Source organism: Kitasatospora sp. NBC_01300 (genome assembly GCF_041435235.1).
Taxonomy (GTDB): domain Bacteria; phylum Actinomycetota; class Actinomycetes; order Streptomycetales; family Streptomycetaceae; genus Kitasatospora.
This window is the reverse complement of sequence record NZ_CP108408.1, coordinates 1,926,943-2,040,133: the sequence shown is the minus strand read 5'-3', so window position 1 is coordinate 2,040,133 and position 113,191 is coordinate 1,926,943. Positions and strand designations below refer to the sequence as shown.

The 113,191-nt window shown below is 72.3% G+C and carries 107 protein-coding genes, 4 pseudogenes and 1 riboswitch (2 of these 112 running past the window's edge); of the genes and pseudogenes, 78 read left to right on the top strand and 33 right to left on the bottom strand.

The window, feature by feature from the left end:
• Positions 1–391: the 5' end (the start) of an anthranilate synthase family protein gene (locus OG556_RS09110; protein ID WP_371516683.1), read on the bottom strand. Its footprint begins 1,544 nt before the window's first position; the window shows 391 of its 1,935 coding nt (coding positions 1–391); the start codon lies at positions 389–391; its stop codon lies off the left edge, out of view.
• A 241-nt stretch (positions 392–632) separates the two neighbouring features.
• Between OG556_RS09110 and OG556_RS09105 the strand changes: the two genes are divergently transcribed.
• Together OG556_RS09105 and OG556_RS09100 are read left to right on the top strand one after the other, a co-directional pair.
• Positions 633–2,042, top strand: a complete 1,410-nt coding sequence (locus OG556_RS09105; RefSeq protein ID WP_371516682.1) for a class II 3-deoxy-7-phosphoheptulonate synthase — start codon at positions 633–635, stop codon at positions 2,040–2,042.
• 197 nt (positions 2,043–2,239) lie between these two features.
• Complete coding sequence (locus OG556_RS09100; protein ID WP_371516681.1) at positions 2,240–2,533, top strand: bacterioferritin-associated ferredoxin; 294 nt, start codon at positions 2,240–2,242, stop codon at positions 2,531–2,533.
• Between the two features lie 4 nt (positions 2,534–2,537).
• Here the strand turns inward: OG556_RS09100 and bfr are convergent, their stop codons facing one another.
• Positions 2,538–3,017, bottom strand: a complete 480-nt coding sequence (gene bfr, locus OG556_RS09095; protein WP_363582962.1) for a bacterioferritin — start codon at positions 3,015–3,017, stop codon at positions 2,538–2,540.
• A gap of 221 nt (positions 3,018–3,238) precedes the next feature.
• Here bfr and OG556_RS09090 point away from each other — a divergent pair, with 221 nt between their 5' ends.
• Complete coding sequence (locus OG556_RS09090) at positions 3,239–3,868, top strand: molybdopterin-dependent oxidoreductase (protein ID WP_371516680.1); 630 nt, start codon at positions 3,239–3,241, stop codon at positions 3,866–3,868.
• Positions 3,869–3,933: 65 nt separating this feature from the next.
• Here the strand turns inward: OG556_RS09090 and pknB are convergent, their stop codons facing one another.
• The 4 genes from pknB to thiO all read right to left on the bottom strand — a co-directional run bounded on the left by pknB (position 3,934) and on the right by thiO (position 8,069).
• On the bottom strand, positions 3,934–5,709 hold the full coding sequence (gene pknB / locus OG556_RS09085) for a Stk1 family PASTA domain-containing Ser/Thr kinase (RefSeq protein WP_371522635.1): 1,776 nt from the start codon (positions 5,707–5,709) through the stop codon (positions 3,934–3,936).
• A gap of 119 nt (positions 5,710–5,828) precedes the next feature.
• On the bottom strand, positions 5,829–6,626 hold the full coding sequence (locus tag OG556_RS09080; protein WP_350884406.1) for a thiazole synthase: 798 nt from the start codon (positions 6,624–6,626) through the stop codon (positions 5,829–5,831).
• A 1-nt stretch (position 6,627) separates the two neighbouring features.
• Positions 6,628–6,897 (bottom strand): sulfur carrier protein ThiS, encoded by a 270-nt coding sequence (thiS, locus tag OG556_RS09075; RefSeq protein ID WP_371516679.1) that lies wholly within the window; start codon positions 6,895–6,897, stop codon positions 6,628–6,630.
• Positions 6,894–8,069: a glycine oxidase ThiO gene (gene thiO / locus OG556_RS09070; RefSeq protein WP_371516678.1), complete on the bottom strand. Its 1,176-nt coding sequence runs from the start codon at positions 8,067–8,069 to the stop codon at positions 6,894–6,896. Before thiO ends, thiS begins: the two co-directional genes overlap by 4 nt.
• A gap of 3 nt (positions 8,070–8,072) precedes the next feature.
• Positions 8,073–8,185, bottom strand: a riboswitch (TPP riboswitch).
• 84 nt (positions 8,186–8,269) lie between these two features.
• Here thiO and OG556_RS09065 point away from each other — a divergent pair.
• From OG556_RS09065 to thiE, 3 genes are read left to right on the top strand one after another with little or no spacing between them, the layout of a single operon-like run.
• A complete protein-coding gene (locus OG556_RS09065; RefSeq protein ID WP_371516677.1) occupies positions 8,270–9,478 on the top strand; it encodes an NAD(P)/FAD-dependent oxidoreductase in 1,209 nt (402 codons plus the stop codon).
• Between the two features lie 42 nt (positions 9,479–9,520).
• Entirely contained in the window at positions 9,521–9,886 is a 366-nt protein-coding gene (locus OG556_RS09060; RefSeq protein WP_371516676.1) for an Rv2175c family DNA-binding protein, read from the top strand.
• Positions 9,886–10,536: a thiamine phosphate synthase gene (gene thiE, locus OG556_RS09055; protein ID WP_371516675.1), complete on the top strand. Its 651-nt coding sequence runs from the start codon at positions 9,886–9,888 to the stop codon at positions 10,534–10,536. The genes OG556_RS09060 and thiE overlap by 1 nt, the downstream gene beginning before the upstream one ends.
• Before the next feature lie 56 nt (positions 10,537–10,592).
• Here the strand turns inward: thiE and OG556_RS09050 are convergent, their stop codons facing one another.
• Positions 10,593–11,699, bottom strand: a complete 1,107-nt coding sequence (locus tag OG556_RS09050; RefSeq protein WP_371516674.1) for a polyprenyl synthetase family protein — start codon at positions 11,697–11,699, stop codon at positions 10,593–10,595.
• Positions 11,700–11,952: 253 nt separating this feature from the next.
• On the opposite strand from OG556_RS09050, the gene metF reads away from it, so the two are divergent.
• Positions 11,953–12,873, top strand: a complete 921-nt coding sequence (gene metF, locus OG556_RS09045) for a methylenetetrahydrofolate reductase [NAD(P)H] (RefSeq protein ID WP_363618869.1) — start codon at positions 11,953–11,955, stop codon at positions 12,871–12,873.
• Between the two features lie 207 nt (positions 12,874–13,080).
• On the top strand, positions 13,081–13,983 hold the full coding sequence (locus tag OG556_RS09040) for a hypothetical protein (RefSeq protein ID WP_371516673.1): 903 nt from the start codon (positions 13,081–13,083) through the stop codon (positions 13,981–13,983).
• 18 nt (positions 13,984–14,001) lie between these two features.
• On the opposite strand, the gene OG556_RS09035 is transcribed toward OG556_RS09040, so the two are convergent.
• Both OG556_RS09035 and OG556_RS09030 read right to left on the bottom strand, forming a co-directional pair.
• Entirely contained in the window at positions 14,002–15,498 is a 1,497-nt protein-coding gene (locus tag OG556_RS09035; protein WP_371516672.1) for a phytoene desaturase family protein, read from the bottom strand.
• Between the two features lie 50 nt (positions 15,499–15,548).
• Positions 15,549–16,190 carry a DUF4126 domain-containing protein gene (locus OG556_RS09030; protein ID WP_371516671.1) on the bottom strand — a complete coding sequence of 214 codons (642 nt, stop codon included), beginning with the start codon at positions 16,188–16,190 and terminating at the stop codon, positions 15,549–15,551.
• Positions 16,191–16,773: 583 nt separating this feature from the next.
• Between OG556_RS09030 and OG556_RS09025 the strand changes: the two genes are divergently transcribed.
• From OG556_RS09025 to OG556_RS09015, 3 genes are all read left to right on the top strand, one after another.
• Positions 16,774–17,340 (top strand): SAV_6107 family HEPN domain-containing protein, encoded by a 567-nt coding sequence (locus OG556_RS09025; RefSeq protein ID WP_371522633.1) that lies wholly within the window; start codon positions 16,774–16,776, stop codon positions 17,338–17,340.
• 45 nt (positions 17,341–17,385) lie between these two features.
• Positions 17,386–18,138, top strand: a complete 753-nt coding sequence (locus OG556_RS09020) for a methyltransferase domain-containing protein (protein WP_371516670.1) — start codon at positions 17,386–17,388, stop codon at positions 18,136–18,138.
• 410 nt (positions 18,139–18,548) lie between these two features.
• Positions 18,549–18,938 carry a DUF3040 domain-containing protein gene (locus OG556_RS09015; protein ID WP_350884379.1) on the top strand — a complete coding sequence of 130 codons (390 nt, stop codon included), beginning with the start codon at positions 18,549–18,551 and terminating at the stop codon, positions 18,936–18,938.
• A 99-nt stretch (positions 18,939–19,037) separates the two neighbouring features.
• On the opposite strand, the gene OG556_RS09010 is transcribed toward OG556_RS09015, so the two are convergent.
• The 4 genes from OG556_RS09010 to OG556_RS08995 all read right to left on the bottom strand — a co-directional run bounded on the left by OG556_RS09010 (position 19,038) and on the right by OG556_RS08995 (position 24,671).
• Entirely contained in the window at positions 19,038–21,491 is a 2,454-nt protein-coding gene (locus tag OG556_RS09010) for a transglutaminaseTgpA domain-containing protein (protein WP_371516669.1), read from the bottom strand.
• Positions 21,488–22,810 carry a DUF58 domain-containing protein gene (locus tag OG556_RS09005; RefSeq protein ID WP_371516668.1) on the bottom strand — a complete coding sequence of 441 codons (1,323 nt, stop codon included), beginning with the start codon at positions 22,808–22,810 and terminating at the stop codon, positions 21,488–21,490. The genes OG556_RS09010 and OG556_RS09005 overlap by 4 nt, the downstream gene beginning before the upstream one ends.
• A 1-nt stretch (position 22,811) precedes the next feature.
• A complete protein-coding gene (locus OG556_RS09000) occupies positions 22,812–23,858 on the bottom strand; it encodes an AAA family ATPase (RefSeq protein ID WP_371516667.1) in 1,047 nt (348 codons plus the stop codon).
• 270 nt (positions 23,859–24,128) lie between these two features.
• Entirely contained in the window at positions 24,129–24,671 is a 543-nt protein-coding gene (locus tag OG556_RS08995; RefSeq protein WP_063347243.1) for a carbonic anhydrase, read from the bottom strand.
• A gap of 574 nt (positions 24,672–25,245) precedes the next feature.
• Between OG556_RS08995 and rsmH the strand changes: the two genes are divergently transcribed.
• The 16 genes from rsmH (at position 25,246) to OG556_RS08915 (ending at position 43,743) form a co-directional block, all read left to right on the top strand.
• Entirely contained in the window at positions 25,246–26,220 is a 975-nt protein-coding gene (gene rsmH / locus OG556_RS08990; protein WP_371516666.1) for a 16S rRNA (cytosine(1402)-N(4))-methyltransferase RsmH, read from the top strand.
• Between the two features lie 133 nt (positions 26,221–26,353).
• The gene (locus OG556_RS08985; RefSeq protein WP_371516665.1) at positions 26,354–26,854 is read left to right on the top strand and encodes a hypothetical protein; all 501 of its coding nucleotides are present in this window, start codon (positions 26,354–26,356) and stop codon (positions 26,852–26,854) included.
• Positions 26,851–29,058, top strand: coding sequence for a peptidoglycan D,D-transpeptidase FtsI family protein (locus OG556_RS08980; protein WP_371516664.1), 2,208 nt, complete (start codon positions 26,851–26,853; stop codon positions 29,056–29,058). The genes OG556_RS08985 and OG556_RS08980 overlap by 4 nt, the downstream gene beginning before the upstream one ends.
• A 93-nt stretch (positions 29,059–29,151) precedes the next feature.
• The gene (locus tag OG556_RS08975) at positions 29,152–30,717 is read left to right on the top strand and encodes a UDP-N-acetylmuramoyl-L-alanyl-D-glutamate--2,6-diaminopimelate ligase (protein WP_371516663.1); all 1,566 of its coding nucleotides are present in this window, start codon (positions 29,152–29,154) and stop codon (positions 30,715–30,717) included.
• Entirely contained in the window at positions 30,714–32,117 is a 1,404-nt protein-coding gene (gene murF / locus OG556_RS08970) for a UDP-N-acetylmuramoyl-tripeptide--D-alanyl-D-alanine ligase (RefSeq protein ID WP_371516662.1), read from the top strand. The genes OG556_RS08975 and murF overlap by 4 nt, the downstream gene beginning before the upstream one ends.
• Positions 32,117–33,178 carry a phospho-N-acetylmuramoyl-pentapeptide-transferase gene (gene mraY / locus OG556_RS08965; RefSeq protein ID WP_371516661.1) on the top strand — a complete coding sequence of 354 codons (1,062 nt, stop codon included), beginning with the start codon at positions 32,117–32,119 and terminating at the stop codon, positions 33,176–33,178. Before murF ends, mraY begins: the two co-directional genes overlap by 1 nt.
• Positions 33,175–34,629 carry a UDP-N-acetylmuramoyl-L-alanine--D-glutamate ligase gene (murD, locus tag OG556_RS08960; protein ID WP_371516660.1) on the top strand — a complete coding sequence of 485 codons (1,455 nt, stop codon included), beginning with the start codon at positions 33,175–33,177 and terminating at the stop codon, positions 34,627–34,629. The genes mraY and murD overlap by 4 nt, the downstream gene beginning before the upstream one ends.
• Before the next feature lie 131 nt (positions 34,630–34,760).
• The gene (ftsW, locus tag OG556_RS08955) at positions 34,761–36,068 is read left to right on the top strand and encodes a putative lipid II flippase FtsW (protein ID WP_371516659.1); all 1,308 of its coding nucleotides are present in this window, start codon (positions 34,761–34,763) and stop codon (positions 36,066–36,068) included.
• 6 nt (positions 36,069–36,074) lie between these two features.
• The gene (gene murG, locus OG556_RS08950; protein WP_063347235.1) at positions 36,075–37,181 is read left to right on the top strand and encodes an undecaprenyldiphospho-muramoylpentapeptide beta-N-acetylglucosaminyltransferase; all 1,107 of its coding nucleotides are present in this window, start codon (positions 36,075–36,077) and stop codon (positions 37,179–37,181) included.
• Positions 37,174–37,950: a cell division protein FtsQ/DivIB gene (locus OG556_RS08945; protein ID WP_371516658.1), complete on the top strand. Its 777-nt coding sequence runs from the start codon at positions 37,174–37,176 to the stop codon at positions 37,948–37,950. The genes murG and OG556_RS08945 overlap by 8 nt, the downstream gene beginning before the upstream one ends.
• A gap of 363 nt (positions 37,951–38,313) precedes the next feature.
• Positions 38,314–39,528: a cell division protein FtsZ gene (gene ftsZ, locus OG556_RS08940; RefSeq protein WP_371516657.1), complete on the top strand. Its 1,215-nt coding sequence runs from the start codon at positions 38,314–38,316 to the stop codon at positions 39,526–39,528.
• Complete coding sequence (gene pgeF, locus OG556_RS08935; protein ID WP_371516656.1) at positions 39,525–40,256, top strand: peptidoglycan editing factor PgeF; 732 nt, start codon at positions 39,525–39,527, stop codon at positions 40,254–40,256. The genes ftsZ and pgeF overlap by 4 nt, the downstream gene beginning before the upstream one ends.
• On the top strand, positions 40,256–41,062 hold the full coding sequence (locus OG556_RS08930; protein WP_371516655.1) for a YggS family pyridoxal phosphate-dependent enzyme: 807 nt from the start codon (positions 40,256–40,258) through the stop codon (positions 41,060–41,062). Before pgeF ends, OG556_RS08930 begins: the two co-directional genes overlap by 1 nt.
• Positions 41,063–41,365: 303 nt before the next feature.
• Complete coding sequence (locus OG556_RS08925) at positions 41,366–41,968, top strand: cell division protein SepF (RefSeq protein ID WP_031071810.1); 603 nt, start codon at positions 41,366–41,368, stop codon at positions 41,966–41,968.
• A 99-nt stretch (positions 41,969–42,067) separates the two neighbouring features.
• Complete coding sequence (locus OG556_RS08920; protein WP_063347232.1) at positions 42,068–42,349, top strand: YggT family protein; 282 nt, start codon at positions 42,068–42,070, stop codon at positions 42,347–42,349.
• 59 nt (positions 42,350–42,408) lie between these two features.
• Positions 42,409–43,743, top strand: a complete 1,335-nt coding sequence (locus OG556_RS08915) for a DivIVA domain-containing protein (protein WP_371516654.1) — start codon at positions 42,409–42,411, stop codon at positions 43,741–43,743.
• A 182-nt stretch (positions 43,744–43,925) separates the two neighbouring features.
• On the opposite strand, the gene ileS is transcribed toward OG556_RS08915, so the two are convergent.
• Complete coding sequence (gene ileS, locus OG556_RS08910; RefSeq protein ID WP_371516653.1) at positions 43,926–47,054, bottom strand: isoleucine--tRNA ligase; 3,129 nt, start codon at positions 47,052–47,054, stop codon at positions 43,926–43,928.
• A 641-nt stretch (positions 47,055–47,695) separates the two neighbouring features.
• Here ileS and OG556_RS08905 point away from each other — a divergent pair.
• The 6 genes from OG556_RS08905 to OG556_RS08880 all read left to right on the top strand — a co-directional run bounded on the left by OG556_RS08905 (position 47,696) and on the right by OG556_RS08880 (position 54,327).
• Complete coding sequence (locus OG556_RS08905; RefSeq protein ID WP_244293330.1) at positions 47,696–48,163, top strand: TraR/DksA family transcriptional regulator; 468 nt, start codon at positions 47,696–47,698, stop codon at positions 48,161–48,163.
• Between the two features lie 170 nt (positions 48,164–48,333).
• Positions 48,334–48,975, top strand: coding sequence for a signal peptidase II (gene lspA, locus OG556_RS08900; protein ID WP_371522631.1), 642 nt, complete (start codon positions 48,334–48,336; stop codon positions 48,973–48,975).
• Positions 48,976–49,035: 60 nt separating this feature from the next.
• Positions 49,036–49,974, top strand: coding sequence for an RluA family pseudouridine synthase (locus OG556_RS08895; protein WP_371516652.1), 939 nt, complete (start codon positions 49,036–49,038; stop codon positions 49,972–49,974).
• A gap of 1 nt (position 49,975) precedes the next feature.
• On the top strand, positions 49,976–50,437 hold the full coding sequence (locus OG556_RS08890) for a GNAT family N-acetyltransferase (RefSeq protein WP_363618884.1): 462 nt from the start codon (positions 49,976–49,978) through the stop codon (positions 50,435–50,437).
• A gap of 156 nt (positions 50,438–50,593) precedes the next feature.
• Entirely contained in the window at positions 50,594–53,413 is a 2,820-nt protein-coding gene (locus OG556_RS08885; protein WP_371516651.1) for an alpha/beta fold hydrolase, read from the top strand.
• 32 nt (positions 53,414–53,445) lie between these two features.
• On the top strand, positions 53,446–54,327 hold the full coding sequence (locus OG556_RS08880) for an ABC transporter permease (RefSeq protein WP_371516649.1): 882 nt from the start codon (positions 53,446–53,448) through the stop codon (positions 54,325–54,327).
• Positions 54,328–54,400: 73 nt separating this feature from the next.
• On the opposite strand, the gene OG556_RS08875 is transcribed toward OG556_RS08880, so the two are convergent.
• Positions 54,401–56,092 carry an alkaline phosphatase gene (locus OG556_RS08875; RefSeq protein ID WP_371522629.1) on the bottom strand — a complete coding sequence of 564 codons (1,692 nt, stop codon included), beginning with the start codon at positions 56,090–56,092 and terminating at the stop codon, positions 54,401–54,403.
• A gap of 140 nt (positions 56,093–56,232) precedes the next feature.
• Between OG556_RS08875 and OG556_RS08870 the strand changes: the two genes are divergently transcribed.
• Entirely contained in the window at positions 56,233–56,862 is a 630-nt protein-coding gene (locus tag OG556_RS08870) for a dienelactone hydrolase family protein (protein ID WP_371516648.1), read from the top strand.
• 31 nt (positions 56,863–56,893) lie between these two features.
• On the opposite strand, the gene OG556_RS08865 is transcribed toward OG556_RS08870, so the two are convergent.
• The 3 genes from OG556_RS08865 to OG556_RS08855 form a co-directional block, all read right to left on the bottom strand.
• Positions 56,894–57,610, bottom strand: coding sequence for a response regulator (locus OG556_RS08865; RefSeq protein ID WP_371516647.1), 717 nt, complete (start codon positions 57,608–57,610; stop codon positions 56,894–56,896).
• Complete coding sequence (locus OG556_RS08860; protein ID WP_371516646.1) at positions 57,607–58,842, bottom strand: sensor histidine kinase; 1,236 nt, start codon at positions 58,840–58,842, stop codon at positions 57,607–57,609. Before OG556_RS08860 ends, OG556_RS08865 begins: the two co-directional genes overlap by 4 nt.
• Before the next feature lie 86 nt (positions 58,843–58,928).
• Positions 58,929–59,456, bottom strand: coding sequence for a GNAT family N-acetyltransferase (locus tag OG556_RS08855; RefSeq protein WP_371516645.1), 528 nt, complete (start codon positions 59,454–59,456; stop codon positions 58,929–58,931).
• Between the two features lie 147 nt (positions 59,457–59,603).
• Between OG556_RS08855 and OG556_RS08850 the strand changes: the two genes are divergently transcribed.
• The 6 genes from OG556_RS08850 to OG556_RS08825 all read left to right on the top strand — a co-directional run bounded on the left by OG556_RS08850 (position 59,604) and on the right by OG556_RS08825 (position 64,744).
• Entirely contained in the window at positions 59,604–60,374 is a 771-nt protein-coding gene (locus tag OG556_RS08850; protein WP_371516644.1) for an HAD hydrolase family protein, read from the top strand.
• A 153-nt stretch (positions 60,375–60,527) separates the two neighbouring features.
• On the top strand, positions 60,528–61,088 hold the full coding sequence (locus OG556_RS08845) for an RNA polymerase sigma factor (RefSeq protein ID WP_350884320.1): 561 nt from the start codon (positions 60,528–60,530) through the stop codon (positions 61,086–61,088).
• Positions 61,085–61,912, top strand: a complete 828-nt coding sequence (locus tag OG556_RS08840; protein ID WP_371516643.1) for a zf-HC2 domain-containing protein — start codon at positions 61,085–61,087, stop codon at positions 61,910–61,912. The genes OG556_RS08845 and OG556_RS08840 overlap by 4 nt, the downstream gene beginning before the upstream one ends.
• Before the next feature lie 32 nt (positions 61,913–61,944).
• Positions 61,945–62,757, top strand: coding sequence for an ABC transporter ATP-binding protein (locus tag OG556_RS08835; protein ID WP_371516642.1), 813 nt, complete (start codon positions 61,945–61,947; stop codon positions 62,755–62,757).
• Positions 62,754–64,154: a hypothetical protein gene (locus OG556_RS08830; protein WP_371516641.1), complete on the top strand. Its 1,401-nt coding sequence runs from the start codon at positions 62,754–62,756 to the stop codon at positions 64,152–64,154. Before OG556_RS08835 ends, OG556_RS08830 begins: the two co-directional genes overlap by 4 nt.
• The gene (locus OG556_RS08825) at positions 64,151–64,744 is read left to right on the top strand and encodes a hypothetical protein (RefSeq protein WP_371516640.1); all 594 of its coding nucleotides are present in this window, start codon (positions 64,151–64,153) and stop codon (positions 64,742–64,744) included. Before OG556_RS08830 ends, OG556_RS08825 begins: the two co-directional genes overlap by 4 nt.
• Positions 64,745–64,810: 66 nt before the next feature.
• Here the strand turns inward: OG556_RS08825 and OG556_RS08820 are convergent, their stop codons facing one another.
• Positions 64,811–65,767 carry an SDR family NAD(P)-dependent oxidoreductase gene (locus tag OG556_RS08820; protein ID WP_371516639.1) on the bottom strand — a complete coding sequence of 319 codons (957 nt, stop codon included), beginning with the start codon at positions 65,765–65,767 and terminating at the stop codon, positions 64,811–64,813.
• A 138-nt stretch (positions 65,768–65,905) separates the two neighbouring features.
• Between OG556_RS08820 and OG556_RS08815 the strand changes: the two genes are divergently transcribed.
• Entirely contained in the window at positions 65,906–66,499 is a 594-nt protein-coding gene (locus tag OG556_RS08815) for a TetR/AcrR family transcriptional regulator (RefSeq protein WP_371516638.1), read from the top strand.
• A gap of 81 nt (positions 66,500–66,580) precedes the next feature.
• On the opposite strand, the gene OG556_RS08810 is transcribed toward OG556_RS08815, so the two are convergent.
• Positions 66,581–68,587: a ricin-type beta-trefoil lectin domain protein gene (locus OG556_RS08810; RefSeq protein ID WP_371516637.1), complete on the bottom strand. Its 2,007-nt coding sequence runs from the start codon at positions 68,585–68,587 to the stop codon at positions 66,581–66,583.
• A 345-nt stretch (positions 68,588–68,932) separates the two neighbouring features.
• Between OG556_RS08810 and OG556_RS08805 the strand changes: the two genes are divergently transcribed.
• The gene (locus OG556_RS08805; RefSeq protein WP_371516636.1) at positions 68,933–70,114 is read left to right on the top strand and encodes a sensor histidine kinase; all 1,182 of its coding nucleotides are present in this window, start codon (positions 68,933–68,935) and stop codon (positions 70,112–70,114) included.
• Positions 70,115–70,287: 173 nt separating this feature from the next.
• Positions 70,288–70,494, top strand: a complete 207-nt coding sequence (locus OG556_RS08800; RefSeq protein WP_371516635.1) for a hypothetical protein — start codon at positions 70,288–70,290, stop codon at positions 70,492–70,494.
• 8 nt (positions 70,495–70,502) lie between these two features.
• Here OG556_RS08800 and OG556_RS08795 read toward each other — a convergent pair whose 3' ends face one another.
• Positions 70,503–71,555 (bottom strand): HEAT repeat domain-containing protein, encoded by a 1,053-nt coding sequence (locus tag OG556_RS08795; RefSeq protein WP_371516634.1) that lies wholly within the window; start codon positions 71,553–71,555, stop codon positions 70,503–70,505.
• A 439-nt stretch (positions 71,556–71,994) separates the two neighbouring features.
• On the opposite strand from OG556_RS08795, the gene OG556_RS08790 reads away from it, so the two are divergent.
• The 5 genes and pseudogenes from OG556_RS08790 to OG556_RS08770 all read left to right on the top strand — a co-directional run.
• Entirely contained in the window at positions 71,995–72,720 is a 726-nt protein-coding gene (locus OG556_RS08790; protein ID WP_371516633.1) for a hypothetical protein, read from the top strand.
• A 65-nt stretch (positions 72,721–72,785) separates the two neighbouring features.
• On the top strand, positions 72,786–73,775 hold the full coding sequence (locus OG556_RS08785; protein WP_371516632.1) for a sterol desaturase family protein: 990 nt from the start codon (positions 72,786–72,788) through the stop codon (positions 73,773–73,775).
• Positions 73,776–73,958: 183 nt separating this feature from the next.
• Entirely contained in the window at positions 73,959–74,447 is a 489-nt protein-coding gene (locus tag OG556_RS08780; protein WP_371516631.1) for a hypothetical protein, read from the top strand.
• A gap of 241 nt (positions 74,448–74,688) precedes the next feature.
• On the top strand, positions 74,689–75,258 hold the full coding sequence (locus OG556_RS08775; RefSeq protein ID WP_371516630.1) for a dienelactone hydrolase family protein: 570 nt from the start codon (positions 74,689–74,691) through the stop codon (positions 75,256–75,258).
• Between the two features lie 214 nt (positions 75,259–75,472).
• Positions 75,473–75,997: pseudogene (locus tag OG556_RS08770) on the top strand (DUF3291 domain-containing protein); the annotation flags it as partial.
• 48 nt (positions 75,998–76,045) lie between these two features.
• Here OG556_RS08770 and OG556_RS08765 read toward each other — a convergent pair.
• Positions 76,046–76,897 carry a LysR family transcriptional regulator gene (locus OG556_RS08765; protein ID WP_371516629.1) on the bottom strand — a complete coding sequence of 284 codons (852 nt, stop codon included), beginning with the start codon at positions 76,895–76,897 and terminating at the stop codon, positions 76,046–76,048.
• A gap of 94 nt (positions 76,898–76,991) precedes the next feature.
• Between OG556_RS08765 and OG556_RS08760 the strand changes: the two genes are divergently transcribed.
• The 4 genes from OG556_RS08760 to OG556_RS08745 all read left to right on the top strand — a co-directional run bounded on the left by OG556_RS08760 (position 76,992) and on the right by OG556_RS08745 (position 80,847).
• Positions 76,992–77,723, top strand: coding sequence for an SDR family NAD(P)-dependent oxidoreductase (locus tag OG556_RS08760; RefSeq protein WP_371516628.1), 732 nt, complete (start codon positions 76,992–76,994; stop codon positions 77,721–77,723).
• A 201-nt stretch (positions 77,724–77,924) separates the two neighbouring features.
• Positions 77,925–78,302, top strand: coding sequence for a nuclear transport factor 2 family protein (locus OG556_RS08755; protein ID WP_371516627.1), 378 nt, complete (start codon positions 77,925–77,927; stop codon positions 78,300–78,302).
• Positions 78,303–78,701: 399 nt separating this feature from the next.
• Complete coding sequence (locus tag OG556_RS08750) at positions 78,702–79,793, top strand: hypothetical protein (protein ID WP_371516626.1); 1,092 nt, start codon at positions 78,702–78,704, stop codon at positions 79,791–79,793.
• A 58-nt stretch (positions 79,794–79,851) separates the two neighbouring features.
• Positions 79,852–80,847, top strand: a complete 996-nt coding sequence (locus tag OG556_RS08745) for an IS481 family transposase (RefSeq protein ID WP_371516625.1) — start codon at positions 79,852–79,854, stop codon at positions 80,845–80,847.
• Positions 80,848–80,869: 22 nt separating this feature from the next.
• Here OG556_RS08745 and OG556_RS08740 read toward each other — a convergent pair whose 3' ends face one another.
• The 3 genes from OG556_RS08740 to OG556_RS08730 all read right to left on the bottom strand — a co-directional run bounded on the left by OG556_RS08740 (position 80,870) and on the right by OG556_RS08730 (position 82,168).
• The gene (locus OG556_RS08740; RefSeq protein ID WP_371516624.1) at positions 80,870–81,061 is read right to left on the bottom strand and encodes a DUF397 domain-containing protein; all 192 of its coding nucleotides are present in this window, start codon (positions 81,059–81,061) and stop codon (positions 80,870–80,872) included.
• Positions 81,062–81,126: 65 nt separating this feature from the next.
• Positions 81,127–81,318 carry a DUF397 domain-containing protein gene (locus tag OG556_RS08735; RefSeq protein WP_371516623.1) on the bottom strand — a complete coding sequence of 64 codons (192 nt, stop codon included), beginning with the start codon at positions 81,316–81,318 and terminating at the stop codon, positions 81,127–81,129.
• A complete protein-coding gene (locus OG556_RS08730; protein ID WP_371516622.1) occupies positions 81,311–82,168 on the bottom strand; it encodes a helix-turn-helix domain-containing protein in 858 nt (285 codons plus the stop codon). Before OG556_RS08730 ends, OG556_RS08735 begins: the two co-directional genes overlap by 8 nt.
• A gap of 234 nt (positions 82,169–82,402) precedes the next feature.
• Between OG556_RS08730 and OG556_RS08725 the strand changes: the two genes are divergently transcribed.
• The 4 genes from OG556_RS08725 to dnaE all read left to right on the top strand — a co-directional run bounded on the left by OG556_RS08725 (position 82,403) and on the right by dnaE (position 87,784).
• Positions 82,403–82,762 carry an ATP-binding protein gene (locus OG556_RS08725; protein WP_371516621.1) on the top strand — a complete coding sequence of 120 codons (360 nt, stop codon included), beginning with the start codon at positions 82,403–82,405 and terminating at the stop codon, positions 82,760–82,762.
• Positions 82,762–83,028, top strand: a complete 267-nt coding sequence (locus tag OG556_RS08720; RefSeq protein ID WP_371516620.1) for a hypothetical protein — start codon at positions 82,762–82,764, stop codon at positions 83,026–83,028. Before OG556_RS08725 ends, OG556_RS08720 begins: the two co-directional genes overlap by 1 nt.
• Before the next feature lie 171 nt (positions 83,029–83,199).
• Positions 83,200–84,111, top strand: coding sequence for a hypothetical protein (locus OG556_RS08715; RefSeq protein WP_371516619.1), 912 nt, complete (start codon positions 83,200–83,202; stop codon positions 84,109–84,111).
• Between the two features lie 139 nt (positions 84,112–84,250).
• Positions 84,251–87,784 (top strand): DNA polymerase III subunit alpha, encoded by a 3,534-nt coding sequence (gene dnaE, locus OG556_RS08710; RefSeq protein WP_371516618.1) that lies wholly within the window; start codon positions 84,251–84,253, stop codon positions 87,782–87,784.
• Between the two features lie 40 nt (positions 87,785–87,824).
• Here dnaE and OG556_RS08705 read toward each other — a convergent pair whose 3' ends face one another.
• Positions 87,825–88,712 (bottom strand): LysR substrate-binding domain-containing protein, encoded by an 888-nt coding sequence (locus tag OG556_RS08705; RefSeq protein WP_371516617.1) that lies wholly within the window; start codon positions 88,710–88,712, stop codon positions 87,825–87,827.
• 72 nt (positions 88,713–88,784) lie between these two features.
• On the opposite strand from OG556_RS08705, the gene OG556_RS08700 reads away from it, so the two are divergent.
• From OG556_RS08700 to OG556_RS08675, 6 genes are all read left to right on the top strand, one after another.
• Entirely contained in the window at positions 88,785–89,675 is an 891-nt protein-coding gene (locus OG556_RS08700) for a dihydrodipicolinate synthase family protein (protein WP_371516616.1), read from the top strand.
• 100 nt (positions 89,676–89,775) lie between these two features.
• Positions 89,776–90,822 carry an aspartate-semialdehyde dehydrogenase gene (locus tag OG556_RS08695; protein WP_371516615.1) on the top strand — a complete coding sequence of 349 codons (1,047 nt, stop codon included), beginning with the start codon at positions 89,776–89,778 and terminating at the stop codon, positions 90,820–90,822.
• A 298-nt stretch (positions 90,823–91,120) separates the two neighbouring features.
• Positions 91,121–92,596, top strand: coding sequence for an NYN domain-containing protein (locus OG556_RS08690; RefSeq protein ID WP_371516614.1), 1,476 nt, complete (start codon positions 91,121–91,123; stop codon positions 92,594–92,596).
• 102 nt (positions 92,597–92,698) lie between these two features.
• Positions 92,699–93,697, top strand: coding sequence for an ABC transporter ATP-binding protein (locus OG556_RS08685; protein WP_371516613.1), 999 nt, complete (start codon positions 92,699–92,701; stop codon positions 93,695–93,697).
• Positions 93,694–94,509 carry an ABC transporter permease gene (locus OG556_RS08680; protein WP_063347189.1) on the top strand — a complete coding sequence of 272 codons (816 nt, stop codon included), beginning with the start codon at positions 93,694–93,696 and terminating at the stop codon, positions 94,507–94,509. Before OG556_RS08685 ends, OG556_RS08680 begins: the two co-directional genes overlap by 4 nt.
• Before the next feature lie 120 nt (positions 94,510–94,629).
• Complete coding sequence (locus OG556_RS08675; RefSeq protein WP_371516612.1) at positions 94,630–95,487, top strand: hypothetical protein; 858 nt, start codon at positions 94,630–94,632, stop codon at positions 95,485–95,487.
• Positions 95,488–95,532: 45 nt separating this feature from the next.
• Here the strand turns inward: OG556_RS08675 and ybaK are convergent, their stop codons facing one another.
• The 3 genes from ybaK to OG556_RS08660 all read right to left on the bottom strand — a co-directional run bounded on the left by ybaK (position 95,533) and on the right by OG556_RS08660 (position 98,535).
• Entirely contained in the window at positions 95,533–96,027 is a 495-nt protein-coding gene (gene ybaK / locus OG556_RS08670; RefSeq protein ID WP_371516611.1) for a Cys-tRNA(Pro) deacylase, read from the bottom strand.
• A 118-nt stretch (positions 96,028–96,145) separates the two neighbouring features.
• Positions 96,146–96,874: an LON peptidase substrate-binding domain-containing protein gene (locus OG556_RS08665; RefSeq protein WP_363582835.1), complete on the bottom strand. Its 729-nt coding sequence runs from the start codon at positions 96,872–96,874 to the stop codon at positions 96,146–96,148.
• A gap of 83 nt (positions 96,875–96,957) precedes the next feature.
• Positions 96,958–98,535 (bottom strand): oxidoreductase, encoded by a 1,578-nt coding sequence (locus OG556_RS08660; RefSeq protein ID WP_371516610.1) that lies wholly within the window; start codon positions 98,533–98,535, stop codon positions 96,958–96,960.
• A 91-nt stretch (positions 98,536–98,626) separates the two neighbouring features.
• Here OG556_RS08660 and hisD point away from each other — a divergent pair, with 91 nt between their 5' ends.
• From hisD to hisF, 8 genes are read left to right on the top strand one after another with little or no spacing between them, the layout of a single operon-like run.
• A complete protein-coding gene (hisD, locus tag OG556_RS08655; RefSeq protein ID WP_371516609.1) occupies positions 98,627–99,934 on the top strand; it encodes a histidinol dehydrogenase in 1,308 nt (435 codons plus the stop codon).
• Positions 99,935–99,987: 53 nt separating this feature from the next.
• Complete coding sequence (locus tag OG556_RS08650) at positions 99,988–101,088, top strand: histidinol-phosphate transaminase (RefSeq protein WP_363582829.1); 1,101 nt, start codon at positions 99,988–99,990, stop codon at positions 101,086–101,088.
• A gap of 5 nt (positions 101,089–101,093) precedes the next feature.
• Entirely contained in the window at positions 101,094–101,687 is a 594-nt protein-coding gene (hisB, locus tag OG556_RS08645) for an imidazoleglycerol-phosphate dehydratase HisB (RefSeq protein ID WP_350885742.1), read from the top strand.
• Positions 101,684–101,836 carry a hypothetical protein gene (locus OG556_RS08640; protein WP_350885740.1) on the top strand — a complete coding sequence of 51 codons (153 nt, stop codon included), beginning with the start codon at positions 101,684–101,686 and terminating at the stop codon, positions 101,834–101,836. Before hisB ends, OG556_RS08640 begins: the two co-directional genes overlap by 4 nt.
• Before the next feature lie 29 nt (positions 101,837–101,865).
• Positions 101,866–102,501: an imidazole glycerol phosphate synthase subunit HisH gene (gene hisH / locus OG556_RS08635; RefSeq protein WP_350885738.1), complete on the top strand. Its 636-nt coding sequence runs from the start codon at positions 101,866–101,868 to the stop codon at positions 102,499–102,501.
• A 19-nt stretch (positions 102,502–102,520) separates the two neighbouring features.
• A complete protein-coding gene (priA, locus tag OG556_RS08630; protein WP_371516608.1) occupies positions 102,521–103,246 on the top strand; it encodes a bifunctional 1-(5-phosphoribosyl)-5-((5-phosphoribosylamino)methylideneamino)imidazole-4-carboxamide isomerase/phosphoribosylanthranilate isomerase PriA in 726 nt (241 codons plus the stop codon).
• Positions 103,243–103,674 carry a RidA family protein gene (locus OG556_RS08625; protein WP_371516607.1) on the top strand — a complete coding sequence of 144 codons (432 nt, stop codon included), beginning with the start codon at positions 103,243–103,245 and terminating at the stop codon, positions 103,672–103,674. The genes priA and OG556_RS08625 overlap by 4 nt, the downstream gene beginning before the upstream one ends.
• Positions 103,671–104,441 (top strand): imidazole glycerol phosphate synthase subunit HisF, encoded by a 771-nt coding sequence (hisF, locus tag OG556_RS08620; RefSeq protein ID WP_063347178.1) that lies wholly within the window; start codon positions 103,671–103,673, stop codon positions 104,439–104,441. Before OG556_RS08625 ends, hisF begins: the two co-directional genes overlap by 4 nt.
• Positions 104,442–104,516: 75 nt before the next feature.
• On the opposite strand, the gene OG556_RS08615 is transcribed toward hisF, so the two are convergent.
• Positions 104,517–105,299 (bottom strand): VOC family protein, encoded by a 783-nt coding sequence (locus tag OG556_RS08615; protein ID WP_371516606.1) that lies wholly within the window; start codon positions 105,297–105,299, stop codon positions 104,517–104,519.
• Between the two features lie 170 nt (positions 105,300–105,469).
• Entirely contained in the window at positions 105,470–106,498 is a 1,029-nt protein-coding gene (locus OG556_RS08610) for an IS110 family transposase (protein WP_371516605.1), read from the bottom strand.
• Positions 106,499–106,574: 76 nt separating this feature from the next.
• On the opposite strand from OG556_RS08610, the pseudogene OG556_RS08605 reads away from it, so the two are divergent.
• The 3 genes and pseudogenes from OG556_RS08605 to OG556_RS08595 form a co-directional block, all read left to right on the top strand.
• Positions 106,575–107,099 (top strand): annotated as a pseudogene (locus OG556_RS08605) (transposase); the annotation flags it as partial.
• 379 nt (positions 107,100–107,478) lie between these two features.
• Positions 107,479–107,565 (top strand): annotated as a pseudogene (locus OG556_RS08600) (transposase); the annotation flags it as partial.
• Positions 107,566–107,592: 27 nt separating this feature from the next.
• A complete protein-coding gene (locus OG556_RS08595; protein WP_371523014.1) occupies positions 107,593–107,898 on the top strand; it encodes a hypothetical protein in 306 nt (101 codons plus the stop codon).
• A 489-nt stretch (positions 107,899–108,387) separates the two neighbouring features.
• Here OG556_RS08595 and OG556_RS08590 read toward each other — a convergent pair whose 3' ends face one another.
• Positions 108,388–108,555, bottom strand: coding sequence for an NUDIX domain-containing protein (locus OG556_RS08590; RefSeq protein WP_371522627.1), 168 nt, complete (start codon positions 108,553–108,555; stop codon positions 108,388–108,390).
• Between OG556_RS08590 and OG556_RS08585 the strand changes: the two genes are divergently transcribed.
• Positions 108,513–108,818 (top strand): NUDIX domain-containing protein, encoded by a 306-nt coding sequence (locus OG556_RS08585; RefSeq protein WP_371516604.1) that lies wholly within the window; start codon positions 108,513–108,515, stop codon positions 108,816–108,818. The genes OG556_RS08590 and OG556_RS08585 overlap by 43 nt on opposite strands.
• 380 nt (positions 108,819–109,198) lie before the next feature.
• Here OG556_RS08585 and OG556_RS08580 read toward each other — a convergent pair.
• Positions 109,199–109,610, bottom strand: a pseudogene (locus tag OG556_RS08580) (transposase); the annotation flags it as partial.
• A gap of 647 nt (positions 109,611–110,257) precedes the next feature.
• Here OG556_RS08580 and OG556_RS08575 point away from each other — a divergent pair.
• From OG556_RS08575 to OG556_RS08560, 4 genes are all read left to right on the top strand, one after another.
• Positions 110,258–110,416: a hypothetical protein gene (locus OG556_RS08575; protein ID WP_371516603.1), complete on the top strand. Its 159-nt coding sequence runs from the start codon at positions 110,258–110,260 to the stop codon at positions 110,414–110,416.
• A gap of 99 nt (positions 110,417–110,515) precedes the next feature.
• A complete protein-coding gene (locus OG556_RS08570; protein ID WP_371516602.1) occupies positions 110,516–111,244 on the top strand; it encodes an ATP-binding cassette domain-containing protein in 729 nt (242 codons plus the stop codon).
• Positions 111,244–112,521, top strand: a complete 1,278-nt coding sequence (locus OG556_RS08565; protein ID WP_371516601.1) for a hypothetical protein — start codon at positions 111,244–111,246, stop codon at positions 112,519–112,521. Before OG556_RS08570 ends, OG556_RS08565 begins: the two co-directional genes overlap by 1 nt.
• 151 nt (positions 112,522–112,672) lie before the next feature.
• Positions 112,673–113,191: the 5' portion of a hypothetical protein gene (locus OG556_RS08560; protein ID WP_371516600.1), read on the top strand. It continues 57 nt past the right edge of the window; 519 of the gene's 576 nt are visible here — the first part of the coding sequence; its start codon is at positions 112,673–112,675; its stop codon lies beyond the right edge, outside the window.

Below are 113,191 nucleotides of genomic sequence, written 5' to 3'. Positions count from 1 at the left end.
CGATCGCGGCGTACGCCTCGTCGTCGATGTCGAACGAGCCGTCGGTGAGCGAGACCGGCGACTGCGGCAGGGCGGCGGTGAGTTCGGCCAGCGGCAGGGTGTGCTGTTCGGCCACCGAGAGGGCCTGCAGCGGGGTCCCGTCGTCGTGCGCCTCGAAGCCGCGCTCGCGGATCTGCCGGTACGGGACGAGCGCGAGCAGGTCGTGCACGGGGCCGTCGGCCGGGACGCCGGTGCGGACCGGCAGGTCGGCGAGGTTCCGGTAGCTGTCGACGGTGCCGACCAGCACCTCGACGGTGTCCGGGGCGAGCCGGGGGGTGCGGCGGTGCAGCAGGGCGAACGCGGGCGCGTCGGGAGCGGTGAGGCGGGCGAGCAGGTCGGCGGTGGCGGTCACGGAGCGGCTTCCTTCCGGGGGACTGGTGAGGTGCGGTGCTGGGATCCGCTCCCGGAGGGCCGTCTGCGCATACGCCGACGGCCGCCCCGAGGGGCGGCCGTCGTGTTCGTCTAGGAACGCGCGATCGGTGGGCCACCCTTGGGGGAGGCCCACCACCAGGAGTGGGTGTGGGGCGCGTGCATGGTTCGAGCGTAGCGGATCGTGCGGGGAGGGTGAGCCCGGTCACTTGTTTGTCCGAGTTATGTCTCACCCCTCGGGCAATGGTCACGAATCGCTCGCGTCACCCCGTAGCCTTGGTGGTGTGACCGTGACGACTGAGACATCGAGGACTGGCCACTCCTGGCAGTCCCTGCCCGCGGCGCAGCAGCCTGAATGGCCGGACCAAGAGGCTCTGCGCAAGACCCTTGCCGAGCTCGCCTCGTATCCGCCGCTCGTGTTCGCCGGCGAGTGCGACCAGCTGCGCGCCCGGCTCGGCGCCGTGGCGCGCGGGGAGGCCTTCCTGCTGCAGGGCGGCGACTGTGCCGAGGCCTTCGACGGCGTCTCGGCGGAGCACATCCGCAACAAGCTGAAGACCCTGCTGCAGATGGCCGCCGTGCTGACGTACGCGGCCTCGGTGCCGGTCGTGAAGGTGGGCCGGATCGCCGGCCAGTACTCCAAGCCGCGCTCCAAGTCGACCGAGACCCGCGACGGCGTGACGCTGCCGGTCTACCGCGGCGACTCGGTGAACGGCTTCGAGTTCACCCCCGAGTCCCGCATCCCGGACCCGGAGCGCCTCAAGCGGATGTACAACGCGTCCGCCGCGACGCTGAACCTGGTGCGCGCGTTCACCACCGGTGGTTACGCGGACCTGCGCCAGGTGCACGCCTGGAACCAGGACTTCGTGCGCAACTCGCCGGCCGGCCAGCGCTACGAGCAGCTCGCCCGGGAGATCGACAACGCCCTGGCGTTCATGAACGCCTGCGGTGTGGCGCCGGAGGAGTTCAAGACCGTCGAGTTCTTCTCCTCGCACGAGGCGCTGATCCTCGACTACGAGACCGCGCTGACCCGCGTGGACTCGCGCACCGGCGAGCTGTACGACGTCTCCGGCCACATGGTGTGGATCGGCGAGCGCACCCGCCAGCTGGACCACGCGCACATCGAGTTCGCCTCGAAGGTCCGCAACCCGATCGGCGTCAAGCTCGGCCCGACCACCTCGGTCGACGAGGCACTGACCCTGATCGAGAAGCTGGACCCGGAGCGCGAGCCCGGCCGCCTCACCTTCATCACCCGGATGGGTGCGGGCAAGGTCCGCGACCACCTGCCCACCCTGGTGGAGAAGGTCACCGCGTCCGGCGCCCAGCCGGTGTGGATCTGCGACCCGATGCACGGCAACACCTTCGAGGCCTCCAGCGGCCACAAGACCCGCAGCTTCGACGACGTGCTCGACGAGGTCAAGGGCTTCTTCGAGGTGCACCGCGCGCTGGGCACCCACCCGGGCGGCATCCACGTGGAGCTGACCGGCGACGACGTGACCGAGTGCGTCGGCGGTGGCGACGAGGTGCTGGTCGACGACCTGCACACGCGCTACGAGACGGCCTGCGACCCGCGGCTCAACCGCAGCCAGTCGTTGGACCTGGCGTTCCTGGTGGCGGAGATGTACCGCGGCCAGTGAGCTGCCACGGGTGAGCCGCCGTCGGCGGGTCACCGCTGAGCGAATGTGACGAAAGCCCCTCCGGATTCGGGGTCCCCGAGCCCGGAGGGGCTTTTTCGTACCCGGAACGCCGGGTAAGGTGAGGCTTAGTGAAGTAAGGCAAGCCTTAGTCAAGATCGTTCCGCCGGTCGGCGCCGCACCACCCTGGAGAGTCCGCGATGTACGTGTGCATGTGCCATGCGGTCACCGAGGACCAGGTGAAGAAGGCGATCGACGCCGGGGCCGGCACCCCGCGCCAGATCGCCCGGGGCTGCAAGGCCGGCACCGACTGCGGATCCTGCGTCCGCCGGATCCAGGCCCTGCTCGGCGAGCACGGCGCCCGGCCCTGCCCGACCGCCCGCCTCGCCGCGAAGCTCGGTCTGGCCGACCCGCAGGACCAGGCCGCGCCCGCGCCGGTGGCCACCGCGACCCGGTCCGCCCCGACCCCGGTCGCCCCGCTGCGCGCGGCCTGAGGGCTCAGGAGTCCGGCTGCTCGATCACCTGGGCGAGGTAGAGCGCCTCGCCGAGCTTCTCCAGGAGCTCCAGCTGGGTGTCGAGGTAGTCGATGTGGTGTTCCTCGTCGGCCAGGATGTCCTCGAAGATGTTCGCCGAGGTGACGTCGTTCTTGGCGCGCATCACCACGATCCCGCGCTTCAGGCGGTCGATCGCCTCGACCTCGATCTGGCGGTCCGCCTCGAACATCTCCTTGACCGTCTGGCCGATCCGGACGTGGAACAGCCGCTGGTAGTTCGGCAGCCCGTCCAGGAAGAGGATCCGGTCGGTGAGGGTCTCGGCGTGCTTCATCTCGTCGAAGGACTCGTGCCGGGTGTACTTGGCGAGCTTCGTCCAGCCGAAGTTCTCCTGCATCTTGGCGTGCAGGAAGTACTGGTTGATCGCGGTGAGCTCCGCGGTGAGCTGCTCGTTGAGGAACTCGATGACCTCTGGGTCGCCCTGCATGGCTGGTGCCTCCCTGCGCTACGGCCTGTTGTGACTCCTGCGCTGCGCATCCTGGCATCGAAATGGGAGGAAGTTCCAGTAAGTTCACACTCACTAGGACATGTTTTGGAATATCCGATTTGGGCCGATACGGGCTCGGCCACCGGCTCTTGAGGGCGGGGCGCGTGGTCGCGCCAAGGGGCGCGCACGGCGCGTCGGCCGCCGTCTGTCACCATGGAGTCATGGGTCAGTCCGAACAAGAACCACTTCCGCCGTCTGACCCGAGGCTCCCCCCGGGGCAGCGCGTGCAGCGCGGCTGGCCCGCCCTGCACTACGGGCCCGTACCCCGCTTCAAGCCGCTGACCTGGGACCTCCAGGTGTTCGGCGCCACCGCCTCGGCGGAGAAGCACAGCTGGGACTTCGAGGCCTTCCACGCCCTGCCGCGCACCACCGTCGTCGCCGACCTGCACTGCGTCACCAAGTTCACGCTGCTCGGCAACGAGTGGTCGGGCGTGCCGGCCGCCGCCCTCCTCGACCTGGAGCCCCCCGCGCCCGGCGTCACCCACGTGATGGTCTGGGCCGAGTACGGCTACAGCGCCAACCTGCGGCTGGCCGACTTCGCCGACCTGCGGACGATCTTCGCCACCCACCGCAACGGCGAGCCGCTGACCGCCGAGCACGGCTTCCCCGTCCGGCTGATCGTCCCCGGGCTGTACGCCTGGAAGGGCCCCAAGTGGGTCCGCGCGGTGGAGTACATGCGGGCCGACCGCCGGGGCTTCTGGGAGGAGCGCGGCTACCACAACCTCGCCGACCCGTGGCGCGAGCAGCGCTACTCCCACCAGGAGGAGCCGGGCGACGGCCCGCTGCGCTGAGGGCGGGCCGACGTCCGGAGGAATCCCCTCAGGAGCGAGGAATCTCCTTGGAGCGAGGAATCCCCTTAGAAGAAGGGGAAGTTGACCGTCACCGCGGTGTGCTGAGGGCGCCGCTCGCCGGCCGCCGGGGACTGGCTGGACACCTTGCCGGTGCCGAACAGGTTGACCCCGCTGGTCTGCATCGTGAAGCCGGCCGCCTGGAGCGCCTTCGCCGCGTCGTCCTTGCTCATTCCGGTGACGTCCGGGACGGGCACCATGCCCTTGCTGACCACCAGCGAGACCGCGGTGTTCTCCTGGAGCAGCTGCCCGGCCGCCGGCGAACTGCTGATCACCACGCCCTCCGGCACGGTGTCGTCGTACGTCCCGGTCACGCCGCCCCTGGTCAGCTGGGCCGCGGTCAGCGCGTCGGCGGCCTGGTCGGCGGTCTTCCCGGCCAGGTCCGGCACCGCGATCCGCTTGGGGCCCCGGGAGACGGTCACCGTCACGGTGTCGCTCTTGCGGGTCCGCGCGCCCACCCCGGGGTCGGTGGCGATCACCTGCCCGGCCGGGACGCTCTCGCTGAACACCTCGACGAAGCGGCCGTGCATGCCGTCCTTGTCCAGGATCCGCTGCGCCTCGGCCCGGTCCTTGCCGAGCACGCCGGGCACCGGCCCGTACAGCCCCTCGGACAGCCCGTACGTCGCGCCGCCGACCGCCAGCACCAGGGCGGTCAGCGCGGCGACCCAGATCAGCGGCTTGCGGGGGAGGCGGCGCAGCAGGCCGGGCCGGCGCCCGCGCACCGGGGTCGGCTCGTCGTACGGGCGCGGCTCGACCAACAGCTGGTCCAGCAGCTCCGCCGGCACGTCCAGCACGCTGGTGGGCTCCGGCGCCGCGTCGACGGGCCCTGCCGGCTGCTGGATCACCGAGGTCGGCTCGCTGGTCGGGTAGCGCGGGCTGGGCCGGGTGGAGGCAGGCGGTTCGGCGTCCAGCTCGGCCGGGGTGAGCGTGCGGCGGATCCGCTGGAGGGCGGCGAGCAGCTCGACGGCGTCGTACGGGCGGGCGTCGGCCGTCCGGGCGCAGGCGCCGGCCACTATGGCGTCCAGCCCGGGGCCGACGGCCGGGGCGATCAGCGAGGGGGCGGGGACGTCCTCGTGCAGGTGCTTGTACATCACCTGGACGGGGTTGTCGCCGGTGTGCGGGCGGCGGCCGGTGAGCATCTCGTAGAGCAGGATGCCGGCCGCGTAGACGTCGACCCGCTGGTCGGTGGGGGCGTCCGGGAGGATCTGCTCGGGGGCCAGGTAGGAGACGGTGCCGAGGACCGTGCCGCCGGTCGCGGTGCTGGTCGAGGTGGGTGCGCCGTCGGCGGTGCCGAGGACCCGGACCAGGCCGAAGTCGGCGACCTTGACCAGCCCGTCCTCGGTGATCAGCACGTTCTCCGGCTTGACGTCCCGGTGCACCAGCCCGGCCCGGTGGGCGGCGCCGAGGGCGGCCAGCACCGGCTCCAGCACGTCCAGCGCGGCCCGCACGGACAGCGCGCCGCGGTCGCGCAGCAGGTCCCGCAGGGTGCGGCCGGGCACGTACTCCATGGCGAGGAAGACGTTCGCGCCGTCCGCGCCCTGGTCGAAGACGTTCACCACGTTCGGGTGGGAGAGCCGGGCGACGGCCTTGGCCTCGCGGATGAACCGGGTGGTGAAGCCGTCGTCCCCGGCCAGCGCGGGGTGCATCACCTTGAGGGCGACGACCCGGTCCAGCCGGGTGTCGGTGCCTCTGTAGACGGTGGACATCCCGCCGGTCGCGATGCGCTGCTCGACCCGGTACCGGCCGTCGAGCAGGGTACCGATCAAGGGGTCGTGCAGTGCCATGTCCACCCGAAGAGTCTAGGCCTCCGGCTGTCGGCCGGACCCGGAGGACATCGCCTCCGGGCCCGGCTGTGCCCGGTTTGTGACACGGCACACGCGGGCGGGTGCCGGGCGCCGGAGCGTCAGAACGCCGGGTGCTCGCGGGTGTCCAGCTCCGCCCGGCCGGCCATCGCCGAGGAGGCCTCGGCGTGGAACCGGCGCGGGATGCGGCCGGCCCGGTGGGCGAACCGGCCCGCCTCGGCGGCGTGCCGCATCGCCTCGGCCATCAGCACCGGGTCCTGCGCCCTGGTCACCGCGGAGGCGAGCATCACCGCCGCGCAGCCCAGCTCCATCGCCAGCGCGACGTCCGAGGCGGTGCCGGCGCCCGCGTCCAGGATCACCGGGACGCCCGCGCCCTCCACGATCAGCTGGAAGTTGTGCGGGTTGCGGATGCCCAGGCCGGAGCCGATCGGCGAGCCCAGCGGCATGATCGCCGCGCAGCCGACGTCCTCCAGCTTGCGGGCCAGCACCGGGTCGTCGTTGGTGTACGGCAGCACCGTGAAGCCGTCGTCGACCAGGGTCTCGGCGGCGTCCAGCAGCTCGATCGGGTCCGGCAGGAGGGTCCGCTCGTCGGCGATCACCTCCAGCTTCACCCAGTCGGTGCCGAGCGCCTCGCGGGCCAGCCGGGCGGTCAGCACGGCCTCCCCGGCGGTGAAGCAGCCCGCCGTGTTGGGCAGCACCCGGATGCCGTTGCGGGTCAGCACGTCCAGGACGGAGCCCTGGGTGCCGGCGTCGACCCGGCGCATCGCCACGGTGGTCAGCTCGGTGCCGGAGGCCAGCAGCGCCCGTTCCAGGATCTCCAGGCTGGGCGCGCCGCCGGTGCCCATGATCAGCCGGGAGCCGAAGGACTCCCCGGCGATGGTCAGCAGGTCGTCAGCCATGTCAGCCTCCCTGGACGGCGGTGAGGATCTCGATCCGGTCGCCCGCCGACAGTTCCGTGGCCGGCCACGAACTGCGGGGCACCACGGCCTCGTTGAGGGCGGCGGCGACGCCGCTGTGGGCGGCGCTGAGGGTGGCCACCACCTCCGCGAGGGTGGTCGTGGCGGACACCCGGCGGGGCTCGCCGTTGACGGTCAGCCCGATCTCGGTCGGCGCGGTCCGGGTCGGCGCGGTCTGGGCCGGTGTGGTCTGGGGTGGTGCGATCTCGGTCATGCGGAGGCCTTCGCGGTGGAGCGGTCGGGGGAGAACCGGGTGGGTGTGAACGGCTGTGCAAGCTCAGGGAGTTCGCCGGTCGCCAGGTACTCGGCGAGCAGGTCGGCGGTCACCGGGGTGAGCAGCACGCCGTTGCGGTAGTGGCCGGTGGCGGCGACCAGCCCGGGCAGCGCGGTCGGGCCCAGCAGCGGGGCGTTGTCCGGCGAGCCGGGCCGCAGCCCGGCGGAGGTCTCCAGCAGCGGGAGTTCGGTGATGCCCGGCACCAACTCGTGGGCGTCGCGCAGCAGTTCGTACACCCCGCCGGCGGTGACGGTGGTGTCGTAGCCCTGTTCCTCGGTGGTCGCGCCGATCACCAGCTCGCCGTTCTCCCGGGGCACCAGGTACAGGTGCTGTCCGCGCACCACCGCGCGGACGTTGCGGGACAGGAACGGCCGGTACGCCTCGGGGATCCGCAGCCGCAGGATCTGCCCCTTCACCGGGCGGACGGCCGGCAGCACGCCCTCCGGCAGCCCGGGCAGCCGGTGGCTGTGCGGGCCGGCCGCGAGCACCACCTGGTCGGCCCTCCGGGTCTCGCCGGTGCCGAGCCGGGCGCCGGCCGCGCGGCCGCCCTCGACCAGCAGCCCGACGGCCTCGGCCCGGTGGACCACGACCCCGGCGAGCCCGCAGGCGGCCACCAGGGCGGTCAGCAGCCGGCGGGGGTCCACCTGGTGGTCGTCCGCGACGTGCAGGCCGCCGCGCACGCCGGGGGCGAGCATCGGCTCCAGCCTGCGGGCCTCCCGGCCGGTCAGCCAGGCCGAGTCCAGGCCGAGCCGCTGGTGGAAGGCGTGCAGCTCGCGCAGTTCCTCGCGGTCGTCGGAGTCCAGCGCGACGGCGATCGTGCCGCACCGGCGGTACCCGGTGTCCAGGCCGCCGCTCGCCTCGGTGAGCGCGGCGGCGAAGTCCCCGTACCGCTGGTTGGAGGCCATGCCGAGGCGCAGCAGCGGCTCCTCGCCGTACTGCAGCTCGGTGACCGGGGCGAGCATCCCGGCCGCGACCCCGGCCGCCCCGCCGCCGGGGGAGGGGTCGACCACGACGATGTTCCTCAGCCCGCGCTGGGCGGCGCGCCAGGCGACGGCGAGGCCGATGATGCCCCCGCCGATCACCAGCACGTCGGCGTGGGTTTCCTCGGGCAAGCGTGACAAGGCTGCTCTTCTCCCTTCGCCGGAATGACCCGGATCAGGTTCGGACGGTCGCGGGCCGTGCCAGCCCGCCTCTCAGCCCGGTACGCCGGGCTCCCGTGATGGTGCCCCCACCATAACGCCGGGGGCGGGCCCGGCCGAAGGCCCGTACGCGGGGTGGACGGGCCGATGGCCCCGGCAGGGCGCTGAGTACAGTGACGGGCGTGGCAGAGCTGAACGCAACGGATCAGGTGGTCGTCGTCGGGGCCGGGCTGGCCGGGGCGCAGTGCGCCCTGAAGCTGCGGCAGGGCGGCTGGCGGGGGCGGATCACGCTGGTCGGGGAGGAGCCGCACGCGCCGTACGACCGGCCGCCGCTCTCCAAGGACGTGCTGCTCGGCGAGGCCGACGCCACCACCCTGGACATCGACTACCCGCAGCTGGGCATCGAACTGTTCACCGGCCGCCGCGCCACCGGCCTCGCCCCCGGCGTGCTGCACACCGACGCCGGTGACCTCCCGTACGACGCCCTGGTGATCGCCACCGGCGCCACCCCGCGCGCCCTGCCCGGCGCCGAGCGCGCGCACCTGCTGCACACCCTGGACGACGCGCTGGCGCTGCGCGCCCTGCTGCGGCCCGGCCTGCGGCTGGTGCTGGTCGGCGCGGGCTGGATCGGCGCCGAGGTGTCCACCGCCGCCCGCGCGGCCGGCTGCGAGGTGACGGTCGTCGAGGCGGGCCCGGCGCCCGTCCCCGGCGCGCTGCCGGCCGAGGTCGGTTCGGCGATGGCCGCCTGGTACGCCGAGGCCGGCGTCGACCTGCGCTGCGGGGTCGGCGTGGCCGCCGTCGAGGAGGGCGCGGTGCTGCTCGCGGACGGCTCGCACCTGCCCGCCGACGAGGTCGTGGTCGGCGTCGGCGCCCGGCCCGCGACGGGCTGGCTGGCCGGCTCCGGCGTCGAGCTGGACGGCACCGGCGCCGTCCTGGTGGACGGGCGGCTGCGCACCGGCCTGCCCGGCGTCTTCGCGGCCGGGGACTGCGTCAGCTACCCGTCCGCCCGCTCCGGTGCCCGGCTGGCCGTCCAGCACTGGGACCACGCGTTGCAGTCCGGCGAGGCCGTGGCGGCCGCCGTCCTCGGCGCGGACGCGCCGCCGTACGACCCGGTGCCGTACTTCTGGTCGGAGCAGTTCGGGCGGATGGTCCAGTACGCCGGGCGGCACGCCGAGGGCGACGAACTGCTGTGGCGCGGCGGTCCTCAGGACGCCTCCTGGACGGCGCTCTGGCTGCGCGACGGGGTGCCGAGCGCGCTGCTGGCCGTCGACCGGCCGCGCGACCTGACCCAGGGCCGCCGGCTGATCGAGCGCGGCACCGCGCTGGACCGGGCCCGCGCGGCGGACCCCTCGGTGCCGCTGAAGTCGGCGGTCGCGGGGTAGCGGCTGGTGCGCGGGGGGCTGTGGAGGTGGCAGTCTGGTGGCGTGAGTGAGATTGAAAGCAAGATTGAATCCCTGGTTTCCGAGTGGATGTACCTGCCCGACATCTCGGAGCAGTGGGGGGTGCGCGTCACCGAGGTGCGCGACCTGGTCCGCAGCGGCGGGCTGATCGCCGTCCGTCGGGGCCCCAACAAGTCGCTGCAGGTCCCTGCGGCGTTCATCGACGGCCAGGGGCTGGTCAAGCACCTGTCCGGCACCCTGACCGTGCTGCGCGACTGCGGGTACAACGACGTGGAGATCCTGGAGTGGCTCTTCACCGAGGACCCGTCGCTGCCCGGCAGCCCGATCCAGGCGCTGCAGGAGAACCGCGGCACCGAGGTCAAGCGGCGCGCCCAGGCGATGCTGATCTGATGGCGGCGGACACACCGCGCCGGCGGCTGGCCGACGCCCGGCTGTACCTGTGCACCGACGCCCGCCGGGAGCAGGGCGACCTCGCCCAGTTCCTGGACGCGGCGCTGGCGGGCGGGGTGGACATCGTCCAGCTCCGCGACAAGGGCCTGGAGGCCAAGCAGGAACTGGAGGCCCTGGAGGTCTTCGCGGACGCCTGCCGCCGTCACGGCAAGCTGCTGGCCGTCAACGACCGCGCCGACGTCGCGCACGCGGCCCGGCCGGACGTGCTGCACCTCGGGCAGGACGACCTGCCGGTGCCGGCCGCCCGGGCGATCCTCGGCGACGAGGTGCTGATCGGCCGGTCCTGCCACGCCGAGTCCGAGGTGGACGCGGCGGTCGCCGAGCCCGGTGTGGACTACTTCTGCACCGGCCCGGTCTGGCCGACCCCGACCAAGCCGGGCCGCCCGGCGCCGGGCCTCGGCCTGGTCTCGTACGCGGCCGAGCAGAGCACCGACCGGCCGTGGTTCGCCATCGGCGGCATCGACCTCGGCAACCTCGACGAGGTGCTGGCCGCCGGCGCCCGCCGGATCGTCGTGGTCCGGGCGATCACGGCCGCCGACGACCCGCGGGCCGCCGCCGCCGAGCTCGCCCGGCGGGTGCGCTCGGCCTGACGGCCCCGGGGGCCGTCACCGTTCTCCGTACCTGCGGATCCCCCTGCGTGCGGATCTCAGTACTTGCGGACGGTGGCGGCCTCGGCCAGGGCCAGCAGCACCGTGCGGGCCTGCTCGTCGGCCAGCGGCGCCGCCGCCAGCGCGGCCAGGGACTGCTCCATCAGCTCGTCGATCCGGCGCTCCACCCGCTCGGGCGCGCCGCTGCGGGCCACCAGGTCGCGCAGCCCGGTGACCTCCTCGGGCGCCAGGTCCGGCGCGCCGAGCCGCTCGTCCAGGTGCCGGGCGTCGGCGGCCGGCAGGCCCCGCATCGCGTGCGCCACCAGCAGGGTGCGCTTGCCCTCGCGCAGGTCGTCCCCGGCCGGCTTGCCGGTGACCGCCGGATCGCCGAAGACGCCGAGCAGGTCGTCCCGCAGCTGGAAGGCCTCGCCCAGCGGCAGCCCGAACGCCCCCAGCGCCGCCACCAGCTCCGGGCCGGCGCCGGCCAGCAGCGCGCCGACCTGGAGGGGCCGCTCGATCGTGTACTTCGCCGACTTGTAGTGCAGCACCGTCTGCGCCCGGTCGAGCGCGCCCTCGTCGGCGGAGTCGCCGGCCACCGGCTCCAGGACGTCCAGGTACTGGCCGACCATGACCTCGGTGCGCATCAGGTCGAACACCGGCTTGGCGGCCAGCACGGCGGCCGGTTCCAGGCCCGAGCGCAGGAACAGCTCGTCGCACCAGATCAGCAGCAGGTCGCCGAGCAGCACCGCCGCCGAGGCGCCGTACTGCTCGCGGTCGCCGCGCCAGCCGTTCGCCCGGTGCAGCGCCTCGAAGCGGCGGTGGATCGAGGGCAGGCCGCGGCGGGTGTCGCTGCGGTCCATCAGGTCGTCGTGCACCAGGGCGCTCGCCTGGAGCAGTTCCAGCGCGGCGGCCGCGTTCGCGATGCCCTCGCCGCCGGCCGGGCCGCCGGCGCCGCGCCAGCCCCAGTAGCAGAAGGCCGGGCGCAGCCGCTTGCCGCCGTCCAGCAGGAAGTCGCGCAGGGCGTCGGCGGCGGGCACGAGCTGCGGGGAGATCTTGTCCAACAGGGCGGACTGGCCGTCCATGAACGCGGCGAGGGCGGCGTTGACGCGCGCGCGGACGTCCTCCACGTCTATGGGGTTGGCCGGCCGGTTGCTGGACGAGGTCACGATGAGGCTCCGCTGGTTCGCTGGGGTTCAGCAAGCGTAGCGGGGTGGCCGGGAACGGATGTGCGAGCGGGCGTGTGCGCGGGCGTGCGGGCGCACCGGGCGCGGGACCCGAACGCCGGTCGGAATTCGTCGGCCCACGGATGGAATCACGGATGGAATACGGACGGAACGCGGATGGAATGTCGTCCACCACTTGTCTCAATCCGTGGTACCGAGTTGTCCGGCCCCTTCGAACGCCCGATAACCTGCCAGCATGGCACTCGGCATCGCTTCCACCAGACCGGACCGCGCACTGACGGTCCGCGAACTCCTGGCAGCAGGAAAGCGGTCCTTCTCCTTCGAGTTCATGCCCCCGCGCACCGAGGTCGGCGAGCAGCGACTCTGGGACGCCATCCGTCGGCTCGAACCGCTGGACCCCAACTTCGTCTGCATGACGTACGGCGCCGGCGGCTCCTCGCGCGAGCGCACCGTCAACATGGTCGGCCGGATCGCCACCGAGACCACGCTGACCCCGGTCGCCCACCTGACCGCCGTCGACCACTCGATCGCCGAACTGCGCAACATCATCGGCCAGTACGCCGACCAGGGCGTGCGCAACGTCCTCGCGGTCCGGGGGGACCCGCCCGGCGACCCGATGGGCGAGTGGGTCAAGCACCCCGACGGCGTCACGTACGCGTACGAGCTGGTCGAGCTGATCAAGGGCATCGGCGACTTCTGCGTCGGCGTCGCCGCCTCGCCGAACATGCACCCGCGCTCCACCGACTGGGACGAGGACATCCGGCACTTCGTCGGCAAGGTCCGGGCGGGCGCCGACTACGCGATCACCCAGATGTTCTTCGAGGTCGACGACTACCTGCGGCTGCGCGACCGGGTCACCGCCGCCGGCTGCGAGACGCCGATCATCCCGGAGATCATGCCGGTCACCAACGCCAAGCAGCTGGAACGCTTCCCCCAGCTGAGCGGCTCCGCCTTCCCCGCCGACCTGGAGGCCCGGCTGCGGGCCGCCGTCGACGACCCGGCGGCGCTGCGCGCGATCGGCATGGAACACGCCACCGCGATGGCCGAACGCCTGCTCGCCGAGGGTGCGCCCGGCCTGCACTTCATCACGCTCAACCACTCCACGGCGACGCTGGAGATCTACCAGAACCTCGGCCTGCACCAGCGCCACGCGTAGGCCCCGTCCGGGGCCTCGCCCGCCCCCGCCCGGGGCCCGCGGACCCGGACGTCCACCGGCCCGTCACCGCCCCGACGGTGACGGGCTCGGTCGTGTGCGCCCCGGCCGCGACCGGCGGGAACGCGATGCGGTACCCCGGCCGTTGAACCGGTACAGTCGCCGCACACGCGCGGCGAGCGCGGGCACGCGACTGGAGGTAGCGGGCGGATGGGCATCGGATACCTGCTGCTGTACGTCGCGTTGGCGGTGGTGGCGCTCTGGCTGGTCGCCGAGGTCCTGCTGCAGAACCGGGCCCCGCTGCACTGGCGGGCCCTCGCCCTGGTCGGCTTCCTCGGAGTGGCCGCCGGCATGGTGCTCGGCTCCGTCCCGGTGATCGGCGCCGGCGCCGCCCTCTTCGCGGCCGGCCAGACCTTCGTCACCCTCTCCGTCAAGCGCGGCTACCGGGCCGGCTGGTCGCTGCGCAAGGCCGACGGCTCGCTGCCCGGCCCGCTCGCCAAGGTGCCCCTGCTCGGCGCCCTCACCGGCGGCGCGGCCGCCGTGGCCGCGGTCGAGGCCACCGAGAAGCGGATCGGCGAGGTCAGCGCCGTCGAGGAGGCCCCGGTCGCCGCCCCCGACCCGGTCGCCGAGGACGTCCCCGAGGTCGAGCAGACCGCCTCCTTCGAGATGCAGGAACTCGCCCAGGACGGCGTCTACGCGCCCGCCTACTACGAGCAGCAGCAGGCGCAGGCGCCGCACGACCCCTACGCCGAGGCCTACCAGTCCGGCTACGACAACGCCGCCCAGCCGCAGCCGGCCTACGAGCAGCAGCAGTGGCAGAGCCAGCAGCAGCCCGCCTTCGCCTACGACCAGGGCTACGGGGCCTACCCCCAGCAGTCCGACCCGTACAACGGCTACCCGCAGCAGGACCAGTACCAGTCCTACCCGCAGCAGCAGCCCGGCTGGGAGCAGCACCCCCAGCAGCAGTGGCAGACCCCGCAGCAGCACCCCGAGCAGCACCTGGAGCAGCACCCCGGCCAGCAGCCGGGCCAGCACCCCCAGGGCATCCCGCAGCAGCAGTCCTACGACCACACCTACGGCTACCAGCAGCAGAACACCTGGCCCCAGGGCTGAGCTCCGGCGCCGGGGCCGCTACGCGGGGCCGATCAGGTTGGCGGCGATGCAGGCGGACATGCCGGCCCGGGCCAGTCCGCCGCCGGGGTGGGCCGCCCCGCCGATCAGGTAGAGGCCGGGGACGGGCGACTCGTTGGCGGGCTGGAGCCATCCGCCGCCGTCTCCGGCGAGCGCGGGGCGGGGGACCGACCCGCCGAGGGCGCCGGTCTCCCGGCGGGTGTCGTCCGGGGTCCGCGCGACCCGCCACAGCACCCGTTCGCGCAGGCCCAGGCCGGCGGCGTCGGCGTGCGCCAGCAGCTGGTCCGCGTAGCGCTCGGCGATCCCGGGCGCCGTCCAGTCGACGTCGCCCTGGGCGGGGACGGTCGCGGTCAGCACCACGCTCTCGTGCGCGTCGTCGGGGCGCAGCGAGGGATCGTCCGGGCGCAGCACCTGGAGGGTCGGGCGCTCGCAGGGCGGGCCGGGGACGGTCAGGGTGTTCTGTTCGGCCGCCGGGTCGGCGGCGTGCACCACCGTCCGGTGCGGGGTGCCGGCCGGCCGGGCGCCGCGCAGTGCGAGCAGCACGCTGAACCGGCCGGGGACCCCGGACGGCTCCCGGTGGTCGGGTCCGGGCTCCGGCCCACGGGCGGGGCCGTCACGGAACAGCGTCCTGGCGTCCATCGAGGAGACCACCAGGTCCGCGTCGATCCGGCCGCCCGGGGTGTCGACGCCACGGGCCCGGCCGTCCTCGACCAGCACCTCGGTGACCGGGGTGTCGAAGCGGAACTCCACCTTGCGCAGCTCGCAGCGCCGGTGCACCGCGTCCGCCAGGGCCCGCAGGCCGCCCCGGACGTACCAGACGCCGAAGGACTGCTCCATGTACGGCAGCACGGTGGCCCCGGCGGGGGCGGACCCGGGGGGCAGGCCGAAGCGCAGGGCGTGCTCCGCCAGCAGGGCGGTCAGGCCGGGGTGGCCGCCGAGTTCGCGGGCGGCGACGTCGGCGAGGGTCCACGGGCGGGGCCGGCCGAGCCGGGCGAGCAGGCCGCGCCGGGGCGGGACGGGGTAGGGGTCGGTGTGCAGCGGCGACCGGTCGGCCGGGAGCGGTTCCTCCAGGAGCGGGCGGCGGGTGGCCTCCCAGACCGTCCGGCCGTGGTTCATGACCGCGCTCCAGCGGGCGCCCGAGCCGGCGCCGAAGGCGGCGTCCAGGGCCTGGCTGACGCCGCCGCGGGAGGCGTTGGGCAGGCTGACGGCGGTGCCGTCCGGGAACAGGTGCCGGCTCTCCGGGTCCACCGGGGCGAGGTCGACGAGCTGCTCCAGCGGCTCCTTGCCGGTCTTCAGCGCGAGGTCGCGGTAGACGGCCGGGAGGGTCAGCAGGCCGGGGCCGGTGTCGAACGCGAAGCCGTCGCGCTCGTACCGGCCGACCATGCCCCCGTACGTGCCGCCGGCCTCGCAGACCGTCACCCGGTGTCCGAGGCTGGCCAGCCTGGAGGCCGCGGCGAGCCCGCTCATTCCTGCGCCGATGATGACGATCCGTGCCATGGCACCTGATCCTAGGCCGTGACCTGGGCCGGGCCCGGCGGGCGCCGTCCTCAGGGCCTCGGGACGTACGGCCGGTCCGCCTCCTGCTCGCGGGCGGCGGACCGGGCCTCGCGGGCGGCGCGGCGTTCGCGGCGGCGGGCCCGGAAGGCGCGGATCCGGTTGACCGCGAACCCGACCAGCAGCAGGCCGACGGCGAGCAGGACGGCGGCGATCGAGGCGGCCAGCCAGGGGTGGAAGATCGCCAGGGAGACCAGCCCGGCCACCGACAGGTCCTCCGCCATGCTGACCGCGATGTTGCTGGCCGGTTCGGGCGAGGTGTTGACCGCCATCCGCAGCGAGGCCTTGACCAGGTGGCTGACCAGCGCCGTGGTGCCGCCCATCGCGCCCGCCGCGACCTCGCCGAGCGAGCCCGGGTCGGTGCTCGCGATCAGCGCGCCGACGGTGGCGCCCGCGATCGGCCGGATCACGGTGTGCACGGAGTCCCAGAGGCTGTCGACGAACGGGATCTTGTCGGCCACCGCCTCCAGCAGGAACAGCACGGCGGCCGCGACCAGCACGTCGGTGCGCTCCAGTGCGGGCGGCACCGAGTCCGCGCCGCCGAAGCGGCCCAGCAGTCCGAGCAGCAGCACCACCGCGTAGGCGTTGATGCCGCTGGCGAGTCCGCTGGTGAAGATCAGCGGCACGATCGTCATGGCTTCCCCCTCCTCATCGCTTTCCCCCTCCTTCTCGTGGCCGTGGCCGGTCCGCTCCGGCCACGCCGTACCGTACCCGGACGTGCCGGGTCGGCCCGCCGGTTCCGGCCACGGCCGGGTCCGGGGCCGACGGATCTGAGTACGCGTACTCAGATCCGGGGTTGAGTACGTCAGCGGATGGCCCGCCGACCTGCCGGGACGGGAGAGTGGTGGCACCGGGACGGCGGCGCGTCGGGCGCCCCGCCCCGGGTGGCGGATCCGTCCGCCCAGCCGGCAGATGAGGGGTCGGCGGGGCGGCGGCGGAGGTCCGCCGCGGGAGCCGGTCACGGGCCTCGCACCGCCGACACGGGGCGGCGGAGCGGGCCGGGGGGAGACCGGCCACCAGAGGGGGAGAGCTGGCCACCGCCGCCTGTGGGGAACGGCGGAGCGGCGGCGTACGGCGGCGGCACAGGACCTGGGGGGACAGGCCGGTGCCCGCCGCCGCTCACCCGTTCCGGGCCGCGTTGTCAGTGGTCCCGTTCACGATGGAGGGGCACGGACCGCCCGGTCCGCGCGCTGCCTCGGAACGGGGGAGACCATGACCATCAGCCGTCCTGAGCCCGTCACCGCCCGCCTCCACTCCGCCGCCCTGCCGTCCTCCCCGGGCGGGCGCCCGGGTGGCGGGGACGTCCACCCCGTGCTGCGCCGGACCGCCGCGCCGCCGGCCGCCCTCGACCTGCTCGCCGACGCCCACCGCACGCTCGACCGGGCCCGCGTCCTGGAGGACCCGCTGGAGCGGTACGCCACCGCCCACCTGGCCGCGCTGCGCACGGTGGCGGCCGTGCTCGCGGTCCGTGGGCGGCCGGAGAAGAGCGCGCGCCGCCGCAAGGCCATCCGCAGCGCCTGGGAGGTGCTGCCCGAGATGGCCCCCGAGCTGGCCGAGTGGGCGCTCTACTACGCCGCCGGCGCCCGCCGCCGGGCCGCCGCCGAGGCCGGGATCAGGGGTGCCGCCTCGGCCCGTGACGCCGACGACCTGGTCCGCAACTCCGCCCTGTTCCTGCGCCTGGTCGAGCGCCTGCTCGGCCTGCGCCCGACCCCGCCGGCCCCGCGGCTGCCGCTGGACGGCGACGACCCGCCGGGGGTGACGGGCCCCGCCACCCGCCCGGTCTAAGGTGGAGGCATCCTGATCGATCTGCATGTGCCGAGGAGCCCCGCCTTGTACCCGACGCGTCCCCGCAGTGCCCTGCGTACCGCCGTGGTGTGGGAGGTGGTGCGGGCCGCCCTGGAGAAGCGGGCGGCCGAGCTGGACCAGCCGGTCCTCGACGTGGTCGACACCGGTGGCGGCACCGGCAACTTCGCCGTGCCGGTGGCCAAGCTCGGCCACCGGGTCACCGTGGTCGACCCCAGCCCGGACGCGCTGTTCGCGCTGGAGCGCCGGGCCGCCGAGGCCGGGGTGACGGCGCTGGTCCGGGCCGTCCAGGGCGACACCCAGACGCTGCCCGAGCTGGTCGCCCCCGGCACCGTGGACGCGGTGCTCTGCCACGGCGTGCTGGAGGTCGTGGACGACCCGGCGGAGGCGCTCGGCAGCCTGGCCGGCACCCTGCGCCGGGGCGGCCTGGTCAGCCTGCTGGCCGCCAACCGCAACGGCGCCGTGCTGGCCCGCGCACTGGCCGGCCACTTCACCGAGGCCCGTACGGTGCTGTCCGCGACCGACGGCCGCTGGGGCGAGCAGGACCCGATGCCGCGCCGCTTCACCGGCGAGGAGCTCAGCCGGCTGGCCGAGGGCGCGGGCCTGCGGGTGGAGTCGGTGCACGGCGTCCGGGTCTTCGCCGACCTCGTCCCCGGGGTGCTGGTGGACGCCGAGCCGGGCGCGATGGAGGCGCTGCTGAAGCTGGAGGAGGCCGCCGCCGAGCAGCCCGCGTTCCACGCCGTGGCGACCCAGCTGCACCTGCTGGCCACCCTGGCCTGAGCGAGCGAGGGACCGTCCGCCGCCGTACGGTTCGCGCACCGTGCGGCGGCGGTTCGCCTTCCGGACGCCCCCCGGCCTCGTCCGGGTGGTCCCGAACCTGCCCAGCTCCGGACCGATTCCACCCGTTCGGGCACTTGTCCGCGTCTCGTGGCGTTGAGCCGGGTGCGGCCGTGCCCGGTCGAAGTGGCCCGTCCCACGCGGCGCAGACCACTCCGTAACGGGCCCACGGACCGTATGATCTGGGTAAAGCCGGAAAGCATGACAGCCGGATGCGTGGGGCATATGGACGACACGGGCCGGGTCCCCCCGCACAGGCGTCCGACCGTGTGCCCCGAAGGCTGATTGGACTTTGCCTCCCCGACCGGGGTGGCGGACCGGTCGCACCCGCGACCGACGAGTAGGAGGACTCCGTGCCGCTCTCGGAGCACGAGCAGCGACTGCTCGACCAGATGGAGCGAGCGCTGTATGCCGAAGATCCCAAATTCGCGACGGCGCTTGAGGGAACCGGGCTGCGCACCTACACCCGCCGGCGGGTGTACCTGGCCGTTGCCGGCTTCGTGGTGGGCATCGGCCTGCTGATGGGCGGCATGGTCGTCCCCGACCAGATCTGGGTCAGCGTCGTGGGCTTCCTGGTGATGCTCGGGTGCGCGGTGTTCGCCGTGACCGGCTGGCGCCGCGGCCCCGCCGGCCAGGGCTCCGGCCCCCGGCCGGCCGCCGCGCCCCGCCGCAAGGCCGGGATGATGGACCGGGTGGAACAGCGCTGGCAGCGTCGTCGGGACGAGCAGGCCGGCGGTTTCTGAGCCGCGTACACGCTGGACGAACGCCGGGGCGGGCAGTCGATCGACTGCCCGCCCCGGCGTTCTCGTGTCCGTGCGACGGCCCGTTCGCCCGGGCCCCGCTCAGGACTCCCTGGAGGCCTGCTCGGACTCCGGTTCGCGCTTGCGCCGGGAAACCACCCGCCGCACCGGGCCGCTGACCGCGGCGGACACCCGGCCGACCCTGGTGCCGACCGCCTCCCGGGCCGCCCGCAGGGCGTCGGAGATCCGCCACCACAGCTGGGCCGAGGACGGCGGCAGCAGTACCGCCCTGGTCCGCCCGGTCCGGCTGGCGGTGGCCCGCAGGCCCTGCCGGGCGGTCCGGACGTCGGCCGACAGCGGGGCGGTGGTGACCTGGCCGGCCGGGGCGTAGAGCACCCGTTCGGTGGCCAGCGCCAGCCGCCCGGCGGCCGCCGCCGAGTCCGCGTCCAGCGCGGCCTTCTCGGTGATCCGCCGGGCGGCCGAGCGCGGGGTGCGTGACTCGTCCGGGGGAATTCCGAGGTCCCAGGCGGAGTCGATCAGCTCGTCCCAGGCGGCCAGCACCTGGGCGTCGGTGAGCTCGGCCGGGCCGCCGCCGGGCCCGCGCCGGCCGCCGGAGCCGAGCCGACGCCGGCGCAGCGCCGACCGCCAGAGCATCGGCACCAGCAGCAGCGCGATCACCAGCACCACCACGGCGGCGCTGCCCAGGACCTGCCCGGACAGCAGCCAGGAGTCCTCGGCGGCACTGCTGACGGCCTTGCTCTTCCCGCCGCACTCACCCAGCTGGCGCTGCTTCGCGTCGCAGTCCTTGCTGTCGGTCGGCGTCGCGACCGGCGCCGAGCTCTGCGCGGAGGCGGTCGGCTGCTGGGTCGGCGCGCTGGTCGGGGTGGTGGACTGCTCGGTGTAGCGGGGCTGGACGCCGCGGCTCGGGGTGGGCTCGAAGCGCAGCCAGCCGTAGCCCGTGAAGTACAGCTCGGGCCAGGCGTGGTACATCCGGCCGGTCACCGAGTAGACGTTGCCGCCCTTGGCGTCGCCGGGGGTGAAGCCGACGGCCACCCGGGACGGGATCTTCAGGGTGCGGGCCATCGCCGCCATGGTGGAGGCGAAGTGGACGCAGAAGCCCTTGCGGTCGCGCAGGAAGACCGCGATCGCGTTGCTGCCGGTGCCGCCGTTGACCGCGGTGTCGTACTGGAACTGCGGGCCGGTGAACCAGCTCACCAGCGCCATCGCCCGGTCGTAGTCGTTCGTCGCCTTGGCGGTGACCTCGTGGGCCTGCTGCGCGACGACCGGCGGGAGGTCCTGGGGGAGGGCGGTGTAGTGGTCCCGGATGTCCTGCGGCGCGGTCGACGCGGTGCGCAGCTCGTTCGCGGTGGGCCGCACGTCCAGCGCGCTGACGTGGTAGCGCAGGCTGCGGATCGCCCGGTCGTTGGTCGGCAGGACGGTGCGGGTGAACGGGTCGAGCTTCCAGTCGGACCGGTTGGGGACCTGGACGGAGGCGGCCGGGTAGGGCATCGGCAGCCAGCTCTTCTCCAGCCGGTCGCTGATCTGGAACTCGCCCTCGATCCGGGGGAGGTTGGCGTCCCGCAGGCCCTCGGGGGCGGGGAACGAGGACGGGAGGTCGTTGACCGTGGTGCTGCCGAGCCGCCAGTTGGTGCCGTCGAACTGGTCCAGCGCCCCGGTGCGCAGGTAGATCTGGTCGGCGAGTTCGCTGTCCAGGGTGTAGCTGAGCAGTTCGTTGTTGGTGGGCTTGGTGACCGCCGACTCCAGGCTGACCAGCGGGTCGAGGCTGGTGGCCGACCCGATGGAGCCCTTGCCCGAGGACCCGCCGGAGTCGGGGCTCAGCAGGCCGGAGTCCCAGTGCGGCAGGACGACCGGCAGCAGCAGCGCCGCGACCAGCGCGAGGACGCCGACCTGCTGGCCGCCCGGGCTGACCCGGCCGGAGCTCGTCGATTCGCGCGAGCCGCCGTGGAAGACCCGGCCCCAGCGGGAGACCCGGTCCTGCCCCTCGGCGAACAGCAGCACCAGGTAGCCGGCCGACGCCAGGGCGAACCAGAGCCAGCTGCCGTGGTCCCCGGAGAGCCCGTTGCCGACCGAGTACAGCGCCAGCAGCGGCAGCCCGGCCAGCGCCGAGCGCCGGTACGTCACGGCGACGGTGTCCACCACGACGGCGACCAGGCCGACCGAGGCGACCAGGATCAGCCGCAGGCCGGGGTTGGGCGGCGCCGGGATGGCGTACACCTGGATGTCGTCCAGGCCGGAGCTGACGACGTGGTCGAGGGCGCGCAGCGAGGACGGCCCGGGCACCACGCCGCCCAGCAGCGAGGCGGAGCCGGCGAAGCCGATCAGGATCAGCAGGAACAGCACCAGCAGCTGGCCGACCGGCACCGTCCAGCGGTACAGCGGGGCCCGCCGCAGGCCCGCGCCGACCGCCGCGATCACCGCGATCACCAGGAAGGCGTGGGTGACCCAGCTCCTGGTGGTGAGCAGCGGGGTCAGGCAGAGCGACGCGAGGGCGGTGGCCAGCGCCGAGTAGACGGTCAGTTTGGCCCGGGTGGTCACGCGCCGGTCTCTTCTCGGTAGGGGGAGGTCGTCTTGGCGCCGTCGGCGGCCTGCCAGAGGTCCGGGACGGAGTCCCCGGAGCTGACCGGCAGGACGGTCCAGCCGGCCTCGCGCAGCTGCCGGACCCGGTTGCGGAACTCGTCGCCGCCGGTGTTGGGGGCGAGCATCCGCAGGCCCGCCCAGGTGCCGGTGTCGAGGAGGAACGCGACGGCCCCGCCGGTGCGGTTGCGCAGCCGGGCCAGCCGGGCGGTCTGCGCCTCGTCGAGTTCGCCGAGCACGGCGACCAGCAGTCCCTCGCCGCCGGCGCGCAGCGGCTCCTCGGCGCGGGAGAGGCCGGCGCCGTCGGACAGGTCGGCCACCGCGAGCGCGTCCAGGATCAGCCCGGAGGCGTCGGCCGCGGTGTTGCCGCCGCCGGCGCCGGGGCCGGGCACCCACTGGCCGGTGTCGGTGAGCAGCTGGGTCTGGTAGCCGCGCTCCAGCAGGTGCACGGCGACCGAGGCGGCGCAGCTCACGGCCCACTCGAAGGAGGAGGCGGGGCCGCTGCCCCGGTGGCCGATCTCCCGGGTGTCCAGCAGGACGGTCGCCCGGGCCCGCTGCGGCTGCTCCTCGCGGCGCACCATCAGTTCGCCGTACCGGGCGGTGGACTTCCAGTGCACCCGGCGCAGGTCGTCGCCGGGCCGGTACTCGCGCAGGATCACGTCGTCGTCGCCGGCCAGCGCCAGGGTGCGGGCACGGCTCTCGCCCTGGCCGCCCCACTCGCCGCTCAGCCGCACGTGCGGCAGGGCCTGGACCTGGGGGACGACGGTGAGGACGTCGGAGGCGGAGAAGGAACGGTTCACCTCGCACATCCCGAACGGGTCGGACAGCCGCAGCTGGAGCGGCCCGAGCGGGTAGCGGCCGCGCAGGTCGGAGCGGACCCGGTAGGAGACCTCGCGGTGGCCGCGCGGCTCGACCCGGTCCAGCACGAAGCGCGGGCGCGGCCCGAGCACGTACGGGACCTTGTCCTCCAGGAGCAGCAGCCCGGTGGGCACCCGGGAGACGTTGTCGACCCGCAGGTGGACCCGGGCCTCCTGGCCGGCCACCGCGCGACGCGGGCTCAGCCGGCGGCCGCTGGCCACCCGGTAGCGGGTGTTGGCGACCACCAGCGCGGCGGCCAGCGGCAGCGCGGCGAGCAGCACGCCGACGCGCAGCAGCGCGTCCTGGTCGAGCAGGTAGGCGCAGCCGACCGCGGTGACGCCGGCGGCGAGGAAGGAGCGCCCCCGGGTGGTGAGGCCGCGCAGCCCGGCCCGCAGTCCTGACGTCGGGTCGGACGGGGCCACCTCAGCCCCTCCGGCCGGCCGGGCCGCCCTGCGGGCGCGGCAGCGGCAGCCGGGCGACCAGGTCGGTCACGATCTGCTCGGCGGTGCGGCGGCTGAGCTGGGTCTCGGCGGTCGGCATCAGACGGTGCGCGAGGACGGGCACGGCCAGGCGCTGGATGTCGTCCGGGGTGACGTAGTCGCGCCCGTCGAGCGCGGCGGCGGCGCGGGCGGCCCGGACCAGGTGCAGGGTGGCGCGCGGCGAGGCGCCCAGCCGCAGCTCGTGGCTGGTGCGGGTGGCGCCGACCAGGTCGACGGCGTAGCGGCGGACCGGGTCGGCGATGTGCACGCTGCGCACCAGGTCGACCAGCTTGAGGATGTCGGCGGCGTGCGCCACCGGCTGGAGGTCCTCCAGCGGGCTGGCGCCGGAGTGCACGTCGAGCATCGCGAACTCGGCCTCGGGGCTGGGGTAGCCGATCGAGATCCGGGCCATGAAGCGGTCCCGCTGGGCCTCCGGCAGGGGGTAGGTGCCCTCCATCTCGACCGGGTTCTGGGTGGCCACGACCATGAACGGCGAGGGCAGCTCGTAGCTGGTGCCGTCGATGGTGACCTGGCGCTCCTCCATCGACTCCAGCAGCGCGGACTGGGTCTTGGGCGAGGCGCGGTTGATCTCGTCGCCGACCACGATCTGCGCGAAGATCGCGCCCGGGCGGAACTCGAAGTCGCGCTGGTGCTGGTCGTAGATGTTGGTGCCGGTGACGTCCGAGGGCAGCAGGTCGGGCGTGAACTGGATGCGGCGGACGGTGCAGTCGACCGAGCGGGCGAGCGCCTTGGCCAGCATGGTCTTGCCGACGCCGGGCACGTCCTCCAGCAGCAGGTGGCCCTCGGCGAGCAGGACGGTCAGGGCGATCCGGACGGCCTCCGGCTTGCCCTCGATCACGCTCTCGATGTTGGCGCGGATCCGGTCCACGACCGCGGCGAGCTCCGGAAGTCCGGCCCGGTGGTACCCGTCCGTCCCCTGGCCGCCCCCCGCAGGACTGCCGAGACCGGCCTGATCGCTGTAGCTCGTCACCCGTATACGCTCCCTGGCACCCTGTGCCCGCCTCACCCCGAGGCCGGACCCCACCCCATGCTTGACGCGGCCTTCCCGGGGGCGGTTCCGTCGGGGATCCGGCGCCGGGACAGCGGCCTGCGGCCTGGCCGCCCCAGGTGGTTCGGGGTCTGACCGGCAGGCGCATTCTCCCCTGACCGGTGACCAGAAGTCACCCTCGGGACGGCCCGGATGCCCGGACGCCGTTGGCCGGGCGGTGCGCGGTGCGGGGCGGTGGTGCGGGTACGGGGTTCAGTGGATTTCGCGCAGGAGCCCGGTGTGGACGTCGAAGACGAAGCCGCGGACGTCGTCGGTGTGCAGCAGGAAGGGCGAGGTGCGGACCCGCTGCATGGACTGGCGGACGTCGCCGTCGAGGTCGACGAAGGCCTCCACCGCCCACTGCGGGCGCTGGCCGACCTCCAGCTCCAGCTCGCGGCGGAAGTCCTCGGTCAGCCCGAGCAGGCCGCAGCCGGTGTGGTGGATCAGTGCGACCGAGCGGGTGCCGAGGGCGCGCTGACTGATGGTGAGGGAGCGGATGGTGTCGTCGGTGACGACGCCGCCCGCGTTGCGGATGACGTGGGCGTCGCCCAGTTCGAGGCCGAGCGCCGCGAACAGGTCGAGGCGGGCGTCCATGCACGCGACCACGGCGATCTTCTGGACCGGGCGGGCGTCCATGCCGCCGTCCCGGAAGGTCACGGCGTACTCGCGGTTGTCCGTGACGAAGCGGTCGATGATGGCGGGTCGCGGGGAGTCGGCAGCGTCGGTCGGCGTCGGCCGGTCGGGGGTCACTGTCATGGTGGCGACGTTAGTGCGATTCGGGCGTCCGCGGTGGGGAGGAGAGCTACAGATCGGGCCGCTGTGATCGAGCGCATCACCACAACAGGAGGACCGTGGGAGGACCGTTCCACGCGTTCGGGAGGGTTTGTCCGGGCTGGTCCCGGAGCGCCCGCGGGACGGGTGTGCGGGTGGGGCGCGCGGCCGCTCCCGCGGGCCCCCGGCCGGCACCTCCGTGGGGCCGCTCCCACGGCTGCGACCTGCGGTGATCCGTACCGCCGCCCGGGTGGTGCGCCGGAGCGGACCATTGACTGGCGGGGCCCGCGCGATAGAGTTTGCGGCGCAGTGGAGCACACCCGCCGGATCCCGTCAACCGGGCTTTTCCGGCCCGGGTGGCCCGGTCGATGCGGCCCGTGGCCTCCACCCGCTCCGTGCCCACCTGGCGCACCTTCCCCGGCGCCGGGCGGTCACGATCTTCCCCCTGGAGCGGGCGGGGACCACGGGCCGCGTCGTCGCGTCGAGCAGTGGTGGGCGAGAATGGTCGGAGCTCCCGGTCGTCGGGCTGCTCCGCACCTGAGGAAGGGCGCCACCGCGCATGACCACCAACGATCCGGGCCCCAAGCACGTTCCGGTCATGCTGCAGCGGTGCATGGACGCCCTGGCTCCGGCGATCTCGCGCCCCGGGGCGGTGGTGGTGGACGCCACCCTCGGCCTCGGCGGGCACAGCGAGGCGCTGCTCACCCAGTTCCCCGAGGTGCGGCTGGTCGCGGTGGACCGCGACCCGCAGGCGCTGAAGCTCTCCGGCGAGCGGCTGGCGCCCTTCGGCGACCGGGCCACCCTGGTGCACGCCGTCTACGACGAGATCCCCGAGGTGCTGGAGCGCCTGGACATCGACCGGGTGGACGGCGTCCTGTTCGACCTCGGCGTCTCCTCGATGCAGCTGGACGAGGCCGATCGCGGTTTCGCGTACGCGCAGGACGCGCCGCTGGACATGCGGATGGACCAGACCCGGGGGATCAGCGCGGCGGAGGTGCTGAACACCTACAGCCACGGCGCGCTGGCCCGGATCCTCAAGGTCTACGGCGAGGAGCGGTTCGCCGGGAAGATCGCCTCGGTGATCCTCCGGGAGCGGGAGAAGGAACCGTTCACCAACAGCGCGCGTCTGGTGGAGTTGGTGCGGAACGCCATTCCGGCGGCGACCCGCCGGACCGGCGGGAACCCGGCCAAGCGGACGTTCCAGGCGCTGCGGATCGAGGTCAACGGCGAGCTGGAGGTCCTGGACCGGGCGATCCCCGGTGCGCTGGAGGCCCTGACGATCGGCGGTCGGATGGTCGTGATGTCCTACCAGTCGCTCGAAGACCGGCTGGTGAAGCAGTACTTCGCCGCCGGATCGACCAACACCGCGCCGCCGGGGCTGCCGTTCATCCCGGAGGAGCACCAGCCCTGGCTCAAGCTGATCACCCGTGGTGCCGAGCTGGCCACGGAGGAGGAGATCGAGGAGAACCGGCGCGCCGCGCCCGTACGGCTGCGGGTGGCGGAGAGGATCAGGGACCGTAGCAAGCGGGGCTGAAACGTTGGCCCCGGCGGGGTCCGAAGGGCGGAGGAGAGCAGTGGGGCCGGTGGCCGGTGGGGTCCGGGCGGGGCGGGGATCGTTCCCCGGACAGGGCAGGGCGCGGATCACGGTCCGGCCGGGGCGGCGTCCGGTGCGGGGGCGCACGCCGTTCGCGGTGCTCGTGGTGGTGCTGCTCGCGGCGGGGCTGCTCGGGCTGCTGGCGCTGAACACGGCGCTCAACGAGGGCTCCTTCGAACTGTCCCGACTGCAGAAGCAGACCACCGTGGCGACCGACGAGAAGCAGGGCCTCCAGCACCAGATCGACCAGTCCTCGGCGCCGGACGCGCTGGCCCGGCGGGCCGCCGAGCTGGGCATGGTCCCGGCCGGCGGGATGGCCTTCCTGGACGTCCCGAACGGCGGCAAGGTGATCGGCACGCCCGGACCGGCGCAGGACAGCCCGCCGGTCAAGCGCTCGACGGTCGACCCGTGGCCGATGAGGCAGCCGGCGCCGAGCGCCCCGACGGGTGCGCCCCCGGCGAGCGCGCCCCCGGGCGCACCGAGCCCGGCGGCCACGGCCGGTGACTCCGTGGTCCAGATCAATCCGGCCTCCCCGGCCGCGCCCGCGCCGTCGACCGGAGGTGCGGGCCGATGAGCACGCCACGTCAGCCGTCAGGAGGCTCCGGCAACGGCCGCCGCCAGCCGCCCAAGGGCGCCGCGCCCCGCGCGGCCGCGCCGCGCGGCCAGTCCGCCGGCAAGGCCCAGCCTGCGAAGGGGCAGCCGGTCAAGGGACAAGCCGCGAAGGGACAGCCCGTCAAGGGCCAGCCCGCGAAGGGGCAGTCGGCCAAGGGCCAGCCCGCCAAGGCCGCCGCCGCCCGTACGCCCCGGGCACCGCAGCAGCGCCGCCCCGAGGGCCGCCCGCCGGCCCGGAGCCAGGCCGCCGTCCGGCCGCGCCGCCCGCTGCGCCCCAAGGCGCTCCGGCTGGCCGAGCCCAAGCGCCGCCTGCGGGTGATCACCGTGGTGATGTCGCTGGTGTTCTCGGTGTTCGCCGGCCGCCTGGTGCAGCTCCAGCTGCTGGACTCCGACGCGCTGGCCGCCGACGCCAACACCAACCGCTACCTGAACATCCCGATCACCGCCGAGCGCGGCTCGATAACGTCCTCCGACGGGGTGGCGCTGGCCGCCACCGTCGACGCGTACGACATCACCGCCGACCCGGCGATGTTCACCCCGGCGGCGACCGGCATCCCGGACGCCCCGGAGCAGGCGGCCGCCCTGCTGGCGCCGATCCTCGGCGTGCCCAAGGACAAGATCGCCGCCGACCTGCACACCCCCAAGACCCGCTACAAGCGGCTCGCCGCCCAGCAGACCCCGGCCACCAAGAGCCAGATCAGCGACCTCAAGGCGGGCCTGGAGAAGCAGGCCGGCTCGCGGACCTGCCAGGCCCAGAAGCGGCTGCTGACCAAGGCCGCCGACCAGGGCGGACGCACCCGGGTCGACAACGAGTGCGCCAACCCGCTGGCCGGGGTGTTCAACCGGGAGACCCAGAAGCGGATCTACCCCGCCGACGGGCTGGCCGCCAACCTCGTCGGCTTCGTCAACGGCGAGGGCGAGGGCGCCGGCGGCCTGGAGCTCCAGTACCAGAAGCAGCTGGCCGGCAAGGACGGGCACAGCAGCTACGCCCAGGCGGGCGGCCGGCTGGTGCCCACCGCCGGGGGCTCGATGGACCCGGCCGTGCCCGGCACCGACGTGAAGCTGACCATCAACCGGGACATCCAGTGGGCCGCCCAGCGGGCGCTCACCGACCAGGTCGCCAACTCCGGGGCGGAGAAGGGCTACGTCGTCGTCCAGGACGTGAAGACCGGTCAGGTCCTCGCGATGGCCACCGCGCCCGGCTTCAACCCGAACGACCTGAGCACCGCCAAGCAGTCCCAGATGGGCAACGCCGCGCTGGTCGACGCGTACGAGCCGGGCAGCACCGCCAAGCTGATGACCCTGGGCGCCGTCCTGGACACCGGCAAGGCCACCTGGGACACCAAGGTCACGGTGCCCTACCCGCTGGTCCGGGCCGGCCAGCAGTTCAAGGACGACGTCAAGCACGACACCTGGTACCTGACCCTGGCCGGGGTGCTGGCCAAGTCCTCCAACATCGGCACCATCGAGGCCATGGAGACGCTCGGCGACGGCGACCAGCTGAAGGCCAACCAGGTCCTGGACAGCTACATGCGCAAGTTCGGCGTCGCCCAGCCGACCGGCCTGAACTTCCCCGGCGAGACGGCCGGGAAGCTCAAGAAGCCGGAGGACCTGGTCGCCTCGGAGAAGTACAACACCTCCTTCGGCCAGGGCCCGATGCAGATGAACGCGCTGCAGGCCACCTCGGTCTACTCGACCATCGCCAACGGCGGCGTCCGGGTCGCGCCCAGCATCGTCCAGGGCACCACCAGCCCGGACGGCAAGTACACCGCGACCCCGCCGGGCGAGCAGACCAGGGTGGTCAGCGAAGAGACCGCCAAGACCCTCACCTCGATGCTGGAGTCGGTCGTCGACGACGAGCAGGGCACCGGCGGCAAGGCCGCCATCCCCGGCTACCGGGTCGCCGGCAAGACCGGCACCGCCAACCGGGGGGCCGCCAACGGCGTCGGCTACGACGGCTACACCGCCTCCTTCATCGGCTTCGCCCCCGCCGACGCCCCCCGGTACACCGTCTCCTGCACCCTCCAGGGGCCGGTCAACGGCCACTTCGGCGGCCAGCTGTGCGGACCGGTGTTCAAGCAGGTGATGGAGTTCACCCTGAAGACCATGCAGGTCCCGCCCAGCGGCAGCGAGGCGCCCAACCTGCCCGTCGAGTGGAAGCCGTGAGCGAGCATGAGCAACGAGCGGGTCGGGTCGGACGGCGGCGCGGCGAAGGGCCGGTTTGGCCCTGGACACCCTTCGGCGGATAGCCTTCCCGCCGTGCCGAAACCCGATCAAATCACCGTGAGTCCGCCCCGCCCGGCCGGGACCGCCGCCCTGCCGCTCGCCGAACTGGCCCGCCAGCTGGGCCTCGACCCCGTCGAGGGGGGCCTCGTCAGCGGCGTCACCCACGACTCCCGGGCGGTGCGCCCCGGCGACGTGTACGTGGCCTTCCCCGGCGCCAACCACCACGGCGCGGCCTTCGCGGCCCAGGCCGCGGCGGCGGGCGCGGCGGCGCTGCTCACCGACCCGGCCGGCGCCGAGCTGGCGGCCGGCACCGGCCTGCCGCTGCTGGTCGTCGACCGGCCGCGGGCCCGGATGGGCGAGCTCGCGGCAGCCGTCTACGGCCGCCCCTCCGAGCGGCTGCTGATGATCGGGCTGACCGGCACCAACGGCAAGACCACCACCTCCTACCTGGTCGAGGGCGGCCTGCTCGGCGCCGGGCGCGCCCCCGGGGTGATCGGCACCGTCGAGATGCGGGTCGGCGAGGAGCGGATCAAGAGCGAGCGCACCACCCCCGAGGCCACCGACCTGCACGCGATCCTCGGCGTGATGGCCGAGCGCGGCGCGGACGCGGTGACCATGGAGGTCTCCAGCCACGCGCTGGTCTACGGCCGTACCGACGGGGTGACGTACGACGTCTCGCTGTTCAACAACCTCACCCCCGAGCACCTCGACTTCCACCCGGACATGGAGGACTACTTCCAGGCGAAGGCCCGGCTCTTCCAGCCCGGCAAGTCCCGCCACGGCGTGGTCAACGTGGACGACGAGTACGGCCGCCGGCTGGCCGCCGAGGCCAAGATCCCGGTGACCACCTTCTCCGCCACCGGCGCCGTCGAGGCCGACTGGCGGGCCGTGGACGTCCAGCTCGGCCCGGTCGGCTCCACCTTCCGGGTGCTCGGCCCGGACGGCGCCGAGGCCGACGCGGCCGTGCCGCTGCCCGGCCCGTTCAACGTGGCCAACGCGCTCGCCGCGATCACCCTGCTGGTCGCCGCCGGCCTGCCGCTGGAGCGGGCCGTGGCCGGCGTCGCCGCGGTGCCCGGCGTGCCGGGCCGGCTGGAGCGGGTGGACGCCGGACAGGCGTTCGTCGCCGTGGTCGACTACGCGCACAAGCCGGACGCCCTCCAGGCCGTCCTCGGCTCGCTGCGCGAGGTCACCAAGGGCCGGCTGCACGTCGTCGTCGGCTGCGGCGGGGACCGCGACCCGCACAAGCGCGGCCCGATGGGCGCCATCGCCGCCCGGCTCGCCGACACCGCCCTGCTGACCAGCGACAACCCGCGCAGCGAAGACCCGCTGGCGATCCTCGCCAGCATGCTGACCGGCGCCGCCGCGGTGCCCGAGGCCGAGCGCGGGACCGTCCTGGTCGTCCCCGACCGGGCCGAGGCGATCCGCATCGCCGTCGCCCGCGCCCACGCCGGGGACACCGTGCTGGTGGCCGGCAAGGGCCACGAACTTGGCCAGTACGTACGAGACGAGATCCGCCCCTTCGACGACCGGGAGGTGCTGCGCGAATCCATCACGCAGACCACGGCCGCCCGGGGCGACCGAGGAGTAGAGCAGCAGTGATCGCACTGACCCTCGCCGAGGTGGCCGCCGCAGTCGGGGGCACCCTGGACGGCGCCGACCCCGGCGCCCTGGTGACCGGCCCGGTCGAGGTCGACTCGCGGAAGGTACGCCCCGGCGGCCTGTTCGCGGCCTTCGTCGGCGAGCGCGTGGACGGCCACGACTACGCGGCCGTCGCGGTCGGGGCCGGCGCCGTCGCGGTGCTGGCCGACCGCCCGGTCGGCGTGCCCGCCATCCTGGTCGACAGTGTGGTGGACGCGCTCGGCAAGCTGGCCCGGGCCGTGGTCGCCCGCGCCGAGGGCACCGCCGTCGTCGCGCTGACCGGCTCGGCCGGCAAGACCAGCACCAAGGACCTGATCGCCCAGCTGCTGCAGCGCCTCGGCGACACGGTCTACCCGCCCGGCTCGCTCAACAACGAGATCGGCCACCCGATGACCGCGCTGCGGGTCGAGCCCAGTACCCGGCACCTGGTCATGGAGATGGGCGCCCGGCACAAGGGCGACATCGAGTACCTCACCTCGATCACGCCGCCCCGGATCGGAGTGGTGCTGAACGTCGGCACCGCGCACGTCGGCGAGTTCGGCTCGCAGGAGGCGATCGCCGAGGCCAAGGGCGAGCTCGTCGAGGCGCTGCCCGCCGACGGCGCCGCGATCCTCAACGCGGACGACCGGCTGGTGCGCGCGATGGTCAGCCGTACCAGAGCGAAGGTGGTCCTGTTCGGGGAATCCCCGGACGCCCACGTCCGGGCGACGGACGTTCGGCTGGACGCCGCCGGACGGCCGTCCTTCACGCTCACCACCCCGGCCGGTTCCGCGCCCGTGCAGCTGCGCCTGTACGGTGAGCACCACGTCTCGAACGCCCTCGCCGCCGCTGCGGTGGCGGTGGAGCTCGGGATGTCCGTCGACGACACCGCGACCGCCCTGGGCGAAGCGGGTGCGCTGTCCCGCTGGCGCATGGAGGTCGTCGACCGGGCCGATGGTGTCACCGTCGTCAACGACGCCTACAACGCGAACCCCGACTCGATGCGGGCCGCGCTGCGGGCGCTGGTCTCGATGGGGGGACGCGGCCCGGAGCGCCGCCGCACCTGGGCGGTGCTCGGCGAGATGCGGGAGCTCGGCGAGGAGAGCCTGGCCGAGCACGACGCCATCGGGCGGCTCGCCGTCCGACTGGACGTCACCAAGCTGGTGGCGGTCGGTGGACGCGAGGCGGCCTGCATGGAACTCGGCGCGAGGAACGAAGGTTCGTGGGGTGAGGAGTCGGTGCTGGTGTCCGACGCGGACGCGGCGGTCGAGCTGCTGCGCAGTCAACTTCGGCCAGGGGATGTGGTCCTGGTGAAGGCGTCCCGTTCGGTGGGGCTGGAGAAGGTGGCCGAGGCCCTCCTCTCGGACGGTGTGGCCGCGTAATGAAGCAGATCCTCTTCTCCGGCATGATCGGCCTGATCCTGTCGCTGGTCGGTACCCCCGCCCTGATCAAGCTGCTCGCCCGGCAGGGCTACGGCCAGTACATCCGTGACGACGGGCCGAAGGCGCACCACAGCAAGAAGGGCACGCCCACCATGGGCGGCATCGCCTTCATCCTGGCGACCCTGATCGCCTACTTCGGGACCAAGGCGATAACGGGCGAGAGCCCGACGGCCTCCGGCCTGCTGGTGCTCTTCCTGACGACCGGTCTGGGCCTGGTCGGCTTCCTGGACGACTACATCAAGGTGGTCAAGCGCCGCTCGCTCGGTCTGCGGGCCAAGGCGAAGCTGGCCGGCCAGTCCATCGTCGGCCTGGCCTTCGCCGTGCTGGCGCTGCAGTTCCACGACGACCGCGGGCTCACCCCGGCGTCCCAGCACCTGTCCTTCGTGCGGGACTACGGCTGGTCGATCGGCCCCGTGCTGTTCGTCATCTTCGCCTACTTCATGATCGCCGCGACCTCCAACGGCGTGAACCTGACGGACGGTCTGGACGGCCTCGCCACCGGTGCCTCGGTGATGGCCTTCGGCGCCTACACCTTCATCGGCGTCTGGGAGTACGGGCAGAGCTGCGCCTACTCCGTCACCGCGACCGTCAGCTGCTACGACGTCCGCGACCCGCTGGACCTCGCGGTGGTCGCCGCCGCCCTGATGGGCTCCTGCTTCGGCTTCCTCTGGTGGAACACCTCGCCCGCCAAGATCTTCATGGGCGACACCGGCTCGCTCGCCCTCGGCGGCGCCCTGGCCGGTCTGGCGATCTGCTCGCGCACCGAACTGCTGCTGATCCTGCTCGGTGGCCTCTTCATGATCATCACCCTGTCGGTGATCATCCAGGTCGGCTCGTTCCGGATGACCGGCAAGCGCGTCTTCAAGATGGCACCACTGCAGCACCACTTCGAACTCAAGGGCTGGAGCGAAGTCCTGGTCGTGGTCCGGTTCTGGATCATCCAGGGGCTCTGCGTGGCCGTCGGCCTCGGCCTCTTCTACGCGGGATACCGGACCGGATGACGAACCCCCAGTTGATCGATTCGCAGTTCGCGGACCTGCCCGTCGTCGTCGCCGGGCTCGGCGTCTCCGGCATCAGTGCCGCGCGCGTCCTGCACGACCTCGGTGCCCACGTCACCGTGGTGGACGGCGGCAGCGGCGCGGGCCTGACCGCCCGGGCCGCCGAGCTGGAGGCGCTCGGCGTCACCGTCCGCCTCGGCGACGGCGACAGCCTGCCCGAGGGCACCCGGCTGGTCGTCACCTCGCCCGGCTGGGCGCCCGACCGCCCGCTGTTCGCCGCCGCCGCGGCGGCCGGCATCGAGGTCTGGGGCGACGTCGAACTCGCCTGGCGCCTGCGCCGGCCGCTGCCCGCCACCGGCGAGCCCGCCCCCTGGCTGGCCGTCACCGGCACCAACGGCAAGACCACCACCGTCCAGATGCTGGCCTCGATCCTCACCGCCGCCGGCAGGCGCACCGCCGCCGTCGGCAACGTCGGGGTGTCCGTCCTGGACGCGGTCCTCGCCGAGGAGCCGTACGACGTGCTCGCCGTCGAGCTCTCCAGCTACCAGCTGCACTGGGCGCCCTCGCTGCGCCCGCACTCGGCGGTCGTGCTCAACCTGGCCCCCGACCACCTCGACTGGCACGGCTCGATGGAGGCGTACGCCGCCGACAAGGGCCGGATCTACCAGGGCAACACCGTCGCCTGCGTGTACAACCTGGCCGACCCGGCCACCGAGGCGCTGGTCCGCGAGGCCGACGTCGAGGAGGGCTGCCGGGCGATCGGCTTCGGCCTCGGCGCGCCCGCCCTGTCGAACCTCGGCGTGGTGGACGGGCTGCTGGTGGACCGCGCGTTCGTGGCCGACCGGGCCAAGAACGCGGCCGAGCTGGGCGCCGTCGAGGACGTGCACCCGCCGGCCCCGCACAACATCGCCAACGCGCTCGCCGCGGCGGCGCTGGCCCGGGCGTACGGCGTCGAGCCGAAGGCCGTCCGGGAGGGCCTGCGGGCCTTCCGCCCGGACGCCCACCGGATCGCCGAGGTCGGCGTGGTCGGCGAGGTCACCTACATCGACGACTCCAAGGCCACCAACACCCACGCCGCCGCGGCCTCGCTGGCCGCCTACCGGCCGGTCGTCTGGATCGCCGGCGGCCTGGCCAAGGGCGCGACCTTCGACGACCTGGTCCAGGGCGCGGCCGGGCGGCTGCGCGCCGCAGTGCTGATCGGCGAGGACCGCGCGCTGATCCGGGAGGCACTGGAGCGACACGCTCCGGATGTCCCGGTGATCGAGGCGGCCGAGGGCCAGACTGGCGCGGTGGCGATGGCGGAGGTCGTCCGGACGGCCGCCTCGCTCGCCCGGCCGGGTGACACGGTGCTGCTGGCACCGGCCTGCGCCTCGATGGACATGTTCACCAACTACGGCGAGCGCGGCGACCTCTTCGCCGCCGCGGTCCGGCAGCTGGCGGACCGCGGGGAGTGAGCCGAAGGGCCGTACCGGGCCGGAGCGGCCCGGCGGCGGGTGAGCCGTGAAGAGAGAGTGAGCGGGGAGTGGCTGGGCAGGGCAGGGCGGGTTCCGGAGCACCGGAGCGGGATGCCGCCGAGCCGTGGCGCGTGATCTCGGCCACCACGACCAAGTACAAGTCGGCCGGACCGCTGGCCCGGGTACGGGCCTTCCGGTACCGGGTGCGGTACTGGCTGGACCGGCCGCTCACGCCCTACCTGCTGGTCATCGGCACGACGCTGCTGCTGGTGGTGCTCGGCCTGATGATGGTCTTCTCGGCCTCGCAGATCCTCGCCCTGGGCCAGCACCACTCGGCGCAGTACTACTTCCTCAAACAGCTGATCGCGGCCATCCTCGGCCTGGTCCTGCTGATCGGCTTCGCCTCCGTGCCGCTGGCGGTGCTGAGGGTGATCGTCTACCCGGTGATGTTCGGGGTGATCGGCGCGCTCGCGCTGGTCGCCGTGCCCGGCATCGGGGTGCGGATCAACGGCAACCAGAACTGGCTGGACTTCGGCTTCTTCCAGTTCCAGCCCTCGGAGTTCGCCAAGCTCGCGCTGGTGCTCTGGGGCGCCGACCTGCTCGCCCGCAAGCAGAAGGCCGGCACCCTCACCACCTGGAAGCACCTGCTCGTCCCGCTGGTGCCGGGCGCCCTGCTGCTGCTCGCGCTGATCATGCTCGGCGGCGACATGGGTACCTCGATGATCCTGGTGGCGATGCTGTTCGCGCTGCTCTGGATGGTCGGCGCGCCGCTGCGGCTGTTCGTGGCCACCGTCGGGGTGGCCGTGGTGGTCTGCACCGCGCTGGTGATCACCGTCCCGCACCGGGCGGAGCGCCTGGGCTGCATCGGCGTCACCAAGCCCGACCCGGACGGGGCCTGCTTCCAGGCGCTGCACGGCGTGTACTCGTTCGCGCTCGGCGGAGGCTTCGGCACCGGTCTCGGTGCCGGCGTGGAGAAATGGGGCCAGCTGCCCGAGGCGCACACCGACTTCATCTTCGCCGCGACCGGCGAGGAACTGGGCCTGGTGGGGACGCTGTCGGTGATCGGTCTCTTCGCGGCACTAGGCTACGCGGGTATCCGTGTGGCCATCGGTACGAAGGACCCCTTCGTCAGGTACGCCGCGGGAGCCGCCACCACCTGGATCATGGCGCAGGCCATGATCAACCTGGGGTCGGCGCTGGGACTGCTGCCCATCGCGGGCGTCCCGCTCCCGCTGTTCTCCTACGGCGGTTCCGCCATGCTGTCGGCCATGTCCGCGATCGGTGTGCTGCTGTGCCTGGCGCGCAGCACCTCGGGCGCGAAGGCGGCGCTGGCCGCCCGGAGCAAGAACTCCCGGATCAGGAGACGACTGGCCCGGGTGCTGCCACGACGACGAACCACAGCGCGCCCGGCCCCGGGGCCGGCACGCAGGGAGCGGTGAATTTCGGTGCATGTCGTACTCGCCGGCGGGGGGACCGCCGGTCACATCGAGCCGGCGCTGGCCCTCGCGGACGCCCTCCGCAGGCACGACCCGTCCATCGGGATCACCGCCCTGGGAACCGAGCGCGGACTGGAGACCCGGCTGGTGCCGGAACGCGGCTACCAGCTGGAGCTGATTCCGGCCGTCCCGCTGCCCCGCAAGCCCACCCCCGAGCTGATCACCGTCCCCGGCCGGCTGCGCGGCACCGTCCGGGCCGCCCAGGAGATCATCGAGCGGGTCAACGCGGACGCCGTGGTCGGCTTCGGCGGCTACGTCGCGATGCCCGCGTACCTGGCCGCCAAGCGGGCCGGGGTGCCGATCGTGGTGCACGAGGCGAACGCCCGTCCGGGCCTGGCCAACAAGATCGGCGCCCGCTACACGGACTTCGTCGCGGTCTCCACGCCGGACAGCAAGCTGCGCGACTCCCGGTACATCGGCATCCCGCTGCGCCGGACCATCGCCACCCTGGACCGGGGCGCCGCCAGGCCGGAGGCCCGGCACTACTTCGGCCTCGACCAGCGGCTGCCCACCCTGCTGGTCTCCGGCGGCTCCCAGGGCGCGCGCCGGCTCAACGAGGTGGTCACCGCGATCGCCCCGCGGCTCCAGCAGTACGGCGTGCAGATCCTGCACGCCGTCGGCCCGAAGAACGAGCTGCCGCAGGTCGAGGACATCCCCGGGATGCCGCCGTACCGCGCGGTGCCGTACGTCGACCGGATGGACCTCGCCTACGCGGCGGCGGACCTGATGCTCTGCCGGGCCGGCGCCATGACCGTCGCCGAGCTGGCCGCCGTCGGGCTGCCCGCCGCGTTCGTCCCGCTGCCGATCGGCAACGGCGAGCAGCGGCTGAACGCCCAGCCGATGGTCAAGGCCGGCGGCGGCCTGCTGGTGGACGACGCCGAGCTGACCCCGGAGTGGGTGCTGCAGAACGTGCTGCCGGTGCTCACCGACCCGCAGCGGCTGTGGGACATGAGCCGGGCCGCCGCGGAGTTCGGCCGCCGGGACGCCGACGACCTGCTGGTCGGCATGGTCTACGAGGCGATCCAGGCCTCCCGCGGCGGTCGCCGCCGTGGCTGACGGCCGGCTCGCCGACCCGCTGGAGGAAGAGCTGGAGGCCGAGGAGTCCGCTCCTCGGCTCCGGCTCTCCCGGCGGGGCATCGTGGTGCTGAGCGTGCTCGGCGCCGCGGTGCTGGGCGTGCTGGCCTGGGTGGTGTTCTTCTCCTCGGTGCTGGACGTGCGCGAGGTCGCGGTCCAGGGACCGAAGGACGAGAAGCTGACGGCGGACCAGGTCCGCGAGGCGATCGGCGGGATCGGTGACGGCCCGCTGGCCAGAGTGGACCTGGACGCCGTCCAGCGCCGGGTGGAGGCGATCCCCCGGGTGGCGAAGGCCGAGGTGTGGCGTGGCTGGCCGCACACCCTGCGGGTGAAGGTCGTCCAGCGCACGGCGGTGGCCGCCGTCAAGGGGGAGGACGGTCAGTTCACCCAGGTGGACGCCACCGGCGTGAGCTTCGCCACCGAGGCGGCCCCACCGGAGGGGGTGCCGGTGGTGGAACTGCGGCTCAGTCAGCAGGCGAAGGACGCGGACGGGGTGATCTCCCGTTCGCAACTGGTTCAGGGCGCGGTGTCGGTGGCCGCCGGACTGCCGCCGGAGGTGGCGAAGCGGGCCGGAGCGGTGCTGGTGCACTCGTACGACGATATTCAGCTGCAGCTCAGCGGGGGTGCGACGGTGCGCTGGGGGAGCCCGGAGCAGACCGATCGCAAGGCCCGGGCACTGGTCGCGTTGATGGCTCAGAAGGGCTCGAACTTCGACGTGAGTGCGCCGGAGGCGCCGGCGGTGTCGGGATGATCCGGTAGGTTCTGTGCCTGAGGGAGGGGTTGACGCTGTGAAGTGTCGGCCCGACCCTTGGTGGTCACCCCGGTTTCATGTGCCGGCCGATGATCACATAGGCTCAAAAGAAAAGGGGAAGCTCGGCGTGTTCGTTGAAACACGTGCCTGGAGCCACCTAGTGTCCTGTGTCACCAGACTGTGCCCCCTGGTGATGTGACGGAGGCACAGGACTAACCCTAAAGGTCAAGTTTAGGGTTGGGGTCGGCGGTCGGCATTTCGGACATTCAGTCAGAAACCAGGCTCCCTACCCATCGACATCCGTCGGTACGATCCCCCGTCGGGTCGGGCCGACCCGGAAATTCGAGGCGAGAGGCCTTCGACGTGGCAGCACCGCAGAACTACCTCGCAGTCATCAAGGTCGTCGGAATCGGCGGCGGTGGTGTCAACGCCATCAACCGGATGATCGAGGTCGGTCTCAAGGGCGTCGAGTTCATCGCGATCAACACCGATGCGCAGGCCCTCCTGATGAGCGACGCCGACGTCAAGCTCGATGTGGGCCGTGAACTCACCCGGGGCCTCGGCGCCGGCGCCAACCCCGAGGTCGGCCGCAAGGCCGCCGAGGACCACCGCGAGGAGATCGAGGAGGTCCTCAAGGGGGCCGACATGGTCTTCGTCACCGCGGGTGAGGGCGGCGGCACGGGCACGGGCGGCGCGCCCGTGGTCGCCAACATCGCCCGTTCGCTCGGCGCCCTGACCATCGGCGTGGTCACCCGCCCCTTCACCTTCGAGGGCCGCCGCCGCGCCAACCAGGCCGAGGACGGCATCGCGAGCCTGCGCGAAGAGGTCGACACCCTCATCGTGATCCCGAACGACCGGCTGCTGTCCATTTCGGACCGCCAGGTCAGCGTGCTCGACGCGTTCCGCTCGGCCGACCAGGTCCTGCTCTCCGGTGTCCAGGGCATCACCGACCTGATCACCACCCCCGGCCTGATCAACCTCGACTTCGCCGACGTCAAGTCCGTCATGTCGGAGGCCGGTTCGGCGCTCATGGGCATCGGCTCGGCCCGCGGCGAGGACCGCGCCAAGGCGGCCGCCGTGATGGCGATCTCCTCGCCGCTGCTGGAGGCCTCGATCGACGGCGCCCGCGGCGTGCTGCTCTCCATCTCGGGCGGTTCCGACCTCGGTCTGTTCGAGATCAACGAGTCGGCCCAGCTGGTCAGCGAGGCCGCGCACCCCGAGGCCAACATCATCTTCGGTGCGGTCATCGACGACGCGCTCGGCGACGAGGTCCGGGTCACCGTCATCGCGGCCGGCTTCGACGGCGGGCAGCCGCCGGCGATCGTCCGCGACCCGGTGGTCAAGGCCACCCCCGCCGCCGCGGCCACGCCGCCGGCCGCCCCGGAGCGCCCGGCCACCCGGCCGTCCTACGGGAGCATCGGCTCGGTGACGTCGCGTTCGGAGGGGGAGACCCACGCCGCGCCGCGCGCCACCGAGACCGTGACCACCGCCCCGGTGCCGCCGCAGGTGCAGCCGGTCCGGCAGCCGTTCGTCGAGAGCCCGGCGGAGGAGCTCGACGTCCCGGATTTCCTTAAGTGATCGATCACGCCGTACGCGCGGGTGCTCACTTCGCCTTCACCGACAGGTGGGGCGGGGTGAGCACTTCGCCGTACGGGGAGCTCAACCTCGGCGGGGCGGTGGGGGACGACCCCGGGACCGTCCGGGAGAACCGGGCGATCGCCGCCGGGGAGCTCGGGCTCGACCCGGCCGACGTGGTCTGGATGAACCAGGTGCACGGCGCGCAGGTCGCCGTGGTGACGCAGCGCCAGTCGCCGGGGGAGGCCCCCACGGTGGACGCGGTGGTCACCGACCGGCCGCTCGCGCTCGCCGTCCTGACCGCGGACTGCACTCCGGTGCTGCTGGCCGACCCGGTGGCGGGCGTGGTGGGCGCGGCCCACGCGGGCCGGCCCGGGCTGGCCGCCGGGGTGGTGCCCGCGGTCGTGCGGGCGATGGTCGAACTGGGGGCCGAGCCCGGCCGGATCGCCGCGGCCACCGGCCCGTCGGTCTGCGGCCGGTGCTACGAGGTGCCGGCCGGCCTGCGGGCGGAGGTCGCCGCGGTGGTGCCCGCCGCGTTCGCCGAGACCTCCTGGGGAACGCCGGCGCTGGACGTGTCCGAGGGGGTCGCGGCCCAGCTGGCCGCCGCCGGGGTCACCGAGGTGGTGCGGTCACCGGTCTGCACCCTCGAATCCGCGGATCACTACTCCTATCGCCGCGAGCAGCGCACCGGCCGGCTCGCGAGCTACGTCTGGTTGGGCTCTGATCATTGATGACGAACGACATCTACGGACCGTTCCCGGGTGGTCGCGGTGGCCTTCCCGACCAGGGCTGGCTGGAGACCCTGACGGAGGGGCAGCGGGCCCGGTACGACGAGCTGGGGACCAACCTCGACGTGGTCGAGCGGCGGATCGCCGACGCCTGTGCGGCTGCCGGACGGCCGCGTGACGAGGTCACCCTGGTCGTCGTCACCAAGACCTACCCCGCCGAGGACACCGCGCTGCTGGCCGGACTGGGTGTGACGGATGTCGCGGAGAACCGCGACCAGGACGCCGCACCCAAGGCAGAGCAGTGCAGAAACCTTCCTCTTGACTGGCACTTCGTCGGACAGCTGCAGACCAACAAGGTCCGCTCGGTCGTCCGGTACGCGAACCACGTGCACTCGGTGGACCGGCTGCGGCTGGTCGGGTCGCTCTCCGCGGCGGTGCTCAAGTCCGAGCGCCCGGAGCTGGGTTGCCTGGTGCAGGTGGCCCTGGACAAGGAGCACGGCGAGGGGGCCCACCGGGCCGGAGTCGCCCCGGAGGATGTCGCGGAACTCACGGACGCGATCGCCGACACGCCCGGCCTGCGGCTGGACGGTGTGATGACCGTCGCTCCGCTGGCCGGTCCGCTCGCCGGGGACCCGCTCCGTGCCTTCGAGCGGCTGACGGAAATCGCAACCGCAGTACGCACGACCCATCCTGCTGCCACCATGGTCTCCGCAGGGATGAGCGGTGACCTTGAGCAGGCGATTGCCGCCGGGGCGACACATGTGCGCGTCGGAACGGCGGTACTCGGAGTGAGGTCACCCCTCAGGTAACGTCACCGGGTAGTAGATCAGACTGCAGGACAAAATAGGACAGAATCTAGCAGCTCCTCGGAGCGCTAGCGAACCGTGGATCGCAGCTCCGCGGCCCCCACCCCAAGAACTCTGACCGGCCGTCGGCCTGACGGGCCGTCGTGGGTGGACCGCGGAATCCGCAGGCAGGGCCGCACGGCCTGGCCGCCGGGACGGAGCCGGTCCGCACGGAGCGAGCAGAGCGAGCGACCATCGGAAGGTGCGCGTCTCGCGAAGCCGCCACCGAGCGCCAGCGAGGTGGCTATGAGCGGAGGAGACAGGAGCATGGCCGGCGCAATGCGCAAGATGGCGGTCTACCTCGGCCTCGTGGAGGACGAGACGTACGACGGTCAGGGGTACGACCCTGACGACGACTACGACGCGGACCCCGAGCCGATTCGAACGGGACAGCGGACCGAGGACATCCCCCGGCCGGCCGCCGCGCCCGCCCCGGTCTCCTCGATCACTCCGCAGCCGGTCCCGGCCGCGGTGCCGATCCGGCAGGAGACCCCGAGGATGGCCCCAGTGTCGTCCATCACACCCGAACGCCGCCACAACCTGGAGAAGAGCGCCCCGGTGATCATGCCCAAGGTAGTGAACGAACGAGAGCCCTACCGCATCACCACGCTGCACCCGCGGACCTACAACGAGGCCCGTACCATCGGGGAACAGTTCCGTGGCGGGACCCCCGTGATCATGAATCTGACCGAGATGGACGACACCGACGCGAAGCGACTCGTAGACTTCGCCGCTGGACTCGTCTTCGGTCTGCACGGCAGTATCGAGCGCGTGACACAGAAGGTGTTCCTGCTGTCGCCTGCTAACGTCGATGTCACGGCGGAGGACAAGGCTCGGATCGCCGAGGGTGGGTTCTTCAACCAGAGCTGACCCGGCCACGACTTTACGTGTGGATCTGATCAACAGTGGATTAGCGACAGGTGACGAGCGGCGGGCCCAAGGGCCCGGAACCGGGGAGAGGGAAACGCGATGGACATCGTGTGGGCGGTGCTCTACTACGCCCTGACCGTCTTCCTGGTGTTCCTGCTCGTGCGACTGGTCATGGACTGGGTCTTCCAGTTCGCGCGTTCGTGGCGGCCCGGCAAGGCCATGGTCCTGGTCCTGGAGGCCACGTACACTGTCACGGATCCGCCGCTCAAGCTTCTTCGGCGGTTCATTCCGCCGTTGCGTTTCGGGGGCGTGGCGCTCGACCTGTCCTTCTTCGTACTGATGATCATTGTGTATGTCCTGATCTCGCTTGTGCGGCCCTAGTCGTAGGTGAGCGATGCGACAGGATGCCGGTGTGCCGACGATCACGTTGAGGTGAAGAGATGCCATTGACCCCCGAGGACGTTCGGAACAAGCAGTTCACGACCGTCCGCCTGCGCGAAGGCTATGACGAGGACGAGGTCGATGCCTTCCTCGACGAGGTCGAAGGAGAGCTGACCCGCCTGCTTCGCGAGAACGAGGACCTGCGCGCCAAGCTGGCCGCCGCGACTCGCGCCGCCGCGCAGAACCAGGCGAACATGCGGAAGGAGCCGCCGCAGGACGCCCGTTCCGGCGCTCCCGTCCCGGCCGCCATATCCGGCCCGCCGGTTCCCGGCCAGCAGGGCCCCGGCCCGCAGCAGCAGATGGGCCCCGGCGGTCCGCAGCAGCAGCAGATGGGCGGCCCGCAGCAGCAGCAGATGGGCAACCAGCCGCTCGGCCTGCCCTCCGGCGCCCCGCAGCTCCCCGCCGGCCCCCAGCAGATGGGCGGCCCGCAGCAGCAGATGAACCAGACCATGGGCGGCCAGCAGCAGCTGGTGCAGCCGATGGGCGGTCAGATGCTCCAGCCCATGGGCGGCCCCGGTGGTCCGCAGCAGATGGGCAACCCGATGGGCCAGGGCATGGGCCAGCAGCAGCAGATGCAGCCGATGGGCGGCCCCATGGGCGGCCCGCAGCAGCAGCAGATGGGCGGCCCGCTCGGCGCCCCCATGCAGCAGCAGGGCCCCGGTGGCGACAGTGCCGCCCGCGTCCTGGCGCTCGCTCAGCAGACCGCCGACCAGGCGATCTCGGAGGCCCGTTCCGAGGCCAACAAGATCGTCGGCGAGGCCCGCAGCCGCGCCGAGGGTCTGGAGCGCGACGCCCGTGCCAAGGCCGACGCCCTGGAGCGGGACGCGCAGGAGAAGCACCGCGTCGCGATGGGCTCGCTGGAGTCCGCGCGCGCCACGCTGGAGCGCAAGGTCGAGGACCTGCGGGCGTTCGAGCGCGAGTACCGGACGCGCCTGAAGTCGTACCTGGAGACCCAGCTGCGCCAGCTGGAGTCGCAGGCCGACGACTCGCTCGCCCCGCCGCGGATCCCCGCCACCGCGTCGCTGCCGCCGGCGGCCTCGTCGATGGCTCCGGCCGGTGCCGGTGCGATGAGCGGTGCCCCGGCCTTCGGTGGCAACCAGCCGGCCTTCGGCGGCAACGCGCCGTCGTTCGGCGGTCAGAGCTCCTTCGGCGGCAACCCGCCGGCGCCGAGCTTCGGCGGCCAGGCGTCCGGTGGCAACACCGGCGCGCCGCAGATGCAGCCGGCCGGGATGACGCAGCCGATGGCGGCCGTCCGCCCGCAGCCTCCGCAGCCGATGCAGCAGGCTCCGGCGCCGATGCGGGGCTTCCTGATCGACGAGGACGGCGACAACTGAGGTTGTAGCGCGACCTTTTGAGAGCGCCCCCTGTTCAACCCACGGGTCGGACAGGGGGCGCTCTGCTGTGTACGGATGGGGACGGGGGACGGGCGCGCGGGGTGGTGACGTCGCTCCGGGGGCGCGCGGGTACGGCGAAGCCGCCGTCGCCCCGGGCGGGGTGACGGCGGCTTCGGAGCGGGTCAGGCCTTGCGGAGCTGGAAGGCGAGGCCGAGGGCTTCGTCGGCGAAGGTCTCGGAGTCCCAGTCGGCCGTGCCGGCGGCGAAGTCGGTGGCCAGGACCTCCTCGGCGACGAGGGGGCCGTGCTCGGCGATGGCCTCGGCGGTCTCCTCGGTGGTGGCCCGCCAGCGCAGGACGATCCGGTCGGCGACGTCGAGGCCGGAGTTCTTGCGGGCCTCCTGGATCTGGCGGATGGCGTCGCGGGCGACGCCGAGCCGCCTGAGCTCCGGGGTGATGGCCAGGTCGAGGGCGACGGTGGCACCGGACTCGTTGGCGACGGCCCAGCCCTCGCGCGGGGTCTCGGTGATGATCACCTCGTCCGGGGAGAGGGTGACCGGCTCGCCGTTCAGCTCGACCGAGGTCTCGCCGTCGGCGCGCAGTTCGGCGGCCAGGCGGGCGGCGTCGGTGGCGGCGACCGCCTTGGCGACGTCCTGCACGCCCTTGCCGAACCGCTTGCCCAGGGCGCGGAAGTTGGCCTTGGCGCTGGTGTCGACGAGCGAGCCGCCGACCTCGGCGAGCGACTCCAGGGTGGAGACGTTGAGCTCCTCGGCGATCTGCGCGCGCAGGTCGGCGGGCAGCTCGTCCCAGCCCTGGGCGGCGATCAGCGCGCGGGACAGCGGCTGACGGGTCTTCACGCCGGACTCGGCGCGGGTGGCCCGGCCGAGCTCCACCAGGCGGCGGACCAGCGCCATGTGCCGGGAGAGGTCGGTGTCGATCAGCGACTCGTCCGCCTGCGGCCAGGTGGCCAGGTGGACCGAGGCCGGGGCGTCCGCGGCGACCGGGACGACCAGGTCCTGCCAGACCTGCTCGGTGATGAACGGGGTCATCGGGGCCATCAGGCGGGTGACCGTCTCCAGCGCCTCGTGCAGGGTGGCGAGCGCGGCCGCGTCGCCCTGCCAGAAGCGGCGGCGGCCGCGGCGGACGTACCAGTTGGACAGGTCGTCGACGAAGCCGGACAGCAGCTTGCCGGCGCGCTGGGTGTCGTACGCCTCGAAGGCGGCGTCGACCTCGCGGACCAGGGTGTTCAGCTCGGAGAGCACCCAGCGGTCCAGCTGCGGGCGGTCGGCCGGGGCCGGATCGGCCGCCGAGGGGGACCAGCCGGCGGTGCGGGCGTACAGGGCCTGGAAGGCGACGGTGTTCCAGTAGGTGAGGAGGGTCTTGCGGACCACCTCCTGGATGGTGCCGTGGCCGACCCGGCGGGCCGACCAGGGCGAGCCGCCGGCGGCCATGAACCAGCGGACGGCGTCGGCGCCGTGCTGGTCCATCAGCGGGATCGGCTGCAGGATGTTGCCCAGGTGCTTGGACATCTTGCGGCCGTCCTCGGCCAGGATGTGGCCCAGGCAGACGACGTTCTCGTAGCTGTTCTTGTCGAACACCAGGGTGCCGACCGCCATCAGCGTGTAGAACCAGCCACGGGTCTGGTCGATCGCCTCGGAGATGAACTGCGCCGGGTAGCGCTTCTCGAACAGCTCCTTGTTCTGGTATGGGTAGCCGTACTGGGCGAAGGGCATCGAGCCCGAGTCGTACCAGGCGTCGATGACCTCGGGGACCCGGGTCGAGGCGCCGCCGCACTCGCGGCAGGCGAAGGTCACGTCGTCGATGTACGGGCGGTGCGGGTCGAGCTCGCTCTGGTCGGTGCCGGTGAGCTCGGAGAGCTCGGCCAGCGAGCCGACGCAGGTGAGGTGGCCCTCCTCGCAGCGCCAGATCGGCAGCGGGGTGCCCCAGTAGCGGTTACGGCTGAGCGCCCAGTCGATGTTGTTGTTCAGCCAGTCGCCGAAGCGGCCGTGCTTGACGTTCTCCGGGTACCAGTTGGTGGCCTCGTTCTCCCGGATCAGGGCGTCCTTGACCGCGGTGGTGCGGATGTACCAGGACGGCTGCGCGTAGTAGAGCAGCGCGGTGTGGCAGCGCCAGCAGTGCGGGTAGCTGTGCTCGTACGGGAGGTGGCGGAAGAGCAGGCCGCGCTCCTTGAGGTCCGCGACCAGGGCCTCGTCGGCCTTCTTGAAGAACTGGCCGCCGACCAGCGGGACCTCGGGGGCGAAGGTGCCGTCGGCGAGCACCGGGTTGACCACCGGCAGGCCGTACCTGCGGCAGGTCGCGAGGTCGTCCGCGCCGAAGGCGGGCGACTGGTGGACGATGCCGGTGCCGTCCTCGGTGGTGACGTAGTCGGCGTTGAGGACGTAGTGCGCGTTCTCGATCTCGACCAGGTCGAACGGGCGGCGGTAGGCCCAGCGCTCCATCTCGGCGCCGGTGAAGGACTCGCCGGTGGCCTCCCAGCCCTCGCCGAGGGCCTTGGCGAGCAGCGGCTCGGCGACGACCAGCTTCTCCTCGCCGTCGGTGGCCACCACGTAGGTGACCTCCGGGTGGACGGCGGCGGCGGTGTTGGAGACCAGGGTCCACGGGGTGGTGGTCCAGACCAGCAGCGCGGCCTGGCCGGCCAGCGGGCCGCTGGTCAGCGGGAAGCGGACGAAGACCGAGGGGTCGACGACGGTCTCGTAGCCCTGGGCCAGCTCGTGGTCGGACAGGCCGGTGCCGCAGCGCGGGCACCAGGGGGCGACCCGGTGGTCCTGGACCAGCAGGCCCTTGTCGAAGATCTGCTTGAGCGACCACCAGACGGACTGGACGTACGACGGGTCCATCGTCCGGTAGGCCTCGTCGAGGTCGACCCAGTACCCCATGCGGGTGGTCAGCTCGGTGAAGGCGTCGGTGTGGCGGGTCACCGACTCGCGGCACTTGGCGTTGAACTCGGCGATGCCGTACGCCTCGATGTCCTGCTTGCCGGAGAAGCCCAGCTCCTTCTCGACGGCGAGCTCGACCGGGAGGCCGTGGCAGTCCCAGCCGGCCTTGCGGGCGACGTGGTAGCCCTTCATCGTCCGGAAGCGGGGGAAGACGTCCTTGAAGACGCGGGCCTCGATGTGGTGCGCGCCGGGCATGCCGTTGGCGGTCGGCGGGCCCTCGTAGAAGACCCACTCGGGGCGGCCCTCGGACTGCTCCAGGCTGCGCTGGAAGATCTTGTTGTCCTGCCAGAACGACAGGATCCGGTGTTCGAGGGCGGGCAGGTCCACCTGTGCGGGGACGGAGTTGTAGGTGCTCATCGCGGGCGTCATACCTCCGGCGGATGTGAACGGGATCCGACGGAGGGACGAGACGGCGAGCCGCCCCGCGGTACCACCCTCCTTGGCCGCGGTGCTGCTGCGGCCCTCTTGTTTGGGCTTGCTGCCGGGTCTAGTGGGCCGGCCCGCGCGGTGGCGGGCGGCCGTTCTTCCGGCGGCTCCGGGGTGATCTTCCCGTCGTGCACACCCCCGGGCTCGCACCATCCCCGGGTCGCTGGTGGCTGCGTACGTCGGTACTCGTCCCATCTGCGCCTTGCAGGGCCAGTGTATCGGCCGGGCGAGTCGGTTTGTCCAAATCGTTTTTCCCCGGGGTGGACGGCCGGGGCGCTCCGGGGCCGGCGGCGGTGGTGGTTAGGCGGGGGTGATCTGGGCACAAGTCTGGTCAGCGCGCGGGGCGTGGCGGCTGGGGCGGCTGCCTGGGTGGGATCATCATGGGGCGTCGGAATGTCATGTTGTGACCGGTTTTGATCGGGATTATCGTTCCGGCACTGGAGGCCGCCGGGAACCGGCGGCTCGATTCGTTCGTAGATGGGGTCGAAGCCATGGCTGAGAAGGCAACCGGCGCGGGTACCGCCACCAAGCGGGCACGCAAGGCCGTGGCGGCCGATCCAGGGGAGGGGACCGTGACCACTACCGCACGGCAGAAGAGCAGCACCGACACCGTCACCGTGCCGCGCGGCGCCGAGTCGGTGGACCCGGCCACGTTGCCGGTCCGGCCCGGCGAGGACCCGTGGACCACCGACGAGGTCCACGAGCTGCACACCGAGCTCATCAGCGAGCTGGAGCGGCTGCAGAACGAGATCGACGCCGCCGAGGCGGCCATCTCCGGCCTGATGCGTGACTCCAACGACGGAGCCGGTGACGACCAGGTGGACGCCGGTACGAAGAACATCTCGCGGGAGAGCGAGCTCGCGCTCGCCAACAACGCCCGGGACAGCCTCGCCCAGACCGAGCGGGCCCTGACCAGGCTGGAGGGCGTCGGTTTCGGCACCTGCGAGTCCTGCGGGCAGGCCATCGGGAAGGCCCGGATGCAGGCCTTCCCCCGGGCCACGCTCTGCGTGCAGTGCAAGGCCAAGCAGGAACGCCGCTGACGCGGCCGACCGGGGCGGCGCAGGGGGTCGGGCTTGCCGTACGCTCGACCCCGTAACGTCGCCTGATTCCTCGGGACACCTCCGGTTCGGAGGTGTCCGGTACGGCGACCACGGGCCCACCCTCTCCCCCACCTCCAACCGGGGGAGCTCCACCGGCAGCGGAGCGGATCATCAGTACGCAAGGTTCCCCCCAGACGCGGGACGACGCCGTCCCGACCCCCGCCGAAGCCGTGGAGGTGGCCGTGGCCGAGCCCGCGGAGCCTGCTGAGCCCGCCGAGGCGACCGCCCCGGCCGCGGCGGAGGCGCCGAAGGGCCGTCGGCGGGTCGGCGTGCTGATGGTCATCGCGCTGCTCGCCTTCCTGATCGACCTCGGCAGCAAGCTGCTGGTCGTGGCCCGGCTGGAGAACCACGCGGCGATCAAGGTGCTCGGGGACGTCGTCACCTTCCAGGTCATCCGCAACTCCGGTGCCGCCTTCGGCATGGGGCAGGCGCTGACCGTCGTCTTCACGATGATCGCCTCGGCCGTCATCGTGGTGATCTGGCGGATCGCCCGCCGGCTGTACAGCCTGCCCTGGGCGATCGCGCTCGGGCTGCTGCTCGGCGGGGCCCTGGGCAACCTCACCGACCGGCTGTTCCGCTCGCCGGGCGTCTTCCGCGGGCACGTCGTCGACTTCATCTCCGTCCAGCACTTCGCCGTCTTCAACCTCGCCGACTCGGCGATCGTCTGCGGCGGGATCCTCGTGGTGCTGCTCTCCTTCCGGGGCAGCAACCCGGACGGCACCGTCCACCAGCAGGGCGGCAAGAGCGAGTAGCAGGGGCCCCGGGCGGTCGGGCGGGCGGCGGAGGGCCGCGGTTCCGGCATACTCGTACGGGTGAGTACCGCAGCGCAGATCCGCAGCCTCCCCGTACCCGACGGCCTGGAGGGCGAGCGCCTCGATGCCGCCCTCGCCCGGATGTTCGGCTTCTCCCGGACGAAGGCCGCCGAGTTGGCCGCCGAGGGCAAGGTGACGCTCGACGGCGCCGTGGCCGGAAAGTCGGACCGGGTGACCGCAGGCTCCTGGCTGGAGGTCGAGATCCCGGCCCCCGCCGCCCCCGTGCGGATCATCGCCGAGCCGGTCGAGGGCATGCGGATCATCCACGACGACGAGGACATCGTGCTCGTCGACAAGCCGGTCGGCGTCGCCGCCCACCCCAGCCCCGGCTGGACCGGCACCACCGTCATCGGCGGGCTCGCCGCGGCCGGCTACCGGATCTCCACCTCCGGCGCCGCCGAGCGCCAGGGCGTCGTGCACCGGCTGGACGTCGGCACCTCCGGGCTGATGGTCGTCGCCAAGTCCGAGCGCGCGTACACCGACCTCAAGCGGCAGTTCCACGACCGGATCACCGAGAAGCGCTACCACGCCCTCGTGCAGGGGCACCCGGACCCGCTGAGCGGCACCGTGGACGCCCCGATCGGGCGGCACCCCAGCTCGGACTGGAAGTGGGCCGTGACCAAGGACGGCAAGCCGTCCGTCACCCACTACGACCTGATCGAGGCCTACCGCTCGGCCTCGCTGCTCGACATCAAGCTGGAGACCGGGCGCACCCACCAGATCCGGGTCCACATGTCCGCGCTGCGCCACCCCTGCGTGGGCGACCTGACCTACGGCGCCGACCCGACGCTGGCCAAGCGGCTCGGGCTGACCCGGCAGTGGCTGCACGCCGTGTCGCTCGGCTTCGAGCACCCGGCGGACGGGCAGTGGGTCGAGTTCTCCAGCGAGTACTCGCCCGACCTGCGCAAGGCGCTCGACATCATCTCGTCGGAGAGCTGAGATGACGGCGGCCATCCGGACCGCGGCGGGCGCCGCGGACCTGGCGCTGGTGCGGGACGTGCGGCGCGAGGTGTTCATCGTCGAGCAGAACGTGCCGGAGGAGCTGGAGTACGACGAGTACGACGCGACCTCGGTGCACCTGCTGGCCGTGGCGGCGGACGGGACCGCGCTCGGGACCGGACGGCTGATCTTCGGGGAGCAGGCGCTGAAGCTCACCGGGGGCGTCGAGGGCCGGGTGCTGCTCGGACGCCTCGCGGTGGTGTCGGCCGCCCGGGGGACCGGGCTCGGGGCCCAGCTGGTGCGGGCGATCGAGGCGGCCGGGCTCGACCGCGGGGCCGTCGAGGTGGAGCTGCACGCGCAGGTGCGGGCGCTGGGGTTCTACGAGCGGCTGGGGTACGCGGCCGAGGGCCCGGTGTACGAGGACGCGGGGATACCGCACCGGACGATGACGCGGGTGCTGTAGGGCGCCTCCTGCGGATCCCCGTACCCCCGGTGGGGTGCGGGGATCTTCGTCGTCCCGTGCCGTACCGGGGCGCAACGGGGTGAACGGGGCGGAAGCGGCGGCTTCGGCGGTGGCCTTATCGGACGCCTACCCGGGGGGCGGATACGATCAGCCCCCATGGAGTTCGGTGGGGCTTGGCGCCGGTGGCGCAGCCGGGGTACGACGGTGCGGCGCAGGGTGGTGGCCGGTGCGGTGGCCCTGGTGGTGGTGGCCGGGGTCGGTACGGCGACGGTGGCGTCCGGCGGTGAGCCGGCGGTCCATCAGGAGGACCGTTTCCTCGCCATGCCGGAGACCCCCGGCAGCGACCAGCAGGTCCAGGTGGACACCTCCTTCTTCACCACCGGCAGCACTCCGCGCCCGGCGGTCCTGCTCGCGCACGGCTTCGGCGGCTCCAAGGACGGCGAGCGCGAGCGCGCCCAGCAGCTGGCCCGGCAGGGCTACGCGGTGCTGACCTGGTCGGCGCGCGGCTTCGGGCACTCGGGCGGGAAGATCGGCCTCAACGCGCCCGACCGCGAGGTCGAGGACGTCAAGCACCTGGTGGACTGGCTGGCCCAGCGGCCCGAGGTGCAGCTCGACGGGCCCGGCGACCCCCGGGTCGGCATCACCGGCGCCTCGTACGGCGGCGCCGTCTCGCTGCTGGCCTCCGCGTACGACCACCGCATCGACGCGGTGGCCACCCAGATCACCTGGTGGAACCTGGCCGACGCGCTGTTCCCGCAGGGCGTGCAGGGCTCGGGCGCCGTCGACGGCGTGTTCAAGAAGCTCTGGGCCGGGATCTTCTTCACCACCGGCGCGGCCGGTGACCTCGGGCCCTCCGGCGGCGCGCCGCGCGGCGGCGGGGCCGGGCAGGGCGCGCCGGGGCAGGGCGGGTCGGGGCAGGGCGGCGACGCCGCGGGCGGGCCGGTCGGCTGCGGGCGGTTCCTGGAGTCGCTCTGCCAGATGTACGACCGGGTCGCCACCGCCGGGCACGCCGACCCGGAGGCCGTCGCGCTGCTGGACCGCTCCAGCCCGTCCTCGGTGGCCGCGCAGCTCAAGGCGCCCACTCTGGTCGTGCAGGGCCAGCAGGACTCGCTGTTCCCGCTCGACCAGGGCGACCGGATCGCCCGGGCCGTCGCGGCCAACGGCGCGCCCGTCGCGGTGGACTGGTTCGCCGGCGGGCACGACGGCGGCACCGACACCAGCGCCCGGGTCGACGACCGGGTCACCGCCTGGTTCGACCACTACCTGAAGGGGCGGGGCGACGACACCGGCCCCGCGTTCCGCGTCACCCGCACCGGGGGCGTCGACTCCACCGGCTTCCAGGCCGTGCTGCGCGGCGCCTCCGCCGACCGCTACCCGGGCCTGGGCGGAACCGGCTCCCACGGCGTCGAACTGGCCGGCGGCGAGCAGACCATCGCCAACCCGCCCGGCGGCGCCCCGCCCGGGATCTCGACGCTGCCCGGGATCGGCGCGCTCAGCCAGGCCGCCTCGCTGGGCGCCGGGCTGTCGCTCGACTTCCCCGGCCAGCACGCCGCCTTCGACTCCGCGCCGCTTTACCAGCCGCTGCACCTGACCGGGCAGCCCACCGTGCCCGTCCAGGTGCACGCCGACCGGCCGGACGCGGTGCTCTTCGCCAAGCTGTACGACGTGGGCCCGGACGGCAAGTCCGTGCTCCCGCAGCAGCTCGCCGCCCCGCTGCGGGTCACCGGCGCCGACGCGGGCCGCACCGTCACGGTCGCGCTGCCCGCCGTCGACCACACCTTCGCCGCCGGGCACCGGCTGCGGCTCGTCCTGGCCGCCACCGACCTCGCGTACGCCTCGCCCGTCGAGCCCGCCACCTACCGGGTCGCGCCGGCCGGGGCGCTCACCGTGCCGACCGACGACGGACTCGTCACCGAGGCCACGCCGCTGCCCGCGCGCACCTGGCTGCTGCCGCTGGCGGCCGTCGTGGTGGCGCTCGGCCTGGTGCTGTCGCCCCGGCTGCTGCGCCGCCGTCGGCGGGGGGCGGGCGACGGGCCGGCGTACGATCCGGCGCTGGCCGGGGTGCCGTTGCAGATCACCGGCCTGAGCAAGCGCTACAAGGGCGTTCAGGACCGTTACGCCGTACGGGAGTTGGGCTTCCGGGTGGAGCAGGGGCAGGTGCTCGGCCTGCTCGGGCCCAACGGCGCCGGCAAGACCACCACGCTGCGGATGCTGATGGGCCTGATCCGGCCCGACGCGGGCGAGATCCGGATCTTCGGCCACCTGGTGCGCCCCGGCGCACCGGTGCTCTCCCGGGTCGGCGCCTTCGTCGAGGGCGCGGGCTTCCTGCCGCACCTCACCGGCCGGGCCAACCTGCGGCTGTACTGGCAGGCCACCGGCCGGCCGGAGGAGGACGCCCGCTTCGACGAGGCGCTGGCCATCGCCGGTCTCGGCGAGGCGCTCGACCGTGCGGTGCGGACCTACTCGCAGGGCATGCGGCAGCGGCTCGCCATCGCGCAGGCCATGCTCGGGATGCCGGACCTGCTGATCCTCGACGAGCCGACCAACGGGCTCGACCCGCCGCAGATCCGCGAGATGCGCGAGGTGATGATCCGGTACGCCGCCGCCGGCCGTACCGTCATCGTCTCCAGCCACCTGCTCGCCGAGGTCGAGCAGAGCTGCACGGACCTGGTGGTGATGGACCGCGGGCGGCTGATCACCACCGGCGCCGTCGGCGAGATCGTCGGCGCGGGCGAGCTGCTGTTCCTCGGCGTGCCCGCCGGGTACGAGCCCGGGTCGGTCGTCGAGAAGGTGGGCGGGCTGGCCGGGGTCGGTTCGGCGGAGGCCGTCGAGGGCGGGCTGCTGGTGCGCCTGGACGGGCTGGCGGCGCACGAACTGCTGGCCGAACTGGTGCGCCTCGGCGTGCCGGTGGAGAGCGCCGGGCCGCAGCGGCGGCTGGAGGACGCGTTCCTGTCGTTGATCGGAGGTACGGCGTGAGCAGCGGCGTGAGCGGTGGGGCGAGCAGTGACGTGAGCAGTGACGTGAGCGGTGATGTGAGCGGCGTCGTGTCGGCGGACCACGCCGAGGGGTACCGGGCGGGCCGGACGCTGCCGCTGCGGGTGGAGGCGATGCGCCAACTGCGGCGCCGCCGCACCCTGGTGATCGGCGCGGTGCTGGCCGCCCTGCCGTTCGTGATGCTGGCCGCGTTCCAGATCGGCGGCACCCCGAGCCGCCCCGACCGGACCACCTTCATCGACCTGGCCACCGCTTCCGGGCCCAACTTCGCCGCCACCATGCTGTTCGTGGGCACCGGCTTCCTGCTGGTCATCCCGGTGGCGCTGTTCTGCGGCGACACGGTCGCCTCCGAGGCGAGCTGGTCCTCGCTGCGCTACCTGCTGGCCGCGCCGGTGCCCCGGGCCCGGCTGCTGGTCCGCAAGTTCGCGGTCGGGCTGGCGTTCTCGGCGGTGGCGGTGGCGATGCTGCCGCTGATCGGGCTGCTGGTCGGCACCGCCGCGTACGGCTGGGGGGACCTCAAGCTGCCCACCGGGGCCAGCCTTTCGGCCGGGGAGGCGCTGCCCCGGCTGGCCGTGGCGGCGGCCTACGTGTTCCTCGCCGAGATCGTGATCGCCGCGCTGGCGTTCTGGCTCTCCACGGCGACGGACGCGCCGCTGGGCGCCGTCGGCGGGGCGGTGTTCGCGTCGATCATCACCGGGGTGCTGGACGCCGTCACGGCGCTGGGGGGCCTGCGGGAGTGGCTGCCCGCGCACTGGCAGTACGCCTGGGCGGACGCCCTGCAGCCGCAGTTGGAGTGGGGCGGCATGGTGCAGGGCGTCTCGCTGTCGCTGTCGTACGCGGCGGTGCTGCTCGCGCTGGCGTTCCGGGGGTTCGCGCGCAAGGACGTGGTGTCGTAGGGCCGTCGTGCTGCGGGCCCGCCGCGTGGGTGCGGCGGGCCCGGGGCGGATGCCCGGGGGGCCCGGGGCGGGGTCAGGCGATCGGGGCGTTCGCGCGCTCGATCCGCTGGGTGCCGGTGCGGGTGCGGTAGGAGCGGGTCCAGCTGCTGGTCGCGTCCTTGCGGGTGCGGTCGGAGAGGACGTAGTAGTCCATCTGGGTCTGCTCGGGCGTGATGTCCAGGACCCCGTAGCCGTGCGAGTCCAGGTCGACCCACTTGACGTGCGGGTTGGCCGTCCTGATCGCGGTGGCGGCCGCCAGTGAGACGGTCTGCGGGGCGACCTTCAGCAGGTCGTCGACGTTGTCGGAGGTCACCGAGGTGACCACGAACTCGGTGGCGACGCTGCCGGACAGCGGGTAGGTGGCGGCCTCGTTCGGGACGTCGGCGGCCCAGGCGGAGTGGATGTCGCCGGTCAGGAAGACGGTGTTGGTGATGCCGTTCGCCTTGAGGTGGCCGAGCAGCTCGCGGCGGTCGTGGGTGTAGCCGTCCCACTGGTCGGGGTTGACCGCCACGCCCTCGCCGGGCAGGCCGAGCAGCTTGGCCAGCGGGCGCAGCAGGTAGTCGGGCAGCGAGAGGAAGGCGACCGGGGAGATCATCACCTCGTTGCCGATCAGCCGCCAGGTGGTGTCGGAGGCGGACAACCCGGCCTTGAGCCAGTCCAGTTGGGCGCGGCCGGTGAGGGTGCGGTCGGCCGAGTCGACGGCGCCGCTGCCCGTCTTCGCCTGCTGGGAGCGGAACGAGCGCTGGTCCATCAGGTGCAGGTCGGCGAGCTTGCCGTAGCGCAGGCGGCGGTAGGTGGTGCCGGCGATCGAGGGCCGGACCGGCATCCACTCGAAGTAGGCCTGCTTGGCGGCGGCCATCCGGTCGGCCCAGGCGCCCTCGGTGCCCGGGGTGTGGTTCTCGGCGCCGCCGGACCAGGCGTCGTTGGCGAACTCGTGGTCGTCCCAGATCGCGATGGTCGGGAGCTTGGCGTGCAGGGCCTGGAGGTCGTCGTCGGTCTTGTACTGGCCGTGCCTGGTGCGGTAGTCGGCGAGGGTGAGGATCTCGTGGGTGGGGGCGTGCGGGCGCACGACCGTGCCGCGGGCGCAGAACTCGCCGGTCCTGTACTCGTAGATGTAGTCGCCGAGGAAGAGGAAGGCGTCCAGGTCGCCGCGGGCGGCGAGGTGGCGGTAGGCGGAGAAGTAGCCGCCCTCCCAGTTGGCGCAGGAGGCGACGCCGAACCGCAGCCGGGAGAGGGCGGCGTCGGTGGCGGGGGTGGTGCGGGTGCGGCCGGTGGGGGAGACGGCGTTGCCGGTACCGGCGGTGGTGGTGGCGGTGAAGCGGTACCAGTAGGGGGTGTCCGGGGTCAGGCCGCGGACGTCGGCCTTGACGGTGTGGTCGGCGGCGGCGGTGGCGGTCACCGTGCCGCTCGCGACGACGCGGGTGAAGGCCTGGTCGGCGGCCAGCTCCCAGCGGACTTCGGTGTCGGGGCCGAGGCCCGAGCCGGGGAGGGCCTCGGGGCGGGGCGTCACCCTGGTCCAGAGCAGGACGCCGTCGGGGAGGGGGTCGCCGGAGGCTATGCCGTGCAGGAAGCGGGGGGCGGCTTCGGGGCCCTGTGCGGCCTGTGCGGCCTGGGCGGCCTGGGCCGGCTCGGCGGCTTCGGCGGGGGTGGGGAGGGCGATCGGGAGGGCGGCGGCCAGCGCGCCCGCCTTCAGGACCTGGCGGCGGCGCGGGTGGGCGGGGGTCATGTCATGGACAAGATCGTTCACGTCCGGAAGGTTACCCGTTAGTAAAGCGTAGGTAAATCAGGTGAACTGACGACCTGTTGTGAAGCGGGCGCGCGTGGTTGCCCGGGGCCGGCGGGCCGGGGAAGTCGGGTCGCCGGAACATGCGGGATCATGGGGGAGTACCCGCCCTCAGCTGCCGAAGGACCCCGACCGTGGCCCAGATCGTCCTCTTCCACTCCGCCCTCGGGCTGCGCCCCGCCATCCACGCCGCCGCCGACCGGCTGCGCGCCGCCGGGCACACCGTGCACACCCCGGACCTGTACGACGGGCGGACCTTCGACGACATCGAGGCCGGACTGGCGTACCAGGAGGAGGTCGGCGGCAGCGAGGAACTGCTGCGCCGGGCCGTCACCGCCGCCGCTCCGCTGTCGGACGGCGGCCTGGTCTACGCGGGCTTCTCGCTCGGCGGCTCGCTCGCGCAGAACCTCGCCCTCGCCGACGAGAAGGCCCGCGGCCTGCTGCTCCTGCACGGCACCTCCGACCTGCGCGAGGACGCGGCCACCGAGATCCCGGTGCAGCTGCACGTCGCCGAGCCGGACCCGTTCGAGACCGAGGACTGGCTGAACGCCTGGTACCTGGGGATGCGGCGGGCCGGGGCCGACGTCGAGGTGCACCGCTACCGGGGCGCCGGGCACCTGTTCACCGACACCGAGCTGGCCGACTACGACACCGAGGCGGCGGAGCGGGCCTGGGCCATCGCGCTGGACTTCCTCGGCGAGCTGGATTCCTGACCGGGAGGCGAGGGGGCGTCGGGGCGGCCGGTCAGCCGGCGAGCCCCGGCACCACCAGGCCGGACTCGTACGCGATCACCACGGCGTGGGTCCGGTTCTGCGCGCCGAGCTTGGTCAGCACGTTCCCGACGTGCGTCTTCACCGTCTCCAGGCTCACCCTGAGCGACTCCGCGATCTCCGGGTTGGACTGGCCCGTGGCCATCGACCGCAGCACCTCCTCCTCCCGCACCGTCAACGCCGCCCGGGGCAGCGCCTCGGCGGAGTCCAGCGGGCGGGCGGAGACCATCCGGCGCAGCGCCGCCGGGAAGAGGATCGCCTCCCCGGCCGCCGCCACCCGCACCGCCTCCGCGATCTGCCGCACCGGAAGCCGCTTCAGTACGAAGCCGCTCGCCCCCGCGCTGAGCGCGGCGGTGACGTAGCCGTCGTTCTCGAAGGTGGTGATCACCACGACCTTCGGCGGCGCGGCCGACTCGGCCAGCAGTTGCCGGGTGGCCTCGATCCCGTTGCGGCGCGGCATCCGTACGTCCATCAGGACGACGTCCGGCCGAAGCTGCTGCGCCTGCTCGACCGCGGCGACGCCGTCGGCCGCCTCGCCGACCACCGTGATCCCCGGCTGCACCGAGAGCAGGGTGCGCAGGCCGCTGCGGGTCACCTCGTCGTCGTCCGCGATCAGGAGGGTGACGGGGGTGTTGCCCGGGGTGTTGCTCCGGTCGTCGGGCGTGGCGTCGGTGGGGTCGGGGCCGGTCATGCCGACAACCGTACGGGCAGCTGCACGGCCAGCCGCCAGGCCCGGGGCCCGTCCGGCCCGGCCTCGATCTCGCCGTGCAGCAGCCGGACCCGCTCGGTCAGGCCCGGCAGGCCGTGGCCGGACGTCGGGAAGGCGCCCTGGCGCGGGCCCGTCCCGGTCCGGTTGACGACGCTGAGCTCCAGGGTGTCCGGCCCGGCCGCCACCCGGACCTCGATCGGGCCGCCGGCTCCGTGCCGCAGCGCGTTCGTCAGCCCCTCCTGGAGGATCCGGTACGCCGCCCGGGAGAGCGTCCCCTGCACCTGCGCCAGCTCGCCGGACAGCTCCGGCTCCACCACCGCGCCGGCGTGCCGCAGCCGGTCCAGCAGCTCCGGCAGGTCGGCCAAGGTGCGGGCCGGGGCCGCCCCCGACTCCTCCTCGCGCAGCGCGCCCAGCACGTAGTCCAGGTCCTCCAGGGCGGCCCGGGTCGACTCCTCGATGCTGCGCATGGCGGCCCGAGCCGCCACCGGGTCGGCGGAGAGCACCTCGCCCGCCACCGCCGCCTGGATCGTGGCCGCCGTCAGGGTGTGCCCGATCGAGTCGTGCAACTCGTGGGCCAGCCGGTTGCGTTCGGCGAGCCGGCGCTCCCGGTGCGCCGCCATCGCCAGCCGCTCGGCCGCCGACGGCCCCAGCAGCTTCGGCGCCAGAGCGCGCAGGGCGCTCGCCACCGCCGCGCACACCACCGGCGCCAGCAGCAGGCAGGCCGCCGCCACCACCCAGCTCCAGGCGCCCGTCACCTGCACCGACCGGCCGGGCCAGCTCAGCCGGGCGTCACCGGAGACCCAGCCGCCCGGCAGGGCCACGGCCGCGCCGAGCAGGACGAGGCTGACCAGGCCCCCCAACCAGCCCAGCGCCACGTGCAGCAGCAGCCACAGCGGGGTGCGCCAGCGGTCGGTGCCGGGGAGGTCCGCCGCCAGGGTGCCGGGCGCCGGATCCGGCAGCGGCACCCTCAGCAGCCGGCGGGCACCGCTGATCAGCACCCGCCGGGTGGTGCGGGCCAGCCCGACCACGGCGAGCAGCGCCGCCCAGACCAGCAGGGTGAGCACCGCCTGCGCGAGGTAGGGGGCGGACGGCCAGGCCATCGCCGGCAGCATCGCGAACGGCAGCAGCGGCAGGCTCGCCAGTGCGCCGAGGAAGGCGAACAGCACACCCGAGTACGTGGAGCCGCGCAGCAGCGGCCGGATTCCCCTGATCATGATCACCAGTATTGCGGCGCAGCTCATGGGGGGCCTCCCCCGATCGGGGGAGCGTTCGGTCCGGCCTTTCGGCTCGGGTGGGAGAGCTACGGCGAGGCGGCCCCGGCGGCATCGGCGCGGCCCCGGGTGAGCAGGCGGGTCGTGCTGCCGTCGTCCTCCGCGATGTCGCGGACGTGCCGGAAGCCGATCCTGCCCAGCAGCGCCAGCGAAGCGAGGTTGGCGTCGGCGACCGTCGCGTGCACCTCGGTCAGTCCCAGGGCGGTGAAGCCGTAGTCGACGACCGCGGCCGCCAGTTCGGTGCCCAGGCCGCGGCCCCACGCCTCCGGGGCCAGCGCGTAGACGATCTCGAAGCCCTCGACCACGGTGGTGGGCTTGATCTCGGCGTGCCCGACGAGGCGGCCGCCCTGCCGGACGGCCCAGACGTCGAACCGGTTCGAGGCGTAGACCTGGCTGAAGATGCGGCCGAACAGGGCCCGGTCCTCGGCCTCGGACTGCGGGCCGTCGCCCATCCACCGGGACACCTGCCGGTTCTGGAACAGCGCCACGAAGTCCTCTTCGTCCGCGAGGACGTACGGGTCGAGCAGCAGGCGCCGGGTACGCAGGGTCGGGGTCACGCCGGGCGACGGTACGGGGGCCGCCGCCCGCCCGGCAAGCGGTTTTCGGGAGGCCGGAGCACCGGTGGCGATCGCGGTCGAACGGGTGTCGGGGCGGCGTCGTGGGGATCACATCGCGGGCTCCGAACGGGCGGATATCATCCGGGAATGGTCAACCTTCGCACCCGCACGGTGGTTTTCGATCTCGACGGCACGCTCTGTTTCGACGGGCGGACGATCGACAGTCGGATCCTGGCGGCGATCGGGGAGTGCGAGCGGGCCGGGTACCGGGTGGTCTTCGCGTCGGCCAGGCCGGTGCGGGACATGCTGCCGGTGCTCGACGGCGCCTTCCCGGCCGCGATGCTGATCGGCGGGAACGGGAGCCTGGTGTCGGTCGACGGGCAGGTGCGGGCCCGGGCCGTGTTCGAACCGGCGGTGCTGGGCGGGCTGATGGCGGCGGTCGCGCGCCACGAGGCGGGCTACCTCGCGGACGGGCCCTGGGACTACGCGTACACCGGGCCGGTGGACCACCCGATCCGGGGCCGCGTCGACCAGGGCGGCCTGGCGAGCCGGGTGGAGCTGGCCGAGCTGCCCGAGGTGGTGAAGTTCCTGGTCGTCGAGGCGTCGGACATGGCGGCACTCGCCGAGGCCGGCCGGGGGCTCGGGCTGATGGTGAACCACCACCTCGACGAGGCGATCATCGACTTCGCGCCCGGTTCGACGACGAAGTGGGAGGCGCTGACGTCGATGGGCATCGGCGCGTACGCGGCCTTCGGCAACGACATCAACGACTTCGACCTGCTGCGCAACGCCGAGCGGGCGGTGCGGGTCGGCACGCACTCCGGGCTGGACGGCGTCGCCCATGTCAGCGTCGCGGCCGAGCCGGAGGCGGTGGCGGCGGAGATCGCGCTGCTGGCGCGGGCGGCGGAGGAGCGGTAGAGCGCCAGGGCCTGGCCACCGCAGGTGCCTGATCCGGGCATCGAGGTCGCCGCAGCGCAGGAAGTCGGACAGGCCGACTTCCTGCGCTGCTTTCATGTGACGCAGGTCACGCCGAACGCAGAACCTGCGCGCGGTCGCGGGCGTCTGGCTGGTGTGAGATCACGCAGGAGAGCACTGGACGAGCTGGACGAGGAACGCCTCGTCCGGCTGATCGCCAGAAGTGACCGCGCGGCGTTCGACGAGCTGTACCGGCGCACGTCGCCGTGGCTGGCGGTGCGGCTGCGCCGCCGCTGCGCGGACGAGCAGATCGTCGCCGAGGTCATGCAGGAGACCTATCTGGCGGTGTGGCGCGCGGCCGGCGCGTTCGCCGGGAGCGCCGTCGGCGGGACGGCCGTCGGATGGCTGTGGACGATCGCGGCGCGCCGCCTCGTCGACGCCTTCCGCCGCCGCGCCCACCACGCCGAACCGCCGGCCGCCGCCGCCGAGCGGGCCGTGGTGCCCGCGGCGGAGGAGGAGGCGCTCGCCGGGACCGTCGGCGGCGACGTGGGCGACGCCCTGCGGCGGCTGGCGCCGGAACTCCGAGACGTACTGCAGGCGACGGTGCTCGACGGGCTCTCCGTCCGGGAGACAGCCGTCCTGCTCAGACTGCCCGAAGGCACGGTCAAGACCCGTGCCCGCCGGGCCCGGATCGCGATGCGGGAGGCGCTGGCATGAACGCGGAACACGCGTCGAGGCGGCTGATCGACGACTACGCGCGTGGTGACACGGCGATGGCCGCGGACACGGTGTGGGCGCTGGAAGCCCACCTGGAGACGTGCGCGCCGTGCCGGAGCCTGTTGGCGGCCTCCGTGGCCACCGAGGCGCCCGGCGTCGCCGCGCTCGTCGACACCGTCCGGGCCGGTCTGGACGCGCAGTTGGACGCGGCCGTCGGGGCACCCCGGCGGCGGCACCGCCCGACCTGGGTGTCGGCCTGGCTGACCCCGGCCATGACCCCGTGGCTGGCGATGACCGCCGTCGTCACCCTGATGGCGCTGCTGCTGGACGTGGCCGCGCCGGCGAAGGTCTTCGGCGGCTCCTCGATGGTGGCGCTGATCGCGCCGGTGCTGCCGCTGTGCGGTGTCGCCGCATCGTGGTCGCGCGGTCTGGACCCGGCGCACGAACTGACCGCCTCGACCGCCCGGGCCGGCCTGGCCCTGCTGCTCAGGCGCACCACCGCGGTCCTCGTGGTGGTCGTGCCCGGGCTCCTGCTGGGGGGATGGCTGACCGGGAACACGACGGCCGGGCAGTGGCTGCTGCCCTCCCTGGCCTTCACCTCCACCGCCCTGGCGCTGGGCAGCGTGGTCGGCGTGACCCGCGCCGCCGTGGGGCTGGTGGCCGCGTGGGGCGCCGCCGTCGTGGTACCCGCCTTCGTCACCGGCCGCATCCCCGCCGTCCTCGAACTCGCCTTTCACCGCGACCAGTTGCCCGTGTGGGGGCTGCTCCTCACGCTCGGCATCTGCGCCGTGATCACCCGCAGGGACGCGTACTCAACGCTGTGAAACCCATGTCCACCCTGGAAAGGGACCATCGCATGACGTATACGGCGAGCGCGGCCGACACCGCGCCGAAGACCTACGCCTGGGAGATCCGGGCCAGCGGCCTGAGGGTACGCGTCGGACGGAGCAAGATGGCCGTCGACGGGCTCGACCTCTCCCTGGGCATCGGCGCCCACGGGCTCCTCGGGCCCAACGGGGCGGGCAAGACCACCCTGATCCGGACGCTGGCCACCGTGCTGCGCCCCACCGAGGGCGAACTGGAGATGCTCGGCACCCCCCTGGGGGGCAGGGTGGGCGACCACCGGGCCCTGCGCCGTCAGATCGGCTACCTGCCGCAGGACTTCGGCTACTACAAGCGCTTCACGGTGCGCGAGTTCGTCGAGTACATGGCCTGGTTGAAGGAGGTGCCGAAGGCGGACATCCCCGGGGCCGTCCAGCGGGCCGTGGAACGGGTGGGCCTGGCGGACCGCGCCGACCACCGGATGAAGACCCTGTCCGGCGGCATGGTGCGGCGGGCCGGCATCGCCCAGGCCATCGTCAACTCCCCCGCGGTGCTGCTGCTGGACGAGCCGACGGCCGGCCTGGACCCGGCGCAGCGGCTGCGCTTCCGCGAGCTGCTGCAGGACCTGGGCCGCGACACCTGCGTGGTCGTCTCCACCCACCTGGTCGAGGACGTCGCGGCCGCCTGCTCCGACGTGGTGCTGTTCGCCGACGGCCGCCTCGTCTTCCAGGGCACGCCGGACGAGCTCGGTGCGGCGGGCACCACCGACCACCCGGGCGACAGCCCCCTGGAGCGCGGCTACTCGGCGCTGCTCCGCAACTCCGGCCAGCAGGGGAGCGCCTGGTGAACGGACGTGTGCTGCGGACGGAGCTGAGGCGCTCCGCCGCCCCGTGGGCCGGCATCGTCGTGCTGGCCGGCAGCCTGGCGGTCTTCTTCCCGTTCGACGCGTTCTGGTGGCACGGCACCGCGGCGTGGACGGCCCAGTGGACCACCATGGCCATGTGGACCCGGTCCCTGCTGGCCTTCTGGTGGCCGTTCGTGATCGGCATCGGGGCGGTGTACGGGCTGCGCGAATCCCGCTCGCGGATGACCGAGCTGCTGACGACCACGTCGCTGCCGGCCTGGCGCCGTGCCGCGCTGCCGGCCGGTGCGATCGGGCTCGCCGCGGCGGTGGGCTTCGGTCTGCTGGTCCTGGTGGGCGGAGCCCAGGTGGCGGCCGGTCCGACCACCTACGCAGCCCTCGGCTGGCTGCCGATCTCGCTGGTGGCGGTACTGGCCCTGGTCGCGGGTGCCGTGTTCGGCATGGGTGTCGCGCGGGCGCTGCCCTCCACCCTCACCCCGCCGGCCCTGGTGGTGATCGTCTTCGTGGGGACGGGCCTGTTCCTGCGCATGAACAACGAGGGGTTGGTGCCGACGGGCGGGGTGTCGAACCGGTTCGCCCAGCTGTCCCCGGCGACCGTGGAGCCGCGGCAGATGCTGCTGACCCTGTCCGGCTCCGTCCACCTCGGCCAGACGCTCTGGCTGCTCGGCCTGCTCGCCACCGGCTTCGCGCTGCTGGCGGCCGTGACCCGCCGGGCCCAGTTGCTCGCGGTGACTCCCGTCCTGGCCGGTCTGGGCCTGGCCCTGCTGGTCCTCCCGGCCGCCGCGCGCGACACCTACGTCGTCGACAAGGCCGCCGCGGCGCTGGTGTGCGACGGGCCGGTGTGCGTGACGCAGGCGAGCCGTTCACACCTCGCCGAGCTCGCGCAGCGCAGCAAGGAGGCGATGCCCGTGCTGCGCGACGCCCTGGGCGACAAGGCACCGGCCTCGGTGCGGGAGGACACCACGCTGCACGAGCTCGCCGAGGCGCGCGAACTCTCCGCGGACGTGCTGCTGGTCGACTTCAACGACCGGATGCTCGCCGACGCGAAGGGCGAGAAGCTGACCCGCGCGCTGATCGCCAGGGGCCTGGCACCGAGCTGCTACCCGGACAACGACAAGGAGGGCGGGGGGAGCCACGACATCCCCGCCCAGAGCATCGCCGTGAGCTGGGCCCTCCACGACACCCAGCTCCAACCGCTGCAGGAGAAGGGCACCAGCCGGTACGCGCTGGAGACCTGGGCGGAGGCCGACCTCGCGTGGCAGAAGCTGATGGCGCTGCCGCCGGCCGAGCAGCGCTCGCGGATCGTCGAGCTGCACGCCGCCGCGCTCTCCTGCGAGGCGTACAAGCAGGTTCCGAAGCTGGCCGGGGGAGCGTCGCGATGAGGTGGCTGATGCTGTACGCGCGTTCACGGCAGGTGTCCACGTCGGCCGCCGCGGTCGCGTTCACCGCGCTGGTGGTGTGGGCCTTCAACCGGGGCGGCGGCGGCACGGGTGCGATGGACGCGGACGCGATCAACCCGATCGTGTACTTCGTGCTCGCCGCGAGCGTGGCGGCCGGCTCCGTCGGGCTCGGCGGGCAGGACCCCGCACTGGACAGGACGGCCGCGATCCGGTGGGTGCCCCGCCGGGCGGCGCACGCGCTGCTGATCGGTGTGGTCGCGGGTGCGGCGCTGCTGGCGGTCCAGGCGGTGGGGCCGAGGTTCGCCCCCACCGAGGTCGTCGTCCGGGACGCCGCGGGCCTGGCCGGCCTGGCCGCGTTCGGGACGGTGCTGTGCGGGGCGCACCTCGCCTGGACCCTGCCGACCGCGTGGCTCGCGTTCGCCGTCCTCTCTCCGCCGCTGCCGCCCAACACCGTGGGGAAGGCGTTCGGTTGGATGTCCTTCCCCCCTGGCACGGAGGCGTCGACCTGGACCGCGGTGGCCCTGCTGGTGACCGGCGCCGGGGCCTACGCCCTGGCGGGGCCGCGCAGGTAACGGGCCCGCCGCGCGCCCCGCTTCCCCTCGGCGAGTCGGGGGAGCGGGGCGTTCTGCTGCGGGCCGTCAGTCGCGGCTGCCCAGGGTGTCGCGCGAGACCTGCCAGAGCAGCGCGGCCGCCTCGGGGTCGAGGGCGTGCGCGGAGACGCCGTTGCGGGCGCTGAGTTCGCCGCGGACGGCTTCGTTGCAGTCCTCGAAGTAGCGGCCGCTGACGCCCGCCAGCAGCGGTGAGGCCGCGAGCAGGACGGAGGTCGCCGCGCCCTGCTCGGTGGTCTTCCACAGCAGCTCGGCGCCGTTGGCGGCCTGGGCGCGCAGCCGGTCGAGCTCCTCCTCGGAGACGTGGCGCTGGAGGGCGGTGCGGATGCCGCCGGGCATCAGGGCGTTGACGGTGATGCCGTCCGCCGCCCAGCGCTTGGCGGCCTCGACCGCGAACAGGACGTTGGCGGTCTTGGACTGGCCGTAGGCGGACCAGGGCTCGTAGGCGCGCTCGCGGAAGTGGATGTCCTCGAAGACGACGGGGGAGCGGTGGTGCGCGCTGGAGCTGACGGACACGACGCGGGCGCCGCCGTCCCGGGCCAGGGCCGCGTGCAGGCCGGTGGCCAGCGCGAAGTGCCCGAGGTGGTTGGTGGCGAACTGGAGCTCCCAGCCCTCCGGCGTGCGGAGTTCGGGCGAGGCCATCACGCCGGCGTTGTTGACCAGGATGTGCAGGGGCCCGTCCCAGGCGGCGACGAACGCGGCGACGGAGGCCTGGTCGGCGAGGTCCAGCGGTGCGACCCGGACGTCCTTGTTGCCGGTGGTCGCGGTGATGTCCTCGGCGGTGCGGGCGCCGGCGTCGAGGTCGCGGACCGCGAGGGTGACCTGTGCGCCGGCCGAGGCGAGGGCGCGTGCGGTCTCGACGCCGATGCCGGAGGCGCCGCCGGTGACGACGGCGCGGCGGCCGGTCAGGTCGACGCCGGAGATGACCTCGGCGGCGGTGGACTCGGCGCCGAAGGGGGTGGTGAGGCGCGGGGTGTTGGCGTTCATGATCTTCCCGTCTGGCTGGGTGACCGGAGCTGGGGGTGCGCGGGAGAGGGCGGCCGGTAGAGTGGAAACCGGAGGGCCCTCCGCATGTCTCCAGGCTAAGCGGAGCATCCTCCGTTTGCAACCCGAGGAGGACCAGCCGTGACCACCGCCGACCCCCGGCCGCTGCGCGCCGACGCGCGCCGCAACCGCGACCGACTGATCGAAGTGGCCGCACGGGCCTTCGCCCAGGACGGACCGGACGCGACGCTCGGGGCGATCGCCAAGGAGGCCGGCGTGGGCATCGGCACCCTCTACCGGCACTTCGCCACCCGTGAGGAGCTCGTCGAGGCGGTCTACCGCAGCGAACTCGCCAAGCTGTGCGACTCCGCCGCGGAACTGCTGGACGGCACGGAACCCGACGCCGCGCTGCGCGCCTGGATGGACGGCTTCGTCCGCTACATGACCACCAAGCGCGGGATGTCCGACGCGCTGCGCGCGCTCATGGCCTCCGGCGGGAACCCCTTCTCGCACAGCCGGGCGATGCTGACCGCCGCGATCACGCAACTCCTGCGGGCCGGGGCCGAGTCGGGCGTGCTGCGCGCCGACGTCGAACCGGAGGACGTGCTGTTCAGCCTCAGCGGCCTGTCCATGGCCGCGACCACCCCCGAGCACCACGCCCGGATGGAACGCCTCCTCGACCTCCTGATGGACGGCCTGCGCTACCACGCCGCCTCCGGGCGGGGCGTCGGCTGAGAAGAACGGACGAAGGGCGCCAACCGTACGCGGCTGGCGCCCTTCGTCGTGACCGTGGCCGGGCCGGCCCGGCCCGGCCGGTCAGAGGAGCTGGAAGGTCCACTCCTGCTTCCAGCCGCCCTCGCAGCTCCACACCCCGAGCTGCTTGAAGTCGGAGTCGTGGGTGAGGCAGTTGTCGTCGTCGATCTGGACCCGGTACTTGCCGTTGCCGAGGCCGACGAACTGCCACTTCTGGTTGGGGGTGCCGCCCCACGCCTGCTGCTCGGCGACGTAGGTGTCGGGGTTCTCGGTGAGGTTGTACCCGAGGTCGTTGACGATCCGGTAGCGGTCCCCGCCCAGCGGCTTGATCGTCCAGGTGGACCCCTTGTACCCCAGGATCCCGCCCACGATCGGCGCCCCCCAGGTCGAGGTCTCGGTGGGGGCCGACGCGCCCAGGCCGTTGGAGAGCTTCAGGAACAGCGGCCGCTCGGTCGGGACGGTCGGCTTGGTGTCCGGCTTCGGGTCCGGCTTCGGCTTGGGGTCCGGCTTGGGCTTCGGGTCCGGCTTCGTCGGGTTGGTCGGGTCGGTCGGGGTGATCACGCCGCCGGACGCGGACTCCAGCACCCACGCCTGCTGCCAGCCCGACTTGCACGTCCACACGCCGAGTTGCTTGAAGTCGGCGTCGTGGGCGAGGCAGTCGTCGTCGGAGATCCGGATCTGGTACTTGCCGTTGCCGACTCCGACGAGCTCCCACTTCTGCTGGGAGGAGTTGCTCCACGGCTGGAGTTCGGCCATGTAGTTGCCGTTCTCGGTGAGTTCCAGCCCGTACGAGCTGGTGATCCGGTAGCGACCGCCGCCGACCGGGGTGAGCTTCCACTTGGACTCGTTGCCACCCCGGATCCCGGCGACGACCGACGCGCCGGCGGAGCCGTTGACCGGGACGGCGCCCAGGCCGTTGTCGAGCTTCAGGGTCACGTCGGCGCCGTTGCTACCGCCGCCTCCGCCGGGCGTGGGCGGGTTGGTGGTCGGCGGGGTGCCGCCCCAGGCCCAGTTCTGGTTGGGCGCGTCGCGCCGGTCCTCGGAGCCGCAGGCCCAGGCCGCCACCGTGCTGCCGTTGGCGGTCTGGCCGTTGAAGTCGTCGATGCAGACGTCCTTGGACCGGTCCTCCATGTCCGTCATGTGCCGGAAACCGCCGCCGGCCGACATGTTCCAGCGCTGACCGGGGATCTCCAGGCAGTCCCAGACCTGGAGCTTGGTCCCGTTCGCGGTCCTGTTGGCCTCCAGGTCGAGGCACTTGCCGTTGGCCGCCTGGAGCTTGTACCCGTTGTAGGTCCACTTCTGGGCGTCGCTGCCGTTGCACTCCCACATCTGCACGGGGGTGCCGTTCGCGTTGCCGTTGCCGTTGACGTCCAGGCAGGCGTGGTAGCCGGGGCTGGAGTCGGGGGTCAGGCTGCCGGTCCTGGTGCCGTAGCCGGACCGCGCGGGGAAGTGGATGGTGCGCACGTCGCCGTCGCACTTGTAGGGCCGCGCGGTGCCCGCCCGGCAGGTCCACGGCTCCTTCTTGACGGTGTCGCCGTCATTGCCGATGAACGCCCAGTTCATGTAACCGCCGTCGCCGCGGTTGCGAATGGTCGAATCCCCCTGGAAGACCCAGATCCGGAATATGTCGTAGCCGGAGGGCTCCTTCTTCTCCTTGTCCAGGAAATGGTTGAGCTTGTAGGTGGTGTCGATCAACACCCCCTTCATGTCGGACTTGTACTCGTTCTTGAACCACTCGGTGTCATACAGGTCGGTGCCCACGGTCTTGAACACCATGACGTTGAACCCGGGAAACCTCGCGCTCAACTTCGACGCGGTGCTCTGGGTGAACTCCGCGTTGTCCAGCTTGTTGAGGTTGGCGGCGTTGCGCATGAGCCTGATCGTGTCGAAGGCGGAGCCGATCAGCGCGGTCATGCAGTTGCCGCCGCCCACCGAGGCCGGGGTGCCGCAGGTCTTGTCCACGGGGGCTGCCGCAGGCGCGGCCTGGGCCTGTGCGCTCAGGCCGGAGACCATGGCGACTGCGGCGATCCCGCAGGCCAGGGCGCGTTTGAGGCGGGACAGGGATTTCATATCGGATTCATCTTTCTGGTCGGCAAAGATGGATCGTAGGTTCCGGAATCCTCCGTCCCGCGACTCCATACGGAATCCATATGGCGGGCCGGGAGGTCTTGACGCCTTTTCACGCACCGCCCCGGAACGGTGGACTCCGCGGACCGGGCAGCAATGCCGGTGGCCGGCCGTGGAAAGGTCGAGGACCCGCGCCGGGCGGGTCAAGCCGGCGCCCCGTGCGGCCCTTCCGGGCATCGACCCGCCAGTGCCGCTCTGCCGAACGGCAGATGCCTGACGATTCATCATGTGCTGGGGGGCGCACCGTTCCTCCGTCGTGCGTAGGCTCGGCCCGTGCAGACCGAACCGATGCCTGACACGCGTCGCCGCCGCGCGGTGTATGCGGCGGCGACGGCAGTGGTCGCGGCTCCGGCGGTGATCTCCCCGGCGAGTGCGTGGATCGGGGTCGTTGCCGCCGTCGCGGCGATGGCGGCCGCGATCCTGCGCCGGCCGCTGGGTCCGGTCGCCCCCGTCCTGGTGGCCGGCCTGGTCGCGGGGCTCTCGCTCGTCGCGGACGCCGCCTATCCCGGACCGCGGGGGTTGGTGCTGCCGTGGCTCCCGGTCGAATTCGCGGCCATGCTGGTGCTGGCCGGGAGGGTGATCCGGCGGGAGCCGGTCCGCCGAGCCGCCCTGGCCGGTTCGGCGTTGGCACTCGCGCTGATGGCGCTCCCGCTGCGCTTCACCCTCCTGCTGCCGCAGGCGGTCCTCGCGCCGTCGGTGGTCGCCGTCGCCATGGCGACGTTCCCGGTGGCCGGCGCCGTCGGCGTCGGGCTCTACCTGCGGGGCCAGGACAACCAGCGGGCCCGCGCCGTCCAGCGGGCCCGCCGGGAGCAGCGGCTCGCCGTGGGCAGGGACCTCCACGACTTCGTCGCCCACGAGTTGACCGGGATCCTGCTGGAGGTCCAGGCCGCCCAGGTCAGCGCCTACGACGAAGAGGAGAACAGGGAGCTCCTGACCCGCCTGGAGGCGGCCGGTCTGCGGGCGCTGGACTCGATGGACCACACCCTCCGGACGCTGCGCGACCCGGAGGCGCCCGCGCTCGCCGAGCCGCCGCCGACCAAGGTCCACGGCCTCGCCGACCTGCCGGAGTTGGTGGAGCGCTTCCTGGCGTCCGGCACGACCGGCGGCTCCCTGGAACTGGAGCCGGGCCTGGCGGGGACCGCCCCGCACCCGATCCAGGACGCGGCCTACCGCGTCGTCCTGGAGGCGCTGACCAACGTCCGCCGGCACGCCCCGAGCGCGGACCGGCTGGAGGTGGAGGTGGTTCGCGTCCCGGGCCCCGCCCTGCGGGTCACCGTCACCGACGGCGGACGGCAGGGTGGCCCCGGCGGTCTGCCGGACCGCCGACCCGGCGGCGGTGGCACCGGCCTGGCCGGCTTGTCCGAGCGGATCGGCGCCCTCGGCGGGGACCTGTCGGCCGGACCGCACGCCCGTGGCTGGCGTGTCCGTGGGGAACTGCCGCTGCGACCGGGCCGGACGGGGCGGGGCTGACGGGCTGGAGCTGACGGGTTTCTGACGGTCCGGAGGTTGCCTGCCGTCTGTCGGTGGGTGGGGCTAGGGTGTGAGCTGCGGCCACGCCGGTGGGTACCGGTGGCCGCACCGGCGTTTCCGTCGCCAGTGCCATGGCGACGGACGCGGACGCAGAAGATGGGAGGGCCTGCGAAGTGTCGACAACGTCAGAGTTCCGTGGCTTCAACCTGGTGCGGCGTGGTTACGAGCGCCAGCAAGTCGACCGCTACCTCAGTGCCCTGTCCGAAGCCGGTTCACCGCCGCCCCCGCCGGCGTTCGAGGTCGTGTGGCGGGGCTACGACCGCGAGCAGGTCGACGCGCGCATCGCGGACCTCCTGCGCGGCAGGGGCACCAGAGGCTAGGGGCTAGATCAGGCGGGCCGGATCCTCGGCAGCTCGGTTGAGACCAGTTCGGCGGCGCGTACGGGGTCGCCGTGCGCGCGGGTGAGCAGGGCCTCGATGTCGTAGCCCGTCGGCTCCGAGGCTGCGTGGATGTCGAGGGAGCGGTCCCAGCCGCAGCGTTCCATCGAGACGGCGGCGTCCAGGTCGGGGCGGAGCCGGTGGAGCGTGCAGACGAGCTCCCAGGCGAAGGCGTCCAGGCGGGCCCGCCGTACCGGGTTGCAGGCGTTCACGGCGTCGGTGATCCAGTCGTCGCCGGGCTTGTACTCCGGGAGGGACGGCAGGAGTTCGGGGGCGCCCGTGATCGGCTCCGCGCTGAAAGTGAGGACGTGTGCGCCCTCGGGGTTGCCGACCAGTTCGGCCAGGAGCGGGACGACGCGGGGGTCGCGCCGACCGGCCAGTCCGTGGATTGCTTCCATCCGGGTCTCGTCGTGCTCGTCGGCCGTCCGCGCCCAGAGCGCGGCCCGGATCGCGGGGCTGTCCGCCCGGGACTGGACGCCGAGGGTGAACGTCGCCCAGTCGCGGACGTGCGGGTTCTGGTCCTGGGTCAGCCCGATGAGGGTGTGGATGTCCGGCCCGTCCGGCAGCCCGGTGAGGACCTCCGCGAACGAGCGGGCCACCTCCTCGCGGACCTCTGCGGCGGGGTGCCCGGCGAGGGCGACGAGGACGGGGACGGCGCGCGGGTCGCGCGTCTTCTCGATCGCGCGCGCCAGGGCGCGCAGCACGTGCTCGTCGGTCTCCCGCTGGGCGAGGGCGACGAGCGCGGTGGCCGTTTCGGTGCGGACTGCCTCGTGGTGGTAGTTGGTGTCGCGCAGCAGGTCGCAGCCCACCGCGCGCTCGATCGGATCGGCGGAGCCGATGAGCTCCAGGCCGAGCGGCAGCGCCGCCTCGTCGGCCGCCGCCCGCCACAGCACCGGTGCGTACTCGTTCCAGCCGTCGTGGTCGTCCGGGTCGTCCGAGGCGGTGATGGCGCGCTTTGCCGACAGTGCCCGCGTGACCAGTTCCGCCACGGTGTCCGTTTCCATGCGGGCATTCTGGTGCACGAAACCGCGAGTGCGCGCGGGAATTGTCGGCCCGACCGCGCTTCCGGTCCACGGCCGCGTCGGCGCCGGCGGGCGTGTGCGGGCGTGTGCGGGTGTCGCCGGATGTCCCCGAGAAGGATCTTGACGTGGTCATGAGCAGGGGTGATCATAGCGGAGCGCCGCGCAACGTCGATGTGCAAGAAGGTCGTTGAAGGCGCTCGACCTGGGTCGTCAGGGGATTTCCCGGACAGGACCCATCCCTTTCGAAGGGTCGGCAGTGCGGAAGCCGGCCGGCTGCGGAGTCGGCCTTGACGAAAGGGAGTTGGTGGACGTTACGAGGTTGTGGGTCCGTTGGTGTCGATCCGTTCGCTCGGGTGCGGCCTTCGCGGCGGGATGGTTCGGCCATGGCCGGGCTGCGGCCGCCGACCCCCCGGTGGCGCCGATGCTGCTCGCCGCCGCCCGGAACAACTCGTCCTGGTGCGAGGCGATGTGCCGGGCGCACGGGTTCTCCGGAGAAATCTCCGACGTCGCGTGGGTGAATCTGAAGAAGAGCCTCACGTACTACCCGAACCTGGTGATCCTGAGCCCGACGATGTCCGGCTCGGAGGTTCTCGACGTCCTGCGGGAGGCGCCGCTGGGACCGCTTTTCGTCAAGGACAGTTTCGCCAACGCCGACCTCCTCCCGGGGAACTACCGAGTTCTCATCGAGGCGGAGTGGATCCACCGGCCGGCCGCCGTCGCGGCCCCGGCGCCGGTGGCGTCACGGGACGGTGCCGACCAGCGGTGGCGGCGTGTCACCGGCGCCGATGGGCTGCGGACGTGGGAGCAGGCATGGACGGGTGGCGGCGACACGTCGGTGAACACCTTCCCCGAAACCCTTCTGCTCGATGACGACGTGGTCTTCCTCGGGGGATTCTCGGGCGACAGCCTGGTGGCGGGAGCCGTGCTCCACCTGAGCCACGGTGTGGCGGGGGTGACGAACGTCTTCGGCCCCCCGGGGGAATCCGCCCGGACCTGGGCCGGTCTCGTCTCCTGTGCTCACGAAGAGGCGCCGGGGGTCGACCTGGTCGGATACGAGCGGGACGCGGAGCTGGCGGCCGCCGAGGCGAACGGATTCGCGCCGTTGGGGCCGGTCCGGATTTGGCAGCAGATCGCCGAAAGCCAATAGACACCTGCCCGTTCCGCGCGGAGGGGTGCAGAAGAAGTCCGATGAAGTCCACGGGGAGATCAGGAATGAACTCAGCAACCGAGAGAGAACTCGGCGCCGCACGCAGAGCCCTGCGTTTCACCATCCGCTACCTCAGCTATCCGATCCTCATGGTGCTGACGCTCGGGGCATCCATCACCCTGGTCGACACCTCGTTCCCGCAGTGGGCCATCGTGCCGATGGTCACCCTGTTCGCCTCGGTGTACGTGGCCGTCCTGGAGCGGGTCCAGCCGTTCTACGAGGGCTGGAACCGCTCGCGCAAGGACGTCGTCTCGGACGCCACCTCCAGCCTGGTGGCCCTGTTGGTGGTCGCCCGGCTGATCGAGCCGCTGTTCCTCTCGGTCCTGTTCGCCGGATCCGTCCTGCTCTCCGAAGAGCTGGACAGCACGTTGTGGCCGACGAGTTGGCCTCCCGTCGCCCAGGCCGCGCTGGCGCTCCTGGTGGGAGAGTTCTTCTACTACTGGATGCATCGCTGGATTCACGGTTCGCGGGTCTTCTGGCGCTTCCACGCGGTGCACCACAGCTCGGAGCGGCTCTACTGGCTCAACTCCGCCCGGTTCCACCCCGTCGACTTCTTCCTCGACGACGTGGCGATCGTCTTCCCGCTGGCCCTGACCGGGTGGACACTGCACAGCATCTCCGGCCTGATCATCCTTCTGACCTTCTACAACTGCCACGGCGTCACCATGCACTCCAACATGGACGTCCGGCTGGGCCCGCTGAACTACCTGGTGCCCGGACCGGAGGGGCACCGCTGGCACCACTCCAGGGACCTGCGCGAGGCCAACAAGAACTTCGGCGGCAAGGTCGTCGTGTGGGATCTGCTGTTCGGGACCTTCTACCTGCCCGCTGACCGGATGCCGCCCGAGGACATCGGCCTGGCCGACCAGGTCCGGCTGCCGGACTCCTACGTCGGCCTGCTGCTGGCTCCGTTCCGCTGGTCCAAGCTTCCGCTGCGCAAGACCGAAGCGGCTTCCGGTGCCGTCCTGGTCGAGGAAAAGGCGGGCACCGCCTGATCCTGCGCCGGGCGTGCGGGCGGGACTTGGGCGTGGTGGTCGAAATCGCCGGCCTCGGCTGCTTGAAGGCGTCGTATCCAGGCGCCGCCGCCCGCTCGTGTGCGCGAGTGCGTCGCCACTTCGGCGACTGCTACTTTTAGCGGCGATATGACTACCATCAGTCATCTGGAAAGGGACAATTCTGTGCGAAGGCCCCTCAAGGTCGCTCTGGTCCCCACCGTCGCCCTCGCGTTCTCGGCGATCGGTCTGCTCCCCGCATCGCCTGCCGTCGCGGCCTCGACCACCTGGTCGTGCGCCTCTTCGGCGTGGCGCTACCCCGTCTCCCACTTCGAGGTCAGGGCCATGCTCTGCCTGGGAGAGAGCCTCGGCCAGCTCACGCCCAGCCTCACCAGCGAATGCAAGCAGAACGACGCGCTGGCCGGCTGGCAGGCCAAGGAGTGCACCGCCACCAACCTGAACTACCGTCTCACCGCCCCCGACGGGACCGTCTACAACGGCAAGCTCCCCGACGGCACGGGGTACAACTTCGACATCTACGGCACCACGACCTACAAGTGCGCTGCCGGTGACTGGACCTACGAGCAGCAGTCCACGCACACCCTCAACACCTATGCCGGTGGCTCGGGAGACACCTCCCAGACTCAGACGATCAACGTCGCATCCTGCTCCTGACAGCGCGCCTGACGGCTGGTCGGGTCGGCTCGGAGCCGGCCTGACCGGCCTTCCCCGGTGGTTGTTCTGCGCAGGAAGTCGGGCCGGCCGACTTCCTGCGCAGTGGGGTGTTGGGCGGCCCTGTGCCGAGTCGGAGCGCGAGTTGGGCATCGATCGACATGGGTCGAACTCGCGTTCTAGGATTTCCGATCGTTCGTGCAACAGGCTGAAGTCGACGTCAACGGGCGGGAGCGGTTCGGGCATGGCAGAGATCGTCTTGTTCCACCACGCGCAGGGGCTGACCACCGGCGTCGTCGGCTTCGCCGACGAGCTGCGTGCGGCCGGGCACGTCGTGCACACCCCCGACCTGTTCGACGGGCGCACGTTCGACTCCGTCGAGGAGGGCGTCGGCCACGCTCAGCAGGTCGGCTTCGGCGAGATCATCGAGCGCGGCGTCCGCGCGGCCGAGAGCCTGCCTCGGCGGGTCGTCTACGGGGGCTTCTCCCTCGGGGTGCTCCCCGCCCAGAAGCTGGCGCAGACCCGGCCGGGCGCCCGGGGCGCGCTGCTGTTCTCGGCCTGCGTCCCGGTCTCCGAGTTCGGCACGGAGTGGCCCGGCGGCGTGCCGGTACAGGTGCACGCGAAGGAGGCCGACCCGTTCTTCGCCGAGGACAGCGACGCCGCCCGCGCTCTCGTCTCCGGTTCCGCCGACGCGGAGCTGTTCCTGTACCCCGGAGACCAGCACCTGTTCGCGGACGGCTCGCTGCCGTCCCACGACCCGGAAGCCGCCGCGCTCCTGACGCGACGGGTGGTCAGGTTCCTCGACGCGCGGTGAGGCGTCTCGCGGTCCGCCGGCGGCTCGGCTGCGCCCGCAACGGTCGGCGCAAGAGGCCATCTGGGCGGGGAAAACGCAACTTCGACAGGGGCCGCGGAGGCGGCTACCTTCACCCCTGGTCCTCGGCGATCGCCCACGGTCGTACGGGAGTTCCCTCGGGCTGCGCCGCCCGTGGCCGGGCCCACAGCAGGCACCTCCAACCAGGGAGAGACGCATGGCTCATCTTGCGCTGTACACGTTCGGTGTCCTGAAGTCACCTCTCGCCGATCCCGCCCCTCTCACGCGCGAACTCCACGACACCGGCGAGACCGTCTACCGGACGATCAGCCGGCACCCCGGGTACCTTGCTCATGCCGAAGCGGCAGGCGGCGGCCAGGGCCCGCATTTCGACCTGGACTGGGGCGCATGGGGAGAGTTCGCCGCGCCGGCCTGGTACGGCAAGGGCCGTACGGCGGAAACCACCGCCCTGGCCGCGACCCTCTCCCTCTGGACCGACCCGCACTCCGCCTTCGACGCCATCTACACCGGCCTGCACCGTGAGGCGCTGAACAGGCGTCACGACTGGTTCGAGAGGACCGGACGCCCGGCTTACGCGTTCTGGTGGGTCGCCGACGGCGAGATACCCACCTGGCAGGACGGGGTGTCGAGGCTGGAACACCTCCACGACCACGGCTCCGCGCCGCACGCCTTCACCTTCCACCACGCGTTCGCCCCGGACGGAACTCCGACCAGGATGAGGCCCGGAGTGCGACCGCGGACAGGTGGAACCCGGCCGGGCAGGTCGGAACTACCGCAGACGTGTCGCCGTCCGGACGAAGTCGGCGACGGCCCTGGACCGACTGTGCGGTGGCCAGGCGATCACGGTGGTGACCTGCGGCGCGTCCAGCACGGGCACGGCCGCGAGGTCACCGTGCAGCTGGGCTCGGCACGACTCCGGTGAGACCGCGCAAGCCCGGCCGAGCGCGACGAGCTGCAACAGCTGCGCGTGGTCGCGGACCTGGGGCCCGGGGCCCGGTGGGTAGGTGCCGTCGGGGCTGGGCCAGCGCGGCAGCGGCAGGCCCGGCAGCCCCGTGATGTCGGCCATGTGCACATGGTCCCGGACGGTGAGCGGATGCCCGGCCGGCAGGACCACCACCTGGCCCTCCGTGCCGAGTTCTTCGGTGTGGAGCCTGTCCGTCGAGTCGAACGGCCGGTGCAGCAGCGCCACGTCGGCCCGGCCCTCGAACAGAAACCGTGCCTGCTCGGCCGGGCCGCACAGGATGACGTCGACGGGGACTGCGCCGGGTTCGGCGGCGTACGCGTCGAGCAGTTCCGCCAGCAGTTCGCTGGACGCGCCGGCCTTCGTGACCAGGACCAGGCCGGGCCGGCCGGCGGGGGAAGCGGCGGCGCGGCGGGTCCGACGCTCGGCGGCGTCGACCGCCTCCAGGGCCGCCCGACCCTCGACCAGCAGGACCGAGCCGGCCCCGGTCAGCGTGACGGTGCGACTGGTCCGATCCAGCAGCGTTGCCCCGAGCCGGCGTTCGAGCCGCTGGATCGCCCGTGACAGCGGCGGTTGCGCGATCCCGAGGCGCTGCGCGGCGCGCCCGAAGTGCAGCTCCTCGGCGACAGCGACGAAGTAGCGCAGTTCCCGGGTCTCCATCCGGCCACGGTACTCCGGATCAATACCCGGACGGTATCGGTGTCGACCCGATCGGTCTTGGACCCCGACCGGGGGCCGACGGCAGCATGGCCCCATGAGCGAACGAACGACTGCGCTGGTCACCGGCGCGAACAAGGGAATCGGCTACGAGATCGCCGCGGGCCTGGGCGCACTCGGCTGGAGCATCGGCGTCGGCGCCCGCGACGACCGGCGCCGCGAGGCCGCGGTGGAGAGGCTGCGCGCCGCCGGCGTCGACGCGTTCGGCGTACCGCTGGACGTGACCGACGACGCGAGCGCGACCGCCGCCGCCCGGCTGATCGAGGAACGGGCCGGGCGCCTGGACGTGCTCGTCAACAACGCGGCCATCACCGGCGGCATGCCCCAGGAACCCACCCTGGTCGACCCCGCCACCATCCGGACGGTCGTGGAGACCAACGTGATCGGCGTCATCCGCGTCACCAACGCGATGATGCCGCTGCTGCGGCGCTCCGCCTCGCCGCGGATCGTGAACATGTCCAGCAGCGTCGGCTCCCTCACCCGGCAGTCAGGAGCCGCCGCCGAGCAGACGGCGGGTCCGGTGGCCGTGGCGTACGCGCCGTCGAAGACGTTCCTGAACGCCGTCACCCTCCAGTACGCCCGGGAGTTGAGCGGCACGAACATCCTGATCAACGCCGGCTGCCCCGGCTACGTCGCGACCGACCTCAACGGCTTCCGCGGCGTGCGCACCCCCGAACAGGGGGCGGCGATCGCGATCAAGCTCGCGACCCTGCCCGACGACGGCCCGACCGGCCAGTTCTTCGAGGACGCCGGCGTAGTGCCCTGGTGATGCGCACGGCGGCCTCACCCGAAGAGGTGAGGCCGCCTCGCCGCCCGCGCCATCTGGGCCCGTTGGTTGTTCGGCGCAGGAAGTCGGGTCGGCCGACTTCCTGCGTCGTGGTGTGTCCAGTGCTGTGACCGGGATGGTCCGACGTGATCGGAAGGCGGCTCGCGGGACGAGCGCGCGCGCAACGGCTGGTATTACTGGGGCATGCAGGAAGAGACGGCACGCTCCGCGATCGACACCTTCATCTCCGCGTTCAACGCCTCGGACGACAGCTATGTGACTGCCCTGCTCTCCCAGGCCCTGACCTCGGACGTGGTCTTCTGGGGGCCGTTGGGTCGCAGCGAAGGAATCGCGGCGGTCGAGCAGTTCGTGCTGGACATCCGGCACCACCCGGCGGGGGCCGGCACGATGGCGCGCTGCTCGGCGGTGGACATGCCTGGCGAGTGGGCCCGGTACCAGTGGGTCTTCACCACGCCGGACGGAGGCCCCCGCCTGGCGGGAACGGACGTCGTCCATCTGCGGCGGAGCCTCATCGACCAGGTCATCGTCTTTGCGGGGGAGATCGAGCCGTCCGACTCCTGAGTCGTCCTGCTGGCGCTGTCCCTCTCGTGAACTCGCCCCTTTCGGCACTCCGGGGCTGCGGTTCGCGGCCGGTCAGGCTGCGGCGTCGAGGGGGCGCCGGCCCCAGCGGCGAACCTGCGCGGTCACAGCACTGGGCGTGGTGGTCGAACTCGCCGGCCTTGGAGGCCTGGAGGAAGGCGGCGAAGCGGGCGGGTACGTCGGTGTACGGGCCGGGGCGGTGGCGGGCGTGCGGGCGGGCCCGGGCAGGGGGCGTACGGGGCGACCCGGACCACCTCGAACACGGATCTGACTAATCATCACATCCCTTGCACATTTCTCCTATTGTCCTCACACCCCCCTCATCGGCGGCTAGCCTTCCCAGGGGCGCCGCGAGGGCGGCGCGGGGAGGGGAAGCGATCAATGAGAGCTCTTGCGAGGACGGCCCGCTGGACGACGGCGGTGGCCACCACGGCGGCGCTGCTCGCACTGGCGGGCGGGCCCGCCGCGGCCACCACCCCGGTCCCCGGCGTCGAGGCCACCGTCGCGGTGGGCCGCGGCGACGTGGTGCCGGTGGTCAGCCCGGACGGCACCACGGTGTACGTCACGGTGGCCGACGCGAACAACAGGATCGCGGTGAGGGCGGTCGACACCCAGACCGGCCAGGTCACCGGCCAGGACAGCACCGGCAACCACAACTGGTCCTCGATCACGGCGCTCAGCCCGGACGGCTCGCGGCTCTACGTCCTGAACCTCGACGTCGTGACCGTGTGGGACACCGCTTCGCTGACCGTGCTCGCCTCGCTCCCCGTGCCGGACCAGCCGCGCCCGGAGCGCTGGACCGAGGGGAAGCTCAACGAGTTGGCGCTCAGCCCGGACGGGGCGACGCTCTACGTCACCCAGGACGGGTCGTCGGGGATCCGGTCGAGGGGCGACGGGCGGGTCCTGAGGTTCGACACCGCGCGGCTGGCGTTCACCGACGCGGTGCCGGTCCCGGCGATGAACGTGAACGGGCTGGCGGTCGGAGCGGACGGCCGCGACGTCTACGTCGGCGCCAACGTGGGCGTCGTGCACCTGGACACCAGCGGAGCCGTGCCGTCCGTCGTCGGCAGGATCCCCGCCACCGCCACGGTGTACGGGCACGAGTTGGCGCTCACCCCCGACGGCGGCCGCCTGCTCGCCGTGAACGCCTCGGGCAGCGGCGCGGCCGACGTCGTCGACACCGCCACCGACACCGTCGCCGCACACCTCGCACTGACCAACGGGTACGCCAACCTGCACTTCCCGCGTGCCGGCGCGGACAGCACCCGCTTCTACGTCACCACCGGCACGTCCACCATCAGGGGCTCGGTGCTCGCCCTCGACGCCGCCACGGGCGCCGCCGTCCCGCAGGAGTCGCTGATCGGCCTGACCGACGGGGCCATCAGCGGTCTCGCCCTGGGGCCCGACGGCCACACCTTCTACGTGGGCGGCTACACCGGGAGCACCGCCGTCCTGCGGATCGTCCGGCACTAGGTATAAAACTGCCGGACGTTGGTGACACATGGCTCTCCGACCATGACGGAGATCTGCCATGCCCCCTTCGCCGCAACAGCAGCAGCAGGACCGCCAGGCCCAGCGGCGCCTGGCGGTCCTGAGACACGCCGAGGAAGTCACCGGGAACGTCTCCCTGACCTGCCGGTACTACGGGATCAGCCGCAACTGCTTCTACAAGTGGCAGCGGCGCTACCAGGAGGAAGGGCTTGAAGGCCTGCGCGACCGCTCCAGCGCGCCCCACCACTGCCCGCACGCCACCGACGCCGACATCGTGAACAAGATCGTCTATCTGCGGCAGAACTACCACTTCGGCCCGATGAAGATCCGGATGTACCTCAAGCGGTACCACGACATCGACATCGCCTGCTCTGCCGTCTACCGCATCCTCAAGCGCCTGGGTCTGAACCGCCTGCCCGCGTCCCAGCGCTACAAGCGCCACGATCAGCGCCACACCCGCTACGAGAAGCAGCTGCCCGGCAACCGGGTCCAGATCGACGTCAAGTTCATCGAGCCGATCGGCGCCCCGGCCCAGACCGCCTCCACTGCCCCGGCACCGGTCACCGGGCCGGCCCCCGGAACCCGCCGCCGGGCCAAGTACTACCAGTTCACCGCGATCGACGACTGCACCCGGCCGCGCGTCCTGCGGATCTACCCGCGGTGCGACCAGAAGACCGCAGTCCAGTTCCTGGACTACGTCCTGGAGCGACTGCCCTTCCGCGTCGAGGTCGTCCAGACCGACAACGGCGCCGAGTTCCAGTCCGCCTTCCACTGGCACGTGCTCGACAAGGGCATCGCCCACCCCTACATCAAGCCGGAATCCCCGCACCTCAACGGCAAGGTCGAACGCTCACACCGCATCGACGCCGAGGAGTTCTACCGCCTGCTCGCCGGTGTCGTCGTTGACGACACCGGCGTCCTCAACGACAAACTCCGAGAATGGGAGGACTACTACAACTACCACCGCCCGCACGGCGCTCTCGGCGGCCAGACACCCTACGAACGCCTCAAGCAGAAGACCCAGACCCGGCTGTAACCAAGCTCCAGCAGCTGCACATCTAGGCGTGGTGGTCGAATTCGCCGGTCTTGGCTGCCTGGAGGAAGGCGGCGAAGTTGGTGGGGGTGGTGGGGATGGTGAGGTGGGCCTCGTCGGACTCGCGGAGTTCGACGACCCCGTCCACCGTGCGCACCTCGACGCAGTCGCCACCCGATCCGCTGAAGGACGACTTCTGCCACTTGGTGTTAGTCATCTGGGGTCCCGTCGGTTGTTTGGCGCAGGAAGTCGGGTTGGCCGACTTCCTGCGCTGTGGTGTGTCTAGGCGTGGTGGTCGAATTCGCCGGCCTTGGCTGCCTGGAGGAAGGCGGCGAAGTTGGTGGGGGTGGTGGGGAGGGTGAGGTGGCCCTCGTCGGACTCGCGGAGTTCGACCGTCCCGTGCACCGTGCGCACCTCGACGCATTCGTTGTTCGCGGCGCTGTAGCTGGACTTCTGCCACTCAGGCTTAGGCATATGCGGTCTTCACGTCCTTCACGACGGATCGAATGAAATCGCGCGATCCTTCTTCGGGAAGCGAAGTGGAGTCCAAGCGAGAGAAGATGGCGCGGTGCTTGGTCAGGTCTGCTGGCGAGTCGAAGAAGAGTGCACCTTGGGTCACGTCCATCTGGATCGTGTCCAGTTCGGGGACTGAGCCTTCGGCGAAGGTGAGGTTCTCGCCGGATCCCGGGAAGGTGTCGACGGCGAACGGCACAACGCGGACCGAGATGCCAGGTTGTTCAGAGAGGTGGAGGAGCGCACCAAGCTGATCTGCAAGAACTCTGGGGCCGCCGAACTGCATGCGCAGTGCAGCTTCATGGACGAACACCTTCAAGGGCACCGAACGAACGACCTCCTGTCGTTTGATGCGAAAGGCCGTCCTGGCCTCGATGTCTTGCTGTGGCAGGGGAGGGAAGATTCGAGCGAACACGGCAGATGCGTAGTCGCGGGTCTGGAGCAGGCCGGGGATGTAGGTAGTGGTGCAGATGGTCAGCCGCGCGGCGTGGCTTTCCAGCTCTGCCACCTCAAGGAAGTCGATCGTCAGGGCGCCGCGGTACTCCTCCCACCAGCCCTTGCCGCGTTCGGAGGCCATGTTGGCAAGGGCGTCGATGAGCGGCTGGTTGGCGCAGTTGCAGGCCGAGGCGACGGTTCTCAGTCGCTCAGGGCTGACGCCGATCTTTGCGGTCTCCATCTGTGTCATCTGGCCCGGGCTGATTCCGAGCATGCGGGCGAGCTGACTGCCGCCGAGGCCGGCTTGCTCCCGCATCCGTCGCAGCTCGGCGCCAAGCCGTCGTTGACGGAGGGTCGGGTTGGAGCGAAGGGCCATGGCGTCCTCTCTACCGGTGTTCGGGCCAGTGTGTCGCGCTTGCGGCATGCAGGTCCATCTGCGCTGGGAACCACGGTAGAGGGAACTTTTCGGTGGAGACCTAAAAATTCAGGCGGCGTGCGCTATGGTCGATATCACAACGATCCGACGGATCGTCAGTAATGCCCGCTTGCTGGGCTTTCGGCGGCATGTCCGCCGGTTCTTCCCTCACCATCACGCCTCGGGAGAACTCCCATGCGTCACCTCAACACGCCCTCCCTCGCCATCTCCCGCCAGTCGCTCCGCGACGCGATGGGTCGTTGCGGGTACCCGACCTCGGTCACCGACGACGCCGAACTGGCGCTCGTGGAACTGCTCGTCAACGCCTGGCGGCACGGCGGCACCCCTGCGCCGCTCGTCCTCATCCTCGCCGTCGGATCCACCCTCCGGGTGTCCGTCAGCGACGAGAGCCCGATCCTCCCCAAGAAGCAACAGCCGGCGCCCCTCGCCCAGTCCGGCCGGGGTCTCCAACTCATCGAAGGACTCACCCACCGCTGGGGCGTGGACCCCCAGGAGCGCGGCAAGTCCGTCTGGTTCGAGCTGGACGCCGCCTGATGTCCTTCCCCCTCCCGCGCCGTCGCCCCATGCTGCCGACCGACCCCCGGATCCGGCACTACACCGACGACCACATCCACACGCTCCTCACCGAAGTCCAGGAACGTGGTCGGAGGTTCGGCCTGATCTGGCCCTCGGCCACCACCGACAAGACCATCGACGGCCGCATCCTCGTCCGCTTCAACGCCGCCCCCGCCTCCACCCTCCTCAACCTCCTCTCCCTCCTCCTCGCCGCCGAGCGAGGCGACGACTCGTGCGTTTCCTGATCGCCACCGCCTTCGCGGTCCTCCTCGCCCTGGCGATCGCCACGGTCGCCTTGGGCGTCATCACCGCCCTCCGCGCGACCCCGCCCGACGAGGACGCCTGACCCCCAGCCCCTGACCCCCACCCCCAGCCCCCGCCGCCCAGCCGTCGGGGGCTAAGGGACGATTGGGCACGTGGCACAGCGGAGATACGAGTACGCCCCGGCAGGCACCCTGCCCGGGCTGTTGCAGCGCGGCCGGGGCCTGGGCGCGCAGATGGCGGCGGAGGACCCGGCGGCAGCCGCCGAGCTGGTCTACGGGTGCATCCGCTGGGACTGGCGCTGGGACCGAGAGGCGGACGACCGGCACCTCTACCTGGCACGGCTCGTCCGGGACCTGGAACTGCCGGTCGGACCGATCGTCGAACTGCTGGCCGGGGACGAGGACACCTGCCTGCGGGCCACCGGAGTCCTGGAGCTGCTGGCGCTCGGCGGCTCCGCCGAGGCCCGGGACGCACTCCGTACCCACGTCCGCGAGGAGGACCCGGCGGCCGGGCAGGACGTACCCCAGCGGCGTGACCCCCGCGGCCCCCGCGGCTCGAAGGACCCGGCCCCCGGGCGGGACAGCGCGAGCCCGTGCACCCTGCTGCCGGAGCACGGCGGCGGCGCGAGTGATCCGTCCGTGGCGACGGGCGAGCTGGAGCGGCAGTGGGCGGCCCAGGAGTGGTGCGGCCCGGTGCACACCGCCCGGGGCCTGGCCCGGTTCGGCCCCGAAGCCGCCGGGGCCGCGTCGCTGCTGCGCCGCTTCTGGCTGTGGACTCCGCACTCCTCCGAGCGCCCCGCCTACCTGGAGGCACTGGCCGCCGTCGCCCCCGCCGGGCTGGCCGAGGTGTACACCGAATGCCTCTGGGACTGCGAGGCCGACGCCCGCCTGCTGGCCGTCGCGCACGCCCCCGACCGCCCCCACGTCCGCGATCGCCTCGCCCACCTGCGGGACGATCCGATGGAGCGGCCGGAGGTCCGCGAGGCCGCCGGGGCGCGACTCGCCGGGCTGAGCTCGGGAGGCTCCGAGCCGGAGGGAGCAGCCTCCGAAGGGGAGCTAGAGTAGACGGGTGAACGTGTGAGTGATGGTCCGGACCCCACGAGGTGGTCCGGGCCACATCCGTTTCCAGGCACCTTCCGTGACCTGCGCGTACCCGCGCGTTCGCCGGCCCACCAGACCCGCACTCGCCTCCGGAGGCCCCGCCTTGAGCGATCAGCCGTTCGCGCATCTGCACGTCCACACCGAGTACTCGATGCTGGACGGTGCCGCCCGGCTGAAGCAGATGTTCAAGGAGGTCGAGCGGCTGGGCCAGACCCACGTCGCGATGACCGACCACGGGAACATGTACGGCGCCGCCGAGTTCCACAAGCAGGCGACCGCCGCCGGGATCACCCCGGTGATCGGCATCGAGGCGTACGTCGCGCCGGAGTCCCGCTCCAACACCAAGCGCATCCTGTGGGGCCAGCCGCACCAGAAGCGGGACGACGTCTCCGCCTCCGGCGCCTACACCCACAAGACCATCTGGGCCCGTAACAAGGAGGGCCTGCACAACCTCTTCAAGCTGACCTCGCGCTCCTACGCCGAGGGCTGGCTGGTGAAGTGGCCCCGGATGGACAAGGAGCTGATCTCCGACCTGTCCGGCGGCCTGATGGCCACCACCGGCTGCCCGTCCGGCGAGGTGCAGACCCGGCTGCGCCTGGGCCAGTTCGACGAGGCGGTGAAGTCGGCCGCGGACTACCAGGACATCTTCGGCAAGGAGAACTACTTCCTGGAGCTGATGGACCACGGCCTCGACATCGAGAAGCGGGTCCGCGACGGGCTTCTGGAGATCAGCAAGAAGCTGAACATCCCCCCGGTCGTCACCAACGACTCGCACTACACCACCGAGGCCGACGCCGGGGCGCACGACCTGCTGCTCTGCGTGCAGACCGGCAAGAACCTCTCGGACCCGGACCGCTTCCGCTTCGACGGCACCGGCTACTACATCAAGTCGGCCGCCGAGATGTACGCCCTGGACTCCTCGGACGCCTGGCAGGAGGGCTGCCGCAACAGCCAGCTCCTCGTCGCCTCCCGGGTCGACACCGAGGGCATGTTCAAGTTCCGCAACCTCATGCCGCGCTTCCCGATCCCGGAGGGCTTCGAGTCCGAGGCGGACTTCTTCAAGTCCCAGGTGTGGAAGGGCATGGACTGGCGCTTCCCGGGCGGGTACGACGAGGAGCACAAGAAGCTCGCCGAGTACGAGATGGACACCATCATCCAGATGGGGTTCCCGGCGTACTTCCTCGTGGTCGCCGACTTCATCATGTGGGCCAAGCAGCAGGGCATCGCGGTGGGCCCCGGCCGTGGTTCGGCGGCCGGCTCGCTGGTCGCGTACGCGATGGGCATCACCGACCTCGACCCCATCCCGCACGGCCTGATCTTCGAGCGCTTCCTCAACCCCGAGCGCATCTCCATGCCCGATGTCGACATCGACTTCGACGAGCGCCGGCGCGGTGACGTGATCCGGTACGTGACCGAGAAGTGGGGATCCGACAAGGTCGCCATGATCGTCACGTACGGCACCATCAAGGCGAAGGCCGCCATCAAGGACTCCTCGCGCGTCCTCGGCTACCCGTACGCGATGGGCGACCGGATCACCAAGGCGATGCCGCCGGACGTGATGGGCAAGGGCATCCCGCTGTCCGGCATCACGGACACCAGCCACCCGCGCTACAGCGAGGCCGGCGAGATCCGGGGGCTCTACGAGACCGACCCGGACGTGAAGAAGGTCATCGACACCGCGCGCGGCATCGAGGGCCTGATCCGCCAGCCCGGCGTGCACGCGGCCGGCGTCATCATGTCCGCCGAGCCGCTGACCGACCACATCCCGGTCTGGACCCGGCACACCGACGGCGTCACCATCACGCAGTTCGACTACCCCACCTGCGAGGGCCTCGGCCTTCTCAAGATGGACTTCCTCGGCCTGCGCAACCTGACGATCATGGACGACGCCGTCAAGGCGATCGAGAAGAACAAGGGCATCAAGATCAACCTGCTTGATCTGCCCCTGGACGACAAGCCGACCTACGAACTGCTGGCACGCGGCGACACGCTCGGCGTCTTCCAGCTCGACGGCGGCCCCATGCGCTCGCTGCTGCGCCTCATGAAGCCCGACAACTTCGAAGACATCTCCGCCGTCCTCGCGCTGTACCGACCGGGCCCGATGGGCGTCAACTCGCACACCAACTACGCGCTGCGCAAGAACGGCCAGCAGGAGATCACCCCGATCCACCCGGAGCTGGAGAAGCCCCTGGAGGAGATCCTCAAGCCGACGTACGGCCTGATCGTCTACCAGGAGCAGGTGCAGAAGGCCGCCCAGATCCTCGCCGGCTACTCGCTCGGCCAGGCCGACCTGCTGCGCCGGGCCATGGGCAAGAAGAAGAAGGAGATCCTGGAGGCCGAGTTCGTGCCCTTCCAGAAGGGCTGCCGGGACCACGGCTACTCGGACGCGGCGATCCAGGCGGTGTGGGACGTCCTGGTCCCCTTCTCCGGCTACGCGTTCAACAAGGCGCACACCGCCGGGTACGGGCTGGTCTCGTACTGGACGGCCTACCTCAAGGCGAACTACCCGGCCGAGTACATGTCCGGCCTGCTGACGTCCGTCAAGGACGACAAGGACAAGTCGGCGATCTACCTCAACGAGTGCCGCAAGATGGGCATCCAGGTGCTGCCGCCGGACGTCAACGAGTCGGACTCGGACTTCACCCCGCACGGTGACACGCTCGTCCGGTTCGGCCTCACCGCGATCCGCAACGTCGGCGGCCCCGTCGTCGAGTCGATGATCCGCACCCGCAAGTCGAAGGGGAAGTTCAGCTCCTTCCCGGACTTCCTCGACAAGGTGGAGTCGGTGGTCTGCAACAAGCGGACCGTCGAATCGCTGATCAAGGCGGGCTCCTTCGACTCGCTCGGGCACACCCGCAAGGGCCTCAGCGCGCAGTTCGAGCCGATGATCGACAACGTCGTCGGGGTCAAGCGCAAGGAGGCCGAGGGCCAGTTCGACCTGTTCGGCGGGGACGCCGTCTCCGACGAGCCCAGCTTCGGCCTCGACGTCGTCTTCTCCGAGGAGGAGTGGGAGAAGTCCTTCCTGCTCACCCAGGAGCGCGAGATGCTCGGCCTGTACGTCTCCTCGCACCCGCTGCACGGCATCGAGCACGTGCTCGCCGACAAGGCGGACTGCGCGGTGGCCGACCTCGCCGAGCGGCCCGACGGCACCATCGTCACCATCGGCGGCATCATCTCGGGCCTCCAGCGCAAGATGACCAAGCAGGGCAACGCCTGGGCGATCGCGACCGTCGAGGACCTCGCGGGCTCGATCGACTGCATGTTCTTCCCCGCCAGCTACCAGCTCGTCTCGGCCCAACTCGTCGAGGACGCCGTGGTGTTCGTGCGCGGCAAGCTGGACAAGCGGGAGGACGTGCCGCGACTGATGGGGATGGAGCTGTCCGTCCCGGACCTGTCGAACGCGCACGCCGAGGCGCCGATCATCATCAACATCCCGAGCGTGAAGATCACCCCGCCGCTGATCGCCCGGCTCGGCGAGGTGCTGGGCAGCCACCGGGGCACCACGGAGGTTCGGGTGCGGCTGGAGGGCCGCAACAAGACGACCGTGCTGCGGCTGGACCGGCACCGGGTGAAGTCGGACCCGGCGCTGTTCGGCGACCTCAAGCAGCTGCTCGGGCCGAGCTGCCTGGCGGGCTGAGCCGGATGCGGCGCTGATCCCCCGGGTGTGCTCCGGGGGATCAGCCGTGCCCGCCCAGGCCCGGGGGGACGGCCGTGTGCAGGGCGGAGACGAAGGCCGAGATGGCCGGGTGCGAGCCGGCGCCCGCGCGGAAGGCGGCCCGGGTGCGGCGGTACATCGGCAGCCGGGTGAGGACCACGCCGGGCGGGGGCTGCGCGGCACCCAGCTGCGGGACCAGGGCCACGCCCTGGCCGGCCGCCACCAGGGCCAGGACGGTCGCGAAGTCGTCGATCTGGTGCCGGATCCGCGGCGCGAACCCGGCGGCCTCGCAGGCCCGGACGGCCATGCTGTGGCAGAGCGTGCCCCGCGGCGCCATGATCCACGGCGCGCCGCGCTGCTCGGCGACGGTGCCCGGGGCGCGGGCCGCCAGGTACATCGGCTCGGTGAACACCGGACGGGTCACCGCCAGGCCCGGCTCCGGATCGGCCGGGACGAGGTCGTACTCGTGGACCAGCGCGACGTCCAGCTCGCCCGCGCGCAGCGCCGCCGCGACGCCCGCCGGATCCACCTCGGTCACCATCGGCTCCAGGCCCGGATGCCAGGCGGCCAGCTCGCCCAGCACCGCCGGGATGATCGCGCGGGCCGCCGACGGATAGGTGCCGATCCGCAGCGGGCCGGCCAAGCCCCGCCGGGCGTGGGCGAGTTCGGCGCCCGCCTGCTCCAGCAGGGCGAGCACCGCCTCGGCGTGCCGGACGAGGTTGCGCCCGGCCGGAGTGAGCGCGACCCGCCGCCCGGTGCGCTCCAGCAGCGGGACGCCCGCCTCCTTCTCCAGGACGGACAGCTGCTGGGACACCGCCGAAGGGCTGAAGGAGAGCGCCTCGGCGACGGCGGCGATGGTGCCGAGGTGGGCGAGTTCGCGCAGCAGGCGCAGGCGTCGGACGTCGAGCATCGGCTCAGCTTACGAGAAGCATCACGAATGTGAACTGGACCTGGGTGATCGGCGGGCCGCAGGATCGTGCCCATGGAACTCACCGGTATCCACGTCCCCCTGATCACGCCCTTCGCCGCGGACGGCACGGTCGCCCTGGACGCCCTCGCGGTGCTCGCCGCCGAACTGCTGGAGGCCGGCGCGGCCGGGCTGGTCGCCCTCGGGACCACCGGCGAGCCCGCCGCGCTGAGCGAGGACGAGCGCTGGGCCGTGGTCGAGACCGCCGCGGCCGCCTGCGCCGGCCGCGGGGCCCTCCTGACCGTCGGCGCGCACGGCGGCGACACCCGCTCCACCGCCGAGTCGCTGGCCGCGCTCGGCAAGCGGGTGCCGCAGGCCGCGGCCGCGCTGGTCACCGTCCCGGCGTTCCTGCGGCCGGGCGAGGCCGGGACGGTCGCGCACTTCCGGGCGCTCGCCGAGAGCAGCCCGCTGCCGCTGGTCGCCTACCACATCCCGTACCGCACCGGGCAGCAGCTGTCCGCCGCCGCGCTGCTCGAACTCGCCGCGCTGGACGGCGTGGTGGGCGTCAAGTACGCGACCGGGGGAGTGGACCAGACGGCGGTGGAACTGCTCGCCGCCGCCCCCGCCGACTTCGCGGTGCTGACCGGGGAGGACGCCTTCCTGTCCCCGCTGCTGGCGCTCGGCGCGGCCGGCGGCATCCTCGCCTCCGCCCATCTGGCCACCGCCAGGTTCGTCGAGCTGACGCAGGCCTGGCAGGCCGGGGACGCCGCCCGGGCCCGGGCGCTCGGGCACCGGCTCACCGGGCTGGCGCTGGCCGCCTTCGCCGCGCCGAACCCGACGGTGATCAAGGGCGTGCTGCACGCCCAGGGCCGGATCCCCACCCCGGACGTCCGGCTGCCGCTGCTGCCGGCCGGGGAGGCGGAGGTCGAGGCGGCGCTGAAGCTGGTGAGTGGTCTGGACCATTAGTCGCTCTCACACCGTGGAACAGCAGGCCGCCGCACTCGCGTGACAAGGCATGATGGGCAGAGTGCGGCTGTAGACAGCACCATCCAGAGGAGTAGTCGGAATGAAGATCGGCATTGTCGGGGCCACCGGCCAGGTCGGCGGCGTGGTCCGCGAGATCCTGGCGGAGCGCGCTGGTCGTGAAGGCGGACTGGGCCCGGTCGAGCAGCTGCGGCTGTTCGCCTCGGCCCGCTCGGCCGGACGCACCCTGCCGTGGCAGGGCACCGAGGTCACCGTCGAGGACGCGGCCACGGCCGACTACACGGGCCTGGACATCGTGATCTTCTCGGCCGGCGGCTCCACCTCCAAGGCCCTCGCCCCCAAGGCCGCCGCGGCCGGCGCCGTCGTCATCGACAACTCCTCCGCCTGGCGCCGCGACCCCGACGTCCCGCTGGTCGTCTCCGAGGTCAACCCCGGCGCCATCGCCGACCGGCCCAAGGGCATCATCGCCAACCCGAACTGCACCACCATGGCCGCCATGCCCGTGCTGCGCCCGCTGCACGAGGAGGCCGGCCTCGCCGCGCTCGTCGTCTCCACCTACCAGGCCGTCTCCGGCAGCGGCGTGGCCGGCGTGGCCGAGCTCCAGGACCAGGCCGCCAAGGTCGTCGACGGCGCCGCCGCGCTCGCCCACGACGGCTCCGCCGTCGAGTTCCCCGAGCCCAAGGTCTACCAGCGCCCGATCGCCTTCAACGTGGTGCCGCTGGCCGGCTCCATCGTCGAGGACGGCTCCAACGAGACCGACGAGGAGCAGAAGCTCCGCCACGAGAGCCGCAAGATCCTCGGCATCCCGGGCCTCAAGGTCGCCGGCACCTGCGTGCGCGTCCCGGTCTTCTCCGGCCACTCGCTCCAGATCAACGCCCGCTTCGAGCGCCCGATCAGCCCCGAGCGCGCCGCCGAACTGCTCGCCGCCGCCCCCGGCGTCGAGCTGTCCGACATCCCCACCCCGCTCCAGGCCGCCGGCCAGGACCCGAGCTACGTCGGCCGCATCCGGGCCGACGAGACCGTCGAGCACGGCCTGTCGCTGTTCGTGTCCAACGACAACCTGCGCAAGGGCGCCGCGCTCAACGCCGTCCAGCTGGCCGAGCTGGTCGCCGCCGAGCTCAAGGGCTGACACCCGGCCCCGCCGGGCCGTGGGCGCTCGCACCTGGCGGCGAGCGCCCGCTCGCACCACCCGGCGTGACCAAGGGCGGGCCCCGTCGTTGAACGGGGCCCGCCTTTGCGTTCCGTTGGGCTTGCCGTTGCGGTACCGCGACATCCGTCGAGGTTCGGCGCGCGAACCAGGGGGAAAAGGTGACCCAACGATCGGGCGGCCACGGGGGCCCCTCACCCCACCACGCCCGGACGACGGGCGGATCCGCGCCCACCCGGCCCGACCCCCCAACACGAGGGCGAGTGGAAAGAGGTGCGCGATGGACCGCTGTGTCGTCCTGGTGGATGCCGGATACCTGCTGGGCGCCGCCGCCAGCCTGCTCGCCGGTGACCCATCCCGTTCCAGAGTCACCGTCGACCACACCGCGCTGATCACCGCGCTGCGCGAACGCGCCGAGGCCGAGACCGGACTGCCGCTGCTGCGCATCTACTGGTTCGACGCCGCCCCCGACCGGCGCCCGATGCCCGAACACCGCCGGCTGCGCGTCCTGCCCCGCGTCACCGTGCGGCTCGGCGCCCTCACCCGCGCCGAAGGGCGCTGGGTGCAGAAGGGCGTGGACGCCGCCATGCACGCCGAACTCTCCGAACTCGCCCGCAACCGGGCCTGCGCCGACGTCGTCCTGATCACCGGCGACGGGGACCTGCTGCCCGGCATGATGACCGCCAAGGAACACGGCGTGGCCGTCCACCTGTGGGCGCTCCAGGCCGCCGACGGCGACTTCAACCAGTCCGAGGACCTGGTCGGCGAGGCCGACGAGCGAAGAGTGCTCGACCGGGAGTGGATCGAGGGCTCCTTCAGCCTCCGGGAGAACGCCAGCGTCTTCCCCGCGCCCGGCGCCCGCCAGGAGATCGCCAAGATCCTCGCCGCCCCGCCCGTCGGTCCGCCCGTCGGCCCGCCCGTGGTGGCACCCGCCGCGGCGCCGGTCGTGGCGCCCCCGGTCGTCCAGCCGGCCGCCGTCGCGCCGGCCGCCGTGCCCGCTGCCGCCGTGCCCGCTGCCGTCGGGGCCTCCGCCGTCGGGGCCGTCCCAGGGGCGGTTCCAGGGGCGGTTCCAGCGGCGGGGCGGCCCCAGCCGGCCGCCGCTCTCAAGGTCGTCCCCACCCCCAAGGACCTCGCCGGGCGCACCCCCGCCGTCGCCTCGGCCGTCAACGGGCACGGCGGCACCGGACTCGCGAACGGCCACGGCGGCAACGGGCTCGTCAACGGGCACGGCGCCAACGGACACGGCGCCAACGGGCTCCTGAACGGGCAGGCGAACGGGCACGGCACCAACGGGCAGGCCGTCGGCTCGACGGGCGCCGCCGGACAGGCCGGCCCCGTCCTGCGCTGGTCCTCCGACCGCGGCTGGGTCGACCGCCCCGCCCCCGAACCCGCCGTCACCGCCGGCGACAGCCTCCCCACCCTCGCCCACCTCACCACCGCCGAACAGCGCTGGGCCGACCGCGAGGAGGACATCACCTCCATCGGCGGCGACGCCCACGAAGTCGGCCAGGTCTTCGCCCGCCGCTGGAGCGACCGACTGGGCGACGTCGAACGGCTCACCGTGCTCTGGCCCGACTACCCCCGCATCCCGCACCGGGTCGACGGCGAACTCCTCCGCTACGCCGCCCGCTTCGGACTGCTCGCGCACAAGGACGACCAGATCGACGAACACGACCGCTACGCCATCCGGGCCGGATTCTGGAAGGAACTGGCGGTCCGGGTGCCCGGCGGATCGATGGTCGTCGTGGACGACTGACGGGCGCACGGCCCGGGTTGGACCCGGCGGGCCGCGCGCCGGTTTTCGGTGATCAGGCCCCCTTGTCCGGTTCGCCCGTGCGAACGCGTAAAGTCTTCGGTCGTGAACGAGTCGGCAGGGCGAGCACCCCAGAACACCCCGCCGTGCGTCGCCGTGCGCGACCTCGTGAGGACCTATCGCACCGGGCGCGGAGCCGGTGCCACCGAGATCCGGGCCAACGACGGAATCAGCCTCACCGTCCGCCAGGGCGAGATCTTCGGACTGCTCGGACCCAACGGGGCCGGCAAGTCCACCCTCGTCCGCCAGCTCACCGGCCTGCTGCGGCCGGACTCCGGATCCGTCGAACTCCTCGGCCACGACATCGTCCGCCACCCCGAACGGGCCGCCCGGCTGCTCGGCTACCTCGGCCAGGAATCCAGCGCCCTCGACGAACTGACCGTCGCGCTCGCCGCCGAGACCACCGGACGGCTGCGCGGCCTCACCCGGGCCCGGGCCCGCGCCGAAGCCGCCGACGTCCTCACCGAACTCGGGCTCGAACCCCTCGCCCAGCGGCCGCTCGCCAAGCTCTCCGGCGGCCAGCGCCGGCTCGCCTGCGTCGCCGCCGCCCTCGTCGGGGAACGGCCGCTGCTCGTCCTCGACGAACCCACCACCGGCATGGACCCCGTCGCCCGGCGGGCCGTCTGGACCGCCGTCGACCGGCGCCGCACCGAACGCGGCGCCACCGTCCTGCTCGTCACCCACAACGTCATCGAGGCCGAGACCGTGCTCGACCGGGTCGCCGTCATCGACGACGGGCGGGTCATCGCCTGCGACACCCCCGGCGGACTCAAGGCCCTCGTCGACGGCGACGTCCGGCTCGACCTGGTCTGGCGGGACGAGGCGCCGCTCGCCGTCCCCGCCGTCGCCGCACTCGCCGAACGGGCCGAACGCACCGGCCGCCGCTGGACCGTCCGCACCACCCCCGAACAGGCCCGCGAACTGGTCGCCGCCGTCACCACCGGCCCGGCCTTCGCCGCCCTCGACGACTTCACCCTCGCCACCCCGAGCCTTGAGGACGCCTACCTCAAGCTCGGGGGCCGCCACGGAGGACTGGCCAAGTGACGCTGCTCTCGGTGCCGCCGCAGGCCACCGCCCCCGCGACCGGCGGCACCCCCGCCCCGCTCGCCCCCGCGGCCCGGCTGCTGCCCGCCCTCGCCGCCGTCTACCGGGCCCAGCTCGCCCGGGCCCGGGTGGCGCGGATCCCGCTGCTGTTCGTCGCCACCTTCCAGTCCGTCGGCATCCTCGTGATGATGCGGGGCGTGGTGGACGCCGGGCAGACCTCGGCCGCGCGGTCCGTGGTCGCCGGCTCCAGCGTGCTGGTGGTGGCGTTCGTCGCCCTCAACCTGCTCGCCCAGTACTTCGGGAAGCTGCGGGCCACCGGCGGACTCGACCACTACGCGACGCTGCCCGTACCCGCCGCCTCGGTGGTGCTCGGCGCGGCCGCCGCCTACGCCTCGTTCACGCTGCCCGGGACGGTCCTCACCGCGGCCTTCGGCGCCGTGATGTTCGGGCTGCCGCTCGGGCAGCTGTGGGTGCTGCTGGCCGTCGTCCCGCTCGCCGGGGCCGCCCTGTCCGGGCTCGGGGCCGCCTGCGGGCTGCTCGCGCCCCGCCAGGAGATCGCCACCATGCTCGGGCAGCTCGGCATGTCGGCGGCGCTGCTGCTCGGCGTGCTGCCCGTCGACCACCTCCCGCAGCCCGTCCTGTGGCTGCGCGACCTGCTGCCCTCCACGTACGGCGTCGAGGCCTTCGCCCGGACCTTCGAACCCGACCCGGACTGGGCGCTGATCGCGGGCGACCTCGCCGTCTGCGCGGGCGTCGGCGTGGTGTCGCTGGCGATCGCCACCTGGGCCTACCGGCGGGCCGTCTCCCGGTAGGGGGCGTCCCGGGGGTCGTCCGGGGTCCGCCGGGGTCCGGCTCCGCGAGGTACGGGGCTCGGGTTCCGGGAGGCACGGGCGACGGCTCGTCCCGGCCGCGATCGTGAAACGATGGGGTCCGTGACCGTACCGAACACGCCTCCGGACCCCACCCGCGCCGACGCGGACGCGGTGCCGGACATCACCCCCGATCCGTACGCGCCGCCGCCCGCCCCCGACGCCGGGACCCCGCCGCCGGACGGCCTCGTGGTCGCGCAGTCGCCGGGCCCCACGCTCAAGGAGCGGCTGCTGCCCGAGCTGCGGCTCGGCGCGGGCACGGTACTGGCCTGCATCGCGGTCGGACTGGTGATGGCGGGGCTGTGGGTCTGGCTCGCGCCCAAGGTGCCGCTGGTCGTCGACGGCGACCGCATCCTCTACGCCGACCCCGAGGGCGAGCAGCGGGCGGGGGCCGACGCGGTCTTCGCCCTGATCGCGCTCGGCGCCGGCCTCCTGACCGCGCTCGGGGCCTTCCTGGCCACCCGGCAGCGCGGCGGCGGCATCGCGGTCGCGCTCGGACTGGTGGTCGGCGGACTGCTCGGCTCGGTCGGCGCCTGGCGGCTCGGACGGTGGCTCGGCCCCAGCAACGACCTGATCGCCGAAGCACGGCGGGTCGGCAACGGCGGGCACTTCGACGCGAGCATCGACCTCGGCGCGCTGGGGGCGCTGCTGGTGTGGCCGATGGCGGCGATGGTGGTGCTGCTGGCGCTGTCGGCGACGTTCGGCAAGCGCGAGGAGGACCCGCCGCCGTACTGGGCCGGGCCGTACGGGGCGGCTGCGCCGCAGGCCCCTGCGGACGGCGCTGTGCGGCCGGAGGACGGTGCTCTCCCGGACAGCGCTGCGCGGGCGGACGGCACTGTGCGGGCGGACGACGGTGCTCGGGCGGACGACGGTGCGAGGCCGCAGGGCGCCGCGCGGCCGGGGGAGCGCGGGCAGGGCTGACCGGGTGGGCCCGGGCCCACCCGCGGGTGGGCCCGTCGGCCGGGGTCAGCGGGCGATCGGTGCGGTGCGGGCGCCGGTCAGGGTGACCAGGTCGGCCGGGGCGAGTTCGACCTCCAGGCCGCGGCGCCCGCCGGAGACGTAGACGGTGGGATGGGCGAGCGCGCTGGCGTCGACCACCGTCCGCAGCGGGCGGCGCTGGCCGAGCGGGGAGATGCCGCCCAGGACGTAACCGCTGCTGCGCTCGGCGGCGGCCGGATCGGCCATGGCGGCGCGCTTGCCGCCGACGGCGGCGGCGAGGGCCTTGAGGTCGAGCTGCCCGACGACCGGGACCACGCCGACGGTGAGCACGCCGTCCACGTCGGCGACCAGGGTCTTGAAGACCCGCTCGGCGGCGACGCCCAGGGCCTCGGCGGCCTCGCCGCCGTAGGAGGCGGCGGCCGGGTCGTGCTCGTAGGCGTGCACGGTGAACGGGACGGCGGCGGACTCCAGGGCGACGGTGGCGGGGGTGCCCTGTCCGCCCTTCTTCGCCTTCTTCGCCATGTGGGGCTCCTTCTTCGCCGTGTGGGTTTTCCGGATCAGCGTGCGGGTTTCCCGGATTACGTGCGGGCTTCCCGGGTCCGCGTGCGGGTTTCCCGGGCCAGCGTGCGGGCTTCCCGGATCAGTTGGGGCTGAACGACTGGCGGGTGAGGTCGACCGCGGGCAGCGACGGCAGCCAGCTGAGCACGGAGCTCTCGCGGCGCAGCAGGTCGAGCTCGGTGCGCAGCCGCTGGGCGGTGTCGGGGCAGGCCAGCAGCTGCTGCTTGACCGGGGTCTCGAACACCGAGGCGGCGGCGACCAGGTAGGAGAGCACCTGCGGGTCGTCCGGGAGCTCCTGGCGTCCGACGGTGCTGGCCTCGCGGGCCCCGGCGAGGCGCTTCTGGTAGACCCGGAAGGCCCGCTCGACCTCGGCGGCGAGGGCGCCGGAGCCTTCGCCGGGCTGTTCCTCGACGAGCTCGGCCTCGCCGGTCAGGTACGGGCCGGAGACGTCCGCCGAGCGGAGCCGGAACCGGGTGGTGCCGGTGACCAGCAGCTCGTAGCGGCCGTCGGGCTGCTCCTGGACGGAGGCGACGTCGGCGACGCAGCCGATGTGGAACATCGCCTCCAGCGGGTCCCCGGTGGCGGTGCCGAGGCCGTCGAGCGGCCCGGCCGGGCCCTCGTCGGGGCGGACCGGGGCGACCTCGCGGCCGTCCTTGATGGCGAGCACGCCGAAGCGGCGCGGCGTGTCGGCCGGTAGTTGGAGCAGGTCGGCGACGAGACGGCGGTAACGCTCCTCGAAGACGTTCAGGGGCAGCACGAGGCCCGGGTAGAGCACGTTGTTCAGCGGGAAGAGCGGGAGCCGTTCTGTCACGGCGGACAGCGTAGTTCCCCGCGCGGTCGCGGCGCGTCGGGGTTGTGCCCGACGGCGGGCCCGAGGGCGGCCCGCCGGGGTGGTCAGCCCCGTTGCAGCATGCGGGTGGCGCCGGCCACGACGGTGGTGGCGAGCAGCCAGCCGACGATCACCAGCCCGGCGGAGACGTACTGGCTGAGGCCCCCGGGGTTCCAGCCCTGCTGGCCGAGCTCGACGACCGGGACGAGCTGGCTGAAGGTGTACAGCACCGGGTTCCAGTGCGGGTGCTCGTCGGCCTTCAGCGGCTCCAGCGGGTGGGTGGCGAACCACACGCTGCCCAGCGCCCAGGCGAGCAGCAGCCACAGGCCGGCCCGGCCGGGGCGGTAGCCGTAGCCGACGGTGGCGTCCTGGACCCGGCCCCAGATCCGGGCGGGCAGCGGGAGGGTCCGGTGGCGGCGGCGCTGCTTGGCGTACAGCACCTCGCGGGCGTCGTCGTCGGCGCCGTCGCGGCGCAGGGCGGCGGCGAGCTGCTCGTAGGACTCGGGCTGGAAGTCCACCGAGGAGCCCTCCAGCCAGGCGATCCGCTGCTGGACGCTGAAGGGCCCGACGGGGCGCAGCACCTCGTAGACGAAGCCGGTCAGGCCCAGGTGGCGGCCGCGCGGCCAGGCGTCCGGGGTGTCGACGAGGTTGCCGACCCGGGCGCGGGAGAGCGAGACGGTGCCGGTGGGGCGGACCCGGCAGGTGAACCGCAGCTCGGGGGTGTGGATGCGGCGCAACGAGAGCTCGTCGTCACCCTCCAGGTGGAACTCGCCGGAGATCAGGCAGGCGCTCTCGAATCGGGCGTCGGAGAGCCGGACCCGGCCGAAGGCGCGGAACGGGGTGCTGGGGGCGCCGGGCGGCGGGTTCTGGCCGTAGCCGGAGCCGTAGTAGCTGCGGGAGCCGAACCAGCCGCCGTCGGCGGAGCTGGTCAGGTAGAGGGTGTGGCCGACGGTGAGCCGGACGGCGTTGAGGCAGGTGCGGTTCTGCGGGACGGCGTGCAGTTGGGCGCCGCGCAGCGACAGCCGGCCGCCTATCCGGGCCGTGCGCAGGCTCAACTCGCCTTCCACGTCCACGCGTTCGGCCTCGAAGTCCTGGTGGACGGCCAGGCCGTCGGCGGACAGCGCGCGGCCGTAGCGGTCGCCGCCCAGGACGGTCTGGTTGAGCAGCAGGTCGGTGCCGACCTTGGCGTCGGTGAGCCGTACGCCCTCGGGTATCCGGCAGCGGGCCAGGTGGAGGTCGCCGGTGGTGGTGAGCCGGGAGGCCTCCAGGCGGGGGATCAGACAGGTGACGAAGCGCAGCGTGGAGGCCGAGGCCTCCGAGATGAGGATCTTGCGCTCGAAGCGGCACTCGCGGAGCTCGACGTAGTGGCCGATGGCGCCGCCGGCCAGGTTGAGCGCGCCGGTGACCAGCACACCGGTGAGCCGCAGCGAGGCGACCCGCCCGGTGGCGGCGGCCGGGCCGGCCAGCAGCAGATGGGCGAGGACCTTGGCCCGGACGGTCCGCCCGGGGCCCCAGACGGCGTCCCCGAAGGGGTCGTCGGCGGCGGCGTCGCCACTGCGCCGGTCGAAGACGTTGCCGCGACGGAAGGCCTCCCAGAGCTCACGCTCCGTGTCGGTCCAGCCCTCCGGGGCGTGCTCCAGCATGCTTTTCCCCGTCCCCCCGGTCGTCTCGCCTTTCGTATCACGGACTGAAATGCGGGGCCAGGGGTTCCGGCCACTCCTTACACTGGGTGGCGTGATCTCTCGAATCGACCTCCGCGGCTCGCTGGACGACCCGCGTGACCTGCTGCCCCGTGCCGAGTTCGACGTGGCGGCCGCCCTGGAGAAGGTGCGGCCGATCGCCGAGGACGTACGCCATCGCGGGGTCGCGGCCGTGATCGAGATCACCGAGCGCTTCGACGGCGTCCGGCTGGAGTCGACCCGCGTCCCGGCCGAGCAGCTCACCGAGGCCCTGGAGACGCTGGACCCGAAGGTGCGGGCCGCGCTGGAGGAGTCGATCCGCCGGGCCCGCGCCGTGCACGCCGACCAGCGCCGCACCGAGCACACCACCAAGGTGGTGCCGGGCGGCACCGTCACCCAGCGCTGGGTGCCCGTGGAGCGCGTCGGCCTGTACGTGCCGGGCGGGCTGGCCGTCTACCCGTCCTCCGTGGTGATGAACGTGGTGCCGGCCCAGGAGGCGGGCGTCCAGGGCATCGCCGTGACGTCCCCGCCGCAGAAGGCGTTCGGCGGGCGCGTCCACCCGACCATCCTGGCGGCCTGCGCGCTGCTCGGCGTGGACGAGGTGTACTCCGTCGGCGGCGCCCAGGCCGTGGCGATGTTCGCGCTGGGCACCGAGGAGTGCGCGCCGGTCAACATGGTCACCGGCCCCGGCAACATCTACGTGGCCGCCGCCAAGCGCTTCTTCGCCGGCCGGATCGGCATCGACTCGGAGGCCGGCCCGACCGAGATCGCCGTCCTCGCCGACGACAGCGCGCTGCCGTCCGACGTGGCCGCCGACCTGATCAGCCAGGCCGAGCACGGACCGACCTCCGGCTCGGTGCTCGTCACCGACTCGCCGGCGCTGGCCGACGCGGTCGAGGCGGAACTCGCCGTCCAGGTCGCCAGGACCAAGCACAGCGAGCGGGTCGCCGAGGCGCTGGGCGGCCGGCAGTCCGGGATCATCCTGGTCGACGACCTGGAGCAGGGCCTCACCGTGGTCAACGCCTACGCGGCCGAGCACCTGGAGATCCAGACCCGGGACCCGCACGCGGCGGCCGCCAGGGTCGTCAACGCGGGCGCCGTCTTCATCGGCCGCTGGACCCCGGTCTCGCTGGGCGACTACGCGGCCGGCTCCAACCACGTGCTGCCCACCGGCGGCTGCGCCTGCCACTCCTCGGGCCTGTCCGTGCAGACCTTCCTGCGTGGCGTCCAGGTCGTCGAGTACGACCGGGACGCGCTCGCGGACGTCGCCGCGCACGTGGTCAACCTCGCCAACGCCGAGGACCTGCCCGGGCACGGCGACGCGATCAAGGCGCGCTTCGACTGGACGGTGCCGGGATCGTGACTGCTGCTACTCCTTCTGTGACTCCTGTTACTTCTGAGGTTGGTGCGACGCGGGTGACTCGGATCGACGACCTCCCCATCCGCGACGAGCTGCGCGGCCAGTCCCCGTACGGTGCGCCGCAGCTGGACGTGCCCGTCCAGCTGAACACCAACGAGAACCCGTACCCGCTCCCCGAGGAGCTGGTCGCCCGGATCGCCGAGCGCGTCGCCGAGGCCGCCCGCAACCTCAACCGCTACCCCGACCGGGACGCCGTCGAACTGCGCGAAGGCCTCGCCGCGTACCTCGGCCGGACCACCGGCTTCGCCGTCACCCGGCAGCAGGTCTGGGCCGCCAACGGCTCCAACGAGGTGCTCCAGCAGCTGCTGCAGACCTTCGGCGGCCCCGGCCGCAGCGCGCTCGGCTTCGAGCCCTCCTACTCGATGCACGCGCTGATCTCCCGGGGCACCGGCACCGAGTGGATCTCCGGCCCGCGCAACGACGACTTCACCATCGACCTGGACGCCGCCCTCGGCGCGATCGCCGAGCACCGGCCGAACGTGGTCTTCATCTGCTCGCCGAACAACCCGACCGGCACCGCCGTCGCCGCCGACACCGTGCTGAGGCTCTACGAGGCCGCACAGGCCGCCGGGCCCAGCCTGGTCGTCGTCGACGAGGCCTACGTCGAGTTCTCGCACCGGGCCTCGCTGCTGCCGCTCATCGAGGGCCGCCCCAACCTGGTGGTCTCCCGCACCATGTCCAAGGCCTTCGGCGCGGCCGGGCTGCGCCTGGGCTACCTGGCCGCCGACCCGGCCGTGGTGGACGCGGTGCAGCTGGTCCGCCTGCCGTACCACCTGTCGTCCGTCACCCAGGCCACCGCGCTGGCCTGCCTGGAGCACACCGACACCCTGCTCGGGTACGTCGGACGGCTCAAGGAGGAGCGCGACCGGCTGGTCGACGCGCTGCGCGGGCTCGGGCTGGAGGTCACCGACTCGGACGCCAACTTCGTCCAGTTCGGCCGCTTCGCCGACACCCACGCCGTCTGGCAGGCCATCCTCGACCAGGGCGTCCTGGTCCGTGACAACGGCGTCCCCGGGTGGCTGCGCGTCACCGCCGGCACGCCCGCCGAGAACGACGCCTTCCTGGACGCCGTCCGCACCGTGATCAAGGAGCTGTAACCCGTATGTCCCGCATCGGACGCGTCGAACGCACCACCAAGGAGACCGCGGTCCTGGTCGAGATCGACCTCGACGGCACCGGGAAGACCGACATCTCCACGGGCGTCGGGTTCTACGACCACATGCTCGACCAGCTCGGCCGCCACGGTCTCTTCGACCTCACCGTCAAGACCGACGGCGACCTGCACATCGACACCCACCACACCATCGAGGACACCGCCCTCGCGCTCGGCGCCGCCTTCAAGCAGGCGCTCGGCGACAAGGTCGGCATCTACCGCTTCGGCAACTGCACGGTGCCGCTGGACGAGTCGCTCGCCCAGGTCACCGTGGACCTCTCCGGCCGGCCGTACCTGGTGCACACCGAGCCCGAGCGCATGGCGCCGATGATCGGCTCGTACGACACCACGATGACCCGGCACATCCTGGAGTCCTTCGTGGCCCAGGCGCAGATCGCCCTGCACGTCCACGTGCCGTACGGGCGCAACGCCCACCACATCGTGGAATGCCAGTTCAAGGCGCTGGCCCGAGCCCTGCGCTACGCCGCCGAGCGCGACCCGCGCGCGGCCGGAATCCTCCCCTCGACCAAGGGTGCACTGTGAGCAAGGCAGCCCTCGCCCTCATCTTCGTCGGCCTCTTCCTGGCCGGCGGCGTGATCTCGTTCTGGAAGCAGAAGCTGCCCAAGGGCGTCATCCTGGTGCTCGCGTTCGGCTCGGTCATGTGCCTGGCCTCCGGCATCATGCGCCTCTAGCCACACGTAGAGAGACTGGACACCTGAACATGGGCAAGAACGTCGTCGTCCTGGACTACGGGTCGGGCAACCTCCGCTCCGCGCAGCGCGCGCTCGAACGGACCGGGGCGGACGTCACCGTCACCTCCGACTACGACACCGCGATGAACGCGGACGGCCTGCTCGTCCCCGGCGTCGGCGCCTTCGAGGCCTGCATGCGCGGCCTGAAGTCCGTCCGGGGCGACTGGATCATCGGCCGCCGGCTCGCCGGGGGCCGCCCCGTCATGGGCATCTGCGTCGGCATGCAGATCCTCTTCGAGAAGGGGGTCGAGCACGGCGTGGAGACGGCCGGCTGCGACGAGTGGCCCGGCGTCGTCGAGCCGCTGGACGCCCCCGTCATCCCGCACATGGGCTGGAACACCGTGGACGTGCCCGAGGGCAGCCGGATGTTCGCCGGCCTCGACCCGCAGACCCGCTTCTACTTCGTGCACTCCTACGGTGTGCGGCACTGGGAGCTGGAGACCCACAGCGCACGGATCCACGCCCCGCTCGTCACCTGGGCCACCCACGGGCAGCCCTTCGTCGCCGCCATCGAGAACGGCCCGCTCTGGGCCACCCAGTTCCACCCCGAGAAGTCCGGCGACGCCGGCGCCGCCCTCCTGACCAACTGGGTCAACACCCTCTGAGCTTGGAAGAGTTGTGACTATGAGCCGCCTCGAACTGCTTCCCGCCGTCGACGTCCGGGACGGCCAGGCCGTCCGCCTGGTCAAGGGCGCGTCCGGCACCGAGACCTCCTTCGGCGAACCCCTCGCCGCCGCCCTCGCCTGGCAGAACGCCGGCGCCGAGTGGCTGCACCTGGTCGACCTCGACGCCGCCTTCGGCACCGGCACCAACTACGAGCTGCTGCGCGAGGTCACCGGCCGCCTCGACATCAAGGTCGAGCTGTCCGGCGGCATCCGCGACGACGAGTCGCTCGCCAACGCGCTCGCCACCGGCTGCACCCGGGTCAACCTCGGCACCGCCGCCCTGGAAGCCTCCGAGTGGGTCGCCAAGGCCATCGCCGAGCACGGCGACAAGATCGCCGTCGGCCTGGACGTCGTCGGCACCACCCTGCGCGGCCGCGGCTGGACCCGCGACGGCGGCCAGCTCTTCGAGGTGCTGGAGCGGCTCAACCAGGAGGGCTGCGCCCGCTACGTCGTCACCGACGTCAACCGGGACGGCACCCTGACCGGCCCCAACCTGCAGCTGCTGCGCGACGTCTGCGCCGCCACCGACCGCCCCGTCGTCGCCTCCGGCGGCGTCTCCTCGCTCGACGACCTGCGCGCCATCTCCGGCCTGGTCGGTGCGGGTGTCGAGGGCGCCATCGTGGGCAAGGCACTCTACGAGCAGAAGTTCACCCTCGAAGAGGCCCTGGAGGCGGTTTCAGGATGACGGAACGTCGGATCGTGCGTGGCAGGGTCGGCGGATCCTCCCCCTGGGAGGACCAGTTCGGCTACTCGCGGGCGGTCGCCGCGGGGGACCACGTGCACGTGGCCGGCTCCACCGCCTGGGTGGACGGCCGGATCGAGCACGAGGGAGACCCCTTCCGGCAGACCCTCGCCGCGTTCGGCGTCGGGCTCAACGCCCTTGCCGCGTACGGTCTGACGGCGGACGACGTGGTCCGCACCCGGATGTACATCACCCACGTCCGCGACGCCGACGAGGTGGGCCGCGCCCACCACCAACTCTTCGACGCCGCCCGCCCGGTGGCCACCATGGTGGTGGTCGACGGGCTGATCGACTCCCGGATGATGGTCGAGATCGAGCTCGACGCCTATCGATCCGGGCTGGCAAAGACCCTGGAAGGCAAACAGCCGTGACCCTCGCCGTACGTGTCATCCCCTGCCTGGACGTCGACGCCGGGCGGGTGGTCAAGGGCGTCAACTTCCAGAACCTGCGCGACGCCGGCGACCCGGTCGAGATGGCCAAGCTCTACGACGCCGAGGGCGCCGACGAGTTGACCTTCCTCGACATCACCGCCTCCTCCGGCGACCGGGAAACCACCTACGACGTGGTCCGCCGCACCGCCGAACAGGTCTTCATCCCACTCACCGTCGGCGGCGGCATCCGCGCCGTCGAGGACGTCGACAAGCTGCTGCGGGCCGGCGCCGACAAGGTCGGCGTCAACACCGCCGCCATCGCCCGGCCGGAACTGGTCCGCGAGATCGCCCAGCGGTTCGGGCGGCAGGTCCTGGTGCTGTCCGTGGACGCCCGGCGCTGCCCCCCCGGCACCGAGACCGCGTCCGGGTACGAGGTCACCACCCACGGCGGGCGCAAGGGCACCGGCCTCGACGCCGTCGAATGGGCCGGGCGCGCGGCCGAACTCGGCGCCGGCGAGATCCTGCTCAACTCGATGGACGCCGACGGCACCAAGGACGGGTACGACCTGGAGATGATCCGGGCCGTCCGCAAGACCGTCTCCGTGCCCGTCATCGCCTCCGGCGGCGCCGGCAAGCTGGCCGACTTCGCGCCGGCCGTCGAGGCGGGAGCGGACGCGGTGCTCGCCGCGAGCGTCTTCCACTTCGGGGACCTGCGGATCGGGCAGGTCAAGGACGCGCTGCGGGAGGCCGGGCACCCGGTGCGGTGACCGTCCGTACGGCTTGAGGGCCCGCCGCTCCGGCTTCGGAACGGCGGGCCCTTCCGCGCTCTCAGGCCTTCCGTCTCACGCTTCCCGCGGCTCGCCCTTGATCAGCGCGAACGGCGTGCCGTGCGGATCCGCCAGCCAGGCCAGCCGGCCCACGTTCGGCACGCTCTCGGCGGGCATCAGCACCGAGCCGCCGGACGCCGTCGCCTTCGCGATCACCGCGTCCACGTCGTCGGCGGCGAAGTACGGCGTCCAGGCGGAGGGCTGGCCCGGCTGCATCGTCGGGGCGATGCCGCCGAAGGCCGTGGCCTGCTGGTCGCCCTCGGAGGTCGAGATCACCCGGTAGTCCATGCCCGGAGCCGGCTCGAACTTCTCCACCCGCCAGCCGAACAGCGCCTGGTAGAAGCCGAACCCGGCGCTCTGGTCCGAAGTGTGCAGCTCGGACCAGACCAGCGCGCCGTCCTCCGACACCACGTCCAGGCCGGTGGTCGTACCCGGCTGCCAGACCGCGAACCTGGCCCCCTGCGGGTCGGCGAACTGGGCGAACCACCCCTCGCCCATGACGTCCATCGGCGGGACCAGGACCGAACCGCCCGCCTGCTCGGCGGCCTGCGCGGTGGCGTTCACGTCGGCCGTACGGAAGTACGTCGTCCAGGTCGGCTGGTCACCCTCGTCGAGCGGGCCGACGGCGCCGACCGTCCTGCCGCCCAGCTGGAAGAAGCCGTAGCCGCCCGCCTCCGGGCCGCCGGACTGGAACGTCCAGCCGAAGACCTTGCCGTAGAACTCGGCCGTGGCGGGGATGTCCGGGCTGCCGAGGTCGATCCAGCAGGGCGCGCCGGCCGGAAAGTCGGTGGTGAGCATGAGGTGGTGCCCCTTCGACGGAAGACGTGACCAGGCCGGCTCCGTCGGGCGCGCGCACGCACCCTCCCCGACCCTCTGCGAGTCTGCACCCGACCACTGACATCCGCAGCCGGGGCCCTCTCTCAATGGCCCCGGCCGGGTGGAGCATGACCTTATAGCGCCTCTGTGTGTCAAGCAGCTGCGGCAAGTTGGGTGCGATGGTCGCGTTTCATGATCCGGTAGACCACGTTGGACAGGCGCCGTTTGAGGGCTCGGCGGGCCTCGGACGGGGTCTTTCCTTCGGCGATCTTGCGCTGGTAGTACTCCTGGCCGCGGCCGCCGTCGCGAATCTGGACGACAGCGATCACGTGCAGGACCGAGTTCAGGGCACGGTTGCCGCCGGTGTTGAGCCGGTGGCGGACGTTGTTGCCGCTGGAGGCGTCCAGGGGCGCGCTGCCGGTGTAGCTGGCAAAGTGGTGCTCGGTGGGAAATCGGGTGATGTCGCCGACGTGGCCGAGGACCTTGGCGGCCAGCACGGTGCCCAGCCCGGGCAGGCTGGTGAGGGTGGTGCGGGTCGCGGCCAGCGCGTCGCGCATCTGGGCCTCGTTGTCCTTGACGAGGCGATCCAGGCGTCGCAGGTCGGCGAGCAGGTCGCGGGCTATGTCGCGGCGGCGGTTGTCGGTCGCGGTGACGGGGCGGATGCGCTTCATCGCGGCGGCGGCCTTGTCGGCGGACAGGCCGGTGGCCACGCCTCCGGGCAGAAGGCCGCGAAGGACCGCGTGCAGCCGGTTGAGCACACGGGTGCGCTCGTGGACCAGGTCGTCGCGCCGTTCGGTCAGCAGCCGCAGCACCGTGGACTGGTTCTCGGCCGCGACCTCCCGCAGGTCCGGGCGGAACAGGGCGACCTGGGCGACGTGGCGGGCGTCGGTCTCATCGGTCTTGTGGTTGCCGCCGGTGCTCAACGGCCACGCCCGAGCGGACAGCGTGGACGGCACGTCGACCACGGGCTCGTCGGCAGCCGCGAGCTGCTGGGCGAGGGATCGGCCGAGTGCGCCTTCGACGGCGAAGCGCCGCTCGGGCCACTTCTCGTACCAGGACATGAGCTGGCGGAACGTGCCAGCGTTGACGACGAAGCGGCGCTGGGCCAGTTGGTGGCCGGAGGCGTCGACGGCGACGGCGGTGTGGGAGGACTTGTGCGGGTCGATACCGATGAGGATCACGGGCAGCCGGCCTTGCGCTCGAAGCGACGGGAGGTGGACGGCGGTGGGCATCCTGACTTGAAGTGGTGTCACGTCCATGCCTCTGTCGAGCCACACCGCACGGGTGTCGGCCGACGGCGGCACGCTATTAGAGAGCCAGCCCGTGGGCGGCATGGAGCACTGCGGGCCCGTGCCAACCGACACCCTGGACAGGAACCGGCACCCCGGCGCCACGGACCAAACGGTGTTCGGCGGGGTGGACTCCCACGCCGACGCGATCCACCTCGCGGTGATCACCGACCGCGGCGGCCACCTCGCCGACGCCGAGTTCCCCATCACCGCCGCCGGCTACAGCGCCGCGATCGCGTTCCTGACCGCCCACGGCACTGTGAGCGCGGTCGGCGTGGAGGGCACATCCTCCTACGGCGCCGGCTTCACCCGAACCGCCCGCCGCGCCGGCCTGGCCGTGGTGGAGGTCAACCGGCCCGATCGGGCCGAACGCCGCCGGATCAGCAAGTCCGACCCCATCGACGCCTACGTCGCTGCCCGCGCGGCCCTGTCCGGCCGGGCCGACGCCGCCCCCAAGGACGACACCGTCGCCGGCATACGCGCCCTGCACAACGCGGCCCGCTCCGCCGTCAAGGCCCGCACCGCCACCCTGAACCAGATCACGCACGCCCTCATCAGCGCGCCCGACGACATCCGCGCCAAGTACGCTGCTCTGCAAGGCGACAGGCGAACCGACGCCCTGGCTCGCCTGCGTCCTGTCGGCGACGCGGTCCATGTCGCGGTCCTGACCGCGCTCAAGACCCTCGCCCGGCGCGTCAATGCCCTGACCGACGAACACGACGCCCTCACGGCGGCGCTCGACGACCTGGTCACCGGCCTCAACCCCGGCCTGCGCGCGACCTACGGGGTCGGCCCCGACACCGCCGCTCAACTACTGGTCACCGCCGGCGGCAACCCCGACCGGCTCCGCAAGCGAGGCGTCCTTCGCCGCCCTGTGCGGCGTCGCACCCGTCCCGGCCTCCAGCGGACGGACCAACCGCCACCGCCTCTCCCGAGGCGGGGACCGGGCAGCCAACGCCGCGCTCTACCGGATAGCCCTGTGCCGGATGTCCAGCGACCGGCGCACCCGCGACTACGTCGCCCGCCTGACCGAGGCGGGCCGCACCAAGAAGGAGATCATCCGCCTCCTCAAACGCGCCATCGCCCGCGAGATCTTCCGCTGCCTCACCACCACCGTCGCAGTCCCCGAGATCGCCGACCTGCGACCCGCCCGCCAGGCCGAGAACATCACCCTTACCGCCGTCGCCAACCACTTCGGGGTCTGGCCAGCCACCATCTCCACCCTCGAACGCGGAATCCGCCGAGACGACGACCTCGCTAACGCCTACCGAGAATGGCTCAATGCCGCTTGATGACCCATAGGAGCATCATCCGCAGCCGGGGCGCCCGGCCGGAGACCTCAGCCACGCCCCCGGAACCGGTCCCACCGCTGAGCCGCCCGGTTCAGCCCGGCAGCCCACGGGTCCGGATCGTCTCCGGCGATCTCGGCCCACATCCGGGCCTGAGCCCGTGCGAAGACGTCCACCACCGCCGGATCGCCGGCCCGCTGCCGGGCAGGAACCTGGCAGTTCGTCGGCAGTCACCCCCATGAGCCGCAGTGGGTCGTCCCGACCGCAGTGTGGCGGGGCCCTCGGGGAATCCGCGGGCCGCATCACTCCCACACCTCAGCGTGCGATCAGCTCGCGAACCGTATCGCTGACCTCGGGCAACTCGCTGGGGAGGGCCTACTGGTGGGCGTCGTGTTCGGTGAGGACGACCGGTTCGGTCTTCTCCACGGTGACGGCGAATTCGAACTGGCGGGTGGTGCCGCCGCAGCTGTTCCGGCAGTCGAAGTGGCCGATTTAGTCGGTGACCTGGCCGATGGTCAGTCCGGTCTCCTCGGAGGTCTCCCGGTGGAGGGCGTCCAGGATGGTCTCCCTGGCCTCAACGTATTGCTCTTCTCCGGCGAGGGCCCAAGGCCAAGTCCGTGCAAGGCACGTGGGATCTTCCGGTCGGCAAGAGCGAACCAGGAGAACCGATCACCGAGACAGCAGTTCGCGAACTCAGTGAGGAGGCCGGGCGCGTTGTTGCTTCCGAGGATTTGCAACTCGCCAACGCATCCGTGGTGTCGTGGCGTCGAGGCTTCCAACGGCTTCCTGACCGTCGTTCTCGTGATTTCACCGGTGGTCCGGTGAAATCACGAACGGAAAGCCGGCCAAGCACTCGGACGCCGGGTGGGTTGGCGTTGGCGCCGTACCGGAGGAATCCGTCTCCGTTACCAGAGAAGCCCTGATCAAGTGGCTGGAACATCTTCCCCGACTCGTGGCAGAACCAGTTTCTGGTTGGGCTTGCCGCCATGGTTCCGGAATGTGCTGGATCGGCGGAGATGTCATGGAATTAAATTCCTGCCGCGAGTCACGTAGGCGTTTCTTTTGTTGCGGCCCCCCGCGTCGCTCTTTGCGCTTTTTCTTTTTTGCGTCTAAATTTCTATTTTTAACCTCGATCTTGCATGGCGGCTCGCCGGCTCGGCTGGCGGGCCGTTCTGTTTGCCTGGGCTGGGTTTTCTTCCTGAAGAGATATCGAGGGCCCGACTTTCGTGTCGGGTGGGCGCCGGGTTTCACGGTTCCGGAAAGCGGTCGGCTGCTTGTCGGGATGAGGTGATGTTGCTGGTCTGCCAGGGTTCGGCAGGGCGTGCAGGCGGGCGAACAGGCTGGTGAGCACGCTGGTCCAGGGCCAGTGGCGGGCCAGTCGGAGGTAGCGGCACCGCCCGGTTGTGACGAGTTGGGCGGCGGCGGAGAACAGCCGCAGCCGTATGCGTTTGGGCTCCCGGCGGCGTGCGGGCCCGGTCAGGGCGTTAGGTGAGCAGGTCGAGCGCGATCTGAATGATATCCAGCCATATCCGGTTCTGGGCGATGTCGTGCAGGGGCGGGTTGCGCAGGCCGGTGTCGCGGGCGCGCCGGCGGTGCCGCAGCTCCAGTCGCGCGATTGGGCCGCCCGTGGTGGCAAGGCAGGTCAGGCGCATGCCGTCGGCGTCGGTGAAGCGCAACTGGGCTCCAGGGTGGGGCCGTTCCTTGCGAACGATCACGCATCGGACAGCCCCGCTCGTGAAAACGAGGCTAGACCTGGACGGCCCTCTCGCGGCCCCGCAACCACTCCAGTAGCGGTTCTTCCACCTGTTCCACCTCCGCACCCACACCCGTCCCGCCAACCCGACGGGCGCACTCTCGTAGGAGGCGAATCGGGAAATCGGCAGGCAAATCACCGCATCTCCAATCGCCTCAACGAGAGCCATGCCCATCGTGGTTGGTGCCCCTGCTTGCTTAATCAGCCAGCGGGTGTCAGTCGAATTCGAAAATTTATGGAAGAAGTTGAGATTTTGTAACAACTACGTTTAGGTTATCCGTTTTGAGCGAATCCGTCATGGTCGAGAGTAAATCAACTCAGAAGATCTTTGCTGACGCTTCGTCATGCGATAGTGTCAACCCTCGGGGGGCCCGGCCGGACGAGGCCGGGCTTGCAAGCCCCGCAACAACAGACAGGGAGTACCTGCTGATGATCTCAAGTGGCTTGCGCTCAACCATCGCGAAGGTATCGATAGTCGGCGCGTTCGCGTCCGCCGCGCTCGCTGGTGTCACGCCGCCGGCACTCGCCGCTGGTACCAGCGGGACGACGAACGGCTGCTACTCCACCTGGGGCAGCACCGGCTCGAACGCTCACTGCACCAACCCGAGTGTGTCCCAGGACGGCAACTACCGGAACTACGGCAACTGCTACTACTCTTCAGACCAGTACTCCGGTTGGGTCTGGTTCGGCAAGGGATCGTACGTCGACGGCTGGGGTCAGGTCGACTGCACCTTCTCCATCAACTACTCGTACGTCCTCTACAGCTGATCAATATGCACAGCGTAGCCGTGCGCCGCACACCTCTGGTGCGGCGCACGGCTACCGCATGAAAGGCGTCCAGTGGAACCGGCAGTTCGCATCACAGGGTTGTCCCAGGGCTACGGCAAGAAAACAATCATCTCAAGCCTGGACCTCAAGATTACCGGGGGAGTCTTCGGCCTGCTCGGACCTAATGGCGCAGGGAAGACAACTCTGCTGCGAACACTCGCAACGGTATCGCCCCCGCGTTCCGGTAGCATCGAGATTCACGGCCGGGCAGTCGTATCAGAGAGGTCCGCGCGACTGGTACGGCGCCAGATCGGTTTTCTGCCACAGGACTTCGGGTACTTTCCGAGCTTCTCGGTGTACGACTTCGTGCGCTACTGTGCCTGGCTGCGCGAAGTCCCGTCAACGCGTACGCACGCGGCCACCCTTGAGGCGATCGACCGGGTTGGTCTTGGCGACCGGATAAAAGCAAAGATGAAGGCTCTCTCGGGCGGCATGCTGCGTCGCGCGGGGATCGCCGCCGCTCTCGTGGGGTCCCCCCGACTGGTGCTGCTCGACGAGCCGACCGTCGGGCTCGATCCAGCGCAGCGACTCGAGTTCCGCGAACTGATCCGATCCCTCGCCGACACCGCCGTCGTTCTCAGCACCCACCTCGTCGAAGACGTCAACGCGGTGTGCGACGAAGTCGCGGTGATGACGGAGGGTACGTTCGCCTTCCGTGGAACGCCGGTCCAACTCGGCGACCTGGCAAGGCCGGACATGCCCGGAGACACCGCCTTGGAACGTGGCTACATGACTGCGCTCGCCGGGCGAACGGCAGGCATCCGGTGATGCTCTACTGGATGGAACTGCGGCGCTCGCCGCTGCGCTGGTGGTTCCCCCTCCTCATCGCCGCCGACCTCGGTACCCTCTTCGGGCGGAGCCGCTGGTGGATTGGCCAGTGGGTACAGACCAGCGTCCAGGTGCAGATCCCCGCCTTCTACTTCGCCCCCCTTCTCGCAGCCGCCGCCGCCTGGGCAGCCGGGCGCACCGTTCGCCACCATCTCGATGCGCAACTGGCGATCAGCGCCCGGCCGCGATGGCAGGTCGACCTGACCCAGCTCTCGGCCACGCTTACCTACGGCCTCGTCGCCTATGGCGTCGGCGCCGTGGTCGCGGTTGTCGCAAGTTACCCGAAGGCCGGAGCGGGCTTCCTCTGGCCCAGTTACCTGTTGCTCGGCTCGGCGCTGCTGATCAGCTTCGCGAGCGTGGGACATCTTGTCGGGCTCTGGGTGAAGTCGCAGTTCACAGGACCACTGATCGCCGGCCTCGGCACCATGGTCCTCATCGCCTGGGCCGGTCCGCCAAGTGCCCTCGGCCTCTACGTGATCAACGGCGCGCCCTTTCAGAAAGTTGCCGTGCCCGCGCTACTCGCCCGCTGCCTGGTCGCCGTCCTTCTGGTTGCCGCCGCCGGCCTCGTGCGGAGGCACTCCCTGCTGTCGACCAGCCGTATCTGGGCCGGTGCCGCTTCCCGCGTCATGGCCGTTTCGATCTGCGCCCTGCTGTGTGCGGCACTGGTAGGACTGGTCGCGACAAGCCCCGTGCAAGTACCCCGTGCTGCCCCGAACCGGCCCGTCTGCACAGATGGCGCCCCCACGCTGTGCCTCTGGCCGGAGGACAAGGTGTATCTCCCCAAGGCGCAGACGATGGCAGAACACATGCGGCAGCTGCCAAGCGGGATGTTCACCGTCCCCACAGCTTTCTACGAGCGCGGCCTGCGCGGCGACGCCGCGCACATGTACGAGGACTTCTACATCCTTGAGGGCTCCATGTGGGATTCGTCCGAAACGATGGCCGGTGGAATCATGTCGGCCTCCCGACCCACTTCCCCCGGCTGCGGGTTCCCCCCCAGCTCTCGGATGACTCCGGAGTTCATCCACTCCAGCGGGGAACTGAACATGTGGCTCGCGATGCGGATCTTCGGAGGGGGGCAACCGGCCGGCATGCACGGTGGTCCGCCCGGCGTGGACCTGGACGCGATCGCCCACGTACTCACAGAACCCGAGGGTACCCAGGCCCAGTGGGCACAGCAGCGAGTCGAGGCGGTTCACTATGCCTACTGCGGGTGATGACCACTCAACCACACGACTCGAAACCCTGAGGCGATACGCGAGAGGTCATCATGCCGTCGGCCTCGTAGTGGGCCTGATCGTACTCACGGGCTGTGACGCTGCGTTCGGCTCTCAGGTCTTGGCGTTCCCGGTCCAACACGGCGGAGAAATGAGCGGCATTCCCATGCGCCGAGAACTACCCGTCGCCTTTGCTGCGATCGCCGCCGGCAGCCTGCATAGCAGGATGAACCAGCTCGAACTCGCGGCCAGCCGCGCGCTGCGCAGGTACGAGACACTGCATCTTCTCACGGTCATCCTTGCCACGGTCGTCCTCGTCGGCAGCACTGAACTTGCGGTATCCGACGGAACACTCGCCATCGTGCTCACGCGAGCCCTGCTTGTCTGGTTCGGCCTGGCGCTGCTCTCCGGGCGTTTCTTCGGGCGCTGGTTGTCGTGGATCCTGCCAGTAGCAACGATCTTCCCCATTACCTACTTCGGTCAGGACGAGCAGGGGCGGGTCCAGTGGTGGGACTGGACCGGGCAGCCGCCGTCCAGCGTGGGGTGTGCGGCCATTGCCGTCGTCAGTATGGCTGTCGGGATCGGCGCCTTCTATCTGACGCCTTGGCACCTCCACGCACTGCGGAGAATGAGGCTCCGCGGTGAGAAGCCCCCGGTTGGCCCTCGACCT

What these genes read in the sequence shown, in the direction of transcription:
- OG556_RS08820 (WP_371516639.1), bottom strand. Translation starts at nt 65,767, where the DNA reads ATGAACGCCAACACCCCGCGCCTCACCACCCCCTTCGGCGCCGAGTCC.
- OG556_RS08865 (WP_371516647.1), bottom strand. Translation starts at nt 57,610, where the DNA reads ATGACCGGCCCCGACCCCACCGACGCCACGCCCGACGACCGGAGCAAC.
- OG556_RS08730 (WP_371516622.1), bottom strand. Translation starts at nt 82,168, where the DNA reads ATGGCCCTTCGCTCCAACCCGACCCTCCGTCAACGACGGCTTGGCGCC.
- OG556_RS08920 (WP_063347232.1), top strand. Translation starts at nt 42,068, where the DNA reads ATGGACATCGTGTGGGCGGTGCTCTACTACGCCCTGACCGTCTTCCTG.
- OG556_RS08775 (WP_371516630.1), top strand. Translation starts at nt 74,689, where the DNA reads ATGGCAGAGATCGTCTTGTTCCACCACGCGCAGGGGCTGACCACCGGC.
- OG556_RS08890 (WP_363618884.1), top strand. Translation starts at nt 49,976, where the DNA reads ATGACGGCGGCCATCCGGACCGCGGCGGGCGCCGCGGACCTGGCGCTG.
- pknB (WP_371522635.1), bottom strand. Translation starts at nt 5,709, where the DNA reads ATGGCACTGCACGACCCCTTGATCGGTACCCTGCTCGACGGCCGGTAC.
- OG556_RS08660 (WP_371516610.1), bottom strand. Translation starts at nt 98,535, where the DNA reads ATGCTGGAGCACGCCCCGGAGGGCTGGACCGACACGGAGCGTGAGCTC.
- OG556_RS08870 (WP_371516648.1), top strand. Translation starts at nt 56,233, where the DNA reads ATGCGGGATCATGGGGGAGTACCCGCCCTCAGCTGCCGAAGGACCCCG.
- OG556_RS08760 (WP_371516628.1), top strand. Translation starts at nt 76,992, where the DNA reads ATGAGCGAACGAACGACTGCGCTGGTCACCGGCGCGAACAAGGGAATC.
- OG556_RS08690 (WP_371516614.1), top strand. Translation starts at nt 91,121, where the DNA reads ATGGACCGCTGTGTCGTCCTGGTGGATGCCGGATACCTGCTGGGCGCC.
- mraY (WP_371516661.1), top strand. Translation starts at nt 32,117, where the DNA reads ATGAAGCAGATCCTCTTCTCCGGCATGATCGGCCTGATCCTGTCGCTG.
- OG556_RS08840 (WP_371516643.1), top strand. Translation starts at nt 61,085, where the DNA reads ATGAACGCGGAACACGCGTCGAGGCGGCTGATCGACGACTACGCGCGT.
- OG556_RS08925 (WP_031071810.1), top strand. Translation starts at nt 41,366, where the DNA reads ATGGCCGGCGCAATGCGCAAGATGGCGGTCTACCTCGGCCTCGTGGAG.
- OG556_RS08805 (WP_371516636.1), top strand. Translation starts at nt 68,933, where the DNA reads ATGCCTGACACGCGTCGCCGCCGCGCGGTGTATGCGGCGGCGACGGCA.
- OG556_RS08755 (WP_371516627.1), top strand. Translation starts at nt 77,925, where the DNA reads ATGCAGGAAGAGACGGCACGCTCCGCGATCGACACCTTCATCTCCGCG.
- OG556_RS08705 (WP_371516617.1), bottom strand. Translation starts at nt 88,712, where the DNA reads ATGCTCGACGTCCGACGCCTGCGCCTGCTGCGCGAACTCGCCCACCTC.
- OG556_RS09030 (WP_371516671.1), bottom strand. Translation starts at nt 16,190, where the DNA reads ATGACGATCGTGCCGCTGATCTTCACCAGCGGACTCGCCAGCGGCATC.
- OG556_RS08835 (WP_371516642.1), top strand. Translation starts at nt 61,945, where the DNA reads ATGACGTATACGGCGAGCGCGGCCGACACCGCGCCGAAGACCTACGCC.
- hisB (WP_350885742.1), top strand. Translation starts at nt 101,094, where the DNA reads ATGTCCCGCATCGGACGCGTCGAACGCACCACCAAGGAGACCGCGGTC.
- OG556_RS08850 (WP_371516644.1), top strand. Translation starts at nt 59,604, where the DNA reads ATGGTCAACCTTCGCACCCGCACGGTGGTTTTCGATCTCGACGGCACG.
- OG556_RS08750 (WP_371516626.1), top strand. Translation starts at nt 78,702, where the DNA reads ATGAGAGCTCTTGCGAGGACGGCCCGCTGGACGACGGCGGTGGCCACC.
- OG556_RS08875 (WP_371522629.1), bottom strand. Translation starts at nt 56,092, where the DNA reads ATGACCCCCGCCCACCCGCGCCGCCGCCAGGTCCTGAAGGCGGGCGCG.
- OG556_RS09100 (WP_371516681.1), top strand. Translation starts at nt 2,240, where the DNA reads ATGTACGTGTGCATGTGCCATGCGGTCACCGAGGACCAGGTGAAGAAG.
- OG556_RS09090 (WP_371516680.1), top strand. Translation starts at nt 3,239, where the DNA reads ATGGGTCAGTCCGAACAAGAACCACTTCCGCCGTCTGACCCGAGGCTC.
- OG556_RS08745 (WP_371516625.1), top strand. Translation starts at nt 79,852, where the DNA reads ATGCCCCCTTCGCCGCAACAGCAGCAGCAGGACCGCCAGGCCCAGCGG.
- OG556_RS08810 (WP_371516637.1), bottom strand. Translation starts at nt 68,587, where the DNA reads ATGAAATCCCTGTCCCGCCTCAAACGCGCCCTGGCCTGCGGGATCGCC.
- OG556_RS08720 (WP_371516620.1), top strand. Translation starts at nt 82,762, where the DNA reads ATGTCCTTCCCCCTCCCGCGCCGTCGCCCCATGCTGCCGACCGACCCC.
- OG556_RS08785 (WP_371516632.1), top strand. Translation starts at nt 72,786, where the DNA reads ATGAACTCAGCAACCGAGAGAGAACTCGGCGCCGCACGCAGAGCCCTG.
- thiE (WP_371516675.1), top strand. Translation starts at nt 9,886, where the DNA reads ATGGCGGCGGACACACCGCGCCGGCGGCTGGCCGACGCCCGGCTGTAC.
- OG556_RS09035 (WP_371516672.1), bottom strand. Translation starts at nt 15,498, where the DNA reads ATGGCACGGATCGTCATCATCGGCGCAGGAATGAGCGGGCTCGCCGCG.
- OG556_RS08795 (WP_371516634.1), bottom strand. Translation starts at nt 71,555, where the DNA reads ATGGAAACGGACACCGTGGCGGAACTGGTCACGCGGGCACTGTCGGCA.
- OG556_RS08930 (WP_371516655.1), top strand. Translation starts at nt 40,256, where the DNA reads ATGACGAACGACATCTACGGACCGTTCCCGGGTGGTCGCGGTGGCCTT.
- OG556_RS08790 (WP_371516633.1), top strand. Translation starts at nt 71,995, where the DNA reads ATGCTGCTCGCCGCCGCCCGGAACAACTCGTCCTGGTGCGAGGCGATG.
- hisH (WP_350885738.1), top strand. Translation starts at nt 101,866, where the DNA reads ATGGGCAAGAACGTCGTCGTCCTGGACTACGGGTCGGGCAACCTCCGC.
- OG556_RS08695 (WP_371516615.1), top strand. Translation starts at nt 89,776, where the DNA reads ATGAAGATCGGCATTGTCGGGGCCACCGGCCAGGTCGGCGGCGTGGTC.
- OG556_RS08825 (WP_371516640.1), top strand. Translation starts at nt 64,151, where the DNA reads ATGAGGTGGCTGATGCTGTACGCGCGTTCACGGCAGGTGTCCACGTCG.
- OG556_RS08915 (WP_371516654.1), top strand. Translation starts at nt 42,409, where the DNA reads ATGCCATTGACCCCCGAGGACGTTCGGAACAAGCAGTTCACGACCGTC.
- OG556_RS08740 (WP_371516624.1), bottom strand. Translation starts at nt 81,061, where the DNA reads ATGACTAACACCAAGTGGCAGAAGTCGTCCTTCAGCGGATCGGGTGGC.
- rsmH (WP_371516666.1), top strand. Translation starts at nt 25,246, where the DNA reads ATGACCACCAACGATCCGGGCCCCAAGCACGTTCCGGTCATGCTGCAG.
- priA (WP_371516608.1), top strand. Translation starts at nt 102,521, where the DNA reads ATGAGCCGCCTCGAACTGCTTCCCGCCGTCGACGTCCGGGACGGCCAG.
- metF (WP_363618869.1), top strand. Translation starts at nt 11,953, where the DNA reads ATGGCACTCGGCATCGCTTCCACCAGACCGGACCGCGCACTGACGGTC.
- OG556_RS08860 (WP_371516646.1), bottom strand. Translation starts at nt 58,842, where the DNA reads ATGATCAGGGGAATCCGGCCGCTGCTGCGCGGCTCCACGTACTCGGGT.
- OG556_RS08885 (WP_371516651.1), top strand. Translation starts at nt 50,594, where the DNA reads ATGGAGTTCGGTGGGGCTTGGCGCCGGTGGCGCAGCCGGGGTACGACG.
- thiS (WP_371516679.1), bottom strand. Translation starts at nt 6,897, where the DNA reads ATGACCGAGATCGCACCACCCCAGACCACACCGGCCCAGACCGCGCCG.
- OG556_RS08765 (WP_371516629.1), bottom strand. Translation starts at nt 76,897, where the DNA reads ATGGAGACCCGGGAACTGCGCTACTTCGTCGCTGTCGCCGAGGAGCTG.
- OG556_RS09080 (WP_350884406.1), bottom strand. Translation starts at nt 6,626, where the DNA reads ATGGCTGACGACCTGCTGACCATCGCCGGGGAGTCCTTCGGCTCCCGG.
- ybaK (WP_371516611.1), bottom strand. Translation starts at nt 96,027, where the DNA reads ATGGCGAAGAAGGCGAAGAAGGGCGGACAGGGCACCCCCGCCACCGTC.
- bfr (WP_363582962.1), bottom strand. Translation starts at nt 3,017, where the DNA reads ATGCAGGGCGACCCAGAGGTCATCGAGTTCCTCAACGAGCAGCTCACC.
- OG556_RS08725 (WP_371516621.1), top strand. Translation starts at nt 82,403, where the DNA reads ATGCGTCACCTCAACACGCCCTCCCTCGCCATCTCCCGCCAGTCGCTC.
- OG556_RS08995 (WP_063347243.1), bottom strand. Translation starts at nt 24,671, where the DNA reads ATGACAGTGACCCCCGACCGGCCGACGCCGACCGACGCTGCCGACTCC.
- OG556_RS08735 (WP_371516623.1), bottom strand. Translation starts at nt 81,318, where the DNA reads ATGCCTAAGCCTGAGTGGCAGAAGTCCAGCTACAGCGCCGCGAACAAC.
- OG556_RS08615 (WP_371516606.1), bottom strand. Translation starts at nt 105,299, where the DNA reads ATGCTCACCACCGACTTTCCGGCCGGCGCGCCCTGCTGGATCGACCTC.
- ileS (WP_371516653.1), bottom strand. Translation starts at nt 47,054, where the DNA reads ATGAGCACCTACAACTCCGTCCCCGCACAGGTGGACCTGCCCGCCCTC.
- OG556_RS08595 (WP_371523014.1), top strand. Translation starts at nt 107,593, where the DNA reads ATGTCCAGCGACCGGCGCACCCGCGACTACGTCGCCCGCCTGACCGAG.
- OG556_RS08700 (WP_371516616.1), top strand. Translation starts at nt 88,785, where the DNA reads ATGGAACTCACCGGTATCCACGTCCCCCTGATCACGCCCTTCGCCGCG.
- OG556_RS08565 (WP_371516601.1), top strand. Translation starts at nt 111,244, where the DNA reads ATGCTCTACTGGATGGAACTGCGGCGCTCGCCGCTGCGCTGGTGGTTC.
- OG556_RS09105 (WP_371516682.1), top strand. Translation starts at nt 633, where the DNA reads ATGTCTCACCCCTCGGGCAATGGTCACGAATCGCTCGCGTCACCCCGT.
- OG556_RS08625 (WP_371516607.1), top strand. Translation starts at nt 103,243, where the DNA reads ATGACGGAACGTCGGATCGTGCGTGGCAGGGTCGGCGGATCCTCCCCC.
- OG556_RS08980 (WP_371516664.1), top strand. Translation starts at nt 26,851, where the DNA reads ATGAGCACGCCACGTCAGCCGTCAGGAGGCTCCGGCAACGGCCGCCGC.
- OG556_RS09040 (WP_371516673.1), top strand. Translation starts at nt 13,081, where the DNA reads ATGGGCATCGGATACCTGCTGCTGTACGTCGCGTTGGCGGTGGTGGCG.
- murD (WP_371516660.1), top strand. Translation starts at nt 33,175, where the DNA reads ATGACGAACCCCCAGTTGATCGATTCGCAGTTCGCGGACCTGCCCGTC.